Annotated in this window: 86 protein-coding genes and 2 tRNA genes; 65 read left to right on the plus strand and 23 right to left on the minus strand. The window is 60.9% G+C overall.

The features are described from left to right. The first annotated feature begins 356 nt into the window (after positions 1–356). From hisG to hisE, 9 genes are all read left to right on the plus strand, one after another. Positions 357–2072, plus strand: coding sequence for an ATP phosphoribosyltransferase (gene hisG, locus ACQRCA_RS04115; protein ID WP_427718850.1), 1716 nt, complete (start codon positions 357–359; stop codon positions 2070–2072). A gap of 105 nt (positions 2073–2177) precedes the next feature. Further along, positions 2178–3614: a histidinol dehydrogenase gene (gene hisD / locus ACQRCA_RS04120; RefSeq protein ID WP_427718853.1), complete on the plus strand. Its 1437-nt coding sequence runs from the start codon at positions 2178–2180 to the stop codon at positions 3612–3614. A gap of 1 nt (position 3615) precedes the next feature. Next, positions 3616–4731 carry a histidinol-phosphate transaminase gene (gene hisC, locus ACQRCA_RS04125; RefSeq protein WP_427718855.1) on the plus strand — a complete coding sequence of 372 codons (1116 nt, stop codon included), beginning with the start codon at positions 3616–3618 and terminating at the stop codon, positions 4729–4731. Next, a complete protein-coding gene (hisB, locus tag ACQRCA_RS04130) occupies positions 4732–5319 on the plus strand; it encodes an imidazoleglycerol-phosphate dehydratase HisB (RefSeq protein ID WP_427718858.1) in 588 nt (195 codons plus the stop codon). It abuts the gene before it with no gap. A gap of 137 nt (positions 5320–5456) precedes the next feature. Beyond that, entirely contained in the window at positions 5457–6158 is a 702-nt protein-coding gene (locus ACQRCA_RS04135; protein WP_427718859.1) for an imidazole glycerol phosphate synthase subunit HisH, read from the plus strand. Further along, positions 6155–6898, plus strand: coding sequence for a HisA/HisF-related TIM barrel protein (locus ACQRCA_RS04140; protein ID WP_427718862.1), 744 nt, complete (start codon positions 6155–6157; stop codon positions 6896–6898). Before ACQRCA_RS04135 ends, ACQRCA_RS04140 begins: the two co-directional genes overlap by 4 nt. A 3-nt stretch (positions 6899–6901) precedes the next feature. Beyond that, a complete protein-coding gene (gene hisF, locus ACQRCA_RS04145; RefSeq protein ID WP_427718864.1) occupies positions 6902–7684 on the plus strand; it encodes an imidazole glycerol phosphate synthase subunit HisF in 783 nt (260 codons plus the stop codon). A gap of 141 nt (positions 7685–7825) precedes the next feature. Next, entirely contained in the window at positions 7826–8155 is a 330-nt protein-coding gene (gene hisI / locus ACQRCA_RS04150; protein ID WP_154515095.1) for a phosphoribosyl-AMP cyclohydrolase, read from the plus strand. Positions 8156–8201: 46 nt separating this feature from the next. Then, positions 8202–8519 (plus strand): phosphoribosyl-ATP diphosphatase, encoded by a 318-nt coding sequence (hisE, locus tag ACQRCA_RS04155; RefSeq protein WP_006235893.1) that lies wholly within the window; start codon positions 8202–8204, stop codon positions 8517–8519. A 110-nt stretch (positions 8520–8629) separates the two neighbouring features. On the opposite strand, the gene ACQRCA_RS04160 is transcribed toward hisE, so the two are convergent. Further along, positions 8630–9541 (minus strand): PHP domain-containing protein, encoded by a 912-nt coding sequence (locus tag ACQRCA_RS04160; protein WP_427718869.1) that lies wholly within the window; start codon positions 9539–9541, stop codon positions 8630–8632. A gap of 338 nt (positions 9542–9879) precedes the next feature. Here ACQRCA_RS04160 and larC point away from each other — a divergent pair, with 338 nt between their 5' ends. The 5 genes from larC (at position 9880) to ACQRCA_RS04185 (ending at position 13787) form a co-directional block, all read left to right on the plus strand. Next, the gene (larC, locus tag ACQRCA_RS04165; RefSeq protein ID WP_427718872.1) at positions 9880–10365 is read left to right on the plus strand and encodes a nickel insertion protein; all 486 of its coding nucleotides are present in this window, start codon (positions 9880–9882) and stop codon (positions 10363–10365) included. 59 nt (positions 10366–10424) lie between these two features. Beyond that, entirely contained in the window at positions 10425–10973 is a 549-nt protein-coding gene (gene yfcE / locus ACQRCA_RS04170) for a phosphodiesterase (protein WP_427718874.1), read from the plus strand. A 2-nt stretch (positions 10974–10975) separates the two neighbouring features. Next, on the plus strand, positions 10976–11836 hold the full coding sequence (gene mazG / locus ACQRCA_RS04175; protein WP_427718877.1) for a nucleoside triphosphate pyrophosphohydrolase: 861 nt from the start codon (positions 10976–10978) through the stop codon (positions 11834–11836). Between the two features lie 168 nt (positions 11837–12004). Further along, complete coding sequence (locus tag ACQRCA_RS04180) at positions 12005–12766, plus strand: hypothetical protein (RefSeq protein WP_427718879.1); 762 nt, start codon at positions 12005–12007, stop codon at positions 12764–12766. Between the two features lie 19 nt (positions 12767–12785). Continuing rightward, positions 12786–13787, plus strand: a complete 1002-nt coding sequence (locus tag ACQRCA_RS04185) for a hypothetical protein (protein WP_427718881.1) — start codon at positions 12786–12788, stop codon at positions 13785–13787. Between the two features lie 152 nt (positions 13788–13939). Here ACQRCA_RS04185 and ACQRCA_RS04190 read toward each other — a convergent pair. Both ACQRCA_RS04190 and ACQRCA_RS04195 read right to left on the minus strand, forming a co-directional pair. Beyond that, positions 13940–14024 (minus strand) — tRNA-Leu (locus tag ACQRCA_RS04190). A 31-nt stretch (positions 14025–14055) separates the two neighbouring features. After that, a complete protein-coding gene (locus ACQRCA_RS04195) occupies positions 14056–14679 on the minus strand; it encodes a hypothetical protein (protein ID WP_427718884.1) in 624 nt (207 codons plus the stop codon). 163 nt (positions 14680–14842) lie between these two features. On the opposite strand from ACQRCA_RS04195, the gene ACQRCA_RS04200 reads away from it, so the two are divergent. Together ACQRCA_RS04200 and ACQRCA_RS04205 are read left to right on the plus strand one after the other, a co-directional pair. Then, a complete protein-coding gene (locus tag ACQRCA_RS04200; RefSeq protein WP_055252380.1) occupies positions 14843–15130 on the plus strand; it encodes a PTS sugar transporter subunit IIB in 288 nt (95 codons plus the stop codon). 11 nt (positions 15131–15141) lie between these two features. Further along, on the plus strand, positions 15142–15516 hold the full coding sequence (locus ACQRCA_RS04205) for a VOC family protein (RefSeq protein WP_427718886.1): 375 nt from the start codon (positions 15142–15144) through the stop codon (positions 15514–15516). A gap of 73 nt (positions 15517–15589) precedes the next feature. On the opposite strand, the gene ACQRCA_RS04210 is transcribed toward ACQRCA_RS04205, so the two are convergent. The 3 genes from ACQRCA_RS04210 to ACQRCA_RS04220 are packed head-to-tail and all read right to left on the minus strand — an operon-like array spanning position 15590 to position 18212. Beyond that, positions 15590–16882, minus strand: coding sequence for a sensor histidine kinase (locus ACQRCA_RS04210; protein ID WP_427718889.1), 1293 nt, complete (start codon positions 16880–16882; stop codon positions 15590–15592). Beyond that, positions 16866–17651 (minus strand): response regulator transcription factor, encoded by a 786-nt coding sequence (locus ACQRCA_RS04215; protein WP_427718892.1) that lies wholly within the window; start codon positions 17649–17651, stop codon positions 16866–16868. Before ACQRCA_RS04215 ends, ACQRCA_RS04210 begins: the two co-directional genes overlap by 17 nt. 18 nt (positions 17652–17669) lie before the next feature. Further along, positions 17670–18212 (minus strand): hypothetical protein, encoded by a 543-nt coding sequence (locus ACQRCA_RS04220; protein WP_055252376.1) that lies wholly within the window; start codon positions 18210–18212, stop codon positions 17670–17672. 554 nt (positions 18213–18766) lie between these two features. On the opposite strand from ACQRCA_RS04220, the gene ACQRCA_RS04225 reads away from it, so the two are divergent. After that, a complete protein-coding gene (locus ACQRCA_RS04225; RefSeq protein ID WP_427718894.1) occupies positions 18767–19006 on the plus strand; it encodes a hypothetical protein in 240 nt (79 codons plus the stop codon). Between the two features lie 96 nt (positions 19007–19102). Beyond that, a complete protein-coding gene (locus tag ACQRCA_RS04230; protein WP_427718896.1) occupies positions 19103–19816 on the plus strand; it encodes a metallophosphoesterase family protein in 714 nt (237 codons plus the stop codon). Positions 19817–19831: 15 nt separating this feature from the next. On the opposite strand, the gene gluQRS is transcribed toward ACQRCA_RS04230, so the two are convergent. Further along, positions 19832–20842, minus strand: coding sequence for a tRNA glutamyl-Q(34) synthetase GluQRS (gluQRS, locus tag ACQRCA_RS04235; protein ID WP_427718898.1), 1011 nt, complete (start codon positions 20840–20842; stop codon positions 19832–19834). 525 nt (positions 20843–21367) lie between these two features. Here gluQRS and ACQRCA_RS04240 point away from each other — a divergent pair. Beyond that, on the plus strand, positions 21368–23311 hold the full coding sequence (locus tag ACQRCA_RS04240; protein WP_427718900.1) for a DUF2207 family protein: 1944 nt from the start codon (positions 21368–21370) through the stop codon (positions 23309–23311). Between the two features lie 459 nt (positions 23312–23770). Here ACQRCA_RS04240 and ACQRCA_RS04245 read toward each other — a convergent pair whose 3' ends face one another. Continuing rightward, positions 23771–24412 carry a GNAT family N-acetyltransferase gene (locus tag ACQRCA_RS04245; RefSeq protein ID WP_427718903.1) on the minus strand — a complete coding sequence of 214 codons (642 nt, stop codon included), beginning with the start codon at positions 24410–24412 and terminating at the stop codon, positions 23771–23773. A 277-nt stretch (positions 24413–24689) separates the two neighbouring features. Between ACQRCA_RS04245 and purH the strand changes: the two genes are divergently transcribed. The 4 genes from purH (at position 24690) to ACQRCA_RS04265 (ending at position 29185) form a co-directional block, all read left to right on the plus strand. Next, positions 24690–26297 carry a bifunctional phosphoribosylaminoimidazolecarboxamide formyltransferase/IMP cyclohydrolase gene (purH, locus tag ACQRCA_RS04250; RefSeq protein WP_427718905.1) on the plus strand — a complete coding sequence of 536 codons (1608 nt, stop codon included), beginning with the start codon at positions 24690–24692 and terminating at the stop codon, positions 26295–26297. A 278-nt stretch (positions 26298–26575) separates the two neighbouring features. Further along, positions 26576–27283, plus strand: coding sequence for a hypothetical protein (locus ACQRCA_RS04255; protein ID WP_427718908.1), 708 nt, complete (start codon positions 26576–26578; stop codon positions 27281–27283). A 177-nt stretch (positions 27284–27460) separates the two neighbouring features. Then, complete coding sequence (locus ACQRCA_RS04260) at positions 27461–28132, plus strand: response regulator transcription factor (RefSeq protein ID WP_154515056.1); 672 nt, start codon at positions 27461–27463, stop codon at positions 28130–28132. Positions 28133–28141: 9 nt separating this feature from the next. Then, a complete protein-coding gene (locus tag ACQRCA_RS04265; RefSeq protein ID WP_427718910.1) occupies positions 28142–29185 on the plus strand; it encodes a sensor histidine kinase in 1044 nt (347 codons plus the stop codon). Between the two features lie 224 nt (positions 29186–29409). Here ACQRCA_RS04265 and ACQRCA_RS04270 read toward each other — a convergent pair whose 3' ends face one another. Next, on the minus strand, positions 29410–29847 hold the full coding sequence (locus ACQRCA_RS04270; protein WP_154515052.1) for a universal stress protein: 438 nt from the start codon (positions 29845–29847) through the stop codon (positions 29410–29412). Between the two features lie 242 nt (positions 29848–30089). Between ACQRCA_RS04270 and ACQRCA_RS04275 the strand changes: the two genes are divergently transcribed. Both ACQRCA_RS04275 and ACQRCA_RS04280 read left to right on the plus strand, forming a co-directional pair. Beyond that, positions 30090–31070 (plus strand): undecaprenyl-diphosphate phosphatase, encoded by a 981-nt coding sequence (locus ACQRCA_RS04275; protein WP_427718914.1) that lies wholly within the window; start codon positions 30090–30092, stop codon positions 31068–31070. A gap of 146 nt (positions 31071–31216) precedes the next feature. Further along, positions 31217–34120 carry an ATP-dependent helicase gene (locus ACQRCA_RS04280; protein WP_427718916.1) on the plus strand — a complete coding sequence of 968 codons (2904 nt, stop codon included), beginning with the start codon at positions 31217–31219 and terminating at the stop codon, positions 34118–34120. A 286-nt stretch (positions 34121–34406) separates the two neighbouring features. Here ACQRCA_RS04280 and ACQRCA_RS04285 read toward each other — a convergent pair whose 3' ends face one another. Continuing rightward, on the minus strand, positions 34407–35339 hold the full coding sequence (locus ACQRCA_RS04285; RefSeq protein WP_427718918.1) for a type I phosphomannose isomerase catalytic subunit: 933 nt from the start codon (positions 35337–35339) through the stop codon (positions 34407–34409). Between the two features lie 72 nt (positions 35340–35411). Then, positions 35412–36131: a GntR family transcriptional regulator gene (locus tag ACQRCA_RS04290; protein ID WP_154515044.1), complete on the minus strand. Its 720-nt coding sequence runs from the start codon at positions 36129–36131 to the stop codon at positions 35412–35414. A gap of 340 nt (positions 36132–36471) precedes the next feature. On the opposite strand from ACQRCA_RS04290, the gene ACQRCA_RS04295 reads away from it, so the two are divergent. The 3 genes from ACQRCA_RS04295 to nhaA all read left to right on the plus strand — a co-directional run bounded on the left by ACQRCA_RS04295 (position 36472) and on the right by nhaA (position 40137). Then, positions 36472–37425: an ROK family protein gene (locus tag ACQRCA_RS04295; RefSeq protein WP_427718920.1), complete on the plus strand. Its 954-nt coding sequence runs from the start codon at positions 36472–36474 to the stop codon at positions 37423–37425. Between the two features lie 166 nt (positions 37426–37591). Continuing rightward, complete coding sequence (locus tag ACQRCA_RS04300; RefSeq protein WP_427718922.1) at positions 37592–38515, plus strand: manganese-dependent inorganic pyrophosphatase; 924 nt, start codon at positions 37592–37594, stop codon at positions 38513–38515. 263 nt (positions 38516–38778) lie between these two features. Further along, positions 38779–40137, plus strand: a complete 1359-nt coding sequence (gene nhaA, locus ACQRCA_RS04305; protein ID WP_427718924.1) for a Na+/H+ antiporter NhaA — start codon at positions 38779–38781, stop codon at positions 40135–40137. A 100-nt stretch (positions 40138–40237) separates the two neighbouring features. On the opposite strand, the gene ACQRCA_RS04310 is transcribed toward nhaA, so the two are convergent. Beyond that, positions 40238–40492 (minus strand): hypothetical protein, encoded by a 255-nt coding sequence (locus ACQRCA_RS04310; RefSeq protein WP_154515036.1) that lies wholly within the window; start codon positions 40490–40492, stop codon positions 40238–40240. Between the two features lie 158 nt (positions 40493–40650). Here ACQRCA_RS04310 and ACQRCA_RS04315 point away from each other — a divergent pair, with 158 nt between their 5' ends. The 7 genes from ACQRCA_RS04315 to ACQRCA_RS04345 all read left to right on the plus strand — a co-directional run bounded on the left by ACQRCA_RS04315 (position 40651) and on the right by ACQRCA_RS04345 (position 47606). Then, the gene (locus tag ACQRCA_RS04315; protein WP_427718927.1) at positions 40651–41955 is read left to right on the plus strand and encodes an aminotransferase class I/II-fold pyridoxal phosphate-dependent enzyme; all 1305 of its coding nucleotides are present in this window, start codon (positions 40651–40653) and stop codon (positions 41953–41955) included. A 66-nt stretch (positions 41956–42021) separates the two neighbouring features. Continuing rightward, positions 42022–42336, plus strand: a complete 315-nt coding sequence (locus tag ACQRCA_RS04320; protein ID WP_154515032.1) for an STAS domain-containing protein — start codon at positions 42022–42024, stop codon at positions 42334–42336. Positions 42337–42489: 153 nt separating this feature from the next. Next, entirely contained in the window at positions 42490–43062 is a 573-nt protein-coding gene (locus tag ACQRCA_RS04325; protein WP_427718929.1) for a twin-arginine translocase TatA/TatE family subunit, read from the plus strand. After that, the gene (gene tatC / locus ACQRCA_RS04330; RefSeq protein ID WP_427718932.1) at positions 43062–43859 is read left to right on the plus strand and encodes a twin-arginine translocase subunit TatC; all 798 of its coding nucleotides are present in this window, start codon (positions 43062–43064) and stop codon (positions 43857–43859) included. Before ACQRCA_RS04325 ends, tatC begins: the two co-directional genes overlap by 1 nt. Before the next feature lie 6 nt (positions 43860–43865). After that, complete coding sequence (gene hypA, locus ACQRCA_RS04335; protein WP_152068469.1) at positions 43866–44222, plus strand: hydrogenase maturation nickel metallochaperone HypA; 357 nt, start codon at positions 43866–43868, stop codon at positions 44220–44222. A 54-nt stretch (positions 44223–44276) separates the two neighbouring features. Next, entirely contained in the window at positions 44277–44960 is a 684-nt protein-coding gene (gene hypB / locus ACQRCA_RS04340; RefSeq protein WP_152068470.1) for a hydrogenase nickel incorporation protein HypB, read from the plus strand. 54 nt (positions 44961–45014) lie between these two features. Beyond that, entirely contained in the window at positions 45015–47606 is a 2592-nt protein-coding gene (locus tag ACQRCA_RS04345) for a DNA topoisomerase I (protein ID WP_427718934.1), read from the plus strand. Positions 47607–47758: 152 nt separating this feature from the next. On the opposite strand, the gene ACQRCA_RS04350 is transcribed toward ACQRCA_RS04345, so the two are convergent. Then, positions 47759–48745 (minus strand): zinc-ribbon domain-containing protein, encoded by a 987-nt coding sequence (locus ACQRCA_RS04350; RefSeq protein ID WP_427718937.1) that lies wholly within the window; start codon positions 48743–48745, stop codon positions 47759–47761. Positions 48746–48994: 249 nt separating this feature from the next. Between ACQRCA_RS04350 and tmk the strand changes: the two genes are divergently transcribed. The 17 genes from tmk to ACQRCA_RS04435 all read left to right on the plus strand — a co-directional run bounded on the left by tmk (position 48995) and on the right by ACQRCA_RS04435 (position 66370). Next, positions 48995–49678 carry a dTMP kinase gene (gene tmk / locus ACQRCA_RS04355; protein ID WP_427718939.1) on the plus strand — a complete coding sequence of 228 codons (684 nt, stop codon included), beginning with the start codon at positions 48995–48997 and terminating at the stop codon, positions 49676–49678. A 1-nt stretch (position 49679) separates the two neighbouring features. Next, positions 49680–50807 carry an ATP-binding protein gene (locus ACQRCA_RS04360; protein ID WP_427718943.1) on the plus strand — a complete coding sequence of 376 codons (1128 nt, stop codon included), beginning with the start codon at positions 49680–49682 and terminating at the stop codon, positions 50805–50807. Next, entirely contained in the window at positions 50798–52492 is a 1695-nt protein-coding gene (locus ACQRCA_RS04365; protein ID WP_427718946.1) for a PSP1 domain-containing protein, read from the plus strand. The genes ACQRCA_RS04360 and ACQRCA_RS04365 overlap by 10 nt, the downstream gene beginning before the upstream one ends. Before the next feature lie 150 nt (positions 52493–52642). Next, complete coding sequence (locus ACQRCA_RS04370) at positions 52643–53401, plus strand: ComF family protein (protein WP_427718948.1); 759 nt, start codon at positions 52643–52645, stop codon at positions 53399–53401. 10 nt (positions 53402–53411) lie between these two features. Continuing rightward, complete coding sequence (locus ACQRCA_RS04375; protein WP_427718950.1) at positions 53412–53591, plus strand: hypothetical protein; 180 nt, start codon at positions 53412–53414, stop codon at positions 53589–53591. A gap of 414 nt (positions 53592–54005) precedes the next feature. Beyond that, complete coding sequence (locus ACQRCA_RS04380; RefSeq protein ID WP_427719019.1) at positions 54006–54998, plus strand: substrate-binding periplasmic protein; 993 nt, start codon at positions 54006–54008, stop codon at positions 54996–54998. 317 nt (positions 54999–55315) lie between these two features. Then, the gene (gene hpf / locus ACQRCA_RS04385) at positions 55316–55900 is read left to right on the plus strand and encodes a ribosome hibernation-promoting factor, HPF/YfiA family (protein WP_055285508.1); all 585 of its coding nucleotides are present in this window, start codon (positions 55316–55318) and stop codon (positions 55898–55900) included. A gap of 80 nt (positions 55901–55980) precedes the next feature. After that, on the plus strand, positions 55981–56934 hold the full coding sequence (locus ACQRCA_RS04390) for a DegV family protein (RefSeq protein WP_427718953.1): 954 nt from the start codon (positions 55981–55983) through the stop codon (positions 56932–56934). Positions 56935–57032: 98 nt separating this feature from the next. Beyond that, the gene (locus ACQRCA_RS04395; RefSeq protein ID WP_427718955.1) at positions 57033–58112 is read left to right on the plus strand and encodes an NAD(P)-binding domain-containing protein; all 1080 of its coding nucleotides are present in this window, start codon (positions 57033–57035) and stop codon (positions 58110–58112) included. Positions 58113–58117: 5 nt separating this feature from the next. Beyond that, a complete protein-coding gene (locus tag ACQRCA_RS04400; protein ID WP_427718958.1) occupies positions 58118–58546 on the plus strand; it encodes a hypothetical protein in 429 nt (142 codons plus the stop codon). Positions 58547–58561: 15 nt separating this feature from the next. Then, positions 58562–59260 carry a hypothetical protein gene (locus ACQRCA_RS04405; RefSeq protein ID WP_427718960.1) on the plus strand — a complete coding sequence of 233 codons (699 nt, stop codon included), beginning with the start codon at positions 58562–58564 and terminating at the stop codon, positions 59258–59260. Positions 59261–59266: 6 nt separating this feature from the next. Further along, positions 59267–60352 (plus strand): isocitrate/isopropylmalate dehydrogenase family protein, encoded by a 1086-nt coding sequence (locus tag ACQRCA_RS04410; protein WP_427718963.1) that lies wholly within the window; start codon positions 59267–59269, stop codon positions 60350–60352. A 126-nt stretch (positions 60353–60478) separates the two neighbouring features. Further along, entirely contained in the window at positions 60479–61564 is a 1086-nt protein-coding gene (locus ACQRCA_RS04415; protein ID WP_427718965.1) for a hypothetical protein, read from the plus strand. A 532-nt stretch (positions 61565–62096) separates the two neighbouring features. Next, positions 62097–63587 carry a PTS transporter subunit EIIC gene (locus tag ACQRCA_RS04420; RefSeq protein WP_427718966.1) on the plus strand — a complete coding sequence of 497 codons (1491 nt, stop codon included), beginning with the start codon at positions 62097–62099 and terminating at the stop codon, positions 63585–63587. A gap of 232 nt (positions 63588–63819) precedes the next feature. Further along, positions 63820–64551, plus strand: coding sequence for a GntR family transcriptional regulator (locus tag ACQRCA_RS04425; RefSeq protein WP_427718969.1), 732 nt, complete (start codon positions 63820–63822; stop codon positions 64549–64551). A gap of 143 nt (positions 64552–64694) precedes the next feature. Beyond that, positions 64695–65864 carry an N-acetylglucosamine-6-phosphate deacetylase gene (nagA, locus tag ACQRCA_RS04430; protein WP_427718971.1) on the plus strand — a complete coding sequence of 390 codons (1170 nt, stop codon included), beginning with the start codon at positions 64695–64697 and terminating at the stop codon, positions 65862–65864. A gap of 32 nt (positions 65865–65896) precedes the next feature. After that, positions 65897–66370, plus strand: a complete 474-nt coding sequence (locus ACQRCA_RS04435; RefSeq protein ID WP_117778978.1) for a YhcH/YjgK/YiaL family protein — start codon at positions 65897–65899, stop codon at positions 66368–66370. A gap of 212 nt (positions 66371–66582) precedes the next feature. Here the strand turns inward: ACQRCA_RS04435 and ACQRCA_RS04440 are convergent. Both ACQRCA_RS04440 and ACQRCA_RS04445 read right to left on the minus strand, forming a co-directional pair. Next, positions 66583–66658, minus strand: a tRNA-Thr gene (locus ACQRCA_RS04440). A gap of 206 nt (positions 66659–66864) precedes the next feature. Next, positions 66865–67917 (minus strand): aldose epimerase family protein, encoded by a 1053-nt coding sequence (locus tag ACQRCA_RS04445; protein ID WP_427718974.1) that lies wholly within the window; start codon positions 67915–67917, stop codon positions 66865–66867. Positions 67918–68122: 205 nt separating this feature from the next. Between ACQRCA_RS04445 and ACQRCA_RS04450 the strand changes: the two genes are divergently transcribed. Beyond that, positions 68123–68887 carry a DeoR/GlpR family DNA-binding transcription regulator gene (locus ACQRCA_RS04450; protein ID WP_427718976.1) on the plus strand — a complete coding sequence of 255 codons (765 nt, stop codon included), beginning with the start codon at positions 68123–68125 and terminating at the stop codon, positions 68885–68887. Between the two features lie 512 nt (positions 68888–69399). Here the strand turns inward: ACQRCA_RS04450 and lacG (ACQRCA_RS04455) are convergent. Together lacG (ACQRCA_RS04455) and ACQRCA_RS04460 are read right to left on the minus strand one after the other, a co-directional pair. After that, positions 69400–70821 (minus strand): 6-phospho-beta-galactosidase, encoded by a 1422-nt coding sequence (gene lacG, locus ACQRCA_RS04455; RefSeq protein ID WP_427718979.1) that lies wholly within the window; start codon positions 70819–70821, stop codon positions 69400–69402. Positions 70822–70896: 75 nt separating this feature from the next. Continuing rightward, positions 70897–72654 carry a PTS lactose transporter subunit IIBC gene (locus tag ACQRCA_RS04460; protein WP_427718981.1) on the minus strand — a complete coding sequence of 586 codons (1758 nt, stop codon included), beginning with the start codon at positions 72652–72654 and terminating at the stop codon, positions 70897–70899. Positions 72655–72938: 284 nt separating this feature from the next. On the opposite strand from ACQRCA_RS04460, the gene ACQRCA_RS04465 reads away from it, so the two are divergent. Continuing rightward, entirely contained in the window at positions 72939–73940 is a 1002-nt protein-coding gene (locus ACQRCA_RS04465) for a LacI family DNA-binding transcriptional regulator (protein ID WP_427718983.1), read from the plus strand. A 357-nt stretch (positions 73941–74297) separates the two neighbouring features. Here the strand turns inward: ACQRCA_RS04465 and lacG (ACQRCA_RS04470) are convergent, their stop codons facing one another. Both lacG (ACQRCA_RS04470) and ACQRCA_RS04475 read right to left on the minus strand, forming a co-directional pair. Then, the gene (lacG, locus tag ACQRCA_RS04470; RefSeq protein WP_154514977.1) at positions 74298–75737 is read right to left on the minus strand and encodes a 6-phospho-beta-galactosidase; all 1440 of its coding nucleotides are present in this window, start codon (positions 75735–75737) and stop codon (positions 74298–74300) included. A gap of 66 nt (positions 75738–75803) precedes the next feature. Further along, positions 75804–77579, minus strand: a complete 1776-nt coding sequence (locus tag ACQRCA_RS04475) for a PTS lactose transporter subunit IIBC (RefSeq protein WP_427718986.1) — start codon at positions 77577–77579, stop codon at positions 75804–75806. Between the two features lie 357 nt (positions 77580–77936). Here ACQRCA_RS04475 and ACQRCA_RS04480 point away from each other — a divergent pair, with 357 nt between their 5' ends. The 6 genes from ACQRCA_RS04480 to ACQRCA_RS04505 all read left to right on the plus strand — a co-directional run bounded on the left by ACQRCA_RS04480 (position 77937) and on the right by ACQRCA_RS04505 (position 83520). Further along, the gene (locus ACQRCA_RS04480) at positions 77937–78941 is read left to right on the plus strand and encodes a LacI family DNA-binding transcriptional regulator (protein WP_427718989.1); all 1005 of its coding nucleotides are present in this window, start codon (positions 77937–77939) and stop codon (positions 78939–78941) included. 214 nt (positions 78942–79155) lie between these two features. Beyond that, positions 79156–79494 (plus strand): PTS lactose/cellobiose transporter subunit IIA, encoded by a 339-nt coding sequence (locus ACQRCA_RS04485; protein ID WP_055252615.1) that lies wholly within the window; start codon positions 79156–79158, stop codon positions 79492–79494. Positions 79495–79904: 410 nt separating this feature from the next. Continuing rightward, complete coding sequence (locus tag ACQRCA_RS04490; protein WP_427718993.1) at positions 79905–80915, plus strand: hypothetical protein; 1011 nt, start codon at positions 79905–79907, stop codon at positions 80913–80915. A 307-nt stretch (positions 80916–81222) separates the two neighbouring features. Then, positions 81223–81651: a galactose-6-phosphate isomerase subunit LacA gene (gene lacA / locus ACQRCA_RS04495; protein WP_006234830.1), complete on the plus strand. Its 429-nt coding sequence runs from the start codon at positions 81223–81225 to the stop codon at positions 81649–81651. Positions 81652–81714: 63 nt separating this feature from the next. Next, entirely contained in the window at positions 81715–82239 is a 525-nt protein-coding gene (gene lacB / locus ACQRCA_RS04500) for a galactose-6-phosphate isomerase subunit LacB (RefSeq protein ID WP_427718996.1), read from the plus strand. A gap of 345 nt (positions 82240–82584) precedes the next feature. Next, positions 82585–83520 (plus strand): hexose kinase, encoded by a 936-nt coding sequence (locus ACQRCA_RS04505; protein WP_427718999.1) that lies wholly within the window; start codon positions 82585–82587, stop codon positions 83518–83520. 269 nt (positions 83521–83789) lie between these two features. On the opposite strand, the gene ACQRCA_RS04510 is transcribed toward ACQRCA_RS04505, so the two are convergent. Continuing rightward, positions 83790–85418, minus strand: a complete 1629-nt coding sequence (locus ACQRCA_RS04510; protein WP_427719002.1) for a UDP-glucose--hexose-1-phosphate uridylyltransferase — start codon at positions 85416–85418, stop codon at positions 83790–83792. Continuing rightward, positions 85409–86614 carry a galactokinase gene (locus tag ACQRCA_RS04515; RefSeq protein WP_427719005.1) on the minus strand — a complete coding sequence of 402 codons (1206 nt, stop codon included), beginning with the start codon at positions 86612–86614 and terminating at the stop codon, positions 85409–85411. The genes ACQRCA_RS04510 and ACQRCA_RS04515 overlap by 10 nt, the downstream gene beginning before the upstream one ends. Before the next feature lie 383 nt (positions 86615–86997). Between ACQRCA_RS04515 and ACQRCA_RS04520 the strand changes: the two genes are divergently transcribed. Together ACQRCA_RS04520 and ACQRCA_RS04525 are read left to right on the plus strand one after the other, a co-directional pair. Then, positions 86998–87984 (plus strand): LacI family DNA-binding transcriptional regulator, encoded by a 987-nt coding sequence (locus tag ACQRCA_RS04520; RefSeq protein ID WP_154515200.1) that lies wholly within the window; start codon positions 86998–87000, stop codon positions 87982–87984. A 129-nt stretch (positions 87985–88113) separates the two neighbouring features. After that, on the plus strand, positions 88114–89274 hold the full coding sequence (locus tag ACQRCA_RS04525) for an FprA family A-type flavoprotein (protein WP_427719008.1): 1161 nt from the start codon (positions 88114–88116) through the stop codon (positions 89272–89274). A gap of 73 nt (positions 89275–89347) precedes the next feature. Here the strand turns inward: ACQRCA_RS04525 and ACQRCA_RS04530 are convergent, their stop codons facing one another. Further along, complete coding sequence (locus ACQRCA_RS04530; RefSeq protein WP_427719010.1) at positions 89348–90151, minus strand: DeoR/GlpR family DNA-binding transcription regulator; 804 nt, start codon at positions 90149–90151, stop codon at positions 89348–89350. Between the two features lie 334 nt (positions 90152–90485). Between ACQRCA_RS04530 and ACQRCA_RS04535 the strand changes: the two genes are divergently transcribed. Continuing rightward, a complete protein-coding gene (locus ACQRCA_RS04535) occupies positions 90486–91343 on the plus strand; it encodes a class II fructose-bisphosphate aldolase (RefSeq protein WP_022095149.1) in 858 nt (285 codons plus the stop codon). A 700-nt stretch (positions 91344–92043) separates the two neighbouring features. Here the strand turns inward: ACQRCA_RS04535 and vsr are convergent. After that, entirely contained in the window at positions 92044–93033 is a 990-nt protein-coding gene (vsr, locus tag ACQRCA_RS04540) for a DNA mismatch endonuclease Vsr (protein ID WP_229770601.1), read from the minus strand. A gap of 262 nt (positions 93034–93295) precedes the next feature. Here vsr and ACQRCA_RS04545 point away from each other — a divergent pair, with 262 nt between their 5' ends. Both ACQRCA_RS04545 and ACQRCA_RS04550 read left to right on the plus strand, forming a co-directional pair. After that, on the plus strand, positions 93296–94081 hold the full coding sequence (locus ACQRCA_RS04545; protein ID WP_427719015.1) for an ABC transporter ATP-binding protein: 786 nt from the start codon (positions 93296–93298) through the stop codon (positions 94079–94081). Further along, positions 94071–96293, plus strand: a complete 2223-nt coding sequence (locus tag ACQRCA_RS04550; protein WP_427719017.1) for an FtsX-like permease family protein — start codon at positions 94071–94073, stop codon at positions 96291–96293. Before ACQRCA_RS04545 ends, ACQRCA_RS04550 begins: the two co-directional genes overlap by 11 nt. The last annotated feature ends 32 nt before the right edge of the window (positions 96294–96325 follow it).

Here is a 96325-nt window from a genome sequence, read left to right on the forward strand (position 1 = left end):
GCCTCCAGAATGGGATGTACTTTCCGTATGCGGTCCTATCCGGAAAGTACATCCCATTCCAAGCCCAAATTCCGGGACGCACTTTCCGCTGAAGACCTCAACCGGAAACCGCATCCCGTTCTGGACTGTAATTTCGGGGCGCAGTTTCCGCCAGAAGTCTCAACCGGAAACCGCATCCCAGTTTTTGGCTGGCGGGCGGGATGTGCCTCCTCCATTGTTTCCAAATGAATACGCTGTGAGCCGAGGGGGGACGGTTCTCCCCGCAAGCACTCTAGTATGCTAAAGTACCCAGAAGACCGGCGGAGCTATGCCGGTCTTTCGTTCTATATGAAACACAGCATGAGGAGGCTCACCAGATGACGGCCACACCGTGGGGATTCCGGGACATATTGCCCGAGGAGGCTCAGGCACGCGAGGAGATCGCGTATACGGTGAAGGGCTGCTTTAGGGAGCATCATTACCTTCCGGTCGAGACGCCGCTGCTCGAGGACAAGGGTTCGCTCGAGGAGGGCGGCCGCATTGCGGACACGCCGTTTAAGCTCTTTGATGACGACGGCCGCCTGCTGGTGGTCCGTCCCGACAACACGCTGCCGATCGTGCGCTTGGTTTCGACCCGCATGCGCGCGGCCGATCTACCCCTGCGCCTTCGCTACGAGGCGCCGGTGGTTCGCGAGTGCCAGCGCAATGCCGGTGGCTCGCGTCAGTTTACGCAGCTGGGCTTTGAGCTTATCGGTGCGGGCGATACCGCGGGCGATGTAGAGATTGTTTCGCTGGTGGCCGAGGCCGTGCGTAAGCTGGCGCTTCCCGATGCTCGTATTATCGCAGGTAGCGTGCGTCCTTTTAAGGAGTTGCTCGCGGCGTGCGAGGATCGCGAGCTGGCAGCCGAGGCCCTGCGCTGCGTGCATGCCAACGACTTTGTGGGCCTCGATGCCCGCGTGGCTGCCAGCACCGAGTCTGATGCCGTCAAGGCCGCCATTAGCGAACTGCCGCGCCTGCACGGTGGTGCCGAGGTGCTCGACCACGTGGACGCGCTGCTGGAGGCCGCCGGTATCGCCGCGCCGCCGACGCGCGAGCTGCGTGCCCTGGTCGAGGGTTTGGCTCCCGAGGACGCCCAGGTGCTGTCGTTCGATTTCTCCATTATGAACTCTTTCGATTACTACACGGGCCTGGTCTTTAAGGCCTATGCCGGCGGCTTGCCCGATCCGGTCGGTTCGGGCGGACGCTACGACTCCATCTTTACCGGTGCATTTGGCGACGGCATCGAGGTGCCGGCTGCGGGCTTCGCCTTTTCGCTCGAGCGCCTGGAGGCCGCGCGTACCTCGGCAGAGGACACCGCTTCCGACGGCGATCACGCCGCGGGCCGTGGCGCCGAGGGTCCGCTGCGCATTGCCGTGCCCAAGGGCTCGCTTAAGGCAGACACGCTCGACGTGCTCGAGGCCGCGGGCCTGGACGTCTCTGAGTTGCGTGACCCCGGCCGTCACCTGATTGTGCGCGGTCGCGACACGCGTGCCGGTGAGGGCACGGTCGGCGATATCGAGTTTGTTATCGTGCGACCCAGCGATGCGCCCGCCTTTGTGGGCTGCGGTGGCGCCGATTGCGGCATCTGCGGCTGGGATTCGCTCATCGAGGCCGACCTCAACCTGCTGCAGCTGGTCGATTTGGGCTACGGCCTGTGCACCTTTATCGAGGCGGAGCCCGCGTGGCGCGCCGGTCAGGCCGAGCGCAACTATGCCCGCCGCGGGTCGCTTCGCGTGGCTACCAAATATCCGCGCATCGCGAGTGCCTGGTATGCCGAGCGCGGTGTGAACGCCGATATCGTCTCGCTGCACGGTAACATCGAGCTGGGCCCCATCGTCGGCATGACCGACCGTATCGTGGATATTACCGCCACGGGTGCCACGCTGCGCGACAACGATTTGGTCATCACCGGCCGCATTATGGACTGCACGGCGCGCTTTTTTGTCAACCCGGGTGCCGCTCGCTTAGATCCGCGCGTACGCAATCTGGCAGATCGCTTGGCGGCGGCCGTTAAGGACAAGCATTTTGAGCCCGTTGCGGGCTCGGCACAATAGCGCGAGCACGCACGGGCGCCCCAACGTCTGGGCTGCGGGCCGATGGGCGCCGCCGCCCGGCCTCTCGTTTTTCGAACACAACCTCGACCGATAGGGGATACCGATATGAAGACTATCAAGCTTGCTCCCGGTGAGCGTCTCGTTACCAACCAGCTCAACCGCAAGGGCGTGCTGCCGCAAAACATCGTCGACGCCGCCCGCGATATCGTGGCCAACGTGCGCGCCAACGGCGATGCCGCGGTGCGCGACTACTGTCAGCGTTTTGACGGTGTAGAGCTGCAGGGCTTCCGTCTGCCGCAAGAACAGATCGATGCCGCGCTCGAGGGCCTCGATCCGGCCTTTGTCGCGGCGCTCGAGAAGGCTGCGCGCCAGATTCGCGAGTTCCACCAGCGCGAGGTCGAGCAGAGCTGGTTTACCACGCGTGCAGATGGCACCATGCTCGGCGTTAAGGTGACCCCGCTTGCGGCGGCCGGCATCTACGTGCCGGGCGGTCGCGCGCAGTATCCCTCCACGGTGCTCATGAATGCCATTCCCGCCAAGGTCGCCGGCGTCGAGCGCGTGGTCATGGTGACCCCGCCGCAAAAAGATGGCCTGATCAGCCCCTACACGCTCGCCGCGGCAAAGCTCGGCGGCGTGGACGAAATCTATATGGTGGGCGGCGCCCAGGCCGTGGCCGCGCTGGCGTACGGTACCGAGACCATTCCGCGCGTCGACAAAATCACCGGTCCGGGCAACGCCTTTGTTGCCGCGGCCAAGCAGATTGTCTCGGGCGACGTGGGCATCGACATGGTCGCCGGCCCCTCCGAGGTCTGCGTGCTGGCAGATGCCACGGCCAAGCCCATGGTGGTCGCGGCCGACCTGATGGCCCAGGCCGAGCACGATCCGCTAGCAGCCTGCTATCTGGTGACCTGTGACGAGCAGTTTGCGCGCGAGGTCGAGGCGGGTATCGACATTCTGGTGGCACAGTCCCCGCGTGCCGAGATCACGCGCGCCTCGCTCGACAACGAGGGCACCATCGTGGTGGCCGCCGATATGGCTGCTGCCGTCGAGGCGGTGAACACTGTGGCGCCCGAGCACCTGGAGCTGCACTGCAAGGATGCGATGGGCCTGCTCGGCGGCATTCGCAACGCCGGCGCCATCTTTGTGGGCGCTTGGAGCTCCGAGCCGCTTGGCGATTATGTTGCCGGCCCCAACCACACGCTGCCGACCGGCGGCACGGCCATGTTCTCCAACCCGCTTTCGGTCGAAGAATTCGTCAAGCGCTCGAGCGTCATTTGCTATACGCCCGAGGGCCTGCTCTCGGACGCTCCCGCGACGCAGCGTTTGGCCGAGGCCGAGGGCCTGTGGGCACACGCGCTTTCCGCCGCACTGCGTCGCCGTGTGCTGGAGCAGGGCGAGGGTGCCGTGAGTGCTGAGTCTCTGGCCGCGGCCGACCTGACCAAGGTCGCCTGGCCGGGCGACGCCGTGGCGACGGTCGCCGAGGGTGTGGACCTAGCGGCTGCAAGCGCGGATGGCGCTGGCGCGACCGGCGAGGAGGCCTAATATGGCCGAGCTGACGTCTCGCATGAAGGAGCTCGTCCAGCCCTACTTGGCTGGCATTGAGCCCTACAATCCCAACTTTACGCCCACGCGCATCAACCTTTCGGCCAACGAGAACACCTATCCCGTGCCGGCTGGCGTGCGCGAGGCGGTCGACGCCGCCCTGGCTGCCACGCCGCTCAACCGCTACCCCGATCCCATGTCCTGTGACCTGCGCGACGAGCTTGCCGCTTGGCATGGCGTGGCGCGCGAGAATATCTGCGTGGGCAACGGCGGCGACGAGCTGCTCTATAACTACCTGCTGGCGTTTGGCGGCGCGGGGCGGACCCTGCTCAACTGCCCGCCGTGTTTTAGCGAGTATGCGTTTTTTGCGTCGCTCTGCCAGACCGAGGTGCGCGACGTGTGGCGAGACCCCGCGACCTTTGAGCTCGACCAGGCTGCCGTGCTCGCGGCGGCGCCCGAGTGCAACCTGGCAATCGTGACCTCGCCCAATAACCCCACGGGCGACGTGGCACCGCTCGACTTTGTCGCGGCCCTGTGCGATGCGTGCCCCGGCGTGGTGATGGTCGACGAGGCCTACGTGGAGTTTGCCGATGATTCGTTTGGTGCGGCCACCACAGCGCAGGGACTTATCGCCGAGCATCCCAACCTGGTGATCCTGCATACGCTGTCCAAGGCGTTTGGCGCCGCCGGCACGCGTCTGGGCTATGTGATTGCGGCGCCCGAGGTCATCGACGTGTTCGCGGCGATTCGCCAGATCTATTCGGTCAACGTGCTGAGCCAGGCGGCGGCGCTTGCCTGCGTGCGCGCCCGCGATGCGTATGCGCCCGTGGTGGCACAGGTCGCATCCGAGCGCGAGCGCGAACTGTGTGCCCTGCGCGCAATGGCTGCCGGGGGTCTGCCCGTGGAGGCATGGCCGAGTGCGGCGAACTTTGTGCTCGTGCGCACGCCGCATGCTACGCGCGTGCGTGAGCGCCTGCGCGACGAGTATTCGATTTTGGTGCGCGACTTTAGCTACGCGCCGGGGCTTGCGGACTGTCTGCGCATTACCGTGGGCACCCCGCAGGAAAACGATGAGGTGCTGGCTGCGTTTGCCGCGCTGGTGAAGGAGGAGATGTAGATGAGCCGTTATGCCGAGGTGACCCGCAAGACGGGGGAGACCAACATTGTTGTCAAACTCGACCTGGACGGATGCGGCGTGTGCGATATCTCGACGGGCGTACCGTTTTTCGACCACATGCTCAACGCCTTTGGCCGCCATGGCCTGTTTGATTTGACGGTGCATGCGGTAGGCGACGTGGAGGTCGACGCGCACCATACCGTCGAGGACACGGGCATTGTGCTGGGTGAGGCGTTTTGCCAAGCGCTGGGCGACAAGGCGGGTATTACGCGCTTTGCAGACGCGGCGATTGCCATGGACGAGACGCTCGTGATGGCCGCCGTGGACATTTCGGGTCGCGGCCAGGCCTACTGCGAGCTGCCCGTGCCGACCGAACGTGTGGGCAGCTTCGATACCGAGCTGGCCGTCGAGTTCTTCTATGCCTTTGCGCGCGATGCCAAGCTCACGCTGCACGTGCGCGAGCTCGCAGGCGGTAACTCGCATCACATTATCGAGGCCGCCTTTAAGGCCGTGGGCCGCACGATGCGCCACGCCTGCGAGCTCGATCCCTGCGTGCAGGGCATCCCCAGCACCAAGGGCTCACTGTAGCCTGCCAAAAAGGGACAGGTTTATTTTGGCAGGTTTTATCTGCGGAAATGCTGTCTCATACGGTGGGTGAACGTTTAACTGACCAAAATAAACCTGTCCCTTTTTGGCAGGTTTTGAATGGGAAAAAGGAGGGTCGCGTGGGCGAACCGAAGATCGTGGTGGTCGACTACCACAAGGGCAACTTGTCGAGCGTCGTGCGCGGGCTTGTGCGCGCCGGTGCCGCCGCCTGCACGTCGGACGATCCGGAGCAGATCCGCCGCGCCGACGGCCTGGTCATCCCGGGCGTGGGTGCGTTCTATGACGCGATCGCCTTTATGCGCCAGAGCGGCGAGGCGGACGCGGTGCTCGACGCCGTCGCCGCCGGAACCCCGCTGTTCGGCATCTGCCTGGGCCTTCAGCTATTTTTTGAGCGCGGCAACGAGGGCGTGCCTGCGGACGAGGGCGCGGTCGCCGACGGCAGCGCCCCCGAGCAGGCTGGCGGTCCCTGGGTCGATGGCCTGGGCATTATGCGCGGTTCGTGCACGCGCTTGGAGTCGAGCCGCCTGAAGGTGCCGCACGTGGGCTGGGACCAGGTGCACATGACGCCCGCCGGTGCGGCCGATCCGCTGCTTGCCGGTTTTGCCGAGGGTGCCAACATGTACTTCACCCACAGCTACGCGGTGGCTGACGACGCCGATGCCGCCGATGTGCTGGCGTGCACACACTATACGCGGAGCTTCCCGTGCATCGTGCGCCATGGCAACGTGTGGGGCTGCCAGTTCCATCCCGAGAAATCCTCCGCGCTGGGTCAGCGCATCCTTAAGAACTTTGTGAGCATCGTCGAGGAGGTTGGCCGATGATCCTGTTTCCCGCAATCGATCTGATCGGCGGCAAGGTCGTGCGACTGGAGCGCGGTGACCGCAGCCGCTGCAAGGTATATTCCGACGATCCCGTGGCCGTTGCCCGCACGTTTGCCGAACAGGGCGCGAGCTGGGTGCACGTCGTCGACCTGTCCGCTGCCTTTGGCGAGGACGAGGGCGCACGCGCTGCCAACTCGGCGGCGATTAAGGCCATCTGCGGCGTCGACGGTCTGTCCGTGGACGTGGGCGGCGGCGTCCGCTCGCTTGCGCGCATCGACGAGTTGGCAGGCTACGGCGCATGCCGTATCGCGCTGGGCACCGTGCTGGTGACCGAGCCGGGTTTTGCCGAAGTGGCAGCCCAAGGCTTTGGCGAGTTGCTGGTGGCAGACATCGCCGCGCGCGACGGTCAGGTCAAGGTGAACGGCTGGCGCGACGGCGCAGGTGTGGCGCTCGACGATGCCGTGGCGCAGCTTTCCGAGCTGGGCTTTAAGCATCTGGTGTATACCGACATCGCGCGCGATGGCATGCAGACGGGTATCGATGTGGCGGCGTATCGCCATGTGGCCGAGGTCGCGGGCTTTCCCGTCGTGGCTTCGGGCGGCATCTCGACGCTCGACGACATCCGCGCACTGGCCGCGGTGGGTGAGGGCGCGATTGAAGGCGCCATTACCGGCCGTGCGCTCTACGAGGGCAACTTTACGCTGGCCCAGGCGTTGGCCGCCGCCCGAGGGGAGGAGTAGCCCATGCTTACCAAGCGCGTAATTCCCTGTCTGGACGTCAAGGACGGCCGCGTGGTCAAGGGAGTTAACTTTGTGAGCTTGCGCGATGCGGGCGATCCGGTGGAACTGGCCCGCGCCTACGACCGCGAGGGTGCGGACGAGGTCGTATTTTTGGACATTACCGCCACGAGCGACAACCGTGCGACGACCATCGAGATGGCGGCGCACGCGGCCGAGGAGCTCGCCATTCCCTATACCGTGGGCGGCGGCTTTCGCGACCTGGCGGGCATGCGCACCATGGTTGCCGCCGGTGCCGACAAGGTGTCGCTCAACTCGGCGGCCGCGAGCGATCCGTCGCTGATTAGCCAGGCTGCCGCGGCGTTTGGCAGCCAGGCCGTGGTCGTGGCGATCGATGCCAAGCGCGTCGGCCTGCCCGGCGCATCCGGTGCCGACAAGTGGGAGGTCTTTACCGCAGGAGGTCGCAACGCCACGGGCATCGACGCGGTGGCGTGGGCCGAGGAGGCGGCTCGTCGCGGCGCCGGCGAGATCTTGCTCACCAGCATGGACCGCGACGGCACCAAGGCCGGCTTTGATTTGGCGCTCACCCGCGCCGTGGCCCGCGCGGTGCCAATCCCCGTCATCGCGAGCGGCGGCGTGGGCACGCTCGAGCATTTTGCCGAGGGCGTGATCGAGGGCGAGGCCGACGCCGTGCTGGCGGCGAGCGTCTTTCACTTTGGAACCTTCAGCATTCGCCAGGTGAAGGAGTATATGGCCTCGCAGGGCATCCCTGTGAGGCTGGACTTCTAATGCTGCGGCTTGCCCAGGCACCGCATCTTGCCGCTCAAACCGTCGCTCGCGTACCAAAGTACGCGTCGCTCCTCTTTCGCGGCAACCTGCGGCACCTGGACAACCCTCGCCGACCTGCGAAGTTTGAATTTGGGGAGAGAAATGGAAGAGATAACCGATCCTTCAAAGCTTGCGTACGACGCCCGCGGGCTGATTCCTTGTGTGGTTCAGCAGTATGACACCGGCGAGGTGCTCATGGTTGCCTGGATGAACGAGGAGTCGGTGGGGCTGACGCTCAAGACCGGCACCACGTGGTTTTGGAGCCGCAGTCGCCAGGAGCTCTGGAACAAGGGCGCGACGAGCGGCAACATGCAGGAGGTTCGCGAACTCTGGGCCGACTGCGATAGCGATACGCTGCTGGTCAAGGTCGACTCGCCGGGTCCGGCCTGCCATACCGGCAACCGTACCTGCTTCTTTAAGAAACTCGCGTAGGGCGGGCGCTCGACCAGGCGCTTGGCCGACCAGAAAGGATTGAACCATGGGTGTGCGTACCGCAAATGTTCAGGATGGAAATATCGGCGAGACGCTAACGGGGCTGGCCGAGGTGATTCACGGTCGTCGCGATGCGTCGCCGCAGGAAAGCTATACCGCCCGACTGCTGACCGATGTGGAGGATGAGCTGCTCAAGAAGCTTGCCGAGGAGGCGAGCGAGGTGATCATGGCCTGCAAGGATAACGACCATGATCACATTCGCTACGAGGCTGGCGACCTGGTCTACCACCTGCTCGTGACGCTTGAGCGCTACGGCATTACCCTCGACGAGCTGGCCGGCGAACTCAACGCCCGCCGCCACTAGTCGTTAAAGAACGTCCCCGATGACCATAGAAGTTGCGGCGGAATAGTTCTTGTTTGACGGTCTTAGGGCTATAAATAGGAGCTATTTCACCGCAACTTATGAAGGGATGGCTAGGCGAGGGGTGTGGACTCCCATTCGCCGGTGGGGTGGGGGATGTCGAAGGTTCGGTAGCCGCAGTCGTAGGCATGGGCTTGGGCCTCGCGGATATTCCAGCAAATATCACAGGCGCGGTGCGCATCCGAGCCAAAGGTAATGGGCGCCTCAGCATGGGCAAAGCAGCGCAAAAGGCCGGTCGCGGGATAGTAGTCGTCGAGCCCCTTGCGCGGTGCGGCGGTCGAGACCTCAACGCGGCGGCCCGTATCGTGCGCACACTCGGCCATCTGCCGCCAAAACGGTGCGGGGTCAAAATCGGGCGCAAAGCCTTCCTTCGAAAAGCGCATGACCAGGTCGGGGTGAGCCATCACATCAAAGTTGAGCGAGCTTTCGCAGGCGCGGCACCAGTCATCGACATAGCGCTCCCACACGCCGCGCACGCCTAAGTTTTCCCAAACGTGCAGGTTGGTGTCGTCGTCGATCCAGCCGCAGCGTGAGTCGGGCGTATCGGGGCGTGCGACGCCCTCTGTCCCCGTCGCGCCCGCAGCGCCTGCCATGATATTGCCCGGGTTACCAATCCAATGCACGCTGCCCAGGCGTACGACGGCGCCCCGGGACCAGCGCTCAACCAAAGGCTCGCAGCCTTCGTACCAATCGCACTCAAAGCCATAGACAAGCTCGAGCTCCGGCGCAATCTGCGCGGCAAGCTTGCGGGCATCCTCAAAAGCCAGACGATGCGCCGGCAGGTCGCCCTCGACAACCTGCACCTCGCAGGTGGCATCCATACTGGCAGGCAGGGTAAGGTGATCGGCCGAGACCATGGTGCGGCAACCGGCCGCAGCAGCGGCGCGGACGTTGTCTTCAAACGAGGCGTGTCCGTCCGAAAACGAGGTGTGAGTATGGCAATCGACCAGCGGGCAAGCAGGCATGGCGGCTCCTTTACGTCAAGCGAATCTGCTCCATTGTAACGGCGCGGCCCCCAGTGCGATGTGCGCGCCGTGGGCCGAAATCGACTGGAAAGGACGGGCAGCGCATAAGGGCGGGCTCGCGACATCGGCCTTGCTTCGAATCATGTACCTCAGCCTCCAAAACTGACAAAAAATGACATGTTTGGAGGCTGATGTACATGTTTGGCCGAGGCGGTGGAGTGTCGGTTCTTGCAGACAAGGAAAATCGCGCTCATCGCGCGCCGCCACACTTGCGCCGCTCGCGATGTGCTAGCGTTTGGGTGAATAAAACGAGCCCGTGCGGAAAGGAGCCGGACCGTATGCAACGTGGAACTACATCTCCGCTGTCCCGCGAGACCGATGCGCCCGAAACCATCGTCAAGCTGGAGTGCGACATCGACGACGCGTCGCCCGAGGTGCTCGCCTACGCCTCCGACCGCCTGCGCGAGGCCGGCGCGCGCGAGGTGCACTGGCTGCCCCTCTATTGCAAGAAAGGCCGCCCTGGCTGGCAGTTGCAGGTAATCTGCACCCACGAGGATATCGAGCGCCTGCAGACGATCATCTTTTTGGAAACCACGACCAATGGCATCCGCCGCCAGGTTATGGAGCGCGTTTGCCTGCCGCGCTACTTTGAGCGCGTAACGACGCCGTGGGGCGAGGTGTCCGTCAAGGTGGCCACCTTGCCCGACGGCAGTGAGCGTGCGGCGCCCGAGTACGAAGACTGCGCCCGCCTTGCCCGTGAGCACAATGTGCCGCTCCAACGCGTGATGCAGGCGGCCCAGAGCGCGGCACTGCGATTTGAATAACGCGGCTGGTGGCGACATTCCGCGCCCGGCCACGTCAACCCCACCCCGAAAGGACCTCCATGAAATACCTCATCGCTTCTGACATCCACGGCTCGGCATATTGGACCGAGCGCCTCCGCGCCGCCATCGAAGCCGAGCAGCCCGACCGCATCGTCCTGCTGGGCGACCTGCTTTATCACGGTCCGCGCAACGACCTGCCGCGCGACTATGCTCCCAAACGCGTGATTCCGTTGCTCAACGCCCTGGCCGACCGCATTATCGCGGTGCGCGGCAACTGCGACGCCGAGGTCGACCAGATGGTTCTCGACTTTCCCGTCATGGCCGACTACGCCACACTGTTCGACGAGGTCGGCCGCGAGCTGTTCCTGACGCACGGCCACGTCTTTGGCGCCGGCATGCACAACAGCGTCGATCACGCGCCCGCGCTGCCCGAGGGCTCCGCGCTCGTCTACGGTCACACGCACGTCAAGGTCAACGAGGAAAGCACCGCGCACCCGGGTCTGTGGCTCTTCAATCCCGGTAGCGTGAGCATCCCCAAGGACGGCACGCACAGCTATGGTATCTACGAGGGCGGCGCGTTCCGCCATGTGATCATGGAGGAGGACTAACCATGGCCGGGCACATGGCTCAGCAAAATGCCGAAGGTTCGCGCGACCTGTCCACGCTGGTCGATGCATCGGCCGAGTTACAACATCTGGTACAGACTATCTGGCGCCTGCGTCAGCCCGACGGCTGCCCGTGGGACCGCGAGCAGACGCACCAGAGCATTGGCAAGAACATGATCGAGGAGGCCTACGAGGCGCTCGACTGCATCGAGGCGGATGACGCGGCCCATCTTCGCGAGGAGCTGGGCGATGTGCTCATGCAGGTCGTGCTGCATGCGCAGATCGCGGCGGACGCCGGCGAGTTTACGCTGGCCGACGTGGCGCGAGATATCGACGCCAAGCTCATTCGCCGCCATCCGCACGTGTTTGGCGATGTGGACGCCGGCAGCTCCGACGAGGTGCTCAAGATTTGGGACGAGGTCAAACTTGCCGAGAAAGCCGCCAAGGACCAGGCCGTGGCGGCGGGCGATGCTGCGCCCGAGGGCCTGCTCGACGGCGTGCCCACGCATCTGCCGGCGCTGATGCAGGCTCAGAAGGTTTCGCGCAAGGCGGCTGCCGTGGGCTTTGAGTGGGAGACCGTCCAAGATGTGTGGGACGAGGTCGCCGAGGAACGTGCCGAGTTTGAGGCCGAGGAGCCCGGAACACCCGAGCGCGAGATGGAGTTTGGCGACCTGCTCTTTGCCCTGGTCAACGTTGCGCGCAAAGAGGGCATCGACGCCGAGAGCGCCCTGCGCGCCAGCACGGCCAAGTTCCGCCGCCGTTGGGCCGCAATGGAGCAGATGGCGGCCGATGCCCATGTTGATCTTGCCGAGCTTTCGACCCACGGGCTCAACGACCTGTGGGATGCCGCAAAGGCAGAGGAGTAGGACACGGTGTTGGTCGGCGGGGCGTAAGGGCGGCGCCCCGTCGACTTGCCCGTTGGCGACCACGCGCGCTCGAGTAATGGATTTGTCCTACGGCTCGTCCGGCTGGTCCGCCCGCGTGCTATAACTAAAGGACTTAGCGCAAACAAACCTCAACCGCACAAGGCGCACATGGATCAGATTTACGACAACAGGCACTATTCCGCCGGTTCGCGCGAACCGTCACCTCGCCGTGCGCATTCGGTGCAGCTTGGCGGGTCTGGTTATGCTGGCGCTGATCGCTCCAGGTATAGCTCGCCGGCGACTTCGCATCCCAATGCTCAGCCAAATAGTTCCTCGGACAGTCCGGTGCGCCCATCGCGTTCCAAGCATGCGTCGCGCCCTTCGACCCAGGCGTCCGACAAGCCGCGCCGTCCCTCAAGCCGTCTTTCGGGCTCGGACTTTATGCACTACGCCAACGATAACGCGGTGGTCAAGGCAATCTATGATTTTACCCACGGTCCCCAGCGAGGGCTGTTTGTTGGCATTGTCGTCGCCCTGGCGCTCGTGAGCCTGTACTTCCCGGTGCGCGACCTGTATGTGGCAAAACGCTCGAGCGACATCTTGGCCAAGCAGGTCGAGATTCGCGAGCAATATAATGACGACCTGCAAAAAAGCGTCGACAAGCTGCTCTCGGAGGAGGGCATTAAGGACGCGGCGACCGAGGACCTGGGTCTGGTGATGCCCGGCGAGAAGAGGATTGAAGTGCAGGGCCTGGACGACGATTCCGATACCTCGTCGAGCAAGAAGTCGTCGAACGCCAAGAAGGCCAGCGAAGTTGCCAAGGAAATCGAAGAGGTCGGCAAGGACGCGCCGTGGTACATCCAGACGCTCGACATGCTGTTTGGATTTAACGGCGTCGAGGGCCAGACAGTCGTGTCCAATGGCGAGTAGCGCCCGGAGGGGGGCCGCAATGACGAATTGCAAACGATATAAGGTGGCGGCGATTGACCTGGGAACGGTGTCGTCGCGACTGGTGCTGGCCCAGGTCGAGGACGGGGCGATCGTGGAATCGTCCAAGCATACCGAGATTACCGACTTGGGCGAGGGCGTGGACGCAACGGGGCGCTTTTGCGAGGCGGCCGTTGGGCGCGTGCTCGCTGCGTGCCGAATGTTTGTGAACGAGGCCCGTGCCTTTGGGGCCGCGTGCATCTGCACCACGTGCACGAGCGCCGCGCGCGATGCGTCCAATGCCACGCTGCTGCTGGACGGCCTGCGCGAGCTGGGGCTCGAGCCGCAGGTGATTCCGGGCGAGGTCGAGGCGCGCCTGACGTTTTTTGGCGTGGCGCACGACTTTACCGGCGAGCGCATCATTGTTACCGATTCGGGTGGCGGATCCACGGAGCTCGCGACGGGCGTCTATGCGCCGGAGCGTGGGGTCTTTGCGCTGGAGGGAACGCGCTCGCTGGACATCGGCTGTCGCCGCGTGACGGAGCGGTTTTTCTCGGCGCTGCCGCCAACGGGCAGCGAGCTTGCCGCCGCTGGCGCGTGGGCAAACGAGCAGTTTGCGGGCTACTTTAAGAGCTTGCCTGTCGACTTTGAGCGAGCCGAGCGCCTGGTCGCGGTGGGTGGCACCGTCACCACGCTCGTTGCGCTCGTTCACGAGCTGGAGCCGTATGATTCGAGTTTTGTGCACCTGCGCGAGCTTTCGCTGGACCAGGTTTCGGCCGCTATCGAGCGCATGTCCTCGCTGGATGTCGCGGGCATCGCCGCGTTGCCAGGCGTGCAACCCAAGCGTGCGGGCGTGATCCTGGCTGGTGCTGTGGTGATTCGCGAGCTCATGCGAGCCGGCGGCTACGACGCGCTCACTGTAAGCGAGAACAGTCTGCTCGCCGGAATGGCCGCCACCATCAACGAGGTTCTCGACGGCGCGACCCCCACCATCGCCTGGACCCCCAGCCTCAGCGTCCTTTAACTATCCCCTCATAAGTTGCGGTGAAATAGTTCCTAAATGGGCTGATAAACTGCCAAAACAGGAACTATTCCACCGCAACTTCTTAGAGGCTTGACGGTGTCCAAAAGAAGCGAGCCCGCATTCCAAAGGGACACGGGCTCGTAAACAATACGTGGTAGGGGCGGTGGGACTCGAACCCACAATCCTTGCGGCGAGAGATTTTAAGTCTCCTGCGTATGCCAATTCCGCCACGCCCCCGTAAGACTAGAAGTCTAGCACAAGCCGTCCGTTACGCGTTGACGGCCATCGAGTGTTGTCCCGACTTCTCGAGGAACTCTTGGAACTTTGCCTCGTCGCCCTTGTTTTGGTACTGCAGGGCCAGCAGGTACTCCAGTCGGCAGCGCTTGACCGGGTCGTTGCCGACATCCTCGAGCATGCGCTCCAGCTCGGGAATGTCGTTGTGGCGCTTGAGGATCATCGTGTCGTACATCAGCTGGCATTCGTGCGCGACTGCCTCGGCTTGGCCACCCTCAAAGCCCTTGATCTCGTGCAGCAGCTCCTTGGACTTTTTGCGGTCCTCCTGGCCAACGTAGTAGTTAAAGGCCTTGATCACTAGATCGACGCGCTGCATCTTGGGCAGGTTGAGCCCCAGCAGCAGGTCAAACATCTCGTCGGCGCGCTCGTGGTCCTCGCGCAGCAGATAGGAGTTCAGGCGCAGGTAGTCGCGGTTGTAGCGCGGGTACAGCATGCTGGTGAGTTTGCCGTCGAGCAAACGATCGAACTCGTCCCACTGTTTGGCGGCCATGAGCCGCTGCAGGCGTTTAAACGTGGTGCGTTTTTTGATGCTAAAGAGCAGCGACACGGCGATACAGATGACAACGACGACGGTCCAGAGTGTGCGGGAATCGGGCATATTGAGCTCCTCGGTCGCTCGTAAAACAAGCGGTATGACAAAACGTACTAGATGTATTATACGCAGCGTGCAAGCAAACTGGCACAAAAGTGTATCGAGGCCGAGCGCCATCGCTCGCTGCGGTACACTTACCTAAAGTAAACCATGAAGGGAGACATTACCTATGAAGAAGATTGTTTTGGCTTGCGGTGCTGGCGCTGCTACTTCCACGCTCGTTGCCCAGAAGGTCGCCACCATGCTCGACGCCAACGGTTACGCCGGCAAGTATGAGATCGTGCAGTGCGCCATTTCCGAGGCCAAGGACGCTTGCGACGAGGGCGCCGACCTGCTGATCGCCACCACCGTTGCCCCCGAGGGCCTCACCTGCCCGTACGTGAGCGGCGTGCCCTTTATGACCGGCATGAACCGCGTCGCTGCCGAGAAGGCCGTTCTCGACGTCATGGCTCAGTAGGCGCTGCCTGTATGAACGAGCAGAACGCCAACCCGGTCGAGCTCTTTGGCATGCGCGTTGCCCATGTGGGCATTAACGCCACCGACCCGGCAGACGCCCTGGAGATCGCGGAGCTGTTCTCGACGATGATGGGCCTGCCCGTCAGCGAGACCCCGATTTCGTACTTTAACGACTCGCTGGTCGAGATCATGAAGCAGAACGGTCGTGGCGCCAAGGGCCACATAGGCTTTGCCGTCAACGACATCGATGCTGCCGAGAAGTGGTTTGCCGAGCACGGGCTCGAGGTCAACGAGGAGTCGCGCGTGCTGTTGCCCGACGGCGGCACCAAGCTTGTGTACTTTAAGCGCGAGTTCGCCGGCTTCGCCGTGCACCTGTGTCGCGAGTAGCGCGCAAGCTGCTATAACGAAAAAAGGGATAGGGCCGCATGGCCCTATCCCTTTTTTATGCCGAGGGGGCTTCCTACCGCGGCAGGCGAATCGTAAAGCGGCTGCCGACGCCCTCGACCGAGGTCACGCCAATGGCGCCGCCATGGCTATCGACAATCCACTTAGCAATGGCAAGCCCCAGGCCCGAGCCCTGCGCGCCGGCATCGCGTGCGTTGTCGGCGCGGTAGAACCGTTCAAACGCGTGAGCTGCGGACTCCTGGTTCATACCGATACCCTCGTCCTCAACACTTATGTCGATCGCGCCCGTGCCCGTATCGGGAGTTATGGCAAACGTGACGGTCGTTCCCGCGTTCGAATACTTGGCGGCGTTCTGCACGATCACGCGCAGAGCCTGCTTCACAAGCGCCACGTCGACAGGTGCGTCGCAGCGCGGATCGTTGGCAAATGCAGCGTCAAAAGCCAGCCGATACGTGTGCGCGGCGTCGATCATCTGCGATTCCTCGCACACCTCGCCGACCAGTGCGGCCAGGTTGGTATGCGCACGCCGCAGGACCGTGCGCCCGGCATCGCCGCGTGCCAAAAACAGCAGCTGCTCCACGAGCTCCTGCATATGCTCGCTTTCGGCCTTGAGGGACGCGATGGATTCCGCCAGCACGTCCGGGTCGTCTTTGCCCCAGCGGTCGAGCATGTTTACGTAGCCCTGAATCACCGCGATGGGCGTGCGCAGCTCGTGGCTAGCATCGTTGACAAAGCGCATCTGCTGCAGCTTGGCCTCTTGCATCTGGCGCAGCAGCCGGTTGAGCGCGACCTCGATGCTTGCCAGGTCGGCGTCGCCGGTGGTGACGCTCGGCGAGTCGACACTCGCGCGCTCGATGGCCTGCTCCAGTGTTTCCATCTTGCCGCCGGAGAGTTGCATGCGGCCGAGTTCGTCCACGCGCAGGGCCAAGTCGTTGAGCGGTGCCATGGTGCGACGCACGTGCCTCGCGCCGCCGAGCATGTTGAGCACGCTGATGACCTGCCAACCCACAACGACAAGGTAGAGAGGCCATAGCGCGACGAGGTCCTGCGCGAGGGGGAAAGTCTTGGTGGTAGCAAGTTCGACGGTATAGGTGAGCGTTGTCAGGTCCCAGTCGCGCGCGGGCTTCAGCGACATGCCGTGAACGGCGGCGCTGGGGATCCATCCTGCGGTAAACGCGCCTTCGGGTAGCGTCTGGTTGTATCCATAGACGAGGATCGCCGCCGCAATCACCATCAGCAGCAGATCGAGCCAGACGTAGCTCATCAGGCGGCGCCATATATAGCTCCAGTTGATGGCGCGGGCGATGGAGGTGACACGCTTGGCCTCGGCGTTACGCACGGCAGACATAGCCCACCCCGCGCACGGTCTGGATGATGCGGGCGCCGCCGGCGTCCTCGATCTTGGCACGCAGGTGCGCGATGTGCACGTCGACGTTGTTGGTGTCGCCCACGTATTCGTAGCCCAGCGCCTCGTGCGCGATGCGCTCGCGTGTGAGCACGGTTTCAGCATGTGCCATAAGCAGGGCGAGAACGTCGAACTCGCGGGCCGTGAGCGCGATGGGCGAGCCGCCGACCGTGACTTCGCGGCGGTCGGGGTCGAGCACGACCGAGCCCACGGTGAGCGCGGCGGGGGAGGGCGCGACGGAAGCCTTGGTCGACTCGCTGACCGGGGGCACCGCAGCGGCGTCGCCGCCCGCGCCGCCCGCCATGCCCGCCCCAGCGCCGGCGCCGCCAACGCCCGAAGCCGTCCGCACGGCCTCCGCGCGCTTCAGCGCCACGCGAATCCGTGCGAACAGCTCCTCAATCGCAAACGGCTTGGTCAAGTAGTCGTCGGCGCCGGCATCGAGCCCGGCAACCTTGTCCATCACGGCATCGCGCGCGGTGACCATAATCACCGGCACATCCTTGTGCTTGCGGACACGCCGCAAGACCTCCATGCCGTTGAGCTGCGGCAACAGCACATCGAGCAGAATCAGATCGTAGTCGCGCTCCAGCGCCAGGTCCACGGCGGTGCGGCCGTCGGCGGCGTGCTCCACCTGGTAGCCCTCGTGCTCCAGCTCGAGCGTCACAAAGCGGGCGATTTTCTCCTCGTCCTCTACGATCAGGATCTGTGCCATGTGTGCCCCCGTCTGCGATTACTTGTCGTCGTTCAGATTTTGCTTGATGTCGTCCGCGGCGTCGGCGGCGTGATTCATAAGGTTGTTGATGCTGCCGGGCACGTCGCCGTCGCTATCGATGCGGTAGCGCATGCCAAAGAACAGGCCAATCAGCATGAGCCATATCGTGGCGCCCCAGGCAAACAGGGCGACGATGGGGATCAGGATGGGAATGTTGAGGATGATGGCGTCGCGGCGCGTGGCGATAAACTTGGTGTCCAGGCTCAGGCGGAAGAGCTTTTTGAGGTACTCCCACACGCTGTCCATCTTCTTGGAAAAGTCAGTCTTTTCGCTCGACTTCTCGTAGGCTGCCTGCGCGGCGACCATCTCGGCCGAGGGTTCATCGACCGGCTCGGATTCGGTGGCGGCGTGCGCCGATGTGGTCTGGGTCTTGCCTTGCGATTCGAGCCAAATGATGGCGTCCAAAACGTTGCCGTCGGCGGCGTCGAGCGCGGCCTTGGCATCGGTGTAGCTCACGTTGCACTTGGTACGGATGGTTTCAACTTTTTCGAGGTCGTCCATGACCTGTCCTTTCGTTCGATGGGCGCGACGTCGGGCGATCTGCCCGGGCGCGAGCGTTGCGTTCGCGATCTGCGTTGCGCGGCGCCGCCCCGCCCTTGGTCGAACTTTATAGTGCAGGTTATAGATTAAGCGATTCTTGAGCCAAGATTAATGTTGGATGAGTTTTTGGGTGCTGTGGGGAAGGAAGAGGTGCCCTTCTGGGTAGCTAGCAGCGAGGTCTAATACTTTTCCGAGAAGTGAACGAGCTAAAACGGACCCCCGAAGCATCGACACTTTAGAGGTGACGTTTCCTGCGGTTTCGATGCTGAAATCCTGCGATTTTGCTGACGAAAAAAGTGGATGCTTCAGGGGTCCAAAAACAGACGTTCACTTCGCGGAAAAGTATTAGACCTCGATAGCGGGGGATGGAGTGCCGGTGCAAAACGGCGTTAAGGGTTGGTCGAGCAGGTGGTTTCTCCATTGATGTCCGCACGGCATGTGACACTTACCCTGCCGCCCTGCTCTGCCGCGGCGGCATGTGCCCAAACTACGGCCCTCTAAGGAGCTCGATAGCAATGAGTGATAACACCAAGCATCTCGCAAAGAAGTGCGTTAAGGACGCGGGGCCGTGCCTCGCGCTGTGCGTGGTCGGCGCAGCGGTCGCGCTGTTGGCTGTTCTGGGACCATTCGACGTGCTCCGAAGTGCCGGTTCTCTGCACGTTTGTATGGCCCTTGCCGGCGCTATGATGACCGGCGGCGTGCTCGATCTGATTTTTTGGGTGCTTGATCCGTTTGGATGGAAGAACGAGGGGTAAGCCCTAGGGGATGGAAGGGGTGGAACGGTTGGCATAGTGATCGTGCAGAATGTGGACTAGCTACTTACGGGGAAGTGGTAATCCGATGACGGCTATGTGACGGGCGATATTCACGGCGGCGTCGACATGCAAAAGCTGCGCGACTGGGATCTTGGGGATAGTCTGACGAGCGACGACCATCTGATTGTCGCGGGCGACTTTGGCTTTCCGTGGGGTTTCTCTGCCGAGGAATGCATCGATATCGCCTGGCTGGAATCGCGTCCCTATACCGTGCTGTTCGTCGACGGCAATCACGAGCGTTTCGATCACTGGGCGGAGCGTCCCATGGAGCTGTGGCACGGTGGGCTAACGCAACGCCTGTCGGATACCTCTCCCATACGGCGCCTGACGCGCGGCGAGGTTTTTGAGCTCGACGGCTCAACGATCTTTACCATGGGCGGCGCCACGAGCGTGGATAAGGAATACCGCATTCCCTATTCCAGCTGGTGGCCACAGGAGCTGCCGGACGAGCGCAGCTTTGAGGAGGCGCGGACAAAGCTCGACGGCGTGGGCTGGAAGGTTGACTACGTGGTCACCCACACCTGCTCTACGCGCATGCTTTCGCCCACGCTCTATCCGGGGCCTGGCTGGAATTGCCCCGACGTCGACCGACTTACGGCATTTTTCGATGAGCTGGAAGACCGCTTGGATTACAAGCGCTGGTACTACGGGCATTTTCATCGGGATGCCAACCCTGCCGAGCGCCATACCGTGCTCTACGACTGCATCGTTCGCTTGGGCGACGAACTCCAGCCCTGGGACGTTGCGTAGGGGCGAGGTATTTGGCTACTCGGCCGTTACAGCGATGTTCTCGCGGTGCGCGCGGATGACATTCCAGCTAAAGTGCTCGACCAGCTGCTCGGCAGAGCGCGACGTGGTGTCCGGCGCGATGCCCGTTTGCCCGGCGAGCCAGCCCAGCAGCGCCTCGGGTGTGCCAAAGCGGGCGCGTAGTTTGCCCAGGTCCAGATCGCGGTCGCGCTTGGAAAGGCGGCGGCCGTCCGGCGACATGAGCAGCGGAATGTGCGCGTAGTGCGGCGTGGGAAGTCCCAGCAGATGTTGCAGATAGATTTGGCGGGGCGTAGAGCCCAGCAGGTCGCATCCGCGCACGACCTCGGTGACGCCCATGGCAGCGTCGTCGACCACCACGGCTAGCTGGTAGGCAAACACGCCGTCGCTGCGGCGCACCAAAAAGTCGCCGCACTCGGTGGCGAGTGCCTCGCATTGGGCGCCGTACGTACGGTCCACGAATTCGATCACGTCGCCGGCGAGGTCATCGACGGTAGGCACGCGCAGACGCGTGGCCGGGGCGCGCAGAACGCTGCGGCGGGCGATCTCTTCGACAGAAAGGTTTCGACAGGCGCCGCGGTAGATGGGCGTGCCGTCGCTGGCATGCGGCGCGCTCGCGGCGTGGAGCTCGGCACGCGTACAAAAGCAGGGATAGGTGAGGCCGGCGTCTTGCAGCTGGCGCAAGGCGCTCTCGTACAGGTCTAGGCGATCGTGCTGGTAGTAGGGGCCTTCGTCCCACTCAAGCCCTAGCCAGGCCAGGTCGTCAATCAATTGAGCGGCAAGTTCCGGGCGCTTGCAGCGATCGTCCAGGTCCTCAATGCGTAACACGATACTGCCGCCCTGGCTGCGGGCCGAAAGCCACGAGCACAGGCAGCTGAACACGTTGCCCAGGTGCATGCGGCCCGAGGGCGACGGGGCAAAGCGACCCACGACAGGTACGGGAACGGAGGCGGGCGGCGTTGTTGGCGCGTTCGCGGCGGGCGTTGCTATGTTGCGTGCGTTGATATCCATGCGGACGAGTATAGCGCGGGGCGCGATGGGGAGGCGTCACTGTGGTCCGCAAGTTGTCGAGGCCCCGCATTGCGTATGGTGGGCCGCAGGCTCGGTGCTTTGATTCCTGTCGATCAACTCAGTACCTTAGACAACAGAAACCCCGGCAGCTCTTCGCAACTGCCGGGGTTTCCGCGGAAAAGGGGGACATGATCCTCGAGCGAACGGCAAAGGGGCAAACCGGTTTCGCTCAACTGCTTTATGCCCCTCGGCTGGCGGCTCAATCAGCGCGTGTCGCGCCCACACAAAGCTGCTACACCTGTGACGGAGCTGTGAAGTGGTATCTATTGCTGGTGCGGGCCATGCCAAGGGTGTCCCTCATGACTAGTCATTTAAGAACGTCCCCAATGACTACCCAATGATTAGCTGCTGGCGGCAGGCATGACTTTCATCCCGTTTGGCGCTCCGGTCGCCTAGATGTTCGTCATGTGTACCCGCAAACGTGGGACAATGGCGCTGTTGGTTTTACAGACAAAGGATGTGCCTATGAACGCCCCCGTTGCCAATGCTTGTCGGCAGCGCTGCCTGCTTGCGCGATTTGCTTCCATTTGCGCACTCGTCGCGTGCGTGCTGCTGCTGTTGCCCGCCGTTGCACGTGCCGACGGGTATTCCATGACCCAAACCTATATCGGTGCCACGGTTGAGGCCGATGGATCGCTGACCGTTGTCGAGGGTCGCCAGTTTGATTTCGACGACGACATCAACGGCGTGTATTGGGATATCAATACGGGCACCAACCAGCAGGGTGGTACGGCGGGTGTCGATGTGCTGAGCGTCGAGGAAGATGATGACGCGTTTAGCAGGGTTGACTATGCAAACAAAGGCGACAACGGCGTCTATACGGTTGAGCAGTCCGACGGCGGCGTAAAGATCAAGGTGTTCAGCCCCCACGAGAGCGGCGACAGCGCGATCTATTACGTGAGCTACACCATGACCGGTGCGGTTATGAACTGGTCCGATACCGCCGAGCTCTACTGGAAGTTTGTGGGCGACGGCTGGTCTGCGGACTCCGATGACGTCGAGATGGAAGTTTACTTCGCAAATGCCGCTGCCGGAACGGCGGCCGTCAAGGGCGATAACTTCCGTGCATGGGGCCACGGTCCGCTCACGGGCGACGTGTCGCTCGACGCGGACGAGCCCATGGTCACCTATACCATACCCTGCGTGCATCAGGGCGAATTCGCCGAGGCGCGCATCGCCTTCCCCAGCGATTGGGTGCCGCAGCTCGCCGCCTCGGGCAAGGAACGCATGTCGACAATTCTGAGCGAGGAGAAGGCGTGGGCCGAGGAGGCCAACGCCCGCCGCGCTCACGCCCGCATGATCGCCAATGCACTTGCCGTGGTTAGCGTTGTCGCGGCGGTTGCCTTTACCGGCACAATCGTCGTGCTCAAGTTGCGCAAGCGCAAGCCCAAACCGCTGTTCCAGGACGAATACTTCCGCGACGTGCCCTCGGCCGACCATCCCGCCGTGCTTTCGGCCCTCATGAGCTGGAACGAGGTGCCCGATCAGGCATATATCGCCACGCTCATGAAGCTCACCGACGATCGCGTGATCAAGTTAGAGGAGGCAATCGCGACCAAGGGCAAGAAGGGCCTGCTCCATCGCGAAAAAGAGGAGCAGACGTATCGTGTGACGGTGAGCGATGCGGGCTGGAAGTCGGCCAAGGGCATTGACCGCATGGTGCTCAAGGTCTTCTTTGCCGGTGCTAAGCCCGACGAGAACGGCGATCGCTCGCGCACGTTTGACGAGCTGCAACACTATGTTAAGCAGCACGCTACGCCCGTGGGCGACAAGCTCAAGGACTATCAGAGCACCGTTAAGGGCAAACTGGCCGATAGCGAGTACGTTGCCTCGGACGGCATTGTCGCAATGGTGTTTTGCCTGGTTCTTGGTACTCTGATCGCCTTTGTTCCCGTGGGATCCATCTTCTTTACCGACGGCGCACAGGTGAACATTGTCGCCGCGGTTATCTCGGTGCCGATTGTGCTGGTGGGTATTGGCGTGGGCCTTACGTTCCGCCGCCTTACGCCGGAGGGCGCCGAGGTGGCGGCTCGCTGCAAGGCGCTCAAGCATTGGCTCGAGGACTTCACGCGTCTAAAGGAAGCCGTCCCCGGCGATCTGGTGCTGTGGAATAAACTTCTGGTGATGGGTGCGGCGCTGGGCGTTTCCAAGGAAGTTCTGCGTCAGCTTGCCGAGGCCGTGCCGCCCGAGGTGCGCGAGGCCGACGGCTTCTACGACAATTACCCCTGCTACTGGTGGTACTACCATCACTACGGAAACCAGTCTCCGCTCGATTCGTTCGATGGCGTGTATCACGAGAGCATCCGTGAGCTGGCTTCGAGTTCCGATAGCTCGAGCGGCGGCGGCGGTGGTGGCTTCTCGGGCGGCGGGGGCGGCGGCGTCGGCGGAGGCGGCGGCGGAACGTTCTAGCGAGCGCAAATCATGGGATGGGTCTTCCCCGGCGGCTGTTGCCGGAAGATCCATCCCATTTTTATGCTCAGAAGCGATGCAGGCTTTCCCAAGGCGAGCTTTCGCGGAAACCGCATCCCGCTATTTAGGCGCAGAGCGGGATGGACTTTCCCGATGGGATGATTTCGGAAAGCGCATCCCACTCTGGGCCTCGATTCTGGGTCACAGTTTCCGCCAGACGTGCCATTCGGAAAGTGCATCCCAGAATATGCGCTCAAACCGGGATGCAGTTTCTCAAGAGGCTCTCTTCCGGAAACCACATCCCGCAATTTAGGCGAATTCTGGGATGCGCTTTCCCTGTGAGTTTTCGAGTGGGGCTGCTTGCTCCACGGACGGCACTTAGGGGCGTTCTTTTTATGCCGGCAGTTTAGGAACTTCCCCGGATGTCGGCACTTGGGGACACTCCCTTAACTGCCGGTTTTAGGCTGTCAGGTCGAGTTCGTAGAGGAAGCTTTCGCGCGGCATGTCGTGGCGGCGCTCTTCGCGGTTGGCGCGGTGCGTGGCCGTGCGCTTAAAGCCGTGCAGCTCGTAGAACTTCCACGAGCAGTTGGAGTCGGTATACAGGTGCGCTCTCGACGCTCCGTGCGAGGACAGGTGCGAGACCGCGGCATCGAGCAGAACCGAGCCAACGCCCAGGCCGTGGACATCGCGATCCACGGCAAGCAGCGTGATCTCGTTGTCATGCGGCAGTGGGCTGCTCTCGAGCAGGCGGTTGTTGGTCCGAATGGTGGCGCGCACAAACGAGAGATACTCGGCACAGGCATCGGGCTCCAGCTCACGCATCTGCGACAGCAATGCGCGTTCGGTATCCATCCAATGCTCCTTAACGGTGGCGCCGCTGCTTTGCCCCGCACGTGCGAGTGCAATGCCGCGCGCCTGGCCGTCGATTACGGCGACCTGCGAAAACGTCGAGGAAGAAAGGCAATAGGCGAGGTCGCACGCGGCCTCAAGGCGGTTGTACTCTTCGTTATCCGAATTGTTATGCCAAAGCTGCTGCAAGATCAGCGCGATGGCGTCGAAGTCTTCGGTATCAAACGGTCGGTAGAGAACCCGCGAGACCATGGTGCCTCTTTCTATTGCGGATGCATATCGAGCACAGTTCTACCACGCCATTGGCATCTAATTATGGTGCCCCTGTGTTCCATCAACTCACCGTGCCCAGTGGCGCTCCTGCAACCCCCGCTCGCAAGCTTTTTCTGCACATGCGCCCGTTACGGGGTGCATCGATGCGCTCGATGCGCTACATTGAATCAGTATTTTCAATGCCGCTGCGCGAGCGCTGCAGATCGACGTATCACCGACTCACAGAGCACGGCGGCGTACCAGACAGGAGGACTGCATGGGATCTGATGTGAAGATCGCACGCGCGTTGATCTCGGTTACCGATAAGACGGGCGTCGTCGATTTCGCACGGACGCTGGTTGACGACTTTGGCGTCGAGATCATCTCTACGGGCGGCACGGCTCGTGCCATCGAGGACGCGGGCGTTCCCGTAACCCCCATCGAGGAGTTCACGGGCTATCCCGAGATGATGGACGGCCGCGTCAAGACGCTGCACCCCAAGGTTCACGGCGCGCTGCTGGCTCGCCGCGATTCCGAGCAGCACATGCAGGAGGCAGCTCAGCACGGCATTAAGCTGATCGACCTGGTCGTCGTCAACCTGTACGAGTTCGAGAAGACCGTCGCCAACCCCGAGGTCACCTTCGCGGATGCCATCGAGCACATCGATATCGGTGGCCCCTCCATGCTTCGCTCTGCCGCCAAGAACGCCGCGAGCGTTACCGTCATCTCCGACCCGGCCGACTATGATGCCGTCCTGGCCGAGATGCGCGAGACCGGCGGCTGCACCACGCTTTCCACCCGTCGTCGCCTGCAGGTGAAGGTCTACCAGACCACCGCCGCCTACGACACGGCTATCTCCCGTTGGCTTGCTGCCCAGGCAAGCGACGTGGCGGACACCTTTGCCAAACTCGAGGTCTCGCTGGAGAAGGTCGACGACCTGCGCTATGGCGAGAATCCTCAGCAGAAGGCTACGGTCTACCGCTTTGCCGATGGCTGCGAGAACTCCGCGAGCTCGCAGTTCCCGCTCGTGGGCTCCGAGCAGATTCAGGGCAAGCCGCTCAGCTACAACAACTATTTGGACGCCGATGCCGCTTGGAACCTGGTTCGCGAGTTCGACGAGCCTGCCTGCGTGATCCTCAAGCATCAGAACCCCTGCGGCTCCGCCGTTGCCGAGGAAATCACGGCTGCCTACGACCGCGCCTTTGCCTGCGATCCCAAGAGCGCTTTCGGCGGCATCATCGCCTGCAACCGCGAGGTTCCCTTTGAGCTGGTTGAGCACTTTGCCGATCAGAACAAGCAGTTCGTCGAGGTCATCATCGCCCCGAGCTACACCGCCGAGGCGCTCGAGCGCATGGCCAAGCGCCCCAACCTGCGCGTGCTGGCTACCGGCGGCGTGGACCACGGCGCCAAGGTGGAGCTGCGCTCCATCGACGGCGGCATGCTGGTGCAGGAGGTCGACCACGTGATCGAGGATCCCGCGACCTTTACGTTCCCCACCGACCGCAAGCCCACCGATGCCGAGATGGCCGAGCTTGAGTTTGCCTGGAAGGTCTGCAAGGGCGTCAAGTCCAACGCCATCCTGGTCTCCAAGGGTAAGGCAGGCATTGGCATGGGCCCGGGCCAGCCCAACCGCGTTGACTCCGCACTGCTTGCCTGCGAGCGCGCCGAGGACTTCTGCGAGCGCGAGGGCGTGGAGAAGGGCGGCTTTGCCTGCGCAAGCGACGCGTTCTTCCCGTTCCGTGACAACGTCGACGTGCTTGCTGAGCACGGCGTGACCTGCATCATCCAGCCCGGCGGCTCCAAGCGCGACGACGAGAGCATCCAGGCCTGCAACGAGCATGGCATCGCAATGGTCTTCACGGGCGCCCGCCACTTCCGCCACTAATGATAGTTACGCGGTTTTACCAAACCGCGTAACTGCTCGACGCTGCGCCGGCCCCAAGCACCTCATCTCGCCGCTCAAACCGTCGCTCGCGTACAGAAGTACGCGTCGTTCCTCTTTCGCGGCGACCTGAGGCACTTGGGTCCGGCTCGCTGGCTCATGCTCCACCAGCGGTATTGGCTCGCCCCGAACTAAAGCTATCTATTGCCGCCCGTGCCGGTTGGTGCGGGCGGCTTTTTTGGGTATAACGGTGCGGTGTATGTTTTTGAGAAAGGTTGGATATGGCCGTTGTGGATGATGCCGAGCTGTTTGGCAATGCCGAGGACCAGCGTGCGTACGAGGACTTTTGCGCCAATCAGGAGGCGGTCGAGAAGTTTACGCTCGACAAGCCCGCGCTTGTCTGCCGTTGGCGCATGTCCAACAAAAAGGTGCCCATGCTCAACCGTCACATTCGTGCGCTGTCCGAGCGCCTGGTTCAGGGCGAGCCGCTCACCCATAACATGCTCAGCTGGGCCAAGCAGCACGTTGAGTGGTCGCTTGCCGAGGGCGATTACACCGCGCGCGACGGCGTGCTCATGCTGGTGATCGACGTTAACGGCAATGCCGCCATGACGGTGGGGGAGTACGAGCCGCTGGCCGATACTTCGGCCAAGGCGCTGCGTGCCCGCTCCGCCGAGGCCCGCTCCGAGGCCGACGAAACCGGCGTGGCGCCCGAGCTGCTCGCCGCCGTCAACAACGGCGAGCTGGTCTTTGTGGCACCGGCGGACGAGTGCCTGTGTGGCACGGCGACGCTTATCGAGCAGCTGGCCCAGACCAAGGGCATCCCGGTCACGCGCGTGGACATTCCCGCGCAGCTCAAGGGCGCGCTGTTCCTGGTGAGTGACGAGCACGGCGTGGTCCCTGCCGCCGAGACGGACGCCGTCGAGTCCGACGCCGCTACGGTTGCCTTCTTTGCCGAAGGCTACGAAAAGCTCCGTGCCCGCCGCTAAATGATTTTCCTGGGACGGGGATTTAATAATCATTTGATCCTCGCTCCCGTTGCGAGCGAGGGGCGAGCCAAACGCTTTCGTTCGCGAACAGTTCTGTCACCTTGGTGCCTCGCGAGGCACGCACCTGCGGCTCCGCGGTCATAATGGGGCAAGACAACCAAGAGGGGAGCGGAATCCATGGCGCTGATCTATGTCGTTGAGGACGACGAGCGCATTCGTCGTGAGCTTGTCGACATCCTTGCCCGCGCCGGGTTTGAAATCGAGGCCTGCGAATCGTTTGAGCATGTCTCGCGCGATATCCTTGCCGCCGCGCCCGACTTGGTGTTGCTTGACCTCACGCTTCCCGTCAAGGACGGCCAACATATCTGCCACGAGGTTCGCCACGAATCCGAGGTTCCTATCATCGTCCTCACGTCGCGCACGACCGAGATCGACGAGGTCATGGCCATGACGCTTGGCGCGGACGACTTTGTTCCCAAGCCTTACAGCGCCCGTGTGCTCGTGGCGCACATCAATGCGTTGCTGCGCCGCACCGCGGCGGCGGGCGATCGCAGCACGCTCGTCCACAAGGGGCTGGAGCTCGACCTCGCCCGCTCCATGGTCACCAATACGGCAACCGGCGACAGTACCGAGCTCACCAAAAACGAGCTGCGTATCCTCTCGCTGCTCTTGGGCCGCGCGGGCAAGATTGTCTCGCGCTCGGCTATCATGCAGGACCTGTGGGACTCCGACGCCTTCGTGGACGACAATACGCTCACCGTCAATATCAACCGCCTGCGCACCACGCTCGAAAAAATCGGCATCAAGGGGTATTTGACGACGCATCGCGGCCAAGGCTATTCGGTCTAGGGGTCGGTTATGTCGTTTGCCAAGTTCTTTAAAGATGCACTGCTTCCCGTTGCCGTGTGGACCTGCGGCGTTCTGCTGAGCTGTTTTGTACTGACGGTCGCCGGCGCCCCGGCATCCATCGTGGTCGTGGCGGTCGGTGTGTCCTTTATCTTTGGCATGCTGGGCATCGTGATCGAGTACGTGCGCCGTCGTCGTTTTCTGTGCCAGCTGGAGCGCGCGGCAGAGGAGCTGGGGAGCCCTGCTTGGGTGCAGGAGATGGTGCAATGCCCGACCTATGCCGAGGGCGAGCTCGAATATGAGGTCTTGCGCCGGGTGGGCAAAGCCGCTTGCGACGAGGTGGCGGAAGGCCGGCGCCAGACCGATGATTACCGCGACTATATCGAGAGCTGGGTCCACGAGGCCAAGCTGCCCCTGGCGGCGGCTCATCTGATTTTGGAAAACCTGGACGGCAGCGAAGACGACCTGTCGCGCGTGGATGACCTGGGTCGTGAGCTGGCTCGCGTGGAGCGCTATATCGATCAGGCGCTGTACTATGCGCGCTCGGAAGTCGTAGAGCGCGACTACCTGATTCGCCGCTGGGGTCTCAAGAGCTTGGTGACGGGCGCGATTAAAGCCAACGCACGCGAGCTCATCGCGGCGCACGTGGCTCCGGTGTGCGAGAACCTCGACTTTGAGGTGTTCACCGACGAGAAATGGCTCGAGTTTATTCTGGGCCAGCTCATTCAGAACAGCATTAAATATGCGCGTGAGGACGGCGCGAAGATTGTGTTTTCGGGTGCGTTGCTGGACGAGGGCCTGGCAAGCGAGCGCATCGAGCTTACCGTCGCGGACAACGGCTGCGGCGTGAGCGCGGCTGACCTGCCGCGCGTGTTCGAGAAGGGCTTTACCGGCGATAACGGCCGCACCACCAAGCGCGCAACGGGCATCGGCCTCTACCTGGTGGCGCGCCTGTGCTCCAAGATGGGCATCGACGTCACCGCGGCATCCGACTTCGGCGAAGGCTTTGTCGTAACATTCGCCTTCTCGACCAACAAGTTCCAATACTTCGAGTAACGCACGCGGCAGACGTCCGCCCAAACAAAAACGTGCCGCCCCGAACAAAACGTGCCGCCCCGTTTGGGGCGGCACGCTATTTTTTTATCAGCCAACTCGTTGAAGTAAGGCTGCGAAGGCCGCGGGGCCGGGAGGGGTTTCCTAAGGGCACATCCCGCAGCCGCAACGCGGCGAGGACGTGCCCTTAGGAAACCCCGCAGGTCCCGCGGCCGGTGGGAGCAACGCTACTTCACGACCAGAATGTCGCAGTCGGTGTTGCGCAGCAGGAACGTCGAAATCGAACCCAGGAGCGCATACTTGATCGAGGACAGGCCACGAGCGCCGCAGAGCACCAGATCGGGCTTGACCACGTCGAGCATCTCGTCCTTGAGCGTCTCGCGAATACGGCCGGCGCGAATCATGACTTCGACCTCGGGAATGTTGGGATTAGCCTTGGCCTCTTCGAGCTGCTTGGCGATGGAGTTCTTAAAGGCCTCCTCCAGGCCGTTGACCAGATCGACCGGATAGGAACCGGCGCTCTCGAGCGCCGTGGAATCGATGACGTGACCGATGATCAGCTTGGCGCCATTGTTTGCGGCGACCTTGATAGCGCGTGTGAGCACAAAATCCTGCTGCTCAGTACCGTCGAGTGAAACAAATACCTTGGTATAGCCCTCGTTCATGGTTTCCTCCTTGGTCTATCGCACGGGCACGGGGCTCGTGCATCGGACGACGTGTTGGCCGCCGGACACTTTAGCTTGTTGCAGTTATACCCAAGGATTTCGGTTTAACCGCTCGCAATTCTGTGAACGGGCGAGATTTTTGGTAAGGGTGGGCGCGGCCGCGGCCGAACGGTTGATAATGGGACATCGCCCGCAACCGTCCGCAGAACAACTATCGGCGGGTGACAAACGAGGGGGTCCCTTTGGATATCATCGAGCTTCTAAAATCTGCCTTCATGGGCCTGGTCGAGGGCATCACCGAATGGCTGCCCGTTTCGTCGACGGGCCACATGATCTTGGTGGACGAGTTCGTCAAGATGAATGTGAGCGAGACATTCTGGAATATGTTCCTGGTCGTGATTCAGCTTGGCGCCATTTTGGCCGTCTGCGTTCTATTCTTCTACGACTTAAATCCGTTCTCGCCCATCAAGGGCAAGGAGGGTCGTCGCGACACCTGGGTGCTGTGGGGCAAGATTGTGCTTGGCTGTATTCCCGCCGCGGCGATCGGTCTGCCGCTCAACGACTGGATGGAGGAGCATTTCTATAACGCTCCCGTCGTGGCGCTGGCGCTCATCGTGTACGGCGTGTTGTTTATCGTGATTGAGAACTGGCGTGCGAGTAAGCGCGAGAACGCCGCTCTTGCCGATTCGTTTGGTTCGCGTGCTGTGGTGGCGGGCGGGCGTCCCGCCGGTGCACACTTCGCGGCGCCTGCGGCGGATATTACCGAAGACAATGACGATGACGAGGATTTGGACTTTGGATCCATCGCCACGCTCGAGGACCTGAGCTGGAAGACCGCATTGGGTATCGGTTGCTTCCAGGTGCTTTCGCTGATTCCGGGCACATCACGCTCCGGCTCTACCATTATCGGCGGCCTGCTGCTGGGCTGTACGCGCTCGGTGGCGTCCAAGTTCACGTTTTTCCTGGCCATTCCCGTTATGTTTGGCGCGAGCGCGCTCAAGCTGGTCAAGTACTTCGTTAAGGGCGGTACGTTTGGCACCAACGAGATTGCCATTCTGGGCGTGGGCTGCGTCGTGGCCTTTGTGGTTTCGCTTATTGCCATCAAGTGGCTCATGGGCTTCGTTCGCCGTCACGACTTTAAGTGCTTTGGCGTCTACCGCATTATTCTGGGCATCGTGGTGCTCGCGTACTTCTTTGTTCTGGAGCCTATGCTCGGCCTGTAACTTGGTTGACGCTGCGCGGCGGCCAGAGCGCGGCGCACGGAGTCGTGGTGTGATTTGCATCGGTGTCCGCGCGGCTCGGTATACTGGTACGGCTCAAACTATGGCGCCGCCCGCAGGCGCGCCGTCCGTCAGATGAGGAGTCGCCCATGACCCAGCCCTTGCCCTGGGAAAAGAACGCCGCGGTACCCGTGCCGCCCGCGCCGGAACCCGTGCCGCTCGATGCATACACCGCCCCCGCTGCGCCGGAGCCCGAGCTCGTTCCGCTCGACATCTACGACGCTCCCGCGCCGGCACCCAAGCCCGTCAAGCCGCTCGTCGACATCGACAGCCTTAATCCCGCCCAGCGCGAGGCCGTCCTGACCACCGAGGGCCCGTTGCTGGTCCTCGCCGGCGCAGGCTCGGGCAAGACCCGCGTCCTGACCTTCCGCATCGCGCATATGCTCGGCGACCTGGGTGTTAAGCCTTGGCAGGTTCTTGCCATCACGTTTACCAACAAAGCCGCGGCCGAGATGCGCGAGCGTCTGACGGCGCTCATTCCCAGCGGTACCCGCGGCATGTGGGTGTGCACCTTCCACGCCATGTGCGTGCGCATGCTGCGCGAGGACGCCGACCTGCTGGGTTACACCGGTCAGTTCACCATCTACGATGACGATGACTCAAAGCGCATGGTGCGTGACATTATGCAGGCGCTCGGCATCGAGCAAAAGCAGTTCCCCATCAACATGATTCGCAGCAAGATCAGTTCGGCCAAAAACGCCATGATCGGCCCCGAGGACATGCTCAAATCCGCCGATAGCCCCAACGACAAAAAGGCCGCGCAGGTCTACCTGGAGCTGGAGCGCCGCCTGCGCGCCGCCAACGCGATGGACTTCGACGATTTGCTCGTGCGCACACTCGAACTGCTGCGCACCCGCCCCGAGGTGCTCGACAAGTACCAGGAGCGCTTCCGCTACATTAGCGTCGACGAGTATCAGGATACCAACCACGTCCAGTACGAAATCGCCAACCTTCTGGCCGCCAAGTACCAAAACCTCATGGTTGTGGGCGACGATGACCAGTCCATTTACAGCTGGCGTGGCGCCGACATCACCAACATCTTGGACTTTGAGCAGGACTTTAAAAACTGCAAGACCGTTAAGCTCGAGCAGAACTACCGCTCTACGGGCCATATCCTAAACGCCGCCAACGCCGTGGTGCGCCACAACTCGCAGCGCAAGGACAAGCGCCTGTTTACGGCTGAGGGCGATGGCGAGAAGATTCAGGCCTTCCAGGCGAGCGACGAGCGCGACGAGGGCCGCTGGATTGCCGGTGAGATCGAGAAACTGCATGCCAAAGGCACGAGTTACGACGACATCGCCGTGTTTTATCGCACCAACGCCCAGTCGCGTATTCTCGAAGATATGTTTCTGCGCGCGGGCGTGCCCTACAAGATCGTGGGCGGCACTCGATTCTTCGACCGTGCCGAGATTCGCGACGTCATGGCCTACCTCAAGATGATCGTGAACCCGGCCGACGAGATGAGCGTCAAGCGCGTCATCAACACACCGCGCCGCGGCATTGGCTCCACCTCAATCCAAAAGATCGAGCAGCTGGCACGCGACAACCGTTGCTCGTTCTTCCAGGCTTGCGAGATCGCGTGCGCCGAAACCGGCATGTTTAGCGCCAAGGTGCGCAACGGCCTGTCGAGCTTTGTCTCACTGGTGCGCGAGGGCCGCCGCATGGACGGCGAGCTCAAGGACGTTGTCGAGATGATCGTCGATAAGACGGGCCTTCTGCAGGCGTTTCGCGCCGAGGGCACCATGGAATCTGAGAGCCGCGCCGAGAACATCCAGGAATTTCTGGGCGTTGCCGCCGAATTTGAGGAGACGCACGAGGATATCGAGGGTACGCTCGAGAGCCTAGAAGAGCTGCGCGCAGCCGGTGTTGCCGACGTGCCTGCCGGCGCCGAGCCCGAGCCCGTCGTGGTGAGCGTGTCTGCGCCCGAACCGGGGCCATCTGTCCCGGCATCCTCGTTTGAGGCGCTCGTCGGCGCCCGTGACGCCGCGGGCTCCAATCCGCTCGATGGCTTGGCCGCTCCGGCGCTGTCTCCGCAGGATGCCCTGGCCGCCGCCATCGCAGGCAACGCGTATGCCGCGCCGACGGAGCTGTCGGCGGGTGCCGTGCATGCCGGCGAGATCGAGCGTGCCTACGGTCCGCTCACCTGTAAGGCGCTGCCGGCACTCATGGAGTGGCTGGCCTTGCGCTCCGACTTGGATTCCCTGGCCGGCGAGACGCATGCCATTACCATGATGACCATCCACTCCGCCAAGGGCCTGGAGTTTCCGGCGGTGTTCGTGGCCGGCATGGAGGAGGGTATCTTTCCGCACGTGCACGACTTTGGCGGCAGCGATGATCCGGGCAAGCTCGAGGAGGAGCGTCGCCTGGCCTACGTCGCCATCACGCGTGCCCGCAAGCGCCTGTTCTTGACCTATGCGGCCACGCGTCGCACCTACGGTTCGACCTCCGCCAACCCGCGTTCGCGCTTTCTCAACGAGATTCCGTTTGAGGATATCGAGTTTAGCGGTATCGGTTCTGCTGGTTTTGAGGGCACGGGCTGGGAGAAGCGCGGCGACCGTCGCGGCACCTTTGGCTCGGGCATGGGTTCGGATATGTATGGCGGCAAGGTGTTTGGTTCGCATACGCGCTCGACCGGCGGTTCCGGTTCGCGCGGCGGATCGAGCTTCGACGATTTCTTTGGCGGCAGCAGCTACGGGACCGAGCGCCATCGTGGGGTCTCGCCCGACGCCGGTCGCGTTGCCTCGACCTTTGGCTCGGGCGCACCGCGAGCCAAAAAGCCGTCGTCCAAGGTGTCCCCAACAGTGGAGCGCAAGGTCGATCGCGCCAGCGCGTCGCAGGACTTTGCCGCGGGCGATACCGTGAGTCATAAGACCTTTGGCACGGGTACCGTGATCTCGGTCGCTGGAGACATGATCGAGGTCCAATTCGAAAAGACCGGCCAGACCAAAAAGCTTATGAAGGGCTTTGCGCCGATCGTCAAGCTGAATGCCTAACTGCGAGGTTGACCGGGCGCGCCGGGGGCTTTGGTCGCCTGCTCGGACAGTCCTGCTCGCACGGAGAGCACATTAAGTGCTCTCCGGCTCGTGCGGAACTCGCGATCGACCAAAGCCCCCGGCGCGCCCTCTTCCTTGTGGCGTTTTGGCCTGCAGCTTGCGAACGTCGCTCTGCTCGTTCGCTTTTGATCTGGAGAGCTGGGTGGGCTGATAGATAGATACGAGTAGGGGCTCTTCCGTACATGGTCGGGAGAGCCCCTTATTAGGTTTCGGTTGTTGGCGCGACCTAGAGGTGGCTGATAATCAGTTCCATCTTGCCTTCGAGGTCAATGGAGCTGACGGTGCTGGGTGCCAGCAGGTGACTTCCCTTGTGGACGGGGTCGCCGCAGACGGTGCCTTCGCCGTCGATGACCGACAGGCACATGAAGGGCCAGCGCTGCTCCAAGGTCTTGCTGCCGTCGACGCGTACGCGATCGACGGTGTAGCAGGAGTTAGACTCGAGCTCGGTTACGCCGTTCACCTCGGGCGCGGCCACCGTGCCGTCGGTCGGAGCCTGAGCATCAAAGTCGATGCAGTCGAGGCTCTGCTCAATGTGCAGCGGACGCAGTTTGCCGTCGGTGCCGGGACGGTCGTAGTCGTACAGGCGATATGTCACGTCGCTTGACTGTTGCGTCTCCAAAATGAGCGTGCCGGTCTTGATGGCGTGCACGGTACCGGAATCAATCTGGAAAAAGTCGCCCTTGTGGATAGGCAGCACGTTGAGCATGTCGTCCCAACGGCCCCCCTCGATCATCTGTGCGGCCTCGGCGCGGTCATGCGCGCGCTGGCCGACGATGATCGTGGCGCCGGGCTCGCAGTCCAGCACATACCAGCACTCGGTTTTGCCCAGGCTGCCGTTCTCGTGCTTGGCGGCGTACTCGTCGTTGGGATGAATCTGGATCGAAAGGTCGTCCTTGGCGTCCAGAATCTTAACGAGCAGCGGGAACTCCTTGCCCTCGCACCTGCCAAAGAGCTCGCGGTGCTCGGCCCACAGCCACGACAGCGTGTGGCCGGCATACGGGCCCTCCACAATCTGGCAGTCGCCGTTGGGGTGGGCCGAGATGGCCCAACACTCACCGATGGGACCCTCGGGAATGTCGTAGCCAAATACGGTTTCGAGCTGGCGGCCGCCCCAGATCTTCTCGTGGAAGATCGGCGTCAGTTTAATCAAATCGGACATATTCATACCCCATTGTGTTGCGCGGGCGTTGCACAAACAGCTCAAAACGAGCGCCCGCATGACTACAAAAACCTATGCCAACGTTACGTTGTGCAACTCAAAGCGGTCGCCAACGTTGCGCGAGACCGAATACTCAAAGGCCGCGCCGCTGTCCAAAAAGCCAATCTGGTTGAGCTCGAGCAGGGGAGAGCCAGGTTTGGTGTCCAGGCGCTCGGCTTCTTCCTCGGTTGCTGCCACGGCGCGAATGGTACGGTGGAAGCTCGAGATCTTCAGCCCACATTGCTCGCGGACAAAGCGGTAGACCGATCCGTACAGGTCCTTCTTTTTAAGGCCCGGAATCAGCTCGAGGGGCATGTAGGTGTACTCGATAACGATGGGCTTCTCATCGGCCTGACGCACGCGCACGATGTGATAGGCAAAGTCATCCTCGGCAATTCCCAGCTGGGCTGCGATGTCCGCTGGTGGATTAACAATCGAGAAGTCGTAGACTACCGAGGTCACCTTCTCCCCGCGGTGCTCATACGAAAAGCCCTGGGCACGGTCGTTTTTGCCCTGGAAAAACGCTTGGCCGGGAAGCCCCGCCGTGTCCTTAACGTAGGTACCCGATCCACGACGGCTGGTAACAAGACCTTCCTCGGTGATTTGCTCGATAGCTCGTTTGACAGTGATTTTGGAAACGCTATAGAGCTCGCAGAACTCAACGACGGTGGGAAGCTTGTCGCCTGGTTTAAGAGCGCCATCCTCAATACTTCGACGAATATCTGCAGCTATCGCCTCGTATTTGGGAATCATGGAACCTCCTTTCCAACTTGATTGAGTATAAAAGAAAGTATACTCAACACCTAAGTATCCCTATTGAGTCATTGAAAAGTTCGATAGATATATTACTAAAAGTCGCTTTGCGCTAAAAATAAAAGCGCTCTAAATAAATATACATTCGAATAATGTTGTGTTGAGAAATCTAATCGGTCCGAGGACGGGGCCGAACCGATTTAGCACCCAGCGAACCGAATCCTGTATTCTGCATTTCCTCAGATAAAACCTACCAAAACAAACCTGTCCCTTTTTGGTAGGTTTTTGCCTTGGGAGCGGTACCATACAGACAATGTTTAAACGAGAAAGGCGGGCCCCTATGGAACCTAAGCAGTACTACATCGGCATCGACGTCGGCGGCACTTCGGTTAAGGAGGGCCTGTTCGACGGGGATGGCAACCTGCTTGCGAAGGTCAGCGTGCCCACGCCTCCCATCGTTGACGCTGCGGGCTTTGCCGCGGTGACCGAGGCTATCGACCAGGTGGTCGCCAAGGCACAGATTCCGCGTGCCTTTGTGGCGGGCATTGGCCTTGCTGTTCCGTGCCCCATTCCGGCAGCGGGCGATGCCAAGGTCAAGGCCAACATTGCCATTAACCTGCCCGAGTTGAAGATCGCCATTCAGGAGCACTGCCCCGATGCGGTCGTTAAGTACGAGAACGATGCCAACGCCGCTGCCATGGGCGAGGCTTGGCTCGGTTCTGCCAAGGACGTGCAGAATGTGGTGATGGTCACCATCGGTACCGGCGTGGGCGGCGGCGTTATCGTCAACGGCGATGTGGTGTCGGGTGTTGTGGGCGCCGGCGGCGAGATTGGCCATATGTGCCTGAATCCGGCTGAGGAGCGCACTTGCGGCTGCGGCGGCCATGGCCACCTGGAGCAGTATTCCAGCGCCACCGGCGTGGTGAGCAACTACCTTGCCGAGTGCAAGAAGGCGGGCGTCGAGCCCATCGAGCTCACCGGCCCCTCCGACTCCAAGGACGTGTTCCAAGCCTGCCGCGAGGGTGACAAGTTCGCGCTGGCCGCGGCCGATACCATGGCCGACTATCTCGGCCGCGCCCTGGCGCTTATTGCCAACGTGGTCGATCCCGAGATGTTCCTGATCGGCGGCGGCGCCTCCGCCTCGGCCGATGTCTACCTCGATAAGGTTCGCGAGTACTTCCAGCGCTACGCGCTTTCCGCCTCGCGCGAGACGCCCATTAAGGTTGCCTCGCTCGGAAACGACGCCGGCATCATCGGTTCTGCCTACGTAGCCCTGCGCGCTGCCGGTAAATAGCTGGTGCAAGGGGGCCAGGTTACTTTGCACCAACATGGTGCAAAAGGGACAGCCTTGGCCCCCATACCTGCCACAAAATATGCCGTGGCCCTTCCGTCCCCAAAGGCCAGCTGCCAGCGTGCTACCATAGCTACGTCTAAGTACACATACCAAGTGGAGGATACCCATGGCAAACGTTCTTGTCTTTGGCCACCAGAACCCCGATAACGACGCCATCATGAGCGCCGTCGTTCTGTCTCAGCTGCTCAACCAGGTTGAGTATGCCGGCAACACCTATGAGGTCTGCGCTCTTGGTCAGCTTCCGGCAGAGTCCGCCAAGCTGCTCGCAGACGCCGGCATTGCCGAGCCCCGCGTGATTGAGTCCGTCGAGGCCGGCCAGCTTGTCGTTCTCACCGACCACAACGAGTCCGCCCAGTCCGTCGCCGGCCTTAAGGACGCCACGGTCTTTGGCGTCGTTGACCATCACCGCATCGGCGACTTTGAGACCGCCGGCCCGCTGCACTACATCTGCCTGCCCTGGGGTTCCAGCTGCACCATCGTCACTAAGCTCGCCGGCGTGCTCGGCGTTGAGCTTTCCGACGTTCAGGCCAAGCTGCTGCTCTCGGCCATGATGACCGACACGCTCATGCTCAAGAGCCCCACCACCACCGATGTCGACCGCGCCGTCGCCGCCAAGCTCGGCGAGCAGGTGGGTGTCGACCCGGTCAAGTTTGGCATGGAGGTCTTCCTCACCCGTCCGTCCGGCTCCTTCACCGCAGCCGAGATGGTCGGCAACGACATCAAGATGTTCGAGCCCGCCGGTAAGAAGCTGCTCATCGGCCAGTACGAGACCGTCGACAAGAGCCGTGCGCTCGGCATGATCGACGAGATCCGCGAGGCCATGCGCGCCTACGCCGCCGAGAAGGGTGCCGACGGCATCGTCCTGTGCATCACCGACATCATGGAGGAGGGCTCGCAGGTCCTGCTCGAGGGCGAGACCGAGGCCGCTCAGAAGGGCCTGGGCATTGCCGACGAGCACGACGGCGTCTGGATGCCGGGCGTCCTCTCCCGTAAGAAGCAGGTCGCTGCCCCCATCATGGCCGCCTGCTAGGTTTTGTAGCCTGCTACGACCGGACCGCGGACGCCCCGCGCTCCGGTCGTTTTTTGTGCGCGGGACCGCGTCCTCTATTGGACAGGGGCGCCCGTACCGTTGGGCAAATAATGTTCAACCTGTGGTTCCGCTTTTCGGCCACGCCTGCGTGCTTGTCGTGCAGGGTAGGCTAGATGCAAGCGTAATACGTTGGAGCGCGGTGCCGCCACTTGGGCGGGCCGTGCTTTTTTAAGACGGGAGCTTTCCCGTGAAAGGAGCCGCCCATGGCAGCAACTGAGCAGCTGTTCAACGTTCGTGAGCGCAAGCGCTTTGAACGTCATGACATCTGGGAGCGCATCGCCGAGAACGGCACGATTTCCGCCGCCGTCATGGTCATCGCCGCCATCGCCGCCGTTATCTGCGCCAACACCGATGTCTACGAGTCTATCCATCACTTTTTGGAGACCCCGCTGTATGTGGGTCTGGGCAACCTTACGGCTGGCCTCACCGTCGAGCTTTTCGTCAACGACTTTCTCATGGCGATCTTCTTTTTGTTGGTGGGCATTGAGCTTAAGTACGAGATGACGGTCGGCGAGCTCAAGAATCCGCGTCAGGCCATGCTTCCCATGCTGGCAGCCGTGGGCGGCGTCGTCGTTCCCGCCTGCATCTACCTGATCTTTAACCATGCCGGCGCCCGTAACGGTTGGGCCATCCCCATGGCAACCGATATTGCCTTTGCGCTGGGCGTGCTGTCGCTTTTGGGCAATCGCGTGCCCAACGGCGTGCGCGTGTTCTTCTCGACGCTCGCCATCGCCGACGACCTCATCTCCATCGCCGCCATCGCCATTTTCTACGGCCAGAGCCCCAGTCCGTTTTGGCTGGGTGCCGCTGCAGTTGTGACCTGCGCACTTGTGTGGCTCAACAAAACTCAGCATTATCGCCTTGCCCCGTACTCGGTGCTTGGTCTGCTGCTGTGGTTTTGCATGTTTAAGAGCGGCGTGCACGCCACGCTTGCCGGTGTCATCCTGGCCTTCACCATCCCGGCCAAGTGCGGTGTTAAGCTCGATAGCCTTACCGATTGGCTTGGCGAGTACCTGCCGTTGCTCGACGACCGTTACGACGACGAGGCGCACATCCTGGGCCAGCACGACTTTACCCTTTCGACCACCAAGGTCGAGCGTGTCATGCACCGTGTGACCCCGCCGCTCATCCGCATGGAGCGCCTGATCTCCACGCCGGTCAACTTTGTGATCCTGCCGATCTTTGCGTTTGTCAACGCGCAGGTTCGCCTTGTGGGCGTGGACATGAGCGTGCTGCTTACCGACCCGGTGACCCTCGGCGTGTACTTTGGCATGCTGCTGGGTAAGCCGATCGGTATCTTTGGCGTGACGTTTGCCCTGGTCAAGCTTAAGGCTTGCGAGCTGCCTCATAACGTTAACTGGCATATGATCGCCGGCGTGGGCATTTTGGGTGGCATCGGCTTTACCATGTCGATCCTCATCAGCGGCCTCGCCTTCCCGACGGCCCAGTTCGAGGTTCTGGCCGCCAAGGCCGCCATTCTTGCCGGTTCTGTTACCGCGGCCGTGCTGGGCATGATCTACATGAGCGTGGTCTGCAAGCACCCTTCGCCCAAGGACGAGTAGGAGCGCGAAAACCGGGGCCGGACATGCCCCGGATGCCCTCGTGTGAAAAAATGCCGTTTGTGAGCACTGTCACAAACGGCATTTCATTTATTTGCCATTTTTATTCCACGGTGCCGTAGACGGCGCCCCAGCCGTGGGCGGCAAGGGCCGAGTTAAGCTGGTCGCAAAGCGATTGGCGGTCGTAGTGGCCGGGCGGCAAAAGATTCACGATTTCCATGAGATCGGGCGCTAGGTCCAAGATCTCCGCCTGAACGATTAGATCCAGGCGGTCAATGGCCTTACGGTCATAAAACAAGCCGTCGACCAGACGCTGCAGGTCTCCGAACTCCTCGGCTTGAAAAGAGCCGTATTCCATACTGCCTCCTTGGATGTGCCATGCGGCTATACGGGTCATACGGTGGATATCGTAATTCATTGCGATGGACTTAATCTATCACGGCTTCATACCGTTGCGGCGGCAGCGGTCTATACTTAGACAAACTGCAACGTCCCGCTTTGCGAAAGGTCGCACCCATGCAGACGATCTACCAGAAGATGGAAACCACCGAACTCGATGCCGCCATCGAGGCGCTCAAAGCCGAGGTTGCCGAGGTCAAGGCCAAGGGCCTGGCGCTCGACATGGCGCGCGGCAAGCCGTCGCCCTCCCAGGTGGACATCTCGCGCCCCATGCTCGATATCCTCAATGCCGACGCCGATCTGCACGACGGTAACGTCGACTGCTCCAACTACGGCTGCTTTGAGGGCATTCCCTCGGCACGCAAGCTGGCGGGGGAGTTCCTGGGTTGCCCCGCCGATCAGACGCTCGTACTGGGTTCGTCGAGCCTTTTGATCGAGCACGATATCGCCGGTATGTTCTGGCGCTGCGGCTCGTGCGGCAGCGAGCCTTGGGAGGCTTATGAGGCCGCGCACGACGGTAAGAAGGTCAAGTTCCTGTGCCCGGTTCCCGGCTACGACCGTCATTTTGGCATCACCGCCGACCTGGGTATCGAGAACGTCCCCGTCGCGATGACCGGCAGCGGCCCCGACATGGACGAGGTAGAGCGCCTGGTTGCCGCCGACGACTCCATCAAGGGCATCTGGTGCGTGCCCAAGTATTCCAACCCCACGGGCATCACCTTTAGCGAGGACACCGTGCGCCGCTTGGTCGAGATGCCCACGGCCGCGCCCGATTTTCGCATCTTTTGGGACAACGCCTACTGCGTGCACGACCTGTACGACGAGACCGACGAGCTCGCCAACATCTTCGATCTTGCCCGCGCGGCGGGTACCGAGGACCGCGTGGTGGCATTCGCCTCGACGTCCAAGATCACCTTCCCGGGCGCGGGCATCGGCTTTATCGGTGCGAGTCCCGCGGTCATCGCGGAGTTCTCCAAGCGCCTGAAGGCCGGTCTTATCAGCGCCGACAAGCTCAACCAGCTACGCCACGTGCGCTTCCTTCCCACCATCGAGGCGGTCAAGGAGCACATGAAAAAGCATGCCGAGTTCTTGCGTCCGCGCTTTGAGGCCGTCGAGCGCAAGCTCACTGAGGGCCTGGGCGATACGGGTTGCGCTACTTGGACGCATCCCCGCGGCGGCTACTTTGTGAGCTTTGATGGCCCCGAGGGCTCGGCCCAAAAGGTCGCCGCGCTTTGCGCCGACCTGGGTGTCAAGCTCACGCCGGCAGGTGCCACCTGGCCTTATGGCAAGGATCCGCGCGACACCAACATCCGCATCGCGCCGAGTTATCCCACGGTCGAGGACCTGGAGGCCGCACTCGACGTGCTGGTGCTGGCCGTCAAGCTTGTCGCTGCCGAGCTTGCTCGTGCCGAGCGCGCCTAACGCGTAGGGCCCCGCAAATCCGCGTCCAGTACCATCCGCACTCTCGATACGCAAAGGAGCGTATACATGGATTTGGGTATTTCCACCAACCCCACGCCGGAGCTCTACACCATCAGGGTGACCGGTGAGATTGATATCTCTAACGCCGATAGCTTGCGTAACGCCATCGACTTGGCGCTCGAGCAGCCCACCGAGGCCGTTGAGCTCGACTTTGCCCAGGTGAGCTATATCGACTCGACAGGTATTGGCGTACTTGTGGGCGCCGCGCACCACGCAGCCGATCACGACAAGCGGTTTGGCTGCGTCAACGTGCAGCCCCCGGTGATGCGCGTGGTTCAGTTGCTGGGTGTCGACCAGGAGATTTCAATTACGGCGGCATAAGCCTTGCCCCAAAAAGGGCGTGCCGTTTGGTATATGTTTGTGATGCGCTCGGATGTTTTGACGTCCGGGCGCTATACTTGACCGAATGAATAGACGAGTTCCGGCCGAATGGCGCGGTGCGGGCTCGACTCACATCGAGCCTTGGAGGTATGTGTGTTTGGTATTGGAGAGGGTGAGCTCGCGATCATCGTGGTCTTCGGCTTTTTGCTGTTTGGCCCGGATAAGCTCCCGCAGATGGGCCGCACGATCGGCCGTGCCATCCGTCAGTTCCGCGAGACGCAGGAAAAGATGACGGCTGTTGTTCAGTCCGAGATTATCGATCCGGTAAGCGAGGCCGCTTCGGCTCCGGTCAAGCCCAAGAAGGCTGCCGTCGATGACGATTCCGATGCGGACGAGGATGCCGTCGAGACGGCCGCGCCCGCAAAGAAGGAGACCTTTGCCGAGCGCCGTGCCCGCCTTGCCGCCGAGAAGGCCGCGAGTGAGGGTGCTGCCGAGGACGAAGGTGCTGCTGGTGAGGCTGAGGGTCCCGAGTCTGCTGCTGCCGCCGTCGAGCCCGAGCCTGCTGCAGAGCCGGAGCCCGAGCCCGAGCCGGCAGAGCCCACGACGGCTGACCTCTACGCCCGTCGTCCCCGCAAGCGCAAGGCCGTCGTCGACCAGCTCGCTCGCGAGCTCGAGGCCGAGGACGACGCCGCTGCCGCCCATGCCCCGAAGGGAGGCGATGAGTAATGCCTATCGGACCTGCGCGCATGCCGCTCTTCGATCATCTGGGTGAGCTCCGTCGTCGCCTGACCATCGTGGTCGTGTCAGTCTTTGCCGCCGCCATCGTGCTGTATTTCGCCACGCCCGTGGTGCTCGACATCCTGGAAGACCCCATCCGCTCCTTTGTGCCGGACGGTAAGTTCTACATCACCACCACGCTCGGCGGCTTTGGTCTGCGCTTTTCGCTGGCCCTCAAGATGGCCGTTGTCATGTGCACGCCTATGATCATTTGGCAGATTCTGGCGTTTTTCCTGCCGGCGCTTCGCCCCAACGAGCGCAAGTGGGTTGTGCCCACGGTGCTCGCCTCGACGGTGCTGTTCTTCCTGGGTGCAATCTTTTGCTACTTCATCATCATCCCTGCGGGCTTTGAGTGGCTCATCGGCGAAACCTCGGCCGTCGCTACGGCGCTGCCCGATCTGGAGAACTACGTCAACATGGAGCTGCTCTTTATGATCGGCTTTGGTGTGGCGTTTGAGCTGCCGCTCATCATCTTCTACCTGTCTGTCTTCCATATCGTGTCCTATGCGGCCTTCCGCGGTGCCTGGCGTTACGTATACGTTGGCCTGCTTGCGGGCTCGGCTGTGATTACGCCCGACGGCTCGCCCGTTACACTGGGTCTCATGTATGGCGCCCTGCTCTCGCTCTACGAGATTTCGCTCGCCATCGCCCGCGTGGTCATTACCGCGCGCGATGGCAAGGAAGGCTTGTTTGTGAGCCGTCTGGATCTGTTCTCGAACGACGACGAGGACGACGACGAGGAGTAAATCCGTATGCACGAGGTTGGCATTGTCAACGGCATACTCGATACAGTGATTCGCGCGGCGCGTGGGGCGGGGGCCTCGCGCGCTGTTTTGGTAACGCTGCGCATTGGGGATATGACCGAAGTTGTGCGTGAGGCGCTCGACTTTGCGTGGGAGACGTTTCGCGACGAGGACATGCTCACGCGCGGCTGCGAGCTTGCCGTGGAGGAAGTCCATCCACAAAGCGAGTGCCTGGACTGCCGCGAGGTTTTTGAGCACGACCGCTTCCATTGCCGCTGTCCTCAGTGTGGCGGCACCAACGTGCGCCTGCTGCACGGCCGCGAGCTCGACATCGCCAGCATCGAGATCGAAACCCCCGACAATTAACCAGCCTGCCATTTGGGGACGGGGTATAAATGGTAGAAGTAAGGAGTGCCGAGTATGGCCGAGAAAACTATTGATATCGCATCGCCAATTCTGTCGCGCAATGAGCGCCTGGCAGATCAGCTGCGTCAGCGATTCAAAGAGACAGGCACCTATGTGATCAATGTGCTGTCGAGTCCCGGCTCTGGTAAGACCACCACGATTCTGGGCACCAACGAGCGTCTGCGCGACAAAGCCGGCCTGCGCTGTGCCGTCATCGAGGGCGATATCGCTTCGGATGTCGACGCCATCACCATGAAGGAAGCCGGCATGCCCGCCATTCAGATCAACACGGGCGGTCTGTGCCACCTCGAGGGCAACATGATCATGGAGGCCGTTGATGCGTTTGACCAGGCAGTGGGCCTTCAAAACATCGATGTTATCTTTATCGAAAACGTGGGCAATCTGGTCTGTCCGGTCGACTTTGACCTGGGCGAGAACCTGTCCATCATGATTCTCTCGGTGCCCGAGGGCGACGACAAGCCCATTAAGTACCCGGGCATCTTCCAGCACGCTGGCGCACAGCTGCTCAACAAGGTCGATGTGGCCCCGGCTTTCGATTTTGACATGGATAGGTATACTAAGACACTCGATGACCTCAATCCGCAGGCGCCGCGGTTTGCCGTGAGCGCACGCAAGGGCGAGGGCATGGATGCCTGGTGCGATTGGCTCATCGGGCAGATCGAACAAACAAGGGCGTAAGTCGGCCGTCGTACGTGCGGGCGCAGCCGCAGACACACGAGATAGGAGCCTCTTTTGAAGCTCATCATCGCCGAGAAAAACGACGCCGCGCGTCAGATTGCCGAGCGTCTTTCCACGGGCAAGCCCAAAAAGGACAAGGTGTATAACACCGCCATCTACCGTTTTGAGTGGAAGGGCGAGGAGTGCGTGACAATCGGCCTTGCCGGTCACATCCTTGCGCCCGATTTTTGCGACAGCGTGCTGTTCGATAAAAAGCTGGGTTGGTACTCGGTCACCGAGGACGGCGAGATGCTGCCGGCCGACATACCCGATGGCCTGGCGCGTCCGCCCTATGACACCAAGCGCAAACCGTTCCTTGCCGACGGTATCTCCATCAAAGGCTGGAAGCTCGAGAGCCTGCCCTACCTTACCTGGGCGCCCGTTATCAAACTGCCGGCCGAGAAAGAACTCATTCGCTCGCTCAAGAACCTTGCCAAGAAGTCCGACAGCGTCATCATCGCCACGGACTTCGATCGCGAGGGCGAGCTGATTGGTTCGGACGCCCTCAACAAGGTGCGCGAGGTTGCGCCCGACTTGCCGGTTGCCCGCGCCCAGTATTCTTCGTTTACCAAGGCCGAGATCACGCAGGCCTTTGATAACCTCGTCTCGCTCGACCAGAACCTGGCCGATGCCGGCGAGAGCCGTCAGCACATCGACCTCATTTGGGGTGCGGTGCTCACGCGCTACCTGACGCTCGCCAAGTTTGGCGGCTTTGGCAACGTTCGTTCTGCCGGCCGCGTGCAGACCCCGACGCTCGCCTTGGTGGTCGAGCGCGAGCGCGAGCGCATGGCGTTTGTGCCCGAGGACTACTGGCAGATCCGCGGCATGGCTGCCGCGCAGGCTGCTGCCGAGGACGACCGCTTTAAGATCGCGCACAAGACGGCGCGTTTTACCGACAAGGATGCTGCCGAGATGGCGTACGGCCATGTCGACGGCGTTGCGACGGCAACCGTTGCCGCGGTGACCAAGCGCTCGCGCAAGCAGCAGCCGCCCACGCCGTTTGCGACCACCTCGCTGCAGGCTGCCGCTGCGGCCGAGGGCATCTCGCCCGCACGCACCATGCGCATCGCCGAGTCCCTCTACATGGCGGGTCTTATCAGCTATCCGCGTGTCGACAACACCGTGTACCCCGCGACGCTCGATCTGGGCGCCGTGGTGAGCGATCTGGCAAAGATCAACCCGGCGCTGGCGCCCGTATGCAAAAAGGTGCTCGCCGGTCCCATGAAGCCCACGCGCGGCAAGGTCGAGACCACCGACCACCCGCCTATCTACCCCACGGGCGAGGGCGATCCGTCCATGCTCGACGGTGGCCAGCGCAAGCTCTACGACCTCATCGCTCGCCGCTTCCTGGCGACGCTTATGGGCCCCGCCACCATCGAGAACACCAAGCTCGAGCTCGACGTGAACGGCGAGCCGTTCGTGGCTTCGGGCGATGTGCTCGTGACCCCGGGTTTCCGCGAGGCATACCCGTACGGACTCAAGCGCGACGAGCAGATGCCGCCGCTGGAGCAGGGCGACACGGTCGACGTATTCGACATTAAGCTCGAGGCCAAGCAGACCGAGCCGCCCGCACGCTACAGCCAGGGCAAGCTCGTGCAGGAGATGGAAAAGCGCGGCCTGGGCACCAAGTCCACGCGCGCGAGCATCATCGAGCGCCTGTACGCCGTGCGCTACCTCAAAAACGATCCCGTGGAGCCGAGTCAGCTGGGTATCGCCATCATCGATGCACTGTCGCAGTTTGCCCCGCGCATCACGAGCCCCGATATGACCAGCGAGCTCGACGGCGACATGACCCGCGTGGAGCGCGGCGAAGATACCGAAGAGCATGTCGTGACGCACTCGCGCGCGCTGCTGGCCGGCGTGCTCGATGAGCTGCTCAAGCATACGCAGGAGCTGGGCGACGCCATCAGCGATGCCGTCACGGCCGATGCGCGCGTGGGCGCCTGCCCCAAGTGCGGCAAGGATCTGGTTATGAAGACGAGCGCCAAGACCCGCGGCAGCTTTATCGGCTGCATGGGCTGGCCCGACTGCGACGTGACCTATCCGGTGCCGAGCGGCGTCAAGGTAAGCCCGCTCGAGGGCGAGGCGGCCGTGTGCCCCGAGTGCGGCGCACCGCGCATTAAGTGCCAGCCGTTCCGCCAGAAGGCATTCGAGATCTGCGTGAACCCGACGTGCCCCACCAACTACGAGCCCGACCTTAAGGTGGGCGAGTGCAAGGTGTGCGCCGAGGCAGGACGCCATGGCGACCTAATCGCGCACAAGAGCGAAAAGAGCGGCAAGCGCTTTATCCGCTGCACCAACTACGATGACTGCGGCGTGAGCTATCCGCTGCCGGCGCGCGGCAAGCTCGAGGCGACGGGCGAGACCTGCCCCGAGTGCGGCGCTCCCATCGTGGTGGTCAACACGGCGCGCGGTCCGTGGCGTATCTGCGTCAACATGGACTGCCCGACCAAGGAGAAGAAGCCCGCCCGCGGCCGCAAGACCACGACCAAGGCGAGCACGGCAAAGAAGACCACGGCGAAAAAGAAGACCACGGCGAAAAAGACGACTGCCAAGAAGGCTGCCGCGAAAAAGACGACCACAAAGAAGGCGGCCGCCAGCAAGTAGCGGCGCAGCCGAAACAGTGCCCAAAACAAAAACGGGCGAGGGTCCCATGATCCTCGCCCGTTTTTTGTTCGGCAGTTCGGCAGTTGGGGACGTTCCTTTTCTGCCGGCAGTGTAGGAACGTCCCTAACTGCCAGCTCGGGAACGACAAAACGCTAGTTCACCTCGACGGGTTTGGCGCTGGGATAGCGGTCCTCAAAGTCCAAGCGATACTTGTTGCTGCTGGTCCCCGGCTCGTTGTCGCGTGCCAGCGGCGCCACGATTTCGTCCTTATGGTCCGAGGGCTTTGCGTACTTTAGACTGATCTCCCAGGCATCGCAGATCGCGTCGATGCGGTGATCAAGGTCGTCATACAGGGCAATGATGTCTTTCCATGAGTGGTAGTTCTTGGAGCTCATGGGGACGTCCAGGTCCTCGACGATATCGTAATACTGCTCGACGGTCTCCTCCGTGCGCTCGGCGACGTCGGCGAGATTTTGGCGGGTGGTGCGATCTTCTTCCAGATAGCTACCATTGAAGGCCTGCGCGCAGGCGCGGACCTGGCTATCGAGGTCCTCGAGCAGGTCGTAGTATTCGCTCAGGCGACGGTAGAGGTTCTGCTCGGAGAGGGTTGCTTCGCCGCCAGCCTCGTCCTCGTCGTCATCGTCATCGTCGTAAAGGCTATTGGGGTCGCCGAGAGGCTTGAGGTCATCATCGTCAACATCGTGGTGCAGCTTGGTAACCTCGGCAGTCGTCTGCGTGGCGGAGTCGTCGAACGGTTTGATCACAAAGAAGATGACCAGGGCGATGATGATTGCCACCAGCGCAACGATAACGGCGACAAGCGCCCCGGTGCCGCTCTTTTTGGGAGCGGGGGTCTGTGGCGAAGCAGGCGCGTATGCGGGAGCCGGCTGCTGTTGGGGCGAGCCGCTCGCAACGGGTATGCACTGCGTGGTCTCGACGGCCGCGGGGCTTGCGGCGGGGTCGGGGCGATAAGCGAGGGGATCGTCCGCCTTGGCTTGCGGCGTATCAAGGGGCCCGGTCTGGTCAAAAGCGGGCTGGCTATCGCTCGCGGCTGTTTGCTCAACGGGTGCACCGCACGAGGTGCAGAACTTGGCATTATCTGCAAGAAGCTTGCCGCACGAGGCGCAATACCGAGACATTGCCACTCCTTTCGCCACATTTCAATGCCATACGACGATTATACCAAGCATCCAAAATTCCCCATCATAAGTTGCGGTGAAATAGGGACTGTTTGGCGGTCTTAGAGCTTCAGTCAGTCCCTATTTCACCGCAACTTTGGAAAGGCACCTTTAGTCATTGGGTAGTCATTGGGGTGCGCCTGCCCCTGGGGTATCATGATTTGGTTGATATATCTGCATTTACGCGCCTTGTAGGAAGGGACTGCGCCCATGGCTTTTGAGCCCGCTCAACATAGCTTTATCACGCTCGAGGGCGTCGATGGTGCCGGTAAGTCCACGCAGGCGCGCCTGCTGGCCCGTGCGCTCGAGCTCGCTGGCTACCAGGTCGTGACCCTGCGTGAGCCGGGTGGTACCGCCATTAGTGAAAAGATCCGTGCCCTGCTGCTCGACCCCACCAATACGGCGATGGGGGATACCTGCGAGCTGCTGCTCTACGAGGCCGCACGCGCCCAGCTGGTGCACGAGGTCATAGTTCCCGCCCTTGCGGCCGGCAAAGTGGTCCTGTGTGACCGCTTCTATGATTCTACGACCTGCTACCAGGCGTTTGCCGACGGCCTCGATCGCCAGATGGTACGCGACGCCAACAACCTTGCTGTCGCGGGGACGCACCCGGCGCTCACGCTCGTCTATCACATTACGCCCGAGCAGGCGGCGCTGCGCATGTCCGCCCGTGATGCGGTCGACCGCATGGAGGCCAAGGGCATGGCGTTCCAGGAGCGCGTTTACCAGGGATTTAGTGCCATTGCCGCCGAGGAGCCAGATCGCGTGAAGCTCATCGACGCCACCGCTTCCATCGAGGACGTCTTCGCGCATACGGTCGAGCAGGTTCGCGCGTACGGTCTCGACATTTCCCAGGACGCCGTCACCGCCACGCTTGCCCAGGAGGCCGAGTAACATGGCCCCCGCTCTGGCAAGCCTGCTGGCCAAGCTCGACACCCAAGAGCGCGTACGCGATTTTTTGACCAACGCCGTCGCCAGCGGCCGCGCATCGCACGCCTACCTGTTTTTGGGCGCTCCCGGTGCCGGCAAGCTCGATGCCGCCTGGGCGCTCGCCCAAGCCTTCCTGTGCGAGCAGGACGGCTGCGGCTCATGCGATAGCTGTGTGCGTGTCGCCCGCCATACGCACCCCGACGTGCACTATTACACGCCCGAGAGCGCCACGGGCTACCTCATCGCCCAGACCCGCGAGCTGCTCGACGACGTGCCGCTGGCGCCCATCCGTGCCAAGGCCAAGGTCTACATCATCGACCGTGCCGAGCAGCTGCGCGCCAACACCGCCAACGCACTGCTCAAGACGCTCGAGGAGCCGCCCGAGGGCGTTATGTTTATCTTGCTGGGCACCTCGGCAGACGTGATGTTGCCCACCATCGTGAGCCGCTGCCAGTGCGTGCCGTTTCGGCTGGTGTCGCCCGCCGTGGCCACGAAGGCCGTGAGCCGCGCGACGGGCCAGGATCTCGCACGCTGTCGCATGGCGGTCGCCGTGGCGGGGAGCCCCACGCGCGGCATCGAGTTCCTTAAGAGCGCCGAGCGCCAGGATGCTCGCCGCCAGATGATCCGCGCCATCGATTCGCTCATCGCCGCCGACGAGGCCGATGTACTCAGCCGCGCCAAGTCGCTCATCGTCGCCGTTAAGGCTCCGCTCGCCGAGGTCAAGTCCACGCAGGAAAAGGTGCTCGAGCAAAACGCCGATTATCTGTCGCGTGGAGCATTGAAGCAGCTTGAGGACCGCAACAAGCGCGAACTCAATGCGCGCGAGCGTTCGGGTATCATGGAAGCGCTGGCGAGCGCGCGGACGCTCATGCGCGACGTGCTGCTGACGCTTCAGGATGAGGCGGCAGACATTGTGAACGAGGACGTGCGCGACACGATCGGGCGGCTTGCCGCCGCGACGAATGTTGCGGGTGCCACCCGGGCGCTCGAGGCGGTCGCGACCGCCGAGCGCAACATTGCCAGAAACGTTACTCCCCAGCTGGCCATCGAGGTCATGCTGTTCGATATCAGGAAGGCACTGAAATGCCGTTAGTCGTACCCGTTAAGTTTACCTACGCCTCGCGCGACCTGTGGTTTGACCCGCAGGATCTGGATATCCTCGAGGCCGATTATGCCATTTGCTCCACCGAGCGCGGAACCGAGATCGGCCTGGTCACGGCCGATCCCTTCGAGGTGCCGCAAGACGAGATCGGTCAGCCGCTCAAGCCCGTGCTGCGTGTGGCGAGCGATATCGACCTGCAGCTTGCCGACGACCTGGCCATCCAGGGCGATGAGGCCATGGTTGATTTCCGCCGTCTGGTCAAAGATCTCGACCTCGAGATGAAGCCGGTGGGTGTCGAATACCTGTTTGGCGGCGAGAAAGCCGTATTCTACTTTGCGGCCGAGGAGCGCGTCGATTTTCGTCAGCTCGTCAAGGACCTGTCCTCGACGCTGCACATTCGCGTTGACATGCGCCAGATTGGCGTGCGCGACGAGACTCGCTTGGTGGGCGGCTATGCCCAATGCGGACAGGAGCTCTGCTGCACGCGCTTTGGCGGACAGTTTGAGCCCGTCTCGATTCGCATGGCAAAAGAGCAGGACCTGCCGCTCAATTCGTCTAAGATCAGCGGCGTGTGCGGCCGCCTGATGTGCTGCCTGCGCTATGAGTTCGAGGCGTACAAGGACTTTAAGAGCCGTGCGCCCAAAAAGAAGACGCTCATCGATACGCCGCTCGGCAAGGCGCGTATCCAGGAATATGACACGCCGCGTGAGCAGCTGGTGCTGCGCCTGGAGAACGGTAAAGTCTTTAAGGTCAACCTGGCCGATATGACGTGCTCGGAGGGCTGCAAAAAGAAGGCCGCCGAGCAGGGCTGCAGCTGCCGCCCCGACTGCGTGACGCGCGATGTGCTCGAGCGCATCGAGTCACCCGAGATGCGCCTGGCGCTCATGGAGCTCGATCGCGAGAACGGCGTCGACGTGGGCGATGGCCTGTCGAGTGCCGACCGTCTGGCCGGCACGTCGATGCCCAAGCGCCGTCGTCGCGATGCCGAATCCGATGCTTGTGCCGGTCAGGGCCAGGGCGAGGGTCGTGGTCGCGGAAAGGGCCGCGGCAAGGCCGAGGCTTCCGAGGCCGAGGAGGCGGCCGGCGGCCGTCGTCGCCGCAAGCGCGCGGCGTCCGTCGACAACGGCGAGACCGCGGGCAAGAACGCCTCTCGCGAGCGCGAGGCTCAGCAGCCCCAGCAGCAAAACCGCGGCGGCGGCATGAACCCCACGCGCCGTCGCCGCCGCCACCTGTCGAGCGAGGAGCGCGAGGATGCCTTCCGCGCCGCAGCCGCTCGCGAGGCCGGTGCCGCTCCCAAGGGCGCCTCGGCCTCCGACGCGCCTGCCGACAAGGCTGGCAGGCCACGTGGCGAGGAGGAGCGCGCGCCGCGTCCGCGCCGTCGCCATTCCTCGGGCACGCAGCAGAAACCCTCGGTTCCTTCTGTGGCCGATCAGGTTTCGGATGGTGAAGTCAAGGTCACGCGCCGTCGCCCCGGCGATGGCGGAGGAGCTGCCGCCAAGGCTTCGCGCGGCGGTGCTCGCGACGAGCGCGAACCGCGTGAGGATCGCAGTGGCGAGGGCTCGGCCGACCAGAGTCAGAAGCGCCGCCGCCGTCGCCGTTCCCGCAAGCCGCGCCAGGATGGTGGCGAAGGCTCGACCCACACCTCGTCCGCACCGCAACCGCCTGCCGGCGAATAGCGCCCGCAAGCGGATTCGACTTGTCTGACCCCAAGTGCAACGGGGTATCATGGCACTGAATCGACAACCCTCCCTTCGCCCAAGCGTAGGGAGGGTTTTGTCATAAATAACTGTCTGAATGGTTTGAGCCGCTTACGGAGTGCCGGCATCTTGCCGTTTGCGGATGAATTGCTACCGTTTGCCGAGCGCGCGGCGCATGAGGCACTCGAGGTTCTTTCGCCCACGCGATGCGCCGGTTGCGAGCGTGCCGGTGCGCTTATTTGTCGGGAGTGCCTGGCGTCGCTCACGCTTGTCGATCCGCGCCACAGCTGCACGAGGTGCGGCGCTCCGTTTGGAGACCTGCTGTGTACCGAGTGCTCGGTCGAGGGTGCGTCTTCGACGGTGGCTAAGGCCCTCGATCGCTGCCTGGCGTGCGCTGTCTATGCACATCCGTTGCCGCGCATCATCAAGGCATACAAGGATGCGGGCGAGCGCCGTCTGGCACCGTATCTGGCAGAGCTGCTCTACGACACCGCCTTGCATGCCCAGGTAGCAGCCCCCGACCGTTACGGCGGCGTGCTGTCCGGTGTCGACGCGGTGGTATTTGTGCCCGCGACTGCGGCGGCGTTTCGGCGGCGTGGATTTGATCACATGGAAGCAATCGCGCGCTCGTTTTGCGATCTTTCGGGCGTGCCATTGCTGGACGCCTTGGTCAAATACGGTCATGGCGACCAGCGCGAACTCGGTCGCGCCGAGCGCCGGGAACATGCCCGGGACATGTACGAGACGGTCGAGGATGTACGTGGCTGTCGTTTGCTGCTCATCGACGATGTCATTACCACGGGCGCGACAATGGCAGCGGCCTCGGAGGAGCTTAAGCGCGCCGGCGCCAAAGCCGTCGATGGCCTCGCTATCGCCCGCGTTTGGTAGGGGTGGTTTTGTGGCAGTGAAGATTGCGCGGCGCGTCGAGCCGACAGACGAGCAACTGGCAGCCTCTGTAATCCTGACCGGCGCCTCGGCGCTACGCATGATGCGCGCCGAGCGCAGGCATTTGGGTTACATCAGTTGGAGGGACTTCCATCCCGATGAAGAGCGCCGTGTGCTGCCCGCCTCGACCTGAGAAATCTGTACTCGCGGTGCGAATGACGCCCTAACCTTAAACTTTAGCTTGAACTTAGTTATAATGCGCTACGTTCCCGCCAGGCTGTGGTTGCGGACGGGCAATGCGCCCATCCAAGTCCAAGACAGACGCGGTCAAAGGGATCCACGTAAGCGACCGCGTGCGCGCGGCGCGATCATGGCGCGTCCTAGATGTAAGCCGTACCGTCCGTTCTACTTTCTTTGGGGCAATACCGCCTCGCGGGCGAGCGGGCCAGTCGTGAAGGTGGCTGCGGCCTCCCGAGCAAACGCCCCGGTGCGCAAGTGTGGGGTCAAATACCAGGTCAGCTGGTGGGAACAACCCGATATTCCGTGCAGGGCACGGATCGTATACGACACAGAAGGCAGGGTAGCGGACATGGTGAGGGGCAGCTTGATGCATGCAGCTCGGTTGGGTGCTGGGACCGCGGCGGTCATTGCCGTTTTGGGCCTGAGTGGGTGCGCGTTCAATCCACTGTCCACGTTCACGACGCCCACGATCGACCAGATCGAGCACGAGACCGTTACCCCCACGGTATCGGACGATGCCCTGGTCACGCCGGGAACCCTGACGGTCGCCCTCGATACTTCCGATGCCCCGCAAGCCATGCAGGATGCCGACGGAAACCTCACGGGCTATGCGGTCGATGCCGCTCGTGCCCTCGCATGCCGCATGGGTCTCAAGGTCGCCTTTGTCGATGCGTCCTCGGCCGATTCCGCGCTCAGCGATAAAAAGGCCGATATCTTCATTGGCGACGTCAGCTCTACGGACGGCGATATCAGCTCGCTTGGCACCTGTCTGTACGACGCCCCCGCCGTATTCGGCAAGAGCAGTGACGGCGAGTCGTTGAGCGTTTCCGCCGAAACGCTTAACACCGCTACCCTGGGCGTTCAGACCTTCTCGGCCTCGCAGGAAGCGCTCGCCAAGCAGGGCATTACGGCCAACCAAAAGACCTTCTCCAACATCAACGAGTGCTTCGAGGCACTCGAGTCGGGCGAGGTCGATTACGTGATCTGTGATTCCACGGCCGGTGGTTACCTCGCGCGCCTGATGAGCCAGATCTCCTGTGTCGGCACGCTCGAGACGCCCTCCACGCTTGGCGTCGCAGGCCTTAGCTCTAACGATGAGCTGTGCCGTGCCGTGAGCGACGCCCTCGACGACATCACGGTCGACGGCACGCTCGAGGCGGTCCACTGCGTCTGGTACGGCCAAATGCCCTATGACCTTACCGCCAAGACTGTTTCGGGGGCCAATGTGCAGGCATCCGAATCCACGTCCAACGAGACCGAGTCCTCCGATGGCGACACCTCCGATAACAACGGCGACAGCCCCTCGTCTAGCCAGGAGGGCGCCATCACCGACGATGACATCAACAAGCTCAATAGCTAGTTATTGGTAGGGGTGGCGCCTGCCATACATTGAACAAGGCGCTTCTTCACGGTTTCAACACGCATGGCCGGGTCTCCCCCATAGGGGAGCCCGGCTTTTCAATTTTGATAAAACCAGCAGCTCAAGGGCAATTTCCAGGAGAAAAACCAACTCCGCCGACGCCCTCATATAGCGCACTTTGCCGCGGAAAAGTGCGAGACTTCGGTATGCGGTATCAAGCAGTCGTTATTCGGGCCTTTGGGAATTCGGGTGATTAAATGCACGGCAATGGGTACATAGCCAGTACAGTAAGTCCCCGAGGCAGATTGGAGCCACGTATGGATATCAAGGTTTCTGGACGCAAGACGACGGTAACCGATGCTCTGCGTGCGCATGTGGACGAGAAGATCGGCGAGGCGCTCAAGGTTTTCGATATCGAGCCCATGACAGTCGACGTCGTGCTTCGTTATGAGAAGAACCCCTCGAACCCCAACCCGGCAATCGTCGAGGTCACGGTTCGTGCCCGCGGCTCTGTGATTCGCGTCGCCGAGCACGGCGCAGATATGTATGCCGCCATCGATCTCTCCGCCGATAAGGTCACCCGCCAGCTGCGCAAGTTCAAGACCAAGGTTGTGGACAACCGCCAGGGCGGTGCCAGCGCCGCGGATGTCGCACCGGTCGAGCGCGTCGAGGATCTGGCCGACCTGCTGCTGCCCGAGGAGGACGACGACCTGCTCGTCCGCGAGAAGGTCATCGATGTCACCCCGATGACTGAGGAGCAGGCGCTGGTGCAGACCGATCTGCTCGGCCACGACTTCTACGTGTTCGAGAACGCGACGACTGGCCTCATCAATGTGGTGTATCACCGTAAGAATGGTGGATATGGCATCATCAAGCCCCGCATCGAAACACTTGACGAGTAAAATACGTTAACTTGCATGAGTTAACGGTTGGCGGCCATCCCATGCGGGTGGCCGCCTTTTTTACGTAAGGAGTCGCTTTGATGGACAAGGCCGCATCCGCCGGTCATTCGGACCGTTGCCGTATCGTCGTCGATACCTGCTGCGACTTTAACCCCGAGGTCGCCGCGAACCTCGATGTCGATATCTTGGGCTTCCCTTTCATTATCGATGGCGAGGAGCGCACGGACGACATCTGGTCGAGCATGAGCCCTAAGGAGTTCTACGACCGTATGCGCGCCGGTGCCCGCGTGTCCACCTCGGCTGTGTCGCTCGGTCGCTATATCGAGTTCTTTACCGAGTGCGCCAAAGAGGGCACGCCCACGGTTTACCTGTGCTTTACCTCGGCGCTGTCGTCGAGCTACAACTCCGCGTGCCAGGCGGCAGATGCCGTGCGCGCCGAGTATCCCAACTTTGAGCTCTACGTGGTCGACAACGCCCTGCCCTGCGCGACCGGCGAGCTCCTGGCGCTTGAGGCCGTGCGCCAGCGTTCGGCGGGACTGACTGCCAAGCAGCTGGTCGATTGGGCAAACGAGGCCAAGACCTACGTGCACGGCTACTTTACGCTCGAGAGCTTCGATGCACTGGCTGCCGGCGGCCGCATTCCGCCCGCGGCGGCGCAGCTCACGGCAAAGCTCGACGTCAAGCCTGAGCTCTCCTACGACCTTGCCGGCTCGCTGTCGCTGATCGGCGTCAACCGCGGCCGCAAGAAGGCGCTCAAGTCCATCCTCAAGTCGTTCCGCGAGAACTACGTGCCCGATCGCACCATGCCCATCGCCATCATGACGGCCGATGCCGAAAAGGACGGTGACTGGCTCGAAGCCGCCATCCGCAAGGAGGAGGGCTGCGCCGACGTCACGATCATTCGCAGCTCCGTGGGCCCCACCATCGGCTCGCACGTGGGCCCCGGCATGGTGGCCTGCGCGTTTTGGGGCAAGAACCGCACCGACAAGGCGTCGCTTTCCGACCGCATCGCCCGCCGCGTGCGCGGCCAGTAGGCAAGCGCTGCGTCCGTAATCGCCCTCGACTCACAGCTCAAACGCTGGCAACGAGTATTCAACCTGGTAATAACACCCAAGCCAAAAGGAAAGGTTTCATGGCAAACAAGCTCTCTGTCGCATTTATCGGCACCGGAATCATGGGTGCCCCTATCGCCGGCCACATTCTGGACGCTGGCTATCCCGTCACGGTCAACAACCGCACCAAGTCCAAGGCTGCAGCGCTTGTTGAGCGCGGTGCTGTCTGGGCCGATACGCCGGCAGATGCCGCGGCGAACGCCGACGTCGTCTTTACCATGGTGGGCTATCCCTCCGAGGTCGAGGAGCTCTACCTGGCGGGCGACGGTCTGCTCGCGTGCACTAAGCCCGGTGCGGTCCTGATCGACCTCACCACGAGCTCGCCCGAGCTGGCGCGCGACATTGCCGAGGCCGCCCAGGTTTCCGGCCGCATGGCGTTTGACTGCCCCGTCACCGGCGGCGAGTCGGGTGCTATCGCCGGCACGCTTACGGCTATCGTGGGCGCTACCGAGAACGACATTGCCCCGGTCCGCGATATCCTTTCCACCTTTGCGGCAACCATCTGCTGCTTCGATGGCGCCGGCAAGGGCCAGGCTGCCAAGCTCGCCAACCAGGTGTCGCTGGGCGCCTGCATGGTCGGCATGGCCGATGCACTGGCGTTTGCCGAGCTGAGCGGCCTTGATATGGAGAAGACCCGTCAGATGATCCTGGGCGGCACCGGCAAGTCCGGTGCCATGGAGAGCCTGGCGCCCAAGGCGCTCGACGGCGACTACAAGCCCGGTTTTATGGTGGAGCACTTCATCAAGGACCTGCGCTTGGCGCTCGCCTATGCCGACGACCGCGAGCTTGCGCTGCCCGGCGCCGACGTGGCCTTTACGCTCTATGACATGCTCGACGCCATCGGTGGTGCCAAGCTAGGTACCCAGGCCATCAATGTCCTCTATAAGGAGGAGGCCGACGCCATTGCCGCCGGTCTGGACTGGTCGCAGTATCGTCCCGAGGAGCATGGTGCTCACGAGGAAGGCTGTGGTTGCGGCGAGCATGGCGACGACCACGAGTGCGGTTGTGGCCACCACCATGGCGAGGACCACGAGTGCTGCGGCGGCCACGGCCATGACGACGGCCACGAGTGCTGCTGCGGCCACCATCACGAGGAGTAGCGCCCATGAGCTGGACGTTCGTGGTGCTCGCACTAGGGCTCTTTCTCTTTGCGATCTACATTGGCTTTTTGTGCGGCCAGTGGGCGTGCGAAAAGCGCGTCATCACCAAGCGCGACTACTGGATTGCCAACTTTGCAGGGGCGGCGGCAGTCGTCCTGCTGACCTGGGTGTTCTCGCTGTTCCCGCTGGTGCAGTTTGCGCCGATCGGCTGGCTTGGCGGCTTTATCGCCGGCCTTAAGATGAGCTTTGGCGAGTCCGTTGGTCCGTGGCGCAAGCACGATGAGGTCTTTAACGTCAACCAGGCTCATCGCGCCGCCGCCGACGCAGGAGACGCCGAGGAGCGCCGCCGCGCGCGTCGCAATGGCGCGGCTGACCGACAGCTCATCTCGGTCACCGATGACAGCAAGGGTGCTGGCAGGCACACTAAGAAATAGTAAGAAGAGGTAACTATGGCAGAAAACAAAGACGAACAGCTCACCGACGAGGAGCTGGCACAGCTTCAGCTGGCAGAGGAGAACGAGAACACCGTCGACCGCTTGGTCCAGGAGCTCGGCTGCCCCACGCGCCGTATCCGCCAGTTTGCCGCCCGCGTGCTGCACCTGCTTGCCGAGCGCGATCCGCAGCGCGTCGTGCCCTGCGTGCCCGCGCTGATCGAGGCGCTCGACCGCCCCGAGGCTCAGACTCGCTGGGAGGCCCTCGATGCCCTGGCGGCGCTCGCCACCACCTGCCCCGACCAGCTGGGCGATGCCTTTGAGGGCGCCGAGACCGCACTGTTTGACGAGATTTCCTCCACGCTGCGCTATGCCGCCTTCCGCCTGCTGTGCGTGTGGGGTGCCACGAGCGTCGAGCGTTCGCGCGAGGCTTGGCCCATCCTGGACGAGGCCATCCAGTGCTACCACGGTGACCTCGAGTATCGCGATATGCTCGGCTGCCTGTACGAGTTTGGCAAAGGCGAGATCGATGCCGAGATCGCCGAGAAGCTTGCGCTGCGCCTTAAGTTCGATGCCGAGAACGGCAAGGGCAGCTATCTCAAGGCCCGTTCGAGCGAGATTTGCGAAATGCTTGTTAAACGTTTTGGCCTGGATCTCTCCAAAAAGAAGAAGCGTGCTAGCGTTAAAAAATCTGACGACGCCGAAGACGAGGAGTAACAGATTATGGCGCACGATGTAGTCCTGATTCCCGGTGACGGTATCGGTCCCGAGATTACGCAGGCCATGCGCCGCGTGGTCGAGGCCGCCGGTGTCCAGATCAATTGGAACGTCCAGGAGGCCGGTGCCGGCGTCATGGACGAGTTTGGCACGCCGCTGCCCCAGCATGTGCTCGATGCCGTCGCCCAGACCAAAGTTGCCATCAAGGGCCCCATCACCACGCCGGTCGGTACGGGGTTCCGCAGCGTCAACGTTGCCCTGCGTAAGTACTTCGACCTGTACGCCTGCGTGCGCCCCTGCCTGTCGCAACCGGGCGATGGCTCGCGCTTCCGCGATGTCGACCTGGTTATCGTGCGCGAGAACACCGAGGACCTCTACGCTGGTATTGAGTTCGACGAGGGCGCTGCCGAGGTCGAGGAGCTTTCACAGCTTGTCGAGTGCTCGGGTCAGAAAACCTTCGCCGCGGATTCCGCCATCTCGATCAAGCCCATCTCCATCGCCAAGAGCCGCCGTATTGTGGAGTACGCCTTTGAGTATGCTCGCCGCTGCGGCCGCAAAAAGGTGACGGCCGTGCATAAGGCCAACATCATGAAGGCGACTGACGGCCTGTTCCTGCGCGTGGCTCGCGAGGTGGCTGCCAACTATCCCGATATCGAGTTCAACGACAAGATCGTCGACGCCACCTGCATGGGTCTGGTTCAGAACCCCAACGACTTCGATGTTCTGGTCCTGCCCAATTTGTATGGCGACATTGTCAGCGACTTGTGCGCCGGTCTTGTAGGCGGCCTTGGCATGGCCCCCGGCTCCAATATCGGAGCCGACTGTGCCATCTTTGAGGCCACGCATGGCTCCGCGCCCGATATCGCTGGTCAGGATATCGCTAACCCCACGGCCGAGATTCTGTCTGCGGCTATGATGCTCGATCACCTGGGCGAGAACGACGCTGCCAATCGCATTCGCGCCGCCGTATCTGCCACGCTCGACGAGGGCGAGCAGGTTACCGGTGACGTGCGTCGTGCCCAGACCGGCTCCATTGAGGGTGCCGTGGGCACGCAGGCCTTTGCCGATGCCGTTATCGCGCATCTTGCCTAAGGGGATACGGCTTCAAACGCCTAAGCGGTACTTATACGTTTGCGGATAACCTGAGAATGAATACGCCCGGCGCTCTGTCGGGCGTATTCTATTGAGGACTATGTTTCTTAACAAGGAGTAACTGATATGGGTCTGATTCAAAAGAAGGACGAAAAGGACGAGATCGACGGCATCCAGATCATCGAGCGCGGCGAAGGCCCCGACGGTGACGAGGACGAGAAGATCGATCTGGTCGCAGGTACGTCTGCCGAGCACATTGCTGCCGGCACGACCGCCGAGGAGGAGGACGCCCGCCTGGAGGCTCAGATTGCCGCGGATGCCGCCGACGAGAACCTCATGCCTGAGGAGCAGGACGAGGACGATGACTCCGACGTGGACGACAGCACATCCAAGCACAAGAAGACGATGATTGCCGCCTTTGTGGTCGCCATCGTGATCGCTGCTGTGGTCGGCTTCTTTATCGGCAACGGTGGTTTTGGCGGCAAGGGCGTCGGCTCGGCGACCCTCACCGAGGACCAGCTCGATTCGACCGTGGCAAGCTACAGCTACAACGGCAAGAAGAGCGACATCACCGCGCGCGAGGCCATCGAGAGCCAGTACAGCCTTGATACCGTCAAGGATAGCGATGGCAACTACACCGCTCCCTCTGCCGACGTTATCCTGTCCTACGTGCGCAACCAGATTCTGCTCGACGCCGCCGAGGACGAGGGCATCACCGTCTCTTCTAAGGAGATGAAGAAGTACGCCGAGGATTCTATCGGCACTTCGGACTACAAGACCATGGCCACGCAGTATGGCGTGTCCAAGGACCAGGCCAAGCAGATCGTCCGCCAGTCCGCAACGCTGCAGAAGCTCTACAAGAAGAAGGTGGGCGATAGCTCCGCTAGTATGCCGATCGCTCCGACCGAGCCTTCTGACGGCAACGAGGACACCGCGAGCAAGGACTACGCCGATTACATCATCAACCTTGCCGGTGACGAGTGGGATAGCAAGAAGGGTACCTGGAAGGACGCCGATAGCACCTACGCTAAGGCTTTTGCCGACGATGCCTTTACGGCCGATAGCGCTACCTATAAGCAGGCCATGACCGCCTATTACACCGCCTACCAGCAGTACTCTTCGCAGGCTTCGAGCGCCAGCTCCAAGTGGACCGAGTACGCCAACGGCCTCTACGCCAAGGCCAATATCAGCATCTACGGCCTGTTTGCGTAAAGATTGCCTGAGCCTTCGAGTACGAAGCCGAAATATCTGCCGAAGCCCCCTAGAGCGGACATCGTTCTAGGGGGCTTTTTGCGTTGGAGGAAAGGGCGGGGAAGAGAGAGTAGGAGGGGTTTAATATACAAATTCTTGGAGACTTTATTCATGTAAAGTGAAAACGATTTCGGCCAAACTGGTAGTAACAATGTGGTACCACTGTTCATCTGGTAGTAACCAATTTTGATTCGAAATCGAATGGAAATTGCTAAGAATTAGTTTGGTAATGAAAGAAACACAGCACGTTTACCTGCGTAAATTACCGTTTACGGGCCAAAAAAAACCGTTTGGCAACGAAATAGTAATTTGAACGAAATGTGGTGGACGTTTGAATTGAGTGTGTGCTACCGTACATACCAGCAACCCCAAATAGGGACTGGGTTGTCTAAGTTTGCGCACCAATGCCGGCAAGCGGAGAAGCCGGTATGCACAAGGCGCGGACATGGAACTCGTTGGTGAACAACGAAAGAAAGGTTGGAGGAGATACCATATGATGAAGTACCTCCAGAAGCTCGGCAAAGCGCTGATGCTTCCCGTCGCGGCGCTTCCCGTCGCAGGTATTCTTATGGGCGTGGGCTACCTGCTCGCTCCCGCAGTCATGGGTGCTGCCGGTGACACTACCGGTTTTGCCTATACCGCCGGTTTCCTGCTCATCAAGGCAGGCGGCGCTCTTATCGATAACATGGCCTGGCTGTTCGCAGTCGGCGCCGCTGTCGGCCTTGCCGACGATCACGATGGCACCGCTGGCCTCGCTGGCCTCGTCGCCTTCCTGATGATTCAGCAGCTCCTGAACCCTGCCGTTGTTGGCACTATCCGTGGTATGGATGCCGACGCCCAGACCGCTTGGCTCGCCACTACCGAGGGCATCGCGTTCTCCAAGATCGCTGGTAACTCCTTCATTGGTATCCTGTCCGCCATCATCGGTGGCACCTGCTACAACAAGTTCAAGGACACCCGTCTTCCCGACTGGCTGGCCTTCTTCTCCGGCAAGCGTTGCGTCGCCATCATGACTGCTGTCATCTGCATCGTCGTTTCCGTCGTCCTGCTCTTCGCTTGGCCCCTCATCTTCGGTGCGCTCGTCGCTCTGGGCGAGGGTATCGCTGCTATGGGTGGCATCGGCGCTGGCATCTACGCCTTCCTCAACCGCCTGCTCATCCCGACTGGTCTCCACCATGCTCTGAACAACGTGTTCTGGTTCGACACCATCGGCCTTGGCGACCTGACCCACTTCTGGGCTGGCGAGACCTCTGCCGACGTCAAGTGGAGCCTCGGCATGTACATGTCTGGCTTCTTCCCCTGCATGATGTTCGGTATCCCGGGCGCTGCCCTGGCTATGGTTCAGACCGCTAAGAACAAGAAGGCTGCTATCGGCCTGGTTGTCTCCGCCGCCATCTGCGCCTTCGTCTGTGGCGTCACCGAGCCCTTCGAGTTCGGCTTCATGTTCCTGTGCTTCCCGCTCTACGTTGTGTACGCTGCCCTGTACGGCATCTTCACCATCATCACCTACTATGTTGGTTTCCGTGCTGGCTTCTGCTTCTCTGCTGGCGCTACCGACCTCCTGTTCTCCGCTAGCCTCCCGGCTGCTGCCAACACCTGGATGATCATCCCGCTGGGCATCGCTGCCTTCCTGGTCTTCTACCTCGTGTTCCGCTTCGCCATCACCAAGTTCAACCTCATGACCCCTGGTCGCGAGGATGAGGATGTCGAGGAAACCTCCGCTTCCGCCGCTGCTGGCGACGACAAGTTCGCCGCTCTGGCCGCCGCTGTTCTCGCTGCCGTCGGTGGCAAGGAGAACGTTAAGACCGTTGACTGCTGCGCTACTCGCCTTCGCTTCGAGCTCGGCGATTCCGCTCTGGTCGACGAGGCTGCCTGCAAGAAGGCTGGCGCTCTGGGCGTTATGAAGATGGACAAGGGTGCTACCCAGGTCATCATCGGTACGCAGGTCCAGGCTGTTGCCGAGGAGCTCAAGAAGCTTCTCTAAGCCTTAGAGACGTACGTGTCTTGCAAAGGGTCGTCCCGCTCCGCGGGGGCGGCCCTTTTTGCTACCTCGATACTTGATGAGGCGGTGCGATTGGTATTACAGTACACGGGCAAATAACCGGCAAACAATATTGCAATGTGCTGGTTGACCTGCTGTTATTCCGTTAAAACTGCTATAGTACGTGGTGTCTGGTTGCAACCAATTTCGAGTCATTTATCCGGCAGGTATCATCATGGCAATGGGAGCGCGCAAACAGCCTCTGTACGATCAGCTCGTCGATTTGCTGACCGATAAAATCGATCACGAACTTCGACCCGGCGACTATTTGCCGTCCGAGCGTGACCTGTCGGAACGCTACGGGCTCTCGCGTACGACGGTTCGCCTTGCCCTGCAGGAGCTTGAGCGCCTGGGCCTGGTGGTTCGTCAGCGCGGCCGTGGAACCATGGTGTGCGACCGCTCTTTGCAAACGGCAAACCTCTCGCAAATCTATAGCTTTACCGAGCAGATGAAGGCGATCGGCCGTGTGCCCAAGACGACGATTCTTGAGTTTACCGAGGTCGAGGCTGACAAGAATATTGCCGTAGAGATGAACGCGCGTCTTGGCGAGCGTCTGTACAAGATCAAGCGCCTGCGTATTGCCGATTGTGTGCCGCTGATGATTGAGTGTACATATCTGCCGAGTCGCAAGTTCTTTGCGCTTAAGCGCCCCATGATCGAGAACAAATCGCTGTACGACATGATCGAGCAGGACTTTCACGAGAAAGTTCGCGTGGCAGAGGAAGAATTCTACGCGAGTATCGCCCGCCATTCCGACGCCCGTCTGCTCGAGATTGCCGAAGGCGCACCGGTCCTGGATTTGATTCGTACCACATATGACATGAACAACGAGGTTATCGAGTATACGCGTTCGGTTGCGCGCGCCGACCAGTTTAAATACAAGGTCTACCACAACCGCGCAGTCTAGAGTTATTGGGTATAAACGGCTTGGTGTGTTTTGCGGCGGGTGCAAAATGCGCCAAGCGGTAGAAGGCAACGAACAATCGCTCGAATTAACAATGCAGTGGTTTTTGATCCGCCCTAAAACGCACTGCGGGTACGGGAGCATAGATGAGCACGTATGCTATCAAGGCCGACAAGTTCTTTTTGCCGGCGGGGCCGCAGCTGGGCGGCTACCTCATGGTCGAAGATGGCGTCTTTGGCGCTTGGCAGGCCGATGAGCCCGCTTGTGAGATCAAAGATTATTCGGGTACATGGATTGCGCCGGGCATGGTGGACACCCACATTCATGGCTTCTATAACCATGCCACGACCGATAATGATGCCGAGGGTATCAACATCAGCTCGACCGAGCTCGCTCGTCGTGGCACCACCAGCTGGCTGCCTACGACCTTTACCGACGGCGTGGAGCAGATCAAGGACGCCTGCGCTGCCATTGCACAGGCGGACGAGGAGCGCGGACCTGAGTTCTGCGGTGCTCGTATTCAGGGCATCTACCTGGAGGGTCCGTTCTTTACCATGAAGCATGTGGGCGCCCAGAACCCTGCTTATCTGATCGGCCCGTCCGAGAAAGTTTTTGACGAGTGGCAGGAGGCCGCCGGCGGTCGAATCGTCAAGAGCGCTATGGCGGCCGAGCGTGACGGCGCCGCCGCTTACGCCGCGGCTCTGAGCGCAAAGGGCGTCGTGACCTGCATCGGCCACTCTGATGCCACCTATGATGAGTGTGCTGCCGCCATCAATGCTGGCGCCAGCTGCTTTACGCATACCTACAACGGCCAGCGCGGTCTGCATCACCGTGAGCCCGGTGTCGTCGGGGCCGCTATGACCACGCCCAACACCTATGCCGAGATCATTTGCGACGGCAAACACGTGAACCCTGCTGCTATTAAGGCGCTGCTGCAGGCCAAGGGCTGGCAGCACACAGTGCTGATCACCGACTGCCTGGGTTGCGGCGGCATGCCCGAGGGCAAGTACACCAGCGGTGGCATGGATGTCATTATGAAGGACAACCTTTGCTGGCTTGCCGATGGCTCTGCTATCGCCGGCTCGGTGCTCACGCTCGCACAGGGTGTCAAGAACATTGTCGACTGGGGTCTCGCGAGCGCCGATATCGCAATTCGCATGGCGACCGAGGTGCCCGCGCGCTCTGCTCACGTCGAGGATAAATGTGGCAGCATTATGCCTGGCCGCGATGCCGATTTTGTCGTGTTCAATCCCGACCTTACCCTGGTCGAGACGTATGTGGGTGGCAACAGCGTCGGTAACGCGTTTGCCGAGTAACCGCCAAAGAAACGATCCGAGAGGGGATTTAGATGATTTACGGTGCATTGGGCGATATCGAGGAGTACCGCGGAATGCTCAAGGGCCTCGACGTGCTGATCGACTGGCTCGAGGAGAACGACCCGGCGGAGCTCGAGGTCGGCAGCCATCCGATTTTGGGCGACAAGGTCTTTGCGAACGTCATGGCTCCCACGACGCGTCCCGAGGCCGAGGCTCACTATGAGACGCATCAGCGCTATCACGACCTGCAAATCGACGTCGAGGGTCGCGAGGCCTTTAAGGTCGCTACGGGCAGCCTGACGCTGGTCCAGGAGTTTGACGAGAAGGACGACTACGATCTGGTCGATTCCGACGCCTCGATCGCCGGCGATCTTGCCGACGACAAGTTCGCGCTGTTCGTTGCCGGCGAGCCTCACATGCCCACGCTCGAGTTCCCGGGCGATGGCGCGCAGCCGGTCAAGAAGATCTGCTTTAAGCTGCTTGCAGACGCCTACTGGGAGGAGTAGCGAACTGCCCGACTGAGCCGTTCGTCTGATGGCGTGTTTTCCCTAAGGGAATCACGCTACGACCCCGTTAATCGTGTTTTTCCTAGGGGAATCACGATTAACGGGGTTTCTGTTTTTGAATAGGGGAGCTGACGCTGTTGCGATGCGTGGATTGGCACGCGCACTCAAAATCGAAAACAAAAAAGCCGCCCGAAGGCGGCTGTCTTGTGCAATGGAGCCAGCGACCGGGCTCGAACCGGTGACCCCCGCTTTACGAGAGCGGTGCTCTACCAACTGAGCTACGCTGGCGGCCATGTGGTGACGCAGCTGAGGCGTCAACGGCTGTCTATGATACGGGACATCGCAAATCCGCGCAAGTGTTCTGATGGCTTTTCTCACGTTAAATGCACTAATCATTCAAGCCGGGATGTGCCTGGTTGCCTACAACTAGGTAGAAAAACGCCCGTCGGCGGTGTGCCGGCGGGCGCTTCTGTGCGATATGTTGCGTTATGAGCTTAGTGCCTCATAAAGTGGTATTCGATCACATTGCTGTAGGGATGACCCGGGCCCACGATGCCCTGGGGGAACAGCGGGCGGTGCGGCGTGTCGGGGTACATCTCGGCCTCGAGGGCAAAGCCGGCGCCCCAGCCGTAGTTGGCATCGTCCTTGGCGTGCTCGTCGCCTAGCCAGTTGCCGGTGTAGAGCTGCACGCCCGGGGCGGTGGTGTAGTAGTCCAGCTCGCGGCCGGTCCACATCTCCTCGACATGCAGAGCGCGACGCAGGTTGCGGCCGTACTGATAGCCATCGATGCACAGGCAGTGGTCGTAGCCGCGTGCCTGCTTGATCTGCGGATCGTCGGCCTCCATGCCGGGCGCGACGGGGCGTAACTCGCGAAAATCAAACGGTGTTCCCTCGACCGGAGCAATCTCGCCAGTAGGAATGTTCTGGTCATCAATGGGCAGGTAGTGGGCAGCGTTAGCAACAAAGAAGTGCTCACAGTCCATGCCGGCGTTATGGCCGGCAAGGTTAAAGTACGTGTGGTTGGTCATGGACACGTACGTGGCGCGGTCGCTCTCGCAGCCATATTCGATACGGAGGCGGCCGGTGTGCGTCACGGTAAACACGGCCGTAAAGGTACGGTTGCCGGGCAGGCCCAACTCGCCATCCTCAAGTGAGGTGGTCATGCGCACGGCGTTGTGGGCCTCGTCGAGCTCAACATCCCACACGCGCTTGTGCAGGCCGTGCTCAAGATCGCTGTGCAGGTTGTTGGCGCCCTCGTTGGCGGGCATATGCCAGTCCGTACCGTCGATGGTGATCGTGGCGCCCGCGGTGCGGTTTGCCACGGGGCCGATGGTCGCGCCAAAGCAGGCGGGGTTGTCAAAGTAATCCTCGAGCTTATCGAAGCCCAGCACCACATCGCGCACGTTGCCGGGAATGTCGGGCACATCGATACCCAGCACGGTGGCGCCATAGTCCATAATGCGAACGCAGATCTCGGGCCCGTTGAGGGTGTAACGATGAACGGGGGTACCGCACGGCGCGGCGCCGAAAAGCTCAGAAGTGATCATTTGGTTCCTAACATCGAGGTATTTCCGACAAACTGTAGCGCGAACAGGCGAGATTATCACTACACCCCACTAAAGCAGGGGGTATTTTTCTCAAAAAAGTGATGATTGGAGCTGTGCGGGCGTTCATTTTTGACGCGCACGAGTCTGATACAATTTGTTCGTTACTGTTTGAATTGACGCGAGCGTGGAACAGTGAGGACTCATCGTGATTAAAGCGGAGCGACAGGATAAGGTTCGTCAGCTGCTCGAGGAGCAGGGCACGGTCTCGGTCAAGGAGATCTCGGACGTGCTGGGCGTCTCGGACATGACGATCCGTCGCGACCTTGAGGAACTTGCGAGCCTGGGCGAGATCGAGCGCGTGCACGGCGGCGCCCGCAGTGCGCAGGGTCGTCCCCACGCTATGTTGCGCCATGAGTATTCGCACAGCGAAAAGCGCACCAAGCATGCCGAGGAAAAGCTGCAGATTGCGCGCCGCGCCGTGGAGCTTATCGAGGAAGGTTCGACCATCTTTTTGGGTACGGGCACCACGGTTGAGCAGATGGCCTCCATGCTGCCGGCGTGCCGCCTGCGCATTGTGACCAATTCGCTTTCGGTGTTTAACCTGCTCGAGGCGCGCGAGGACTGCGATCTGTGCCTCGTGGGCGGCATGTATCGTCGCCGCACCGCCGCTTTTGTGGGACCAACGGCCGAGGATACCCTGCGTGCGTTGGGTATCGACGCGGCGTTTATCGGTGCCAACGGCATTTTGGACGGCGACGTGTCCACATCTAACATGGAAGAGGGTCGTATCCAGCAGCTCGCTTTTAGCAAGGCTGACTCGCGCTATCTGATCGCCGACTCCAGCAAGATTGGCAAGCGCGACTTCTACACCTTCTGCCGTCTGGACAGCCTGGATGCCGTGGTGTGCGAGCCGGGTATCGCCGCCGAGGATCGCGCCGCCATCGAGGAGCATACGCAGATCATCTGCTAGCTAGCGCTGCAGGATTGCTAGTAAGCGCTGTGTGAGGACTTTTGCCCCCCTGTCATTGTGGGGAATCGGCGCGTCAGCGCTATGCGATATAACGCGCAAATGGGGACTTCGCTATCAAATCGTCTCAACCTGTGATATCTAGGCGGCCAAAAGCGAGTCAGATGTTACAGATCGAGATTTTTGGCTCGGCCTATTCCGTTTGTCTCAATCTGTAACAGCTAGGACCTAAAAACTCGACTAGGTGTTACAGATCGAGATTTTGTCTATCCAGCCATCACCTTTGTCTTGATCTGTAACAGTTAGACGGTTAAAAGCGAGTTAGATGTTACAGATTGAGATATTTCTGCTCGGGCGTTCTGTTTGTCTCGATTTGTAACAGCTAGGGCCGAAATATTCGGTTAGATGTTACAAATCGAGACAAACGACCTGCTCGGGCCGCGCCAAAACAAAAAGGCCGCATGCAATCCCGTGGAGGGATTCGCATGCGGCCGACAGGGGGTATGCGGCAAAAGTTAGGCCATGAGCAGGCCGGTCTCCGCGACGTTCTTGTACCAGTACGCGCTTGCCTTGGGATAGCGGGCCTGGGTCTCAAAGTCGATGTAGAACAGGCCGTAGCGCTTGTTGTAGCCGTTGGTCCAGGAGAACTGGTCCTGCAGCGACCACACAAAGTAGCCGTCGACGTTTACGCCGCCGTCGATTGCCTTGAGGATCCACGCGAGATGCTGGCGCATGTAGTCGATACGAGGGGCGTCGTCGATAAAGCCATCCTCGAAGTCGTCCTTATAGCCCATGCCGTTCTCGGTGATGTAGATCTTCTTGTAGTTGGGGTAATCGTTCTTAATGCGCAGCAGCAGGTCGTACAGGCCCTCGGGATAGATGATCCAGTCCCAATCGGTGGTGGGAACGCCTTCGCGCACGCACGACTCGCCCACGCCCTTGAGGAACCAGCGCGAAGATCCCTTGTCGCCGGTGCCATTGTGGTTGATGTCGTTTTCGCCCTCGGCGGCACGCAGGAACTGGCACTTGTAGGTGTTGACGCCCAGGCAATCGTTGTAGGGGAGCGCGGCGGTCAGCGCGGCGATGTCCTCGTCGCGGACGTCGAGCTCGCCGCCGGCGATATGGGCCAGCTTGGTTGCGGCTTCCATGGTGTCGGCTGCATAGTGGCCGCGGAAGGTGGCATCGAGTACCCAGCGGTTGTTGATGACGTCGGCCATGCGGGCGGCCTCGCAGTCGGCAGCGCTGTTGGGGTCGAGGGGATACTTGGGCTCCAGGTTCTGGACAATGCCGATCTCGCCCTCAAAGCCGCCCTCATGGAAGGCGACGACGGCCTTGGCGTGGGCCACCATCATGTTGTGCATAAGCTGGAAGGCCTTGTCCAGGCGATACTTCTCGCCGTGCGGCCAGTTGCCGACGATAAAGCTGCCCTCGGCGGTCGCGGGAATCTCGTTAAAGGTAAACCAGTGCTTGACCTCGGTGAACTCGGCAAAGCAGAACTTGGCGTACTCGACAAAGGCGTCGATCGTCGTGCGCGTCAGGAAGCCTTCGCCGCCGTTCTGGTAAAAGGCCTCGGGCGTATCGAAGTGATCGAGCGTGACATAGGGGATAACGCCGGCATTGTTGCAGGTGGCAAAGAGCTCGTGATAGAAAGCGACGCCCTCGGGGTTAATCTCACCAGTGCCGTTGGGGAAGATGCGGCTCCAAGCGATGGAGACGCGAATGCCGTTAATGCCAAAGCGCTGGCACAAGTCGATATCGACCGGATATTTGTTGTAGAAGTCGCTTGCAGGATCGGGGGAGAAGCGACCCTGGGCAGCTAGGAAATCGTCCCAGGGCACTTTGCCCTTGCCGTGCGTGCGGGTCTCGCCCTCAACCTGGTAAGCGGCGGTGGCGCCGCCAAACACAAAGCCGTCGGGGAACTGCATGGGGTTGGTCATGAGGCATCCTTTCTGCGGGATACGAATAGGGAGAGGTGCCCGAACTGAGGATTCGGGCACCAACAGAGGGAGGAGCTAGTCGAGGTTCTCGCGGAGCCACTTGATGGCGCCAGCGGGGTCGCGAGTAAGGTCGATATATTCCTTACCGCGCGGGGCGAGCAGCTTAATGCCCAGGCGATCGGTGTCGGCCTTCATGTCGTTGTAGTAGCTACGAACCTGCGGGGCAAGCACGATAACGTCGTACTGATCCATGATGGCAGTGTGCTGACCATAGGCGCCCGCGGAGGAAGCGATGTTCTCTCCGGTCTGCGCGGCACCTTCCTTGATGGCGTTGGCAAGCATGGCAGAGGTGCCGGCGCCGGCGCACAGGACGAGGACCTTCAGGCCATCGACATCCTTCTTGGCGGATGCGTCGGCGGCGGGCTCGGGCTGATCGGCGACAGGCTTGCTGTCGGCGGCAGCGGCGGTCGGCTCGACGGCGGGCTCAGAGGTGCTGGCGGCGATGGTGGCAGCACCGTCGGACTCAAGACCCAGCTCGGCGGCGCGCTCGGCCTCCTGGTCGCAGAGCAGCTTGTCGTATGCCTTCAAGAACGGCAGGTAGATGATGGCGTCTAGCAAGATGATGATCGCGACAAATACCAGGGCGATAAGCTGGAAGTTCGTGGTGATGAAAATGCCGATGGGGGCAGGGGTAGCCCAAGGCACCACGAAGGAGAAGCCGTTCATGCCCACGTTATCGATAAAGAACTTGGCAACACTCACGTTGACGCAGCCGGCGGCAACAAAGGGGATGAGCATGTAGGGGTTAAGGATCATCGGCGCGCCAAAGAGCAGCGGTTCGTTGACGGCGAAGGCAACAGGAACAATCGAAGCCTTACCGACGGCTTTGAGCTGCTTGGACTTCATGAAGAGAATCAGCAGAAGCGGCACGATGAACGTGGCGCCGGTGCCGCCGAACTCACCCACGAGCGACATGTTGAAGGTGAGGGAATGGGCGGGGTGACCACCGGCCAGCAGAACCTGCAGGTTCTCGGCCTGGTTGGCAAGACGGATGGGGTCGATGCCCGGCTGGACAATCGAAGGACCATGGACACCGATGAACCAGAAGAACGCGGTGGCTGCCTGGATAAGGATAAGGCCAGGATAGGTTTCTGCAGCGGTAAAGAGCGGGGAGAGCAGTTTGATGAGCAGCTCGGAGAACGGAACGCCCATGAGGTTGCGCACGACGACATCGATGATGCCGCAGATGATGACGGCGCCGCCAAAGGGGATGATGTCGCGGAAGTTCTGAGCGATGGCGCCCGGAACCTCCTTGGGCAGCTTAATGGTCAGATCGCGCGAGACGCAGAACTTATAGACCCACACGGTAATGAACGCGGCGATATAGGCCGAGAACAGACCGCGCGTACCCATGCTGGTGCAATCGAAGACCGAAAGCTCGGAGCCGTCGAACTTGGTGGTGAACTGCGTAACAGCGAGCAGCAGCATGCTGCACTGGGCGGCTACCATGGTGGAGCCGTCGTTGAGCACCTTGCCGGCGGGCATGCGACGGTTCATGGAAGCCGTGAAGTTCTTGGCGGTGGTGCCGGCAACCATGATGCCCATAACGCCCATGGTGAAGTTGTACAGCTTGTTGCACCAGTCGATGAGCGGCTGGGGCAGCGTGATGCCAACTACGCCAGGAAGGGTGGCGATCAACAGGAAGATCGAAGAGGTGAGGACAATGGGCATGCACCCAAGGAATCCGTCCTTGATGGCCTGGAGGTAGATGTTCCTCGAGATCTTCTCAAAGAATGGTTGATGCTTTTCGAGCATCTTTACGATGGCGTCCATAAAGCTCCTTTGTTACTTGATGCGCGATGCATGTGGATGGAACTGGTCGTCGGTGGATGGTCAGGACTGCCCGGAAACCTTCCCGCTTAAGGAAGGCATTGCGAAATGACAACGTTGTCATTTCGTTAATGACAACGTAAGACATTTTTGGAAGAGCAACAAGGATTTACGGGTGAACGGTCGATATTGTCCGATAAACGGCTGATTTGTCAGTCGGGTAGGTAGTGTATGCTAGAACGCAAAAAACAAGCGATAGAGAACCGACTGGAGAAGCAGTGGCAACGATGGACAAGAAAAACGTCTCGATGAACGATGTGGCGATTGCCGCGGGTGTTTCTCTCAAGACGGTGTCGCGCGTGATCAACGAGCCCGATAGCGTGCGCGAGTCGACGCGCGATAGGGTCCATGCTGCCATGGAGGCGCTTGGGTTCCGGGCGAACTTTGCCGCGCGTTCACTCAAGTTGGGCCGTTACGGGTGCATCGGCGTCGTGCTGTTCCACTTGTCGGGCGGCGCCGTGGACATGATTGACGGAATCGCCGATGCCGCCGAAGAGCGAGGCTTTGCGCTCACGATGATCAAAAAGCGGGCGGGGGAGAAGATGACCCTTGCCGAAGCGGCGCGCAGGATGTCGCAGCTTCCCGTCGACGGCATGATCTTCAACCTGCGTCAAATGGTCGATGACTTTGATACCTTTGAGGCGCCGAAAGACCTCAAGACGGTGATTATCACGCCGATGGAACATCCTACCTGCTCTACCGTTAGTGACGATCAAGAGGACGGTGCGCGCATGGCGTGCGAGTACTTCTTAAATCGCGGGCACAAGAACGTGTATTTCGTTTCTGGTAAAAAAGAGTCGCTGTCGAGCCAGTGCCGTATGAAAGGTTGGCGTGCAGCACTCGAGACGCGTGGCATTGAGCCGCCCGAGCCTCTGCAAGGTGATTGGAATGCGGATAGTGGCTATGCCGCGGGCCTTGTGCTTGCCGATAAACCCGACTGCACGGCGGTCCTCGCTGCTAACGACTGCATGGCAAACGGCGTGATGATGGCTCTACGTGACAAAGGGCTCAGTGTGCCCGACGACGTGTCCGTGATCGGCTTCGACGATGAGCTCTACAAGACGATTCCCAACTCGATTCTGACGTCGGTGAAGTTTCGCCACCGCGAGCTGGGCATCCGTGCGCTTAACGAGGTCGTCGCAGGCCTTGAGGCTCCGAGCTCCAGAAGCCGTACGCTTGTGTCGGGCGTGCTGATCGAGCGTTCCAGCGTGAAAGACCTGCGGGCGTAGACGTGCTCGGCTCGTTCATCTCAATCTGTAACAGTTAGGACCGAAATACTCGGCTAGATGTTACAGATCGAGATTGAGAGGATTGTCCTGTGCGTTTATCTCAATCTGTAACAACCAGACGTCCAAAACCGGTTTTAGTGTTACAGATTTAGACAATTCGGTCCCGTCTTCCCGGTTTGTCTTGATTTGTAACAGCTAGGGACCAAAAACTCGGCTAGATGTTACAGATCGAGACAAACGGCCCCCCAGCCGAACAAAAACAAAAGGCCGGGGGCGGCGCGCCGTGTGACGTGCCACCCCCGGCTGAGAAATGGGGACAGGTTATGTGAGCGGGGCAATTCCGCTGGTCGCCAGCCGCTAGTCCAGACGACGGGTCTGCGCCACGTGCTTGTACCAGTAGGCGCTTGCCTTGGGCGTGCGCTTCTGGGTTTCAAAGTCAACGTAGAAGAAGCCATAGCGCTTGTTGTAACCATTGGTCCAGGAGAACTGATCCTGCAGACTCCACAGGAAGTAGCCGCCCACGTTGACGCCCACCTCCATGGCCTTGAGCAGCCAGCGCAAGTGCTGCTCGATGTAGTCGATGCGCGGCTGGTCGTCCACAAAACCGTCCTTGTAGGGGTCCTTGTAGCCCATGCCGTTTTCTGTAATGAAGATCTGCTTGTAGTTGGGGTAGCGCTGCTTAATGTAGACGAGCAGATCGAACAGGCCCTCGGGATAGATGATCCAGTCCCAGTCGGTGGTGGGGATGCCAGGCTTGTTCACGTGCTCGCCAATACCCTTAACGCGCCAGCGGCCGGTGCCCTTCTCGCCCGTACCGTTGTGGTGCAGGTCGTTCTCGCCGTCGTAAGCCTTCAAGAAGCGGCACTGGTAGTTGTTGACGCCCAGGTAGTCGTTGTAGAGCGCGGCCTCGCGCATAATCTCGAGGTCCTCGTCCAGGATCTCGATGGTGCCGCCCGAGACGGCAGCCAGACGGTTGGCGCACTCGAGGGTGTCGGGCGCGTAGTCGCCGCGGAAGGTGGCGTCGAGCAAGAACTGGTTCTGCAACACGTGCTCGTTGTTGGCGGCTTTGATGTCGGCGGGGTCGTTCTCGTTGAGCGGATACTTAAACTCCAACGACTGAATGACGCCGATCTTGCCCTTAAAACCGCCGTTGTGGAAGGCCAGTACGGCCTTGGCGTGGGCGAGCATCATGTTGTGCTCGCACTGGAAAGCCTCGGCCAGATGCGCCTTGACGCCGCCGGGGAAGGTGCCCTCGATGTAGGTGTTGGAGGCATCGGCCCAAATCTCGTTAAAGGTGAACCAGTAGGTCACCTGGTCGGCGTACTCCTTAAAGCAGAAGGTGGCAAAGTCCACAAAGGCATCGATGGTCTCGCGGTTGAGGAAGTCGCCCTTCTCAAAGAGGGCAAGCGGCGTGTCGAAGTGATGCAGCGTGACAAACGGCTCAACGTGGTGCTTGTGGCACTCGGCGAAGAGATCGTGGTAGAACTGCACGCCCTCGGGGTTGATCTCGCCGGTGCCGTTGGGGAAGATGCGGCTCCAGGCAATGGAGAGGCGAATGCCGTTGATGCCGAACTCCTCGCACAGCTCCAGATCGACGGGGTACTGGTTGTAGAAGTCCGAAGCGGGATCGGGGGAAAAGCGCCCCTGGGCCTCCAGGAAGTCGTCCCAGGCAACCTTGCCTTTACCGTGGGTGCGGGTCTCGCCCTCTACCTGGTAGGCAGCAGTGGCGCCGCCAAAGACAAAGTCCTCGGGAAACTGCGCAGGCGGGTTGGTGACGCTAGCAGGGTTAACGGACATGATGATCCAATCGTCTAAATCGAAGGGCCAGCCGGTCTTGGATGATCGGCTGGCCCTGTGCGTTACTTACTTCGAGAGTTGCTCGCTTACGAAGGCGAGAGACTTATCGCCGTTCTGGGAAAGCTCAATGTACTGCTTACCGCGGCAGGCGACGCACTTGTTGCCCACGCGCTCGCAGTCCTTCTGCAGGTCGGCCAGGTAGCTTGCGGCTTGCGGGGCCAGGACGACCAGATCGAAGTCGGGGAGCATGTCCACGTGGTTGCCATAGGCCTCGGCAGCGGTTTCAAGATTGATGCCGCGCTCCTTGGCGGCCTTGGCCAGCGCGTTGGCGAGCAGGCCCGAGGTACCGCCACCCTGGCAGAGCACGAGCACGCGTTTGCCGTTGAGGTCGCTGGTGGCCGTTGCCTCGGCAGCGGGTGCTGCGGAAGCGGCGGGAGCGCCGGCTTCCACGGCCTCGGCAGCAGCGCCGGCGGCAACGCTCTTGGCGTCGGCCTTGCCCTGGAAGGCATCGTTGAGCTTGGCGGCCTTCTCGGCGTTCTTGGCGGCGAGCTCCTCCTGGGAAATCTCGGCCTCCTCGGCGCACTTCTGGGCGTCATAGGCACGGAAGAACGGATAGTACAGAACGAAGTCGACGACCAGGATAAGGGCGAGCATCACAAAGGCGAGCGGCTGGAAGCCCAGGCCCATGATGGTGCCGATGGGGCCGGGGACGGTCCAAGGCAGGGTGTACATAAAGCCGTTCATGCCCAAGAAGTCGATAAAGATCTTGAGGATCCAGATGTTGGCGATCGGGGCAAAGACAAACGGGACAAAGAAGACGGGGTTGAGCACGATAGGCGCGGCGAACAGCAGCGGCTCGTTGACGGCAAAGCACACGGGGACGATGGCGGCCTTACCGACAGCGCGCATCTCCTGGGACTTGGCCAGGAAGCAGAACATAAAGACCAGGACGAGCGTGGCGCCGGTGCCGCCCATGCAGACGACGAAGTACTGGGCACCCTGGGTCAGGACAGCGGAAGCGTGCTGGCCGGCCTGGAACGCAGCCAGGTTGTCGGTCATGTTGGAAACGAGGGCGGCGGCGATGGCGGGCTCGACGATCGAGGGGCCGTGGACGCCCACGAACCAGAACAGGCTCATGGCGCCGTAAATCACAGCAAGGCCGATGTAGCCGTCGGCAGCGGTGAACAGGGGCTGGAACACCTGGATGACGCCCTGGGCAAAGCAGAAGCCAAAGGCAGCGCGGAAGACGATGTCAAAGACCCAAAAGACGGTGATGCAGACGGAGAAGGGGATGATGTCCTTAAAGGTCTGCGAGATGTTGGGCGGAACCTGCTCGGGCATCTTGACGGTGATGTTGCGCTTGATAAAGAACTTGTAGATGATGCCGGTCACAAACGCAGCGATGAAGGCGGTCAGTAGGCCCTTGGAACCAAGGTAGGTGGTGTTGAAGCCACTGGCGGCATCCGTGGCGATGGTGTCGCTCGAAAGGAGCAAGAAGCCGATGATGGCCGCGCACATGCACGAGATAAAGTTGATCTGGTTATTCTTGGGCAGATCGCGGTTCTGGGCGTCGGCGAAATGCTTGGCCGTGGTAGCGGCGCAGGCGATGGCCAGGATGCCCATGGAGTAGTTGTAGCACTTCCACAGGGCGTTGTTGATGTCATCGGGCCAGTAGAAACCCCAGATGTTGGGGACCGAGGCTACCAGGCAAAAGATGGACGAGAAGATGATGATGGGGATGACGGAGATAAAACCGTCGCGGATCGCCTTGAGGTACTTGTTGCGGGCGATCGCGTTGAAAAAGGGCTGGCCCTTTTCGATGGTGGCGATGAGTTGCTCCATGCAAAGCTCCTAAGAGTCGGTGGGTTAGCAACGATGGTAGCTTTTGACGTTTGGTTGCCAAAATGTTGACGTTGCCATTTTGTGACACAAAATAAGACGCGAACCGATGGCCCCTGTGCCTGCGGACCGTCGATTTCTTGTGCGTAAACGTTTGAGCCGCCCGGTGGCTCTGTGTTTGCACAATGGCAACGTTAACATTTGGGCGATAAAAGCCGTTCGGGGAAGCAAAAATGTCGGTGAACGGTAGGTTTTGGGTGGTGAGCGTATGGTGGGGGAGGCGTTAGATATACTTGAAGATGTTTCATTTGACTGCGTAGGGTGCCACCAATGGCATCGTTGACATAGAAAGATCGACCTATGGCCGCTGTTAAAAAATCGGTTTCCGTTAAGGATGTGGCGCTCCTCGCGGGCGTCTCAGAACAGACGGTCTCGCGCACCGTCCACGATTCGCCCAGCGTGCGCCCCGAGACCAAGGAGCGCGTGCGTGCCGCCATGCGCGAGCTGGGGTATCGCCCCAATTTTGCCGGTCGATCGCTGCGCCGCGGCAAGTTTAAGACCGTCGGCGTCGCCATGTTCAACATTACCGGTACCGGCAACCTCGACCGTATGGAGGGCTTTGCCGCCGCCGCCGATAAGCACGGCTACGCCATTACCCTCACTAAAGTAGATGGACATCCGTATACCCTCGAGAGCGCATCGTCGCGCATGAGCGCACTGCCGGTGGATGGCATGGTTGTGATCATGAATCGCATGCCGGCGGACTTTGGCACCTTTGAGCCGCTGCCTGGTATGCAGACGGTGCTCGTTACCATGCTGGAGCACCCGCTGTGCTCGACGGTCGATAACGATCAGTTCGATTGTTCGCGCCAGGTTGTCGAGTACTTGCTGGGGCAGGGGCACAAGACCGTGCACTTTATCTCGTGTCCCGAACGCTCGCTTTCGGGCATGCAGCGCGAGGAGGGCTGGCGCGAGACATTGCGCGCGCATGGTATTGAGCTGCCGCGACTCATCCGTGGCGACTGGACGGCGCGGAGTGGATATGCCGCAGGCCAGGCTCTGGCGGACGATCCGACCTGTACCGCCATCTATGCCTCCAATGACGCCATGGCTTACGGCTGCATTCGCGGACTCGAGTCGCGCGGAAGGCGTGTGCCCGAGGACGTGAGCGTGGTGGGGGTTGATGATAGTCTGGGCGACATCGTGCCCGATCGTCGCCTGACCACCGTGCGCTTTGACAACAAGCGTGTCGGCATGTGGGCAGTCGACAAGATCGCCGGCGCCGAGGGAGTTGCGTCTGGCGTGGAGCACATGCTGATCCCCGGTGTGCTCGTAGAGGGCGATACGGTGCACGATTTGCGTTAGGGCGCGGTCCTGTTTGGGTTTCCGATAATCATGTTTGATATTGTTCGAAATGGTTTGGAAACCGTTCGCGGGTTAAAAGTGACCGTTCATAGCTCGAAATTACGTTTTGTATTGTTCTTTATTGTTTGAATGTTAATGTTTCTGTCATACACAGCGCAGCGCGGATGCCCGGACGCGATGCTCTCCGTTGGTTCATATGTGAAAGGAACGCAATATGGCAACCAAAGAAGAAATCTCGATGGTTGGATTCGAGATTGTCGCATACGCAGGTGACGCCCAGACCGATCTGCTTGCAGCGCTCGATGCTGCTCGCGAGGGTGACTTTGAGAAGGCCGAACAGCTGCACAAGGATGCCAGCGATGCACTTATCGGCGCCCACGACACGCAGACCAAGCTGCTTTCGCAGGAGGCCGGCGGCGGCGAGATGGAGATGACCTTCATCATGGCTCACGCTCAGGACACCCTCATGACCACTATGATCTTGGAGAAGCAGGCCCGCTTTACCATCGATGCCTACAAGCGCATCGCCGAGCTCGAGGCCAAGCTCGCCTAACGAGCCCTCACAACCAAGCCCCTTCCAAAAGTCCTGCCGCTACCCGCAGCAGGGCTTTTTCTGTCCTCCTCCAAGTTGCGGTGAAATAGGGGCTGACGGCCCAAAATGATCCGTTCTTCTCCGTCCCCAGGGGATCGGTTGGCAGCGTCGCCACGAAACTGGCGCATCTACTACGTTTAACCCGGTGCCCCCGAACACACCTGCGTTTCATGAAAAACTGCAGGCGTTCTACCTGTGGTTTTGTTTTACGCCACGGGGCATGGTCGGGGATGGGCAGTTAAACGTAGTAGATGGGCCCATTTCATGGCGGGCAGGTCATGCAGCAGTCTGTTGCGCCTCTTGCCGTTCGGTTTTTCGCTGGGTGGGTATACTTCCATCCGCAATACAGGCCGGAATGAGGAGGTATCCAAATGCCGGACAACGGATCGATTCAAAAGAGAGACGCGGGCGAGATGGCTCATGGGCGTCCTGTCCAGATAACCGAGCAAACAACGGTGACCGAGCTGCAGCCCAGCCTATCCGATGTCGTGTGCGCAAACAAAAAACTGCAGATTGGCCTCATCGTTGCGCTCGTGGCACTGGCGCTGCTGTCGGGGTTTGTGGCTCGTCCGCATTTTGCCGATACCAAGACTTGGGACTCTACCATCGAGGTCATCGATCAAAAGAAGGGCAATGTATTGGCGCTCACGACCTCGTGCGTCGCCCTATCTGCGGGTATCACTGCGCTGCCGGGCGATACGGGAACGCCGGTTGCCGAGCAGCTCGCACAGCTTTCGGGTAATCTTGGTATCGTGCTTGCCGTGCTATACCTAGAGAAATATTTACTCACGATTTTGTGGTCGGTTGGCCTGGGCATCCTGATCCCGTTTGCGCTGGTGCTCTTTGCAGCGTCGCTTGGCATTCACGGACGCTGGAGCACGAGCACGGTCATTCGTCGCGTGGCAACGCGTGTGCTGGTGGTCGCCATCATTAGCATGGTGTTGGTGCCCGCGAGCGTATGGGTGTCGCAGAAGGTTGATGAAACGTATCGAGTGAGCATCGAGGCGGCCGAGCAAAAGGCGACTGACGCTGCGAGTGCGGCAGATAGCGATAGCTCCAAAGCAAACAAGAAAAAGACTGAGTCCGCAGAGTCCAAGAACGTGCTTGAACAGCTTGCCGACGGCGCCTCGGGTCTCGTCACGACGGTGACCAGCGGCGCCAAGCAGATGACCGATGAGATTGTGCAGCAGGTGACCGATCTGATCGAAGGCGTCATTGTGATGATAGTGACCTCGTGCGTTATTCCATTGCTGGTGCTCGCGGCGTTTTTGTGGCTGGGGCACACACTGCTGGGGATTGATATTTCCGGGCCGACGAATTATTTGACGGGCCGCTTTCTGGGCACTCCGTCCAAGCATGCCAAGAAGGGCGGGCAGTCCTAGTAGCTAAAGCTGCCGTATATACCGGGGCATACCGCCGAAGGGCGGCCGAGACACGTTCTCGGCCGCCCTTTTTGTTGAACACATGGTCGCTACGCCCGCGCCCGGTCCAAACGGTCAGCAATCATCCGTGAACGGTATTTGTTCAAAAAAGAACAAAGATAAACAAAAAGTTGTTGCAGTTACTGTTCGAATGTGTTCAAATAAACATGAACAGTGAAGAATCGAACATTCAGATGCCCGGACCTGAACGAGATTCAACACTTCCAAACAGAAACTACGCACCTGCGTATCTCTCAAGGAGGATGTCATGAGGGTTGTAATCGCTTCCGATGCCGACGGCATGTCGATGAAGGAGTCCATCAAGGAGATGCTCATCGCCGATGGTCACGAGGTCGTCGACTATTCCGAGACCCCTGCCGCGGACTTTGTCGATTCCGCTACCGCCGTTGCCAAGGACCTGCTGGAGCACAAGGATTCCCAGGGCTTCGCATTCGATAAGTACGGTGTCGGCTCCTATATGGCCGCCGTCAAGATCAAGGGCATGGTCGTCGCTAACATTTCCGACGAGCGTTCCGCCTACATGACCCGCGAGCACAACGGCTCGCGCATGGTCACCATGGGCCCGGGCGTTGTGGGCACCGAGGTCGCCAAGAAGATCGCCCGCGAGTTCCTGCGTGCACAGTACGCCGGCGGCCGTCACCAGATCCGTGTCGACATGCTCAACAAGATGGCCTAACGAGAGCCACCGAGAACTCGAACTTCTACCTCAACTTGTGAATTCAGACGAAAGGACGTTCTGATGAAGAAGACCATCGCAATCGGTTGCGACCATATCGTTACGGACGAGAAGATCTATCTGGCCGACCGCCTGGAGCAGGCTGGCTACAAGGTGCTCGACTGCGGCACCTACAGCCACACCCGTACGCACTATCCCATCTACGGCAAGGCCGTGGGCGAGGCTGTTGCCAGCGGCAAGGCCGACTTTGGCGTGGCCCTGTGCGGCACCGGCATCGGCATCACCAACGCCGTCAACAAGGTTCCCGGCGCCCGCTGCGCCCTGGTTCGCGACATGACCTCTGCCCTGTATGCCCGTCGCGAGCTCAACGCCAACATCGTGGGCTTTGGTGGCAAGATCACCGGTGAGTTCCTGATGGCCGATATCATGCTTGCCTTCCTGGAGGAGCCTTACGAGAAGACCCCCGAGCACGATGCCCTGATCGCCAAGATCGATGCCTGCAATAAGGCCAACGCCGAGGCTCAGACTGACCCGCACTTCTTTGATGAGTTCCTGGAGAAGTGGGACCGCGGCGAGTATCACGACTAGTGGGGTTACGCGGTTTTACCAAACCGCGTAACGGGTCGACGCTGCGCGGCGCTCAGGCACCCCATCTCGTCGCTCAAACCGTCGCTCGCGTACATGAAGTACGCGTCGCTCCTCTTTCGCGGCGACCTGGGGCACCTGAGCGCCGCTCGCTGACGTTGGGGGTACCTGCAGGGTTACCGCTGTTGTTGCGAAGCGTTCTGGCTCGGCGAGCTGCTCCGATAACACGTTTGCTTGGCTTGACTTGTGTGCTTCGTTATTGACGGACCCGGCATTCTGCAGCTTTTTAATTGACGGCTCGCGTTTCTGTGATGGGGCGCGGGCCGGTTTTCTAAACAGGAGTTCAATATGATTCTGACTGTTACCATGAACCCGTCGATTGATACGCGCTATCAGCTCGATAAGCTGGTCATCGACGATGTTAACCGGGTGACGCCCGAAAAGACCGCTGGCGGCAAGGGCCTCAACGTGAGCCGCGTGCTGCTGCAGCTGGGCGACGACGTACTTGCAACCGGCCTGCTTGGCGGTCACATGGGTGCCTATATGGCCGAGCTCATGGATGCCGACGGCGTCAAGAACGACTTTGTGCCCATTGCCGGCGAGACGCGCATTTGCCTGAATATTCTGCACGAGGGCAATCAGACCGAGCTTTTGGAGAGCGGCCCGCAGATCGCCCCGGCCGAGCTCGAGGCCTTTACGGCCAAGTTCGCCGAGCTTGCAGCGAAGGCGGACGTTGTGACGCTTTCGGGCTCGCTGCCGCGCGGCGTCGATGCCGGCTACTATGCCGAGCTCGTCAAGATCGCCGAAGAGGCGGGCGCCAAGGTGCTGCTCGACACCTCGGGTGCATCGCTGGGGGCCGCGCTGGAGTCCGACGCTAAGCCTGAGCTCGTAAAGCCCAACCTGACCGAGATTAACGGCCTGCTGGGTACGTCCTTTACGACCGATGATGTCGATGCCCTGCGCGAGGCGCTTGCCGCCGATGGCCGCTTTGCCGGTATTCCCTGGGTCGTTGTCTCGATGGGCGCTGCCGGCTCGGTGGGCTTCCATGAGGGCCGCGCGTTCCGCGCCAAGACGCCCGCGATTGCGGCTGTGAACGCGACGGGTTCCGGTGACTCGACCATCGCCGGTTTTGCGCATGCCATTGCTGCTGGTGCCGACGACGTCACGGTGCTCAAGACCGCCAATACCTGCGGCAAGCTCAACGCCATGGATCCCAAGACCGGCCACCTGGTCATGGACCGCTGGGACGAGGTCTACAACAGCGTAGAGGTAACCGAACTTTAGAGTTACGGCGTACCGAACAAAACGAGAGTGGATAATCTCCCATTTTGGGCTCGCAAGCGGGCTTAGAGTGGGAGATTTTCCACTCTCATGAGAGGCAGCTAATTTGGGACGGGGCTATTTTGACTACTTCTAGATGCAAAGTAGTCAAAATAGCCCCGTCCCAAATTAGCTGCCCTTGCACCAAAAACGGCGCCCACCGGCGATGTTGCCGGCGGGCGCCGTTGTCTTGAAGACGAAATGATCCGTTTTCCTCCGTCCCCAAGGGATCATTACAGCGAGTCAATGAAGCGCTGCTGGGCGGCGCGACCGGCTTCGTCCCACTTAAAGACGCCGGCGTTGTCGAGCACGTGGCCAAACACCATGCCGACCTCCTCGTGCAGGATGTCGATGGCGCTATCCGCCGTAAGCTCGTCGGCGCGACGGGCAAAGACGTCCTCGGCCCATGCGGCGTGGCTGCGGCAAAGGTCGTCGCCCTCGAGCGCGCCGGCAAGGTCGTAACTGACATCGGCCTTGGCTGCCAGCAAGTGCTCGCGGACAGCGCCGAGCTCGGGAACCAAGCGCGGCGGCAAAATGGCCAGGCCCATGACCTCGATCAGGCCGATGTTCTCCTTCTTAATATGGTGGTACTCGGCATGCGGGTGAAATACGCCCAGCGGATGCTCGTCGGTTGTGATGTTGCAGCGAAGCGCCAGGTAGGCCTCGTAGATCTCGCCGCCGGCATTGCCGCGAGAGTCGACGCGGCGTATGACGGGCGTCACAGTGTTATGCGCCACGCCGTCGGCTGTGTGCGCGATGACGCCCACAGACTCATCTGTCCACTCGCGCCAGGCGAGGATAATCTTCTCGGCGGCGTCGAGCAGCTGGGCGCGGTCGTGCGAGCGCAGTCTCAGCACCGAAAGCGGCCACTGCAACACGGTGCCGCTGACCTGGTCAAAGCCGGACACGTTAAACTTCGAGACTTCGGTGGCATGCATCATGGGGAACTCGTGCGCGCCGCCCTGGAAGTGGTCGTGCGACAGAATCGAGCCGCCCACGATGGGCAGGTCGGCGTTGGAGCCAATAAAGTAGTGCGGGAACAGGTCCACAAAATCGAGCAGGCAGGTCAGTCCCTTACGGTCGACGTGCATCGGGCGATGCTCGGAGCTCATAGCAATGCAGTGCTCGTTAAAGTACGCGTACGGGCTGTACTGGAAGCCCCAGCGCTCGCCGTTGAGCTGGATGGGGATAACGCGCAGGTTCTGGCGAGCGGGGTGGGCGCCGCCGTCGGCTGCGGCGGAGCGTCCAGGGTAGCCCTCGTTCTCGATGCACAGTTGACAGGCGGGATACTTCTCGCCCGTGTTCTTTGCGGCGCCGGCCGCGGCAATGTCGCGCGGGTCCTTCTCGGGCTTCGACAGGTTGATGGTGATTTCCAGGTCGCCCCAGTTGGTGGGGGTACTCCATTTGATATTGCGCGCGATAGCGGCGCGGCGCACGTAACCGGCGTCACAGCACAGACCATAGAACCAGTCGGTCGCGGCGCGGGGCTCGTTGACGCCCATGCGTCCGTTGAACTCCTCGTTTACAATCGAAGGCCTCGGCATGAGCGCGCCCATGATGCGCATGGCGATGCGGTCGCGGCCCGACGCCGTGTCCTCGGCAGCGCCGTTGGCAACGGCGTCCTCGGAAAGCGCGGCAAGCGTGCCCTCCAGGTCAAAATCGGAGAGCGTATCGGGGTGCAAGAGCGAGAGCTTCTCGTTCTGCATCGCCCAAGCCATGTCGAGCGCAGGACCCGTGGCGCCGATGCACTCCAGAATGGTGTTGTATGCCCAGATGCGGTCATCCTGTCCGATCATGGATCGATGGATGGCATACTCAATCAGGCCCTGCGCGGCCTCGCGCACATCAGTCATTACAGCCATGCCGCGTAAGCCCCCTTGTCAGAAATTGCGTAGTGGCGGGCAGAGCCCTCGCCCAGCCAGCCGTTCATCTTGGTGATGAAGGTGTCGACCAGATCGAGCGGCACGAAGGCCTGGATAGTGCCACCAAAGCCGCCACCGTGGATGCGGACGGCGCCGCGGCCGTCGAGCACATGCTCGGCCAGCGCCAAGGCATACATGGAAGGTTGCTCGGAGCCCAGTTTGGCGACGACATTCTGCAGGTACATGGCGGAGCTGGCACCGGACTCGCGCGTCAGGACCAGGAACTGGTCGATGTCGCCGGCGCTAAGGGCTGCCCAGCGCTTATCGACCAGGCCGTTCTCGTACCAGTAGTGAACGGCGCGCAGACAGGCGCGGTCGCCCAGCTTGGCGCGTAGCTCGGGGAGCTTGGCGTCAAAATCCGCCACGTTTACCTCGCACAGGCGTGTCTTGCCAAGCTCGGCGGCGATGTCCTGCATCTCGCGCGGAACGGCGGCGTAGTCGTCGGTAGCTGCCACATGGTCGGCGCCAACCTTAACGAGCACGAGCGCATAGCCGTGATCCTCAAAGTTGAGTTCGAGCTTCTGGGTTTTTGGCTGAGCCTGGTCCTCAAAGTCCATGTAGGCGAGGCCGCCCAAGCAAACGGCGGCCTGGTCCATAAGACCGCAGGGCTTGCCGTAATAGTTGTTCTCGGTGCGCTGGCTCATCTGGGCGAGCGCGACGGGCTCAATAGTGGGCGCGCCCCAGAGCGTCTCCATGGCGCGGCCGTACGCCGCCTCGACAGCAGCGGAGCTCGAAAGACCGCCGCCCGAGGGAACGGAGCAGGTGAAGGCGAAGTCGAAGCCCTGGGGCTCAACGCCCAGAGCAGCGATTTCGTGGGCCATACCGCGGACGAGGCTCGCAGACGTGCCCTTCTCGGACTCTTGAATATCCAGCGTGTCGAGCATGATCGTGAACGTAGGATAGCCCTCGTCGGCGACGCGGATCTTGTTGGAGTCGGTTGCCACGGCGATACCGTCAACGGCGACATCGAGCGAGCCGGCGATAACATGGCCGCCCTCGTGATCGGTGTGATTGCCGCTGATCTCGGAACGGCCGGGTGCGTGCACGTAGAGCACCTGGCGGTCGCCGATGGGTCCAAACTCCTCCTCAAACAGCCTGGTGAGCATGGTGAGTGTCTTTTCGTCGGGGGTGGTCATGGGAGTCCTTTCCTTGGCGCGCACGGGTGAGTTTTGCGTCGTTATGAGTACGTTAACAACTTGAAGCGGCATGAACCAAGTGTTCACGATTCCGCACGTTACGGGCTATGTTAACGTACTCATAACACAACGCTTGCCACTTTTTGAGAATCCGGTAGTCGGTAGAATTACAGCCGTGAACGGTACCGCCGTATGGACTTATAAAGCAGAAGAGATACAGATAGAAAAAGTAGAGTACGTTAACATGCGTTCGACGATAGCGGGCCTCGGCGCGGGGTGTATTTCTGCCCGGGCCGGCATGCACGCTATTCAGATCTCGCAAGGGTGAAGGTGATTCTGTGGCAAGGCACTCGTCCAACGATACAGGTACGCGTCCGGTCTCCATGGCCGACGTCGCCCGCGCTGCCGGTGTTTCGCAGCAGACGGTTTCGCGCGTCGCCAACGGCTTGCCCAACGTTAACGAGCAGACGCGCCAGCGCGTGCAGGCCGCTATGCAAGAGCTCGGTTTTCGTCCGAGTTATGCCGGCCGCTCGCTGCGCGACGGCCGTTACCATTCGGTCGGTCTGTGCGTCAACGATATCACCAAGTTTGGCAACCTCTCAATGATCGACGGCATCGCCAGCGCTGCTCGCGAGCATAATTGCGCCATCACGCTGGTCGAGATGTCCAAGACCGAGGAGTTTTCGCTTGCCGAGGCCACGCGTCGTATGGCTGCGCTGCCGGTGGACGGCATCATCATCGGCATGAGCCGCATGGCGCCCGATTTTGAGACGTTTGATCCGCTGCCGGGCATTGGCACGGTTATTGTTACCATGTACGCGCACCCGCGGGTGACCACGGTCGATTCCGACCATTACGGCTGCTCGCTCTTGCTTATGGATCATCTGTTTGAGCTGGGGCACGAGCAAATTCGCTATATTGGCGGCCCGTCGTTCTCGGTCGACGAGCAATTTCGTCGCGCCGGCTGGCAGGATGCGCTCGAGCATAAGCACATTAAGCCGCAGGCGCCGCTCGAGGGCGACTGGTCTGCCAACAGCGGCTACGAGGCCGGCAGGTACCTGGCCGAGCACGATCGCACCATGACGGCGATTTATGCGGCAAACGATCAGATGGCAAATGGCGCGATTGCCGCGCTGCGTGATAGCGGCCTGCGCGTGCCCGAGGACGTAAGCGTGGTGGGCGTCGACGATTCGCTCGACGACTTTGTCGCGCATAACGAGCTCACGACCGTTCGATTCGATTTACACCAGCGTGGACGCGAGGTGTTTGAGCACGCGGTTCCCGAGGCGGGTACGGCGGGCAAAACCGTTGCTATCCGTATTCCCGGCCAGCTCATTATTCGACATAGCACGGCGATGCCACGCTCATAGTTTACGCAGGTAAACGGCGATTTATCGTATTTTAATAACAATCGGTAAGGATGCCGGCAGATAACAGTTGGAATGCTGCCAAGTGCTATGATAGACAGGTTATTTTGTCTATCTAGGAGGCTTTGCCTGATGGAGATCACCAAGGATATCCGCTACATTGGCGTCGACGACCACGACATTGACCTGTTCGAGGGCCAGTACGATGTGTCCGAGAACGGTATGGCATACAACAGCTACGTTATCTTGGGCGAAAAGATCGCTGTCGCCGATTCGGTCGACGGTGGTTTTGTCGACGAGTGGCTCGGCAACCTCGAGGCCGCGCTCGATGGCCGTACGCCCGACTACCTGGTCATCCATCATATGGAGCCTGATCACTCCGCCGGTATCGCCACCTTTATGGAGCGCTATCCCCAGGCGCAGATTGTGGCCAGCATGGGTGCTTTCCGCATGATGGTCAACTACTTTGGCACCGACTTCCCCGAGCGCAAAATGGTTGTCAAAGAGGGCGATGTGCTCGACCTGGGCGGCCACAGCCTGACCTTTATCGGCGCCCCCAACGTTCACTGGCCCGAGGTACTCTTCTCCTATGAGGCCACCGACAAGGTGCTCTTTAGCGCCGACGGCTTTGGCAAGTTTGGCGCCAACGACATCGAGGATCCCGAGGGCTGGGCCTGCGAGGCTCGCCGCTACTACTTTGGCATCGTCGGTAAGTTCGGCAAGTTTGTGCAGGCCGTGCTCAAAAAGGCTGCCGATCTGGATATTCAGATCATCTGCCCGCTCCACGGTCCTGTCCTTACCGAGAATCTGGGCTATTACCTCGACACCTACAACACCTGGTCGAGCTATCAGCCCGAGGACGAGGGCATCACGATTGCCTATGCGAGCGTGTATGGACATCTGAAGGCTGCCGTCGAGGAGCTCGCCGCAGCGCTCGAGGCTCGCGGCCAGAAGGTTTCCGTCTTTGACCTGGCTCGCGACGACATGGCCGAGGCCGTTGAGGATGCGTTCCGCTATGACCGCCTGGTGCTCGCCTCTATCACCTATCAGGGCGAGATCTTCCCGTTCATGAGCACCTTTATCCACACGCTCGCCGAGCATGCCTACCAGAACCGCACCGTGGCGCTCGTCGAGGCCGGTTCCTGGGCGCCCACCGCTGCCAAGGTTATGACCAAGGAGCTCGAGGGCATGAAGGACATCACCCTGGCGCAGAACAAGGTGACCGTGCTGGGATCGCTCAACGACACATCGCGCGCCCAGATCGAGGCCCTCGCCGACGAGCTTTCCAAGTAGCGATATTTCGCTTTTAACGGGCAAAACCACCACAAAGGGGCGCAGTTCACAGGCCCTTTGTGGTGGTTTTTGTTTAAGCGCCGGCGATGATGAGGGCTGGACGTGCGCTGTCGGCGGCCTCGGCGATTGAGGTGGCGACGGCGGCGTCGGGGTCGCTGTCCATCACGATGATGTTGACGTCGGCAAGCTCGGCAAAACGGTACATGCCGCGTCCGTTGACCTTACTGGCGTCCATGAGGGCGACACTTTGACGGGCGGCACCGACCATAGCCGCTTTGGTCTCGGCCATCTGCGGAAAGTCGGTCGTAAAGCCGCAGCCGGGAACAAAAGCGCCAGGACACATGACGGCAAGGTCGGCGTGGACCATTTGGAGCGCCTGCATGGTAAGTGGGCCGTACAGATAGCGATGACCTTTGCGCAGTGCCCCGCCCAGCATAACGACATCGACCGAGGGCATGCTCTCGTCAATATAATCGGCGATGGTAATGTCGGCCGTGATAACGGTGATGCCGTCGCGCTGATCGAGGAGCCGGACGAATTCGAGCGCCGTGGTGCCCGAGTCGACGAGCAGCGTGTCGCCGTCATTAACGAGCTCGATGGCGCTTTGCGCGATGGCCTGCTTGGCGGCGACGTTGACATTGATGCGGCGATCTTGCGTGGAGACGGTCAGGCGTTTGTGGAGCGATACGGCACCACCATGTGTGCGACGCAGCTTGCCTGCTTCGGCGAGCGCGTCCAGGTCGGCGCGGGCGGTGACGGAGGACACGCCAAAGGTCTGGGCGATTTCTGCTACCTGCACCGAGGCGTTATGCTCGAGTATTTCCATAATGGCGGTACGGCGCTCGTCAGCAAAAGCACGGTTGGTAGCTTGGGCCATGTTTGCTCCATTCTCGGCTATATTTGCAGGAATTGTGTTGACTCTATTTTCGTTCATTTTCTTTTTGAGTAAGAAAACACCTTTCGATTACTTATCTTTTCTATAAAAGAAAGACGCTAAACGCTCAAAATTCAATATCGAACACGCCCACTCGGTTCCGATTCCTTCCGTTTACTTTTCAAAAACGACTGTATTGGCCTGCACGGACTCAATATCTCGCACGTGCAAAGCCGCTGAATTTCATACAATGAGCGCAGTAAAACGCAAGGTAAAACGCCTTGTGAACAACTACGCCCGATGTCCAGATGCGGGCGAGGGAGAGGAGCAAACGCTCATGGCACTTGTTACCACCGAAAAGATGCTCAAGGACGCTCAGGCCGGCCACTACGCCGTCGGCGCGTTCAACGTCGAGAACCTCGAGTTTGTTATGGCCGTTCTGGCCGCTGCCGAGGAGACCAAGTCCCCCGTCATCATGCAGACCACCCCGGGCACCATCAAGACCGCTGGTCTGGACTACTTCTACGGCATGGTGAAGGCCGCTGCCGAGCGCGCTTCCGTGCCCGTCGCTCTGCACCTCGATCACGGCGATGGCTATGACCGCTGCATGCAGGCTTTCCGCACGGGCTACACCTCCGTCATGATCGACGGCTCGCACGAGTCCTTTGAGGACAACATTGCCCTGACCAAGTCCGTCGCCGACGCTGGCCGCGCCATGGGCGTGCCCGTCGAGGCCGAGCTCGGCAAGGTTGGCGGCAAGGAGGACGACGGTCCCGCGGTTGAGGGCGAGAGCCCCTACACCGATCCTGCCGAGGCCAAGGAGTTCGTCGAGCGCACTGGCTGCACCTCGCTGGCCATTGGCGTTGGCACCAGCCACGGCGTGTACACGAGCGATCCGCACATCGAGCAGTCCGTGGTCAAGGCCATCCGCGACGCCGTCGACGTGCCGCTGGTTCTGCACGGCACTTCCGGTGTGCCCGATGAGCAGGTTGCCGAGGCTGTGAAGAACGGCATCTGCAAGGTTAACTACGCTACCGAGCTGCGTCAGGCCTACACCAAGGGCTTCATGGCCTACATGGCCGAGAACCCCGCCTGCTTCGATCCCAAGAAGCCGGCCAAGGAGGGCATGCGTGAGATCACCGAGCTGGTTAAGATCCGCATGACCAACCTCAACTCTGTGGGCAAAGCAGAGTAACAGCAAGGGTACTCTGATCCCACCGGGCCGTCCGGAAACGGAAAAGGGCCTATCTCTCAGAACGTCCTCGGATATGTCGGAAGCCCCGCTGCGCGCTACGCGCTGCGGGGCTTCCTCCGTCCTGCGGAATGTTCTGAGAGATAGGCCCTTTTCCGTTTCCAGACGGCCCTGCTCGATCGCCCTTGTGGCGTTGGGGCGGAAATTGGTGGGGCGTTAGGGCTTCTTTGTTGGTGGGGGTTAGTATGCCCGGGCTTGGTTTGGGAATGACTTGTTTAGGGATGCTTGGAGCTTATCGAAGGATATTCGCAAGTTGAGATTCTGATCGGTTGAGCGTTTGGCTTTTGTGGTGGGGGAGTCGAGGAGGCCGTTTCTCTGTGTCGGGGGGAAGGAGAAAAGGTCTGCATGTTTTAGGGATGGCTGCTGCGCTGCGTCATTGGAAGAATGCATGCTTATGCGGCCTCCTCGATGTCCACCAAAAGGTTGCGCACGGGGTGTGCTGCTAGGTCCCGTGCGTTGGCAGTATTATGCCGCGGCTGCTGCAAAGAAGCACTAAAGAAAGGCTTAATCAGGTTTGATATAACAATGAAACCGCAGGTCAAAGGTATCGAATAACACTCTTGAAAGGTTTTGAGCTTAAGGGCTTTCTAAGGTTTGCGGCTCGGATGTGGCGCGGACGTGCGGAGCGTGTGAATGATCGCTGTTAGCGCTGCGGTGCGGCGGCGCGTACCTGTTCGATGACCTTTTCCATGGTGGCGTCAATGCGGTCTTTCTTGAGCTCACATTCCCAGACGGTGATGGGCGTCCAGCCCATTTGGGTAAGCGCGTCGATGGCGGCTCGGTCGCGCTCGACGTTGCGGCGAAACTTTGCCTCCCAAAACTCAACATTGCGCTTGGGCTGGCTCGGATTGCACTTAGGGCAGCGATGCCAAAAGCAGCCGTTGACGAAAATGGCGATCTTGCGCCCGGGAAAGGCGATGTCAGGCTTGCCGGGTACCTTCCATTCCAGACGGTATCCCGTAAGGCCCGCTGCCCGCAGGCGCTGGCGAACGAGCAGCTCGGGTTTGGTGTTGGCGCGCTTGTTGCCCTTCATGGACTTTTTTATAGCGGCGCGACGGCGCACCAGTTCGCGCTCGTCAGCGGAGAGGTCCGAGGTATCGATGCCGTCGAGTAGGCCGGGCTTGGGACGCTTTTTGCTGCGGCGCTTAGGTGCGCGCTTGGGCTTGGTGGCGGGTTTGTCGGCCGTGTTGGGCGTGGCGTCATCGGCGGCGCCGTTGGCCTCAAGCCGATCTTCCTTCAACTCAATCAGAGCATCGATAAGCCCTTTGTCGGCGGGCATCCATTCCACTGTGGCAAGCGAGGTGCGCGGAATCCAGCGGATATCGAGCTGGCGGTCGTGCTTCTGGGGCTCATCGGATTCTTTAGCCAGCGAGCAGTAGTAACACTCCATTGAGAGATGAAAATCGGGGTAGTCATATTCAACGGTGTAAAAATCGCGCAGGTTGGTGACTTTTACCTGCAGCTCTTCCATGAGCTCGCGGCGTACGGCGTCCTCGGGCGTCTCGCCGCGCATGAGCTTGCCGCCGGGAAACTCCCAAAGTCCCTGCATGTCGCCGTAGCCGCGCTGCACGGCAAGCAGCTCATCGGATCCTTCCTTGCGAATGATCCCAGCGGCAACATGAACAGTCTTCAACAGGAGTCCTCTCTCAACATCGACACGTGGCAGGGTAGCTCATTTGGGTAGTCTTTTTGGGACGGGGCTTTTTTAGCTACCCTATCCGTAGCCTTCGAAGCATGAGGCCGCATTTGACATAGGGTAGCTAAAAAAGCCCCGTCCCAAAAAGACTACCCCTACCTTACGCAACGGTAAGGCAAGCGTAAGCGATATCGATGGTAGCCGACTCGGCTTCTTGCGACTATAGATGCCGTAGACTAATCGCAAGAAAGGACTCGGTATGCAAACCACGCACATGGCGACCCCGGTACTGGAAGTCGTGCATCTCGAAAAGGTATACGGAGCGCTGGGCAACGTGACCCGCGCGCTCAACGACGTCAGCTTTACCGTCAACCGCGGCGAATTCGTTGGCATCATGGGCGCTTCGGGCTCGGGTAAGTCGACGTTGCTCAACTGCGTGTCGACCATCGATAGTGCCACAAGTGGCACGATCCGCATCAACGGCCAGGACGTGACGCGCATGAAGCAGGCTAAGCTTTCGCAGTTCCGCCGCGAGGAGCTTGGCTTTATCTTTCAGGACTCCAACCTGCTCGATACGCTCACGGCACGCGAGAACATCGCCCTGCCGCTCACCATCGCCCGCACAAACTCGGCAGAGATCTCGACCCGCGTGCAGGATGTGGCAGCGCGCCTGTCCATCAGTCAGGTGCTCGACAAGTATCCCTACCAGATGTCCGGCGGTCAGCAGCAGCGCGTTGCCGCGGCTCGCGCGCTCGTCACCGACCCCACCATGATTATGGCCGACGAGCCCACCGGCGCCCTCGATTCCAAGAGCGCTCGCCTGCTGCTCGAGAGCCTGGAGGCCCTTAACCGCCGCCTGCGCGCCACCGTGCTCATGGTCACGCACGACAGCTTTGCCGCCAGCTACACGAGCCGTGTGCTGTTTATTCGCGACGGCAAGATCTTCACCGAGCTGCGCCGCGGAGACACCGACCGCCGCGAGTTCTTCGACCGCATTATGGAGGTCGTTGCCATGATGGGCGGTGAGGGCTCCGATGCTCTGTAAACTCGCTTGGGGCAACGTCCGCCGCGCCGGCCGCGACTACCTCGTCTACCTTTTGACGCTCACCCTGGGCGTCACGGTCTTCTATGCCTTTAACACCATCTCGATGCAGGTCGACATCGCCGGAATCGATGAAGAGGGCTTGGCGCAGGTTATGGGCAGCATGCTCGGCTACCTGACGTATTTTTTGGCCGGTGTCATGGCCTTTTTGATGGTGTATGCCAATAACTTCATCATGAAACGCCGCAAGAAGGAGTTTGGCCTGTACCAGGTACTCGGCATGGGGCGTGGGCGCGTCGCCACGATCATGGCGTTCGAGACCGTGATAGTATCGGTTGTGGCTTTTGTCGCCGGCATTGTGCTGGGTGTGGGACTCTCCCAGCTCATGACGTTCTTTACGGCCTCGCTCTTTAAGACACAGATCGCCAATTTCCACTTCTTTTTCTCGGTGCATGCGTTCAACCTGACCCTTGCCTGCATGCTCGTAATGTTTGTGCTCACGCTACTGCTGAACCTTCGCGCCGTGCGTCGTACCAAACTCATCGAGCTTATGGGTGCCGAGCGTCGCAACGAGAGCATCAAGACACGCAACCCCTGGATCGCGATTGCCATCTTTGCCGTGGGCGTGGTGCTTGTGGGCGTGGCCTATTACCGTCTGCTACGTGATGGGTTCCCGCTAACCGCGACGGACAGCAAGCCGCAAGAGGCCATGAACCAGTTTGGCATTACGACCGCTATGGTTACCGTGGGCACCTTTGCCCTGTTCTGGGGACTCTCGGGCATGCTTATCAAGCTGCTGCAGAGCCTGCGCGGCGTGTATTGGCGTGGCCTCAACATGTTTATCGTGCGCCAGCTTGCGGCCAAGGTCAACACGGTGTGCTTTTCGATGGGCGTCATCGCGATGATTCTGTTCCTTGCCATTACTTCTGTGACTTGCGGCATGTCGATTGCCAGCGTGATGAACGAGAACCTGGAGCGCTATGCGCCGGCCGATATGTCGCAGACGTATGTCTATTACACGCCCGATACGCTCGACTACTACAAAGAGTACGTCAATCCGTCTGAAGCCGATCGCATGGTGCTGGCCGATACAACGGTCGATTTGTACTCCGCATGGCACGGCGATCCATGGCACGGCGATCGTAAGGGCAAGTCGGCGGACAACAACGACGAGACCGGCAAGAAGGTCAATATTGCCGATGTCGCCAGTGAGCATGTGCAGATCGATTCGTATCTAAGTTACCCGCTTGCCGGTTCGAGTCCTTCGGTGTCTGCGGGTGAGATGTGCAAGACCATGGGCGAAAAGCTTCCCAAGGCGTTCGGGGGTAGCAAGCCCGATGTGATAGGTCTGTTTGTGACGCCGGCGAGCCAGTACAACAAGCTGCGTCAGATGATGGGCGAGGAGCCGGTGAGCATTGGCCGCGACCAGTACTTGCTTACGTGTGATATGGGCGGTGAGCTGATCGACCTGTACACCAAGTATATGGCCGGCGGCCATGCCCTTACCTTGGGCGGGCATACGCTCAAGCCCGCAACCGATAAGTCGGACGAGGACACGGCGGCCATCGCCAACTCGGCGATGGGCAGTAATCCGGGTACCGTCGTCGTTGCCGACGAGCTGTTGTCCCAACTTAATCTGCAGCCGTATTCCAGTAGCCTGCTCGTTAACTACAAACAGGGGATGGATAAGACCGAGGCAGACGAGAGCATTGAATACACTGTGCTCGACAATCTGCTCGTTGACGGCAAGGAGCCGGGATCGTGGGGAATCTTCATCACACGCTCCGAGATGTACACGCAAGCAGCGCAAATGAACGGTCTTATTAGCTACCTAGCCATCTACATTGGCTTTGTACTGGTCGTTGCGTGCGCGGCGATTCTGTCGATCCAGCAACTCTCCAACGTTGCCGACGGCAGCCGCAGCTATCGTGTGCTGGCACAGATCGGCTGCGACGACCGCCAGATTCGCCATTCGGTGATGGCGCAGCAAGCGGTATTCTTCCTGTTCCCGCTGGCAGTGGGCCTGGCGCACTCCTTTGTGGCACTTAAGGTGATCATCGAGCTGGTGAGTATATTCGGAAATATGAGCATCGGCGGCACCGTGGGCCTCACTTGCGCGATCTTCCTGGCAGCGTACGGTGGCTACTTCCTGGTGACCTACCTCATGAGCACCGGAATGGTGCGAGCTGCCATAGCCACCCGCTACAGCGAGTAACCTTCTAGTCCAGAACCACCACAAAGGGGACA

Source organism: Collinsella sp. SGI.095 (assembly GCF_050314535.1).
Classification (GTDB): Bacteria; Actinomycetota; Coriobacteriia; order Coriobacteriales; family Coriobacteriaceae; genus Collinsella.

Excerpts from the sequence above, each read along its gene's own strand:
- ACQRCA_RS04245 (WP_427718903.1), bottom strand. The coding sequence starts at position 24,412 with ATGGTCTCGCGGGTTCTCTACCGACCGTTTGATACCGAAGACTTCGAC.
- tatC (WP_427718932.1), top strand. The coding sequence starts at position 43,062 with ATGCCTATCGGACCTGCGCGCATGCCGCTCTTCGATCATCTGGGTGAG.
- ACQRCA_RS04315 (WP_427718927.1), top strand. The coding sequence starts at position 40,651 with ATGCAGACGATCTACCAGAAGATGGAAACCACCGAACTCGATGCCGCC.
- ACQRCA_RS04460 (WP_427718981.1), bottom strand. The coding sequence starts at position 72,654 with ATGGACGCCATCGTAAAGATGCTCGAAAAGCATCAACCATTCTTTGAG.
- ACQRCA_RS04350 (WP_427718937.1), bottom strand. The coding sequence starts at position 48,745 with ATGTCTCGGTATTGCGCCTCGTGCGGCAAGCTTCTTGCAGATAATGCC.
- lacB (WP_427718996.1), top strand. The coding sequence starts at position 81,715 with ATGAAGAAGACCATCGCAATCGGTTGCGACCATATCGTTACGGACGAG.
- hypA (WP_152068469.1), top strand. The coding sequence starts at position 43,866 with ATGCACGAGGTTGGCATTGTCAACGGCATACTCGATACAGTGATTCGC.
- ACQRCA_RS04260 (WP_154515056.1), top strand. The coding sequence starts at position 27,461 with ATGGCGCTGATCTATGTCGTTGAGGACGACGAGCGCATTCGTCGTGAG.
- yfcE (WP_427718874.1), top strand. The coding sequence starts at position 10,425 with ATGAAATACCTCATCGCTTCTGACATCCACGGCTCGGCATATTGGACC.
- nagA (WP_427718971.1), top strand. The coding sequence starts at position 64,695 with ATGAGCACGTATGCTATCAAGGCCGACAAGTTCTTTTTGCCGGCGGGG.
- ACQRCA_RS04290 (WP_154515044.1), bottom strand. The coding sequence starts at position 36,131 with ATGATTCCCAAATACGAGGCGATAGCTGCAGATATTCGTCGAAGTATT.
- ACQRCA_RS04220 (WP_055252376.1), bottom strand. The coding sequence starts at position 18,212 with ATGGACGACCTCGAAAAAGTTGAAACCATCCGTACCAAGTGCAACGTG.
- ACQRCA_RS04205 (WP_427718886.1), top strand. The coding sequence starts at position 15,142 with ATGAACGAGCAGAACGCCAACCCGGTCGAGCTCTTTGGCATGCGCGTT.
- ACQRCA_RS04545 (WP_427719015.1), top strand. The coding sequence starts at position 93,296 with ATGCAAACCACGCACATGGCGACCCCGGTACTGGAAGTCGTGCATCTC.
- ACQRCA_RS04485 (WP_055252615.1), top strand. The coding sequence starts at position 79,156 with ATGGCAACCAAAGAAGAAATCTCGATGGTTGGATTCGAGATTGTCGCA.
- ACQRCA_RS04515 (WP_427719005.1), bottom strand. The coding sequence starts at position 86,614 with ATGACCACCCCCGACGAAAAGACACTCACCATGCTCACCAGGCTGTTT.
- larC (WP_427718872.1), top strand. The coding sequence starts at position 9,880 with ATGCAACGTGGAACTACATCTCCGCTGTCCCGCGAGACCGATGCGCCC.
- hisE (WP_006235893.1), top strand. The coding sequence starts at position 8,202 with ATGGGTGTGCGTACCGCAAATGTTCAGGATGGAAATATCGGCGAGACG.
- ACQRCA_RS04395 (WP_427718955.1), top strand. The coding sequence starts at position 57,033 with ATGGCAAACAAGCTCTCTGTCGCATTTATCGGCACCGGAATCATGGGT.
- ACQRCA_RS04140 (WP_427718862.1), top strand. The coding sequence starts at position 6,155 with ATGATCCTGTTTCCCGCAATCGATCTGATCGGCGGCAAGGTCGTGCGA.
- ACQRCA_RS04425 (WP_427718969.1), top strand. The coding sequence starts at position 63,820 with ATGGCAATGGGAGCGCGCAAACAGCCTCTGTACGATCAGCTCGTCGAT.
- ACQRCA_RS04445 (WP_427718974.1), bottom strand. The coding sequence starts at position 67,917 with ATGATCACTTCTGAGCTTTTCGGCGCCGCGCCGTGCGGTACCCCCGTT.
- ACQRCA_RS04270 (WP_154515052.1), bottom strand. The coding sequence starts at position 29,847 with ATGAACGAGGGCTATACCAAGGTATTTGTTTCACTCGACGGTACTGAG.
- hisB (WP_427718858.1), top strand. The coding sequence starts at position 4,732 with ATGAGCCGTTATGCCGAGGTGACCCGCAAGACGGGGGAGACCAACATT.
- ACQRCA_RS04435 (WP_117778978.1), top strand. The coding sequence starts at position 65,897 with ATGATTTACGGTGCATTGGGCGATATCGAGGAGTACCGCGGAATGCTC.
- hisC (WP_427718855.1), top strand. The coding sequence starts at position 3,616 with ATGGCCGAGCTGACGTCTCGCATGAAGGAGCTCGTCCAGCCCTACTTG.
- purH (WP_427718905.1), top strand. The coding sequence starts at position 24,690 with ATGGGATCTGATGTGAAGATCGCACGCGCGTTGATCTCGGTTACCGAT.
- ACQRCA_RS04215 (WP_427718892.1), bottom strand. The coding sequence starts at position 17,651 with ATGGCACAGATCCTGATCGTAGAGGACGAGGAGAAAATCGCCCGCTTT.
- ACQRCA_RS04510 (WP_427719002.1), bottom strand. The coding sequence starts at position 85,418 with ATGGCTGTAATGACTGATGTGCGCGAGGCCGCGCAGGGCCTGATTGAG.
- ACQRCA_RS04475 (WP_427718986.1), bottom strand. The coding sequence starts at position 77,579 with ATGGAGCAACTCATCGCCACCATCGAAAAGGGCCAGCCCTTTTTCAAC.
- ACQRCA_RS04255 (WP_427718908.1), top strand. The coding sequence starts at position 26,576 with ATGGCCGTTGTGGATGATGCCGAGCTGTTTGGCAATGCCGAGGACCAG.
- tmk (WP_427718939.1), top strand. The coding sequence starts at position 48,995 with ATGGCTTTTGAGCCCGCTCAACATAGCTTTATCACGCTCGAGGGCGTC.
- ACQRCA_RS04185 (WP_427718881.1), top strand. The coding sequence starts at position 12,786 with ATGACGAATTGCAAACGATATAAGGTGGCGGCGATTGACCTGGGAACG.
- ACQRCA_RS04360 (WP_427718943.1), top strand. The coding sequence starts at position 49,680 with ATGGCCCCCGCTCTGGCAAGCCTGCTGGCCAAGCTCGACACCCAAGAG.
- ACQRCA_RS04295 (WP_427718920.1), top strand. The coding sequence starts at position 36,472 with ATGGAACCTAAGCAGTACTACATCGGCATCGACGTCGGCGGCACTTCG.
- ACQRCA_RS04300 (WP_427718922.1), top strand. The coding sequence starts at position 37,592 with ATGGCAAACGTTCTTGTCTTTGGCCACCAGAACCCCGATAACGACGCC.
- hisF (WP_427718864.1), top strand. The coding sequence starts at position 6,902 with ATGCTTACCAAGCGCGTAATTCCCTGTCTGGACGTCAAGGACGGCCGC.
- ACQRCA_RS04480 (WP_427718989.1), top strand. The coding sequence starts at position 77,937 with ATGGCCGCTGTTAAAAAATCGGTTTCCGTTAAGGATGTGGCGCTCCTC.
- ACQRCA_RS04530 (WP_427719010.1), bottom strand. The coding sequence starts at position 90,151 with ATGGCCCAAGCTACCAACCGTGCTTTTGCTGACGAGCGCCGTACCGCC.
- mazG (WP_427718877.1), top strand. The coding sequence starts at position 10,976 with ATGGCCGGGCACATGGCTCAGCAAAATGCCGAAGGTTCGCGCGACCTG.
- ACQRCA_RS04535 (WP_022095149.1), top strand. The coding sequence starts at position 90,486 with ATGGCACTTGTTACCACCGAAAAGATGCTCAAGGACGCTCAGGCCGGC.
- lacG (WP_427718979.1), bottom strand. The coding sequence starts at position 70,821 with ATGACCAACCCCATGCAGTTCCCCGACGGCTTTGTGTTTGGCGGCGCC.
- ACQRCA_RS04400 (WP_427718958.1), top strand. The coding sequence starts at position 58,118 with ATGAGCTGGACGTTCGTGGTGCTCGCACTAGGGCTCTTTCTCTTTGCG.
- ACQRCA_RS04465 (WP_427718983.1), top strand. The coding sequence starts at position 72,939 with ATGGACAAGAAAAACGTCTCGATGAACGATGTGGCGATTGCCGCGGGT.
- ACQRCA_RS04380 (WP_427719019.1), top strand. The coding sequence starts at position 54,006 with ATGCATGCAGCTCGGTTGGGTGCTGGGACCGCGGCGGTCATTGCCGTT.
- ACQRCA_RS04200 (WP_055252380.1), top strand. The coding sequence starts at position 14,843 with ATGAAGAAGATTGTTTTGGCTTGCGGTGCTGGCGCTGCTACTTCCACG.
- ACQRCA_RS04160 (WP_427718869.1), bottom strand. The coding sequence starts at position 9,541 with ATGCCTGCTTGCCCGCTGGTCGATTGCCATACTCACACCTCGTTTTCG.
- ACQRCA_RS04405 (WP_427718960.1), top strand. The coding sequence starts at position 58,562 with ATGGCAGAAAACAAAGACGAACAGCTCACCGACGAGGAGCTGGCACAG.
- ACQRCA_RS04320 (WP_154515032.1), top strand. The coding sequence starts at position 42,022 with ATGGATTTGGGTATTTCCACCAACCCCACGCCGGAGCTCTACACCATC.
- ACQRCA_RS04505 (WP_427718999.1), top strand. The coding sequence starts at position 82,585 with ATGATTCTGACTGTTACCATGAACCCGTCGATTGATACGCGCTATCAG.
- ACQRCA_RS04390 (WP_427718953.1), top strand. The coding sequence starts at position 55,981 with ATGGACAAGGCCGCATCCGCCGGTCATTCGGACCGTTGCCGTATCGTC.
- ACQRCA_RS04525 (WP_427719008.1), top strand. The coding sequence starts at position 88,114 with ATGGAGATCACCAAGGATATCCGCTACATTGGCGTCGACGACCACGAC.
- ACQRCA_RS04180 (WP_427718879.1), top strand. The coding sequence starts at position 12,005 with ATGGATCAGATTTACGACAACAGGCACTATTCCGCCGGTTCGCGCGAA.
- gluQRS (WP_427718898.1), bottom strand. The coding sequence starts at position 20,842 with ATGGATATCAACGCACGCAACATAGCAACGCCCGCCGCGAACGCGCCA.
- ACQRCA_RS04265 (WP_427718910.1), top strand. The coding sequence starts at position 28,142 with ATGTCGTTTGCCAAGTTCTTTAAAGATGCACTGCTTCCCGTTGCCGTG.
- hisD (WP_427718853.1), top strand. The coding sequence starts at position 2,178 with ATGAAGACTATCAAGCTTGCTCCCGGTGAGCGTCTCGTTACCAACCAG.
- nhaA (WP_427718924.1), top strand. The coding sequence starts at position 38,779 with ATGGCAGCAACTGAGCAGCTGTTCAACGTTCGTGAGCGCAAGCGCTTT.
- ACQRCA_RS04225 (WP_427718894.1), top strand. The coding sequence starts at position 18,767 with ATGAGTGATAACACCAAGCATCTCGCAAAGAAGTGCGTTAAGGACGCG.
- ACQRCA_RS04490 (WP_427718993.1), top strand. The coding sequence starts at position 79,905 with ATGCCGGACAACGGATCGATTCAAAAGAGAGACGCGGGCGAGATGGCT.
- ACQRCA_RS04210 (WP_427718889.1), bottom strand. The coding sequence starts at position 16,882 with ATGTCTGCCGTGCGTAACGCCGAGGCCAAGCGTGTCACCTCCATCGCC.
- ACQRCA_RS04240 (WP_427718900.1), top strand. The coding sequence starts at position 21,368 with ATGAACGCCCCCGTTGCCAATGCTTGTCGGCAGCGCTGCCTGCTTGCG.
- ACQRCA_RS04310 (WP_154515036.1), bottom strand. The coding sequence starts at position 40,492 with ATGGAATACGGCTCTTTTCAAGCCGAGGAGTTCGGAGACCTGCAGCGT.
- hpf (WP_055285508.1), top strand. The coding sequence starts at position 55,316 with ATGGATATCAAGGTTTCTGGACGCAAGACGACGGTAACCGATGCTCTG.
- lacA (WP_006234830.1), top strand. The coding sequence starts at position 81,223 with ATGAGGGTTGTAATCGCTTCCGATGCCGACGGCATGTCGATGAAGGAG.
- hisI (WP_154515095.1), top strand. The coding sequence starts at position 7,826 with ATGGAAGAGATAACCGATCCTTCAAAGCTTGCGTACGACGCCCGCGGG.
- ACQRCA_RS04415 (WP_427718965.1), top strand. The coding sequence starts at position 60,479 with ATGGGTCTGATTCAAAAGAAGGACGAAAAGGACGAGATCGACGGCATC.
- lacG (WP_154514977.1), bottom strand. The coding sequence starts at position 75,737 with ATGTCCGTTAACCCTGCTAGCGTCACCAACCCGCCTGCGCAGTTTCCC.
- ACQRCA_RS04520 (WP_154515200.1), top strand. The coding sequence starts at position 86,998 with ATGGCCGACGTCGCCCGCGCTGCCGGTGTTTCGCAGCAGACGGTTTCG.
- hypB (WP_152068470.1), top strand. The coding sequence starts at position 44,277 with ATGGCCGAGAAAACTATTGATATCGCATCGCCAATTCTGTCGCGCAAT.
- ACQRCA_RS04280 (WP_427718916.1), top strand. The coding sequence starts at position 31,217 with ATGACCCAGCCCTTGCCCTGGGAAAAGAACGCCGCGGTACCCGTGCCG.
- ACQRCA_RS04365 (WP_427718946.1), top strand. The coding sequence starts at position 50,798 with ATGCCGTTAGTCGTACCCGTTAAGTTTACCTACGCCTCGCGCGACCTG.
- ACQRCA_RS04420 (WP_427718966.1), top strand. The coding sequence starts at position 62,097 with ATGATGAAGTACCTCCAGAAGCTCGGCAAAGCGCTGATGCTTCCCGTC.
- ACQRCA_RS04410 (WP_427718963.1), top strand. The coding sequence starts at position 59,267 with ATGGCGCACGATGTAGTCCTGATTCCCGGTGACGGTATCGGTCCCGAG.
- hisG (WP_427718850.1), top strand. The coding sequence starts at position 357 with ATGACGGCCACACCGTGGGGATTCCGGGACATATTGCCCGAGGAGGCT.
- ACQRCA_RS04195 (WP_427718884.1), bottom strand. The coding sequence starts at position 14,679 with ATGCCCGATTCCCGCACACTCTGGACCGTCGTCGTTGTCATCTGTATC.
- ACQRCA_RS04550 (WP_427719017.1), top strand. The coding sequence starts at position 94,071 with ATGCTCTGTAAACTCGCTTGGGGCAACGTCCGCCGCGCCGGCCGCGAC.
- ACQRCA_RS04285 (WP_427718918.1), bottom strand. The coding sequence starts at position 35,339 with ATGTCCGATTTGATTAAACTGACGCCGATCTTCCACGAGAAGATCTGG.